88 protein-coding genes (1 of these 88 only partly in view) are annotated in these 96962 nt (G+C 69.8%); 53 read left to right on the top strand and 35 right to left on the bottom strand.

Going from position 1 to position 96962, the window contains the following annotated elements; genetic code table 11:
* Nucleotides 1–129: 129 nt before the first annotated feature.
* Both ACFYWJ_RS22965 and ACFYWJ_RS22960 read right to left on the bottom strand, forming a co-directional pair.
* Nucleotides 130–1704 (bottom strand): GMC family oxidoreductase N-terminal domain-containing protein, encoded by a 1575-nt coding sequence (locus ACFYWJ_RS22965; RefSeq protein ID WP_355271888.1) that lies wholly within the window; start codon nt 1702–1704, stop codon nt 130–132.
* A 169-nt stretch (nt 1705–1873) separates the two neighbouring features.
* A complete protein-coding gene (locus tag ACFYWJ_RS22960) occupies nt 1874–3364 on the bottom strand; it encodes an FAD-dependent oxidoreductase (RefSeq protein WP_355271889.1) in 1491 nt (496 codons plus the stop codon).
* Nucleotides 3365–3526: 162 nt separating this feature from the next.
* On the opposite strand from ACFYWJ_RS22960, the gene ACFYWJ_RS22955 reads away from it, so the two are divergent.
* From ACFYWJ_RS22955 to ACFYWJ_RS22945, 3 genes are all read left to right on the top strand, one after another.
* A complete protein-coding gene (locus tag ACFYWJ_RS22955; RefSeq protein ID WP_355271891.1) occupies nt 3527–4021 on the top strand; it encodes a glutathione peroxidase in 495 nt (164 codons plus the stop codon).
* Nucleotides 4022–4113: 92 nt separating this feature from the next.
* On the top strand, nt 4114–4944 hold the full coding sequence (locus tag ACFYWJ_RS22950; protein WP_355271893.1) for an SAM-dependent methyltransferase: 831 nt from the start codon (nt 4114–4116) through the stop codon (nt 4942–4944).
* A gap of 38 nt (nt 4945–4982) precedes the next feature.
* The gene (locus ACFYWJ_RS22945) at nt 4983–5804 is read left to right on the top strand and encodes a class II glutamine amidotransferase (RefSeq protein ID WP_355271895.1); all 822 of its coding nucleotides are present in this window, start codon (nt 4983–4985) and stop codon (nt 5802–5804) included.
* Nucleotides 5805–5846: 42 nt separating this feature from the next.
* On the opposite strand, the gene ACFYWJ_RS22940 is transcribed toward ACFYWJ_RS22945, so the two are convergent.
* Nucleotides 5847–6224, bottom strand: a complete 378-nt coding sequence (locus ACFYWJ_RS22940; RefSeq protein WP_355271897.1) for an amphi-Trp domain-containing protein — start codon at nt 6222–6224, stop codon at nt 5847–5849.
* Nucleotides 6225–6493: 269 nt separating this feature from the next.
* Here ACFYWJ_RS22940 and ACFYWJ_RS22935 point away from each other — a divergent pair, with 269 nt between their 5' ends.
* The 6 genes from ACFYWJ_RS22935 to ACFYWJ_RS22910 all read left to right on the top strand — a co-directional run bounded on the left by ACFYWJ_RS22935 (nt 6494) and on the right by ACFYWJ_RS22910 (nt 15157).
* Entirely contained in the window at nt 6494–7747 is a 1254-nt protein-coding gene (locus ACFYWJ_RS22935) for a cytochrome P450 (protein WP_387161945.1), read from the top strand.
* Nucleotides 7748–7845: 98 nt separating this feature from the next.
* Nucleotides 7846–9072, top strand: a complete 1227-nt coding sequence (locus ACFYWJ_RS22930) for a cytochrome P450 (protein WP_355271898.1) — start codon at nt 7846–7848, stop codon at nt 9070–9072.
* 456 nt (nt 9073–9528) lie between these two features.
* On the top strand, nt 9529–10341 hold the full coding sequence (locus ACFYWJ_RS22925) for an LppX_LprAFG lipoprotein (RefSeq protein WP_355271900.1): 813 nt from the start codon (nt 9529–9531) through the stop codon (nt 10339–10341).
* 251 nt (nt 10342–10592) lie between these two features.
* Nucleotides 10593–12059 (top strand): fatty acid desaturase, encoded by a 1467-nt coding sequence (locus tag ACFYWJ_RS22920; protein WP_355271901.1) that lies wholly within the window; start codon nt 10593–10595, stop codon nt 12057–12059.
* Nucleotides 12060–12107: 48 nt separating this feature from the next.
* Nucleotides 12108–13277, top strand: coding sequence for a 3-oxoacyl-[acyl-carrier-protein] synthase III C-terminal domain-containing protein (locus ACFYWJ_RS22915; protein ID WP_355271902.1), 1170 nt, complete (start codon nt 12108–12110; stop codon nt 13275–13277).
* An 11-nt stretch (nt 13278–13288) separates the two neighbouring features.
* A complete protein-coding gene (locus ACFYWJ_RS22910; RefSeq protein WP_355271904.1) occupies nt 13289–15157 on the top strand; it encodes an ATP-binding cassette domain-containing protein in 1869 nt (622 codons plus the stop codon).
* 54 nt (nt 15158–15211) lie between these two features.
* Here ACFYWJ_RS22910 and ACFYWJ_RS22905 read toward each other — a convergent pair whose 3' ends face one another.
* Nucleotides 15212–16084, bottom strand: coding sequence for a glucosyl-3-phosphoglycerate synthase (locus tag ACFYWJ_RS22905; protein ID WP_355271906.1), 873 nt, complete (start codon nt 16082–16084; stop codon nt 15212–15214).
* A gap of 215 nt (nt 16085–16299) precedes the next feature.
* On the opposite strand from ACFYWJ_RS22905, the gene ACFYWJ_RS22900 reads away from it, so the two are divergent.
* Nucleotides 16300–17655 carry a TerD family protein gene (locus ACFYWJ_RS22900; RefSeq protein ID WP_355271908.1) on the top strand — a complete coding sequence of 452 codons (1356 nt, stop codon included), beginning with the start codon at nt 16300–16302 and terminating at the stop codon, nt 17653–17655.
* On the opposite strand, the gene ACFYWJ_RS22895 is transcribed toward ACFYWJ_RS22900, so the two are convergent.
* Nucleotides 17625–18569, bottom strand: coding sequence for a LysR family transcriptional regulator (locus tag ACFYWJ_RS22895; protein ID WP_355271909.1), 945 nt, complete (start codon nt 18567–18569; stop codon nt 17625–17627). The genes ACFYWJ_RS22900 and ACFYWJ_RS22895 overlap by 31 nt on opposite strands.
* A gap of 135 nt (nt 18570–18704) precedes the next feature.
* Here ACFYWJ_RS22895 and ACFYWJ_RS22890 point away from each other — a divergent pair, with 135 nt between their 5' ends.
* The 5 genes from ACFYWJ_RS22890 to ACFYWJ_RS22870 all read left to right on the top strand — a co-directional run bounded on the left by ACFYWJ_RS22890 (nt 18705) and on the right by ACFYWJ_RS22870 (nt 26001).
* Nucleotides 18705–20099: an MFS transporter gene (locus ACFYWJ_RS22890; RefSeq protein WP_355271911.1), complete on the top strand. Its 1395-nt coding sequence runs from the start codon at nt 18705–18707 to the stop codon at nt 20097–20099.
* Nucleotides 20096–20842, top strand: a complete 747-nt coding sequence (locus ACFYWJ_RS22885) for a 3-hydroxybutyrate dehydrogenase (protein WP_355271913.1) — start codon at nt 20096–20098, stop codon at nt 20840–20842. Before ACFYWJ_RS22890 ends, ACFYWJ_RS22885 begins: the two co-directional genes overlap by 4 nt.
* Complete coding sequence (locus ACFYWJ_RS22880; RefSeq protein ID WP_355271914.1) at nt 20839–22779, top strand: acetoacetate--CoA ligase; 1941 nt, start codon at nt 20839–20841, stop codon at nt 22777–22779. Before ACFYWJ_RS22885 ends, ACFYWJ_RS22880 begins: the two co-directional genes overlap by 4 nt.
* A gap of 217 nt (nt 22780–22996) precedes the next feature.
* On the top strand, nt 22997–23881 hold the full coding sequence (locus tag ACFYWJ_RS22875) for a hypothetical protein (protein ID WP_355271916.1): 885 nt from the start codon (nt 22997–22999) through the stop codon (nt 23879–23881).
* A gap of 344 nt (nt 23882–24225) precedes the next feature.
* Nucleotides 24226–26001 (top strand): TerD family protein, encoded by a 1776-nt coding sequence (locus ACFYWJ_RS22870; protein WP_355271918.1) that lies wholly within the window; start codon nt 24226–24228, stop codon nt 25999–26001.
* Nucleotides 26002–26018: 17 nt separating this feature from the next.
* Here ACFYWJ_RS22870 and ACFYWJ_RS22865 read toward each other — a convergent pair whose 3' ends face one another.
* Genes ACFYWJ_RS22865 through cysD form a run of 5 tightly spaced genes read right to left on the bottom strand, consistent with a single transcriptional unit; the run spans nt 26019 to nt 31924 of the window.
* On the bottom strand, nt 26019–27152 hold the full coding sequence (locus tag ACFYWJ_RS22865; RefSeq protein ID WP_355271920.1) for a sulfotransferase: 1134 nt from the start codon (nt 27150–27152) through the stop codon (nt 26019–26021).
* A gap of 17 nt (nt 27153–27169) precedes the next feature.
* Nucleotides 27170–27955, bottom strand: a complete 786-nt coding sequence (locus ACFYWJ_RS22860; protein ID WP_355271921.1) for an SDR family oxidoreductase — start codon at nt 27953–27955, stop codon at nt 27170–27172.
* Nucleotides 27952–29169, bottom strand: a complete 1218-nt coding sequence (locus ACFYWJ_RS22855) for a hypothetical protein (RefSeq protein ID WP_355271923.1) — start codon at nt 29167–29169, stop codon at nt 27952–27954. The genes ACFYWJ_RS22860 and ACFYWJ_RS22855 overlap by 4 nt, the downstream gene beginning before the upstream one ends.
* Entirely contained in the window at nt 29166–31019 is a 1854-nt protein-coding gene (gene cysC / locus ACFYWJ_RS22850) for an adenylyl-sulfate kinase (protein WP_355271925.1), read from the bottom strand. Before cysC ends, ACFYWJ_RS22855 begins: the two co-directional genes overlap by 4 nt.
* On the bottom strand, nt 31019–31924 hold the full coding sequence (gene cysD / locus ACFYWJ_RS22845) for a sulfate adenylyltransferase subunit CysD (RefSeq protein WP_355271926.1): 906 nt from the start codon (nt 31922–31924) through the stop codon (nt 31019–31021). The genes cysC and cysD overlap by 1 nt, the downstream gene beginning before the upstream one ends.
* Before the next feature lie 87 nt (nt 31925–32011).
* On the opposite strand from cysD, the gene ACFYWJ_RS22840 reads away from it, so the two are divergent.
* The 6 genes from ACFYWJ_RS22840 to ACFYWJ_RS22815 all read left to right on the top strand — a co-directional run bounded on the left by ACFYWJ_RS22840 (nt 32012) and on the right by ACFYWJ_RS22815 (nt 38446).
* Nucleotides 32012–32944, top strand: coding sequence for a helix-turn-helix domain-containing protein (locus tag ACFYWJ_RS22840; protein WP_355271928.1), 933 nt, complete (start codon nt 32012–32014; stop codon nt 32942–32944).
* Nucleotides 32945–33048: 104 nt separating this feature from the next.
* On the top strand, nt 33049–34002 hold the full coding sequence (locus ACFYWJ_RS22835; protein ID WP_355271930.1) for a hypothetical protein: 954 nt from the start codon (nt 33049–33051) through the stop codon (nt 34000–34002).
* A 41-nt stretch (nt 34003–34043) separates the two neighbouring features.
* Nucleotides 34044–34715 (top strand): GntR family transcriptional regulator, encoded by a 672-nt coding sequence (locus tag ACFYWJ_RS22830; RefSeq protein WP_355271932.1) that lies wholly within the window; start codon nt 34044–34046, stop codon nt 34713–34715.
* A gap of 57 nt (nt 34716–34772) precedes the next feature.
* Nucleotides 34773–36158, top strand: a complete 1386-nt coding sequence (locus ACFYWJ_RS22825; protein WP_355271934.1) for an allophanate hydrolase — start codon at nt 34773–34775, stop codon at nt 36156–36158.
* Nucleotides 36155–36844, top strand: a complete 690-nt coding sequence (locus tag ACFYWJ_RS22820) for an isochorismatase family cysteine hydrolase (protein WP_355271936.1) — start codon at nt 36155–36157, stop codon at nt 36842–36844. The genes ACFYWJ_RS22825 and ACFYWJ_RS22820 overlap by 4 nt, the downstream gene beginning before the upstream one ends.
* Nucleotides 36845–36859: 15 nt before the next feature.
* The gene (locus ACFYWJ_RS22815) at nt 36860–38446 is read left to right on the top strand and encodes a regulator (RefSeq protein ID WP_355271938.1); all 1587 of its coding nucleotides are present in this window, start codon (nt 36860–36862) and stop codon (nt 38444–38446) included.
* A 22-nt stretch (nt 38447–38468) separates the two neighbouring features.
* On the opposite strand, the gene ACFYWJ_RS22810 is transcribed toward ACFYWJ_RS22815, so the two are convergent.
* Nucleotides 38469–38972 (bottom strand): MarR family winged helix-turn-helix transcriptional regulator, encoded by a 504-nt coding sequence (locus tag ACFYWJ_RS22810; protein WP_355271940.1) that lies wholly within the window; start codon nt 38970–38972, stop codon nt 38469–38471.
* Nucleotides 38973–39064: 92 nt separating this feature from the next.
* Between ACFYWJ_RS22810 and ACFYWJ_RS22805 the strand changes: the two genes are divergently transcribed.
* Nucleotides 39065–41161, top strand: a complete 2097-nt coding sequence (locus tag ACFYWJ_RS22805) for an MMPL family transporter (RefSeq protein ID WP_355271942.1) — start codon at nt 39065–39067, stop codon at nt 41159–41161.
* A gap of 15 nt (nt 41162–41176) precedes the next feature.
* Here ACFYWJ_RS22805 and ACFYWJ_RS22800 read toward each other — a convergent pair whose 3' ends face one another.
* On the bottom strand, nt 41177–42025 hold the full coding sequence (locus ACFYWJ_RS22800; protein WP_355271944.1) for an NAD(P)H-binding protein: 849 nt from the start codon (nt 42023–42025) through the stop codon (nt 41177–41179).
* A 94-nt stretch (nt 42026–42119) separates the two neighbouring features.
* Here ACFYWJ_RS22800 and ACFYWJ_RS22795 point away from each other — a divergent pair, with 94 nt between their 5' ends.
* The gene (locus tag ACFYWJ_RS22795) at nt 42120–43010 is read left to right on the top strand and encodes a DUF5995 family protein (RefSeq protein ID WP_355271946.1); all 891 of its coding nucleotides are present in this window, start codon (nt 42120–42122) and stop codon (nt 43008–43010) included.
* A gap of 111 nt (nt 43011–43121) precedes the next feature.
* On the opposite strand, the gene ACFYWJ_RS22790 is transcribed toward ACFYWJ_RS22795, so the two are convergent.
* Nucleotides 43122–44849, bottom strand: a complete 1728-nt coding sequence (locus ACFYWJ_RS22790) for a GMC family oxidoreductase (RefSeq protein WP_355271948.1) — start codon at nt 44847–44849, stop codon at nt 43122–43124.
* A gap of 99 nt (nt 44850–44948) precedes the next feature.
* Between ACFYWJ_RS22790 and ACFYWJ_RS22785 the strand changes: the two genes are divergently transcribed.
* The 4 genes from ACFYWJ_RS22785 to ACFYWJ_RS22770 all read left to right on the top strand — a co-directional run bounded on the left by ACFYWJ_RS22785 (nt 44949) and on the right by ACFYWJ_RS22770 (nt 48266).
* Entirely contained in the window at nt 44949–45680 is a 732-nt protein-coding gene (locus ACFYWJ_RS22785) for a MerR family transcriptional regulator (RefSeq protein WP_355271950.1), read from the top strand.
* 7 nt (nt 45681–45687) lie between these two features.
* Nucleotides 45688–46407 carry a WHG domain-containing protein gene (locus tag ACFYWJ_RS22780; protein WP_355271952.1) on the top strand — a complete coding sequence of 240 codons (720 nt, stop codon included), beginning with the start codon at nt 45688–45690 and terminating at the stop codon, nt 46405–46407.
* Between the two features lie 139 nt (nt 46408–46546).
* Complete coding sequence (locus tag ACFYWJ_RS22775; RefSeq protein ID WP_355271954.1) at nt 46547–47140, top strand: hypothetical protein; 594 nt, start codon at nt 46547–46549, stop codon at nt 47138–47140.
* 127 nt (nt 47141–47267) lie between these two features.
* Complete coding sequence (locus ACFYWJ_RS22770; RefSeq protein ID WP_355271956.1) at nt 47268–48266, top strand: diiron oxygenase; 999 nt, start codon at nt 47268–47270, stop codon at nt 48264–48266.
* Nucleotides 48267–48273: 7 nt separating this feature from the next.
* Here the strand turns inward: ACFYWJ_RS22770 and ACFYWJ_RS22765 are convergent, their stop codons facing one another.
* Both ACFYWJ_RS22765 and ACFYWJ_RS22760 read right to left on the bottom strand, forming a co-directional pair.
* Entirely contained in the window at nt 48274–48993 is a 720-nt protein-coding gene (locus ACFYWJ_RS22765; protein WP_355271958.1) for a TetR/AcrR family transcriptional regulator, read from the bottom strand.
* 38 nt (nt 48994–49031) lie between these two features.
* Entirely contained in the window at nt 49032–50354 is a 1323-nt protein-coding gene (locus ACFYWJ_RS22760) for a family 1 glycosylhydrolase (RefSeq protein WP_355271960.1), read from the bottom strand.
* 337 nt (nt 50355–50691) lie between these two features.
* On the opposite strand from ACFYWJ_RS22760, the gene ACFYWJ_RS22755 reads away from it, so the two are divergent.
* Nucleotides 50692–51177, top strand: coding sequence for a nitroreductase family deazaflavin-dependent oxidoreductase (locus ACFYWJ_RS22755; RefSeq protein ID WP_355271962.1), 486 nt, complete (start codon nt 50692–50694; stop codon nt 51175–51177).
* Between the two features lie 86 nt (nt 51178–51263).
* Here ACFYWJ_RS22755 and ACFYWJ_RS22750 read toward each other — a convergent pair whose 3' ends face one another.
* From ACFYWJ_RS22750 to ACFYWJ_RS22740, 3 genes are all read right to left on the bottom strand, one after another.
* Entirely contained in the window at nt 51264–52820 is a 1557-nt protein-coding gene (locus ACFYWJ_RS22750; RefSeq protein WP_355271964.1) for an amidase, read from the bottom strand.
* A gap of 139 nt (nt 52821–52959) precedes the next feature.
* The gene (locus ACFYWJ_RS22745) at nt 52960–54168 is read right to left on the bottom strand and encodes a site-specific integrase (protein ID WP_355271966.1); all 1209 of its coding nucleotides are present in this window, start codon (nt 54166–54168) and stop codon (nt 52960–52962) included.
* A 73-nt stretch (nt 54169–54241) separates the two neighbouring features.
* The gene (locus ACFYWJ_RS22740; protein WP_355271968.1) at nt 54242–54481 is read right to left on the bottom strand and encodes a hypothetical protein; all 240 of its coding nucleotides are present in this window, start codon (nt 54479–54481) and stop codon (nt 54242–54244) included.
* Nucleotides 54482–54604: 123 nt separating this feature from the next.
* Here ACFYWJ_RS22740 and ACFYWJ_RS22735 point away from each other — a divergent pair, with 123 nt between their 5' ends.
* Entirely contained in the window at nt 54605–55243 is a 639-nt protein-coding gene (locus ACFYWJ_RS22735; protein ID WP_355271970.1) for a pyridoxal 5'-phosphate synthase, read from the top strand.
* A 9-nt stretch (nt 55244–55252) separates the two neighbouring features.
* Here ACFYWJ_RS22735 and ACFYWJ_RS22730 read toward each other — a convergent pair whose 3' ends face one another.
* Complete coding sequence (locus ACFYWJ_RS22730; RefSeq protein WP_355271971.1) at nt 55253–55954, bottom strand: winged helix-turn-helix transcriptional regulator; 702 nt, start codon at nt 55952–55954, stop codon at nt 55253–55255.
* A gap of 90 nt (nt 55955–56044) precedes the next feature.
* Between ACFYWJ_RS22730 and ACFYWJ_RS22725 the strand changes: the two genes are divergently transcribed.
* The gene (locus tag ACFYWJ_RS22725; protein ID WP_355271972.1) at nt 56045–57166 is read left to right on the top strand and encodes an acyl-CoA dehydrogenase family protein; all 1122 of its coding nucleotides are present in this window, start codon (nt 56045–56047) and stop codon (nt 57164–57166) included.
* 24 nt (nt 57167–57190) lie between these two features.
* Here ACFYWJ_RS22725 and ACFYWJ_RS22720 read toward each other — a convergent pair whose 3' ends face one another.
* The 4 genes from ACFYWJ_RS22720 to ACFYWJ_RS22705 all read right to left on the bottom strand — a co-directional run bounded on the left by ACFYWJ_RS22720 (nt 57191) and on the right by ACFYWJ_RS22705 (nt 60526).
* Nucleotides 57191–57658: an NUDIX hydrolase gene (locus ACFYWJ_RS22720; protein WP_355271974.1), complete on the bottom strand. Its 468-nt coding sequence runs from the start codon at nt 57656–57658 to the stop codon at nt 57191–57193.
* 62 nt (nt 57659–57720) lie between these two features.
* A complete protein-coding gene (locus ACFYWJ_RS22715) occupies nt 57721–58071 on the bottom strand; it encodes a hypothetical protein (protein ID WP_355271976.1) in 351 nt (116 codons plus the stop codon).
* A gap of 154 nt (nt 58072–58225) precedes the next feature.
* The gene (locus ACFYWJ_RS22710; protein WP_355271978.1) at nt 58226–59353 is read right to left on the bottom strand and encodes an acyl-CoA dehydrogenase family protein; all 1128 of its coding nucleotides are present in this window, start codon (nt 59351–59353) and stop codon (nt 58226–58228) included.
* A 9-nt stretch (nt 59354–59362) separates the two neighbouring features.
* Nucleotides 59363–60526, bottom strand: coding sequence for an acyl-CoA dehydrogenase family protein (locus ACFYWJ_RS22705; RefSeq protein ID WP_355271980.1), 1164 nt, complete (start codon nt 60524–60526; stop codon nt 59363–59365).
* Nucleotides 60527–60597: 71 nt separating this feature from the next.
* Between ACFYWJ_RS22705 and ACFYWJ_RS22700 the strand changes: the two genes are divergently transcribed.
* The 3 genes from ACFYWJ_RS22700 (at nt 60598) to ACFYWJ_RS22690 (ending at nt 62522) form a co-directional block, all read left to right on the top strand.
* On the top strand, nt 60598–61182 hold the full coding sequence (locus tag ACFYWJ_RS22700; protein WP_355271982.1) for a QsdR family transcriptional regulator: 585 nt from the start codon (nt 60598–60600) through the stop codon (nt 61180–61182).
* A gap of 144 nt (nt 61183–61326) precedes the next feature.
* Nucleotides 61327–62082 carry a sigma 54 modulation/S30EA ribosomal C-terminal domain-containing protein gene (locus ACFYWJ_RS22695; protein ID WP_355271983.1) on the top strand — a complete coding sequence of 252 codons (756 nt, stop codon included), beginning with the start codon at nt 61327–61329 and terminating at the stop codon, nt 62080–62082.
* Nucleotides 62083–62102: 20 nt separating this feature from the next.
* Entirely contained in the window at nt 62103–62522 is a 420-nt protein-coding gene (locus ACFYWJ_RS22690; protein ID WP_355273010.1) for a pyridoxamine 5'-phosphate oxidase family protein, read from the top strand.
* 17 nt (nt 62523–62539) lie between these two features.
* On the opposite strand, the gene ACFYWJ_RS22685 is transcribed toward ACFYWJ_RS22690, so the two are convergent.
* A complete protein-coding gene (locus tag ACFYWJ_RS22685; protein ID WP_355271985.1) occupies nt 62540–63394 on the bottom strand; it encodes a universal stress protein in 855 nt (284 codons plus the stop codon).
* A 186-nt stretch (nt 63395–63580) separates the two neighbouring features.
* Here ACFYWJ_RS22685 and ACFYWJ_RS22680 point away from each other — a divergent pair, with 186 nt between their 5' ends.
* Complete coding sequence (locus tag ACFYWJ_RS22680; RefSeq protein WP_355271987.1) at nt 63581–64432, top strand: hypothetical protein; 852 nt, start codon at nt 63581–63583, stop codon at nt 64430–64432.
* A 19-nt stretch (nt 64433–64451) separates the two neighbouring features.
* Here ACFYWJ_RS22680 and ACFYWJ_RS22675 read toward each other — a convergent pair whose 3' ends face one another.
* The 6 genes from ACFYWJ_RS22675 to ACFYWJ_RS22650 form a co-directional block, all read right to left on the bottom strand.
* Nucleotides 64452–65951, bottom strand: a complete 1500-nt coding sequence (locus tag ACFYWJ_RS22675) for a carboxylesterase/lipase family protein (RefSeq protein WP_387208248.1) — start codon at nt 65949–65951, stop codon at nt 64452–64454.
* A gap of 231 nt (nt 65952–66182) precedes the next feature.
* Nucleotides 66183–66914 carry an alpha/beta hydrolase gene (locus tag ACFYWJ_RS22670; protein ID WP_355271990.1) on the bottom strand — a complete coding sequence of 244 codons (732 nt, stop codon included), beginning with the start codon at nt 66912–66914 and terminating at the stop codon, nt 66183–66185.
* A gap of 189 nt (nt 66915–67103) precedes the next feature.
* Nucleotides 67104–67643, bottom strand: coding sequence for a TerD family protein (locus ACFYWJ_RS22665; protein ID WP_355271992.1), 540 nt, complete (start codon nt 67641–67643; stop codon nt 67104–67106).
* A gap of 71 nt (nt 67644–67714) precedes the next feature.
* Entirely contained in the window at nt 67715–68911 is a 1197-nt protein-coding gene (locus ACFYWJ_RS22660; protein WP_355271993.1) for a PrsW family intramembrane metalloprotease, read from the bottom strand.
* Nucleotides 68908–69570: a hypothetical protein gene (locus ACFYWJ_RS22655; protein ID WP_355271995.1), complete on the bottom strand. Its 663-nt coding sequence runs from the start codon at nt 69568–69570 to the stop codon at nt 68908–68910. Before ACFYWJ_RS22655 ends, ACFYWJ_RS22660 begins: the two co-directional genes overlap by 4 nt.
* A 42-nt stretch (nt 69571–69612) precedes the next feature.
* The gene (locus ACFYWJ_RS22650; protein WP_355271996.1) at nt 69613–70407 is read right to left on the bottom strand and encodes a type II CAAX prenyl endopeptidase Rce1 family protein; all 795 of its coding nucleotides are present in this window, start codon (nt 70405–70407) and stop codon (nt 69613–69615) included.
* 790 nt (nt 70408–71197) lie between these two features.
* Between ACFYWJ_RS22650 and ACFYWJ_RS22645 the strand changes: the two genes are divergently transcribed.
* Entirely contained in the window at nt 71198–72181 is a 984-nt protein-coding gene (locus ACFYWJ_RS22645; RefSeq protein ID WP_355271998.1) for a hypothetical protein, read from the top strand.
* Between the two features lie 10 nt (nt 72182–72191).
* Nucleotides 72192–72380 carry a hypothetical protein gene (locus tag ACFYWJ_RS22640; RefSeq protein ID WP_355272000.1) on the top strand — a complete coding sequence of 63 codons (189 nt, stop codon included), beginning with the start codon at nt 72192–72194 and terminating at the stop codon, nt 72378–72380.
* A gap of 1 nt (nt 72381) precedes the next feature.
* Here the strand turns inward: ACFYWJ_RS22640 and ACFYWJ_RS22635 are convergent, their stop codons facing one another.
* Nucleotides 72382–74091, bottom strand: a complete 1710-nt coding sequence (locus ACFYWJ_RS22635; RefSeq protein WP_355272001.1) for a glycoside hydrolase domain-containing protein — start codon at nt 74089–74091, stop codon at nt 72382–72384.
* 364 nt (nt 74092–74455) lie between these two features.
* Between ACFYWJ_RS22635 and ACFYWJ_RS22630 the strand changes: the two genes are divergently transcribed.
* The 6 genes from ACFYWJ_RS22630 (at nt 74456) to ACFYWJ_RS22605 (ending at nt 82562) form a co-directional block, all read left to right on the top strand.
* The gene (locus ACFYWJ_RS22630) at nt 74456–75907 is read left to right on the top strand and encodes a S8 family peptidase (RefSeq protein WP_355272003.1); all 1452 of its coding nucleotides are present in this window, start codon (nt 74456–74458) and stop codon (nt 75905–75907) included.
* An 8-nt stretch (nt 75908–75915) separates the two neighbouring features.
* Entirely contained in the window at nt 75916–76545 is a 630-nt protein-coding gene (locus ACFYWJ_RS22625) for a 1,4-alpha-glucan branching protein (protein ID WP_355272005.1), read from the top strand.
* Between the two features lie 51 nt (nt 76546–76596).
* Nucleotides 76597–77802, top strand: a complete 1206-nt coding sequence (locus ACFYWJ_RS22620) for a GNAT family N-acetyltransferase (protein ID WP_355272007.1) — start codon at nt 76597–76599, stop codon at nt 77800–77802.
* 121 nt (nt 77803–77923) lie between these two features.
* Nucleotides 77924–80233, top strand: a complete 2310-nt coding sequence (locus ACFYWJ_RS22615; protein ID WP_355273013.1) for an excinuclease ABC subunit UvrA — start codon at nt 77924–77926, stop codon at nt 80231–80233.
* A gap of 60 nt (nt 80234–80293) precedes the next feature.
* Nucleotides 80294–80902, top strand: a complete 609-nt coding sequence (locus ACFYWJ_RS22610; protein ID WP_355272008.1) for a DUF308 domain-containing protein — start codon at nt 80294–80296, stop codon at nt 80900–80902.
* 223 nt (nt 80903–81125) lie between these two features.
* Nucleotides 81126–82562 (top strand): three-helix bundle dimerization domain-containing protein, encoded by a 1437-nt coding sequence (locus tag ACFYWJ_RS22605; RefSeq protein WP_355272010.1) that lies wholly within the window; start codon nt 81126–81128, stop codon nt 82560–82562.
* 55 nt (nt 82563–82617) lie between these two features.
* On the opposite strand, the gene ACFYWJ_RS22600 is transcribed toward ACFYWJ_RS22605, so the two are convergent.
* On the bottom strand, nt 82618–83520 hold the full coding sequence (locus ACFYWJ_RS22600) for an RNA polymerase sigma-70 factor (protein WP_355272012.1): 903 nt from the start codon (nt 83518–83520) through the stop codon (nt 82618–82620).
* 166 nt (nt 83521–83686) lie between these two features.
* On the opposite strand from ACFYWJ_RS22600, the gene ACFYWJ_RS22595 reads away from it, so the two are divergent.
* From ACFYWJ_RS22595 to ACFYWJ_RS22580, 4 genes are all read left to right on the top strand, one after another.
* Complete coding sequence (locus ACFYWJ_RS22595; protein WP_355272013.1) at nt 83687–84418, top strand: NAD(P)H-binding protein; 732 nt, start codon at nt 83687–83689, stop codon at nt 84416–84418.
* 211 nt (nt 84419–84629) lie between these two features.
* The gene (locus ACFYWJ_RS22590) at nt 84630–86258 is read left to right on the top strand and encodes a TlrC/CarA/OleB/SrmB family ABC-F type ribosomal protection protein (RefSeq protein WP_355272015.1); all 1629 of its coding nucleotides are present in this window, start codon (nt 84630–84632) and stop codon (nt 86256–86258) included.
* 86 nt (nt 86259–86344) lie between these two features.
* Entirely contained in the window at nt 86345–87712 is a 1368-nt protein-coding gene (locus tag ACFYWJ_RS22585) for an MFS transporter (protein ID WP_355272017.1), read from the top strand.
* 107 nt (nt 87713–87819) lie between these two features.
* Nucleotides 87820–88647 carry an alpha/beta hydrolase gene (locus ACFYWJ_RS22580; RefSeq protein ID WP_355272018.1) on the top strand — a complete coding sequence of 276 codons (828 nt, stop codon included), beginning with the start codon at nt 87820–87822 and terminating at the stop codon, nt 88645–88647.
* 30 nt (nt 88648–88677) lie between these two features.
* On the opposite strand, the gene ACFYWJ_RS22575 is transcribed toward ACFYWJ_RS22580, so the two are convergent.
* Nucleotides 88678–89643, bottom strand: coding sequence for a WYL domain-containing protein (locus ACFYWJ_RS22575; RefSeq protein WP_355272019.1), 966 nt, complete (start codon nt 89641–89643; stop codon nt 88678–88680).
* A 62-nt stretch (nt 89644–89705) separates the two neighbouring features.
* Here ACFYWJ_RS22575 and ACFYWJ_RS22570 point away from each other — a divergent pair, with 62 nt between their 5' ends.
* Nucleotides 89706–90842, top strand: coding sequence for an epoxide hydrolase family protein (locus tag ACFYWJ_RS22570; protein WP_355272021.1), 1137 nt, complete (start codon nt 89706–89708; stop codon nt 90840–90842).
* A 52-nt stretch (nt 90843–90894) separates the two neighbouring features.
* Nucleotides 90895–91296, top strand: coding sequence for a PaaI family thioesterase (locus ACFYWJ_RS22565; RefSeq protein ID WP_355272023.1), 402 nt, complete (start codon nt 90895–90897; stop codon nt 91294–91296).
* A gap of 7 nt (nt 91297–91303) precedes the next feature.
* Here ACFYWJ_RS22565 and ACFYWJ_RS22560 read toward each other — a convergent pair whose 3' ends face one another.
* A complete protein-coding gene (locus tag ACFYWJ_RS22560) occupies nt 91304–92305 on the bottom strand; it encodes a saccharopine dehydrogenase (protein ID WP_355272025.1) in 1002 nt (333 codons plus the stop codon).
* A 64-nt stretch (nt 92306–92369) separates the two neighbouring features.
* Between ACFYWJ_RS22560 and ACFYWJ_RS22555 the strand changes: the two genes are divergently transcribed.
* On the top strand, nt 92370–92975 hold the full coding sequence (locus ACFYWJ_RS22555; protein WP_355272026.1) for a TetR/AcrR family transcriptional regulator: 606 nt from the start codon (nt 92370–92372) through the stop codon (nt 92973–92975).
* A 10-nt stretch (nt 92976–92985) separates the two neighbouring features.
* Nucleotides 92986–93321: a hypothetical protein gene (locus ACFYWJ_RS22550; RefSeq protein ID WP_355272028.1), complete on the top strand. Its 336-nt coding sequence runs from the start codon at nt 92986–92988 to the stop codon at nt 93319–93321.
* On the opposite strand, the gene ACFYWJ_RS22545 is transcribed toward ACFYWJ_RS22550, so the two are convergent.
* Entirely contained in the window at nt 93291–94415 is a 1125-nt protein-coding gene (locus ACFYWJ_RS22545; RefSeq protein WP_355272030.1) for an epoxide hydrolase family protein, read from the bottom strand. The genes ACFYWJ_RS22550 and ACFYWJ_RS22545 overlap by 31 nt on opposite strands.
* 112 nt (nt 94416–94527) lie before the next feature.
* On the opposite strand from ACFYWJ_RS22545, the gene ACFYWJ_RS22540 reads away from it, so the two are divergent.
* From ACFYWJ_RS22540 to ACFYWJ_RS22530, 3 genes are all read left to right on the top strand, one after another.
* Nucleotides 94528–94989, top strand: coding sequence for a MarR family transcriptional regulator (locus ACFYWJ_RS22540; RefSeq protein ID WP_355272032.1), 462 nt, complete (start codon nt 94528–94530; stop codon nt 94987–94989).
* Nucleotides 94990–95080: 91 nt separating this feature from the next.
* Nucleotides 95081–96598 carry an alpha/beta fold hydrolase gene (locus ACFYWJ_RS22535; RefSeq protein WP_355272033.1) on the top strand — a complete coding sequence of 506 codons (1518 nt, stop codon included), beginning with the start codon at nt 95081–95083 and terminating at the stop codon, nt 96596–96598.
* Nucleotides 96599–96729: 131 nt separating this feature from the next.
* On the top strand, nt 96730–96962 hold the beginning of the coding sequence (locus ACFYWJ_RS22530) for an alpha/beta fold hydrolase (RefSeq protein WP_355272035.1). The gene runs 1315 nt beyond the window's last position; 233 of the gene's 1548 nt are visible here — the first part of the coding sequence; its start codon is at nt 96730–96732; its stop codon lies off the right edge, out of view.

Here is a 96962-nt window from a genome sequence, read left to right as displayed (position 1 = left end):
GGGCCCCCCCCCCCCCCCCCCGGGGGGGGGGGCGGGCGCGGGCGGGGGGGGGGGCGGGGGGGGGGGGGGGGGGGGCCCCCCCGGGGGGGGGGGGGGGGCGCCCCCGCCCCCCCCCCCCCCCACGGCGGGTCAGGACTCGGCCAGGATGAAGTCCGCCGCCTGCTCACCGATGAAGACGGCCGGGGCGTTGGTGTGCCCGCGGATGATCAACGGCATCACCGACGCGTCGGCGACACGCAGTCCCTCCACACCACGCACCTTCAGGTCCGGGGTGACGACGCTGGCCGCGTCGGTGCCCATCCGGCAGGTGCCTACCGGGTGGTACAGGGTGTGCGAGAACTGCTCGATGGTCAGCGCCATGGCCGCCTCGAGCTCGTCCGGCGCCTCCGGCGGGTAGATCAGCGCGCCCAGCGCGCTCTTGAGCGCGGGCTGCTCGACCAGGCTCGCGCACACCCGCAGGCCCGCGGTCAGCGCGGCGCGGTCGGCGCCGTCGGGATCGGACAGATACCGCGGGTCGATCACCGGCTTGGCCGTCGGATCGGCCGACGCGAGACCGATCCGGCCCCGGCTGCGCGGGCGCAGCAGGATCGCGCCGACGACGACACCGTGCTCGGTCGGCTCGACCAGACCCTCGTGGTAGAACGGCGCGGGCGCGTAGATCAGCTCCAGGTCGGGGTGCTCGAGATCGGGCTCGCTGCGCACGAAGCCGTACGCCTCACCGACATTGGAGGTGAGCATGCCGCGATGCCGGACCAGGTAGTTGATCAGCTCGAGCGGCTTCTCCGCCGCGAACAGCGAATCGCCGTCGACGCTGTAGCCCAGCGCCGCGATCAGGTGGTCCTGCAGGTTGGCGCCGACCTCGGGGGAGTGCGCGACGACCTCGATGTCGAACTTCTTCAGTTCCTCCTGGTCGCCGATGCCGGAGAGCTGCAGCAGCTGCGGGCTGTTCACCGCGCCACCACACAGGATGACCTCGCGATTCGCGGTCACGGTGTGGGTCTGCCCGTCGTGCAGGTACTCCACCCCGGTGGCCTTGGTGCCGTCGAACAGCACCCGGGTGGCCAGCGCCTCGGCGCGCACGGTCAGGTTGGCCCGCTTCATCGCCGGGCGCAGGTACGCGTCGGCGGTGCTCCAGCGCCTGCCGTCGCGCTGGGTCACCATCGTCTGGGAGAAGCCCTGCGGCGCGGGCCGGTTCGGCGACTCGAGCTCGTGGCCCGCCTGGCGCGCGGCCTCGAGGAAGGCGTGCGTCGAGGCGCGCGGGCTGCGCTGACGCTGCACGTGCAGCGGGCCGCGCGACCCCTCGTCCGGGTACTGCGCGTCCTGGACGTTCTCGATCTTGCGGAACTGCTCGACCGCCGCCGCGAAGTTCCACTTCTCGCCGGCGAGGAGCCCCCACTCCTCGTAGTCGGCGCGGAACCCGCGCACCCACATCATCGCGTTCATCGACGACGAGCCGCCGAAGGTCTTGCCCCGCGGCCAGTAGATCTGCCGGTCGCCGAGGCCGGGCTGCGGCTCGGTCAGGTAGTCCCAGTCACGCTCGGTGCGGAACAGCTTCGAGAACGCCGCCGGGATATGGGCGAACTTGTCGTCGTCGGCCGGACCGGCCTCCAGCAGCACGACCGTGGTGCCCGGGTCGGCGCTGAGCCGATTCGCGAGCACCGCCCCCGCCGACCCCGAGCCGACGATCACGTAATCCGCGGACATCCCACCTGCTTGCACTGTCCAACTCCGATCCTGCACTGCATCTGTCGTAGCCAACTGGACGCGCCCGCTCGCGGGCCCGAAAAGCCCGCGAGCGCAGCCGGACTCGTCGTCCGGCGGCGGCGCTGCATGCAGCGTACTGACAGTGGCGGCCCGGTGGGTGCCGCCTGTCTCAGTCCGTGCCGGCCGCTGCCGCGGCCTGACCGGCGCGACGGCCGTAGAAGCTGCCGTCACCGAGCGAAGCACCGCTGACATAACCGTACGCGCACAGCCCTGACGTGCAACGACCCGCCGCGAAGAGTCCGGGAATCGGCTCACCGCTGACGTGCAGCACCCGCGAGTCGAGGTCGGTGCGCAGCCCGCCGAGGGTGAATCCGGCGGTGAAACCACGCAGATCGAAACCGGCCAGCGGCGTCGAGATCGGGCGCACCCATTCGGGCTTCTTGCCCAGCAGCGGGTCGTTGCCGTTCTCGGCGTGGCGGTTGTAGGTGGCGATCGTGGTCTGCAGCGTCTGCTCCGGCAGCCCCATGTCCGCTTCGAGCTCGGCCACCGTCTCGGCGACCCACTTGGGCGGGAACCGGAAGAACGGGGTCGCGGACTCGGTCGCGAGCGCTTCCTCGAGCGAGGCCTCGTCGATCACGAGGAAGGCCTGGTTGTCGTTCTGCAGCAGGGTCGCCTGCCCGATCCGGCCGGGGTAGGTGTCCTCGGTGACGTAGCGCTGGCCGCGCCCGTTGACGAGGATGCCGCGCGCCATCATCTGCGGATCGCCGAAGATGGCGACCTCGCTGGCGTCCATGTGCGCCAGTTCGGCGCCCAGCGCCTGGGCCAGCCGGATGCCGATGCCGTCGTGCTCCTCGATCGCCGCGCCGGGCCTGCCGCTGAGCCGCGGGGTGTAGCGGTCGATCATCTCGGTGTCGTAGGCGAAGCTGCCGGTCGCCAGGACGACACCGCGGGCGGCCCGCACCGTGATCGGCTTGCCGTAGTTCGTGGCCAGGATGCCGACGACGCGATCGTCGTCGTCGACGATCAGCCTGCGGATGCGGGTGTCGTACTCGACGTCGATATCGAGCGCGGCCACGGTGTCGGCCAGCGGCTTCATCAGCATGTAGCCGCCGCTGCGCTCGCCGATCTTCTTGTCGGCCAGCTCCGGCACGTGCCCGCGCGGAGCGGGCTTGGCGATGTCGAGGAACGGCGCGGAGTTCTCGCCGCCGGAGTACATCAGGCCCTCGTCGTGCGGCGGCTCCCAGCCGGGCTCGCCCCAGAACGACTCCTTGAACGGCACGCCGCAGTCGACGAGCCAGTTGTAGTGCTCCACGCTGCCCGCGCAGTAGTCGTCGATCTTGGCCTCGTCGACGCCGGGGCCGAGCGCCGCCTTGAGGAAGGCGGCCATGTTCTCCGGGGTGTCGTCGAAGCCGAGCGCCTGCTGCAGCGGCGTGCCGCCACCGAGGTAGACGAAACCGCCCGCCAGCGCCGCCGCGCCGCCCCAGCCGCCGGTCCGTTCCAGGATGAGGACCTTCGCGCCCGCCCTGGCGGCCTCGATCGCCGCGCAGACGCCCGCGATGCCGAAACCGGCCACCACCACGTCGGCCTCGAAATCCCAGTGCTCCACGGCGTTCGCGCGCAGCGGGCGGACTGTGTCGATCCGATAGGGCTGTTCGGTCACGGGCTTCCTCCGCTGCTCGGGGTACGTACCGAAATGGTGCCGCCAACCGCGCGACAAAACAAGAACGTGTTACAAAAGCTCCCGCCCAGCGGGACGGTTGCGCCCCGATCGGGCTCCGGTACGGTGGCGATCGAACCGACGTAGACGAGATCTGGTGGTGTTGTGGTGAGCGCGAACATTCGAGACATTGCGGTGCAGACCCTGACCGGGGCCGACACCACGCTGGGTGAGCTGGCGGGCGACCGGGCGGTCCTGCTGGTCAACGTGGCCTCCAAGTGTGGGCTGACCCCGCAGTACACCGGCCTGGTGGAACTGCAGAAGACCTACGGCGAGCGTGGCTTCACCGTGGTCGGCGTGCCGTGCAACCAGTTCATGGGTCAGGAGCCCGGCACCGCCGAGGAGATCCAGGAATTCTGCTCGGTGACCTACGGCGTCGACTTCCCGCTGCTGGCCAAGACCGAGGTGAACGGCGACGACCGGCACCCGCTCTACACCGCCCTGGTCGAGACCCCCGCCGCCGACGGCAGCGCGGGCGACATCCAGTGGAACTTCGAGAAGTTCCTGATCGGCCGGGACGGCACGGTCGCAGGCCGCTTCCGCCCGACCGTCACCCCGGACGCGGGCGAGGTCGTCGCCGCGATCGAGGCCCAGCTCTGATCCTGGGCTCGCACCCGGGATAGCTTCCCCGCCAACGGAACCGATGCTCTAGGCTGAATTCGTACAGTCGGTCCGATGCCCGGAGGCTCCCGATGTCGCACAGCTCTGCCGCCTACCCCAGCGCCGTTCCGGTCGGGGTGGACACCACCCGCGCCAGCATCGCGCGCGTCTACGACGCCGCGCTCAACGGCAAGGACAACTACGACGTGGACCGCGCGGTGCTGGAACAGGTCCGCACCGTCGCGCCGCAGGTCAACGATTTGGCCTGGGCCAACCGCGATTTCCTGATCCGCGCGTGCCGGTTCCTGGCCAGGGCCGGGATCGATCAGTTCCTCGATCTCGGGTCCGGCCTGCCCACCGCGGAGAACACCCATCAGGTCGTCCAGCGGGTCAACCCGCAGTCGCGGGTGGTCTACGTCGACAACGATCCGTCGGTGCTCGTGCACGGTCAGGCGCTGCTGGCCAGCAACAGTCGTACCCGCATCGCCGAGGCCGACATCTTCCGCCCGCTCGAGGTGCTCGGCAACCAGACGATCCGGGGCGCGCTCGACTTCACCCGCCCGCTGGCGCTGTTCCACATCGGCACCCTGCATCACTACCTGGGGGAGGACGGCCCCGCGTTGATGCAGACCTACATCGATGCCCTGCCTGCGGGCTCGTTCGTCGCGATCGCCCACTTCCACGATCCGCAGACACCCGAATACAGCGAACTGGCCCGCAAGATGGAAGAGAAATTCATCCACAGCCCGATGGGCAGCGGCCGCTTCCGCACCAGAGACGAGATCCAGGCCATGTTCGGCGACCTGGAGATGGTCGAACCGGGCCTCGTCCGCTGCGACGACTGGTGGCCCGACGGGCCCCACCTGACGCCGCTGAACGCCGTCCGCCACTGCATCGTCGGCGGTGTCGGCCGGAAGCGGTAGGCCGTCGTTTCTGGTTGAATGGACTCGTGTGCCGGTGGATGGCGTACTCGGGTGAGCCGATCCTCGCCGAGGATCTGCTGTTCCGCCCTGAACACTCCCTGATCGACCAGAGCCTGCATTCCCGCATGGGCGCGACCACCACCAACGGCGACGGTTTCGGCCTCGGCTGGTACGGCCTCGGCACCGAACCGGCGGTGTACAAGAGCATCGAACCCGCCTGGAACGATCGAAATCTGCGCGAGATCGCCGGTCAGGTGCGCACGCCGATGATGCTGGCGCATGTTCGCGCCTCGACCGGGACGCCGGTGCAGCGCAGCAATTGTCATCCGTTCCGGCACGGGCGCTGGTTGTGGGTGCACAACGGCGCCCTGCGCGGCTTCCACGAGACCCGGCGTGACCTGCTGGCCGCCGTCGAACCGGGGCTGTTCGCCGATATCGAGGGCTCGACCGACAGCGAAACCCTGTTCTTTCTCGCGTTGACGCTCGGGCTCGTGGACGACCCCTTCGGTGCCGTCGCCCGCGCGGTGGGTTTCGTCGAGGACGTCGGGCACGCGTACGGAGTCGAACACCCGGTACAGATGACCGTCGCGACCACCGACGGACAATTCCTGTGGATTTTCCGCTATTCGAGCGAGCGGGAATCGCGGTCGCTGTTCTTCTCGACCGGGATCGCCGCATTGCGGGCACTGCACCCCGAGGTGGAGATATTGCGCGAACTCGGCTCCGAGACCCGATTCGTGGTCTCGGAGCCGCTGGGCGACCTGTCGGGCGCGTGGAACGAAGTGCCGGAATCCTCGGCCGGGGTGGTGGGTGCCGGTGCCGACTCGATCCGTTCCTTCGCGCCGATCGCACCCGGCTGAGCCCACCCGAGATTCAGCGCCGCGGGCGCCAACCGTGGTGGGCTAGCCGGCGGGATGTTTCCTGGCCCGCGTGCGGCGCGTGGCCTTGGCCGGTGTCGCGGCCTTCCGCGCCGTGGTCTTCGCCGGTGTCGTGGTCTTGGCCGGTGCCGCGGCAGCCTTGGGTCGCGGGGGAGTAGCTGCCGCTGATTCGCCCGGGTCGTCCCGCCATTTTATTTCGATTTCGATCTCGGTCTCGGTGCCGTCGACCTCGATCTCGAATTCCCACCTGACCCGGTCGGCGACCTCGACCTCGATCGAATCGCCCTCCGAACCGAATTCCACCTCCGATTCGCCTGCCAGTGCCTTGCCTATCGCGATCAGTCGCTCGGAGGCCTCTTTCCGAGACAGTACGGACTTTCTCTTGATCTCCAACTTCGGCATGCTGACTCCAAGATGTCGGGTCTCGGTGAATTGGATAACTACACCGTAGCCGGAATGTCGGGAATTGCCGATCATCCGTTTTCGCCGCCGTCGGTACGGCACGTCGGATGCCGTACAGCTCGCGGGCGACTACTCACCGGTATGTCACGCCGATCCGGGCGTCGTGCGGGGCGTGGCATCGTCGGGGCGTTGTGTCGACGGCGGTTGTGCGCCAGCGGAGTTCGCCGTGCCGTCCGACCCTGCCGTCCGCTCGGGAAGGAGCACCAGCTGTGGAGGACGTCCATCGAGGCCGGCCCGCGCCGCAGTCGTCGCCGTTGTCCGGTGGGGGAGCCGGCTGCCCGGTCCACGGGCGCGTCTACGAGCCGGATTTCGCCGCGGATCCGCACGGGAACTACCGCGCCATGCGGGAGCGATACGGGGCGATAGCGCCGATCGAGCTGTCCCCGGGCGTCCCGGCCAATCTGGTGCTCGGCTACCGGACCGCGGTGCGCATCCTGCACGACCCCGACAACTTTCCGGCGGATCCGCGGGTGTGGCAGGACAGCATCTCGGAGGACTGCCCGGTGCGGCCGATGATGCAGTGGTATCCGAACGCGCTGCGGAACTCCGGCCCGGTGCATGCCCGCTACCGGCAGGCCTACGTCACCGCGATCGACTACATCGACCACCATTCCCTGCACACCATCGTGGAACAGGTCGCGATCCCGCTGATCAACACGTTCTGCGGCGCAGGTTCCGCGGATGTGCTGACGCAGTACGCTTTTCCGCTGGTCTTCGAAACGCTCAACCAGATCGTCGGCTGCACCCCGGAGCTGGGGCGGCGGGTCGCCACCGGGATGGCCGCGCTGTTCGACACCGTCAACGCCGCCTGGGGCATGGAGTACCTGTCCGCGGCGCTGATGGAGCTGATCACCCTGCGCCGCGCGGCCCCTGGCGACGATCTGACCTCGCGGCTGGCGCACCACGCCGCCGGTCTCGACGACGAGGAGATGCTCTACAACCTGATCAGCTTCTACGGCGCCGGCATCGAGCCGATGCAGAACCTCATCAGCAACGCCCTGCTGCTCATCCTCACCGACTCTCGTTTCGGCGGCGGCGTGATCGCGGGCAGCCTGTCCACCCGCGACGCCCTCGACGAGGTGTTGTTCCTCGACCCGCCGATGGCGAACTTCTGCACCACCTATCCGCGGCAGCCGGTCATGGTCGACGACGTGTGGTTGCCGGCCAACGAGCCGGTGGTGATCAGCTTGTCGGCCTGCAACAACGACCCCGCGATCGCCCAGGGCGACCGCAACGGCAATCGGTCGCACCTCGCCTGGGGCGCGGGCCCACACGCCTGCCCGGCGCGTTCGGTGGCCTATCAGATCGCGCAGGACGCGCTCGACCAACTGCTCGACGCGCTGCCGGACCTGACCCTGGCCGTGCCCGCGGACGAGATCGCCTGGCGGCCGGGGCCGTTCCACCGGGCGATGACCGCGCTACCGATCAGCTTCCCGCCCTCGGCGCCGCTGTTCGTCCCATGAGCGGCCCGGCCGCGGGGTAAGTTTGCCCACCACGTGGCCGAAACCGGCTGCGGCACTATCGATCACGGGCCGAGGTCCCTGGTATGGAGGAGAACATCATGGAACCGATCGTGCTGGATTCGACCGGTGCCGACATCCAAGGGGAGTCGGCACGCATTCAGCAGCGCGGGCCGGTGGCGCTGGTCGAACTCCCCGGCGGCGTGCCCGCCTGGTCGGTCACCGATCAGGCCGTGCTCCGCGGCCTGCTCGCCGACCCCCGGGTGTCGAAAGATCCACGACAGCACTGGATGGCGTTCATCAACGGCGAGATCACCGAGGCCTGGCCGCTGCTGCCGTGGGTCGCCGTGGACAACATGTTCACCGCCTACGGCGCCGATCATCGCAGGCTACGCCGGCTGGTGTCCCCGGCGTTCAGTCATCGCCGCAGCACCGCGCTGCGTCCGCGCATCGCCGAGATCACCGAGGGCCTGCTCGACGCGCTGGCCGCCACCCCGGCCGGTGAACCGGTCGACCTGCGTACCGGCTTCGCCTACCCGGTGCCGATCCGGGTCATCACCGAACTCCTCGGTGTGCCGGAGGAACTGGGTCCCGCGCTGCACAAGTGCGTCGACGGCTTCTTCGACGGCTCGTTCACCGCCGAACAGGCGCAGGCCAACTACCTCGAGATGTACCGGTTGGTCAGCGAACTCGTGGCCTACCGGCGCGCGCAGCCCGGCGACGACGTCACCAGCGTGCTGATCTCCACCCGCGACGAGGACAACGACTCCCCGCTGTCGGAGAAGGAACTCGTCGACACCCTGATGCTGGTCATCAACGCCGGGCACGAGACCACGGTCAATCTGCTCGACCAGGCGATCGTCGCCCTGCTCGGCCATCCCGAGCAGCGGGCCGCCGTCGCCGCGGGCGAGGTGTCGTGGGCGGACGTGGTGGAGGAGACGCTGCGTTTCCAGGCGCCGGTGGCGCACCTGCCGCTGCGGTACGCGGTGGAGGACATCGAGATCGAGGGCGGGCACCGGATCGCCAAGGGCGAGGCCATCCTCGCTTCCTACGCCGCCGCGAGCCGCGACCCGAAGATCCACGGCGCCGACACCGCCACGTTCGACCCCACCCGCGCCACCCGCGAGCAGCACCTCGCCTTCGGCCACGGGGCACACCACTGCATCGGCGCCTCGCTGGCCCGCTTGGAAGCGGCCGTCGCCCTGCCCGCGCTGTTCGACCGGTTCCCGCGGATGCGACTGGCTACGAGCCCGGCCGAACTCACACCGGTGCAGAGCTTCATCTCCAACGGGCACACCAGCGTTCCGGTGTACCTGGACGCCGAATAGGGGAGGCCCTGCCGCCTCGGCGCCGCCCGCCGAGTTCGTGAAGTCGCGCTGCGCTGACCAGCCCCGGTGACGTTCGTCTACCGCCTGGTCTGCGCAGGCGCACACGGGGCTTCGTCGCAAGGCCCGCCTCTCGCGCAACCATATTGGTACGTATATATGCGCATTAACGCATTAGGTTGGGGAACCGTCCCCACTGAGAACTTCTCCCGCCGGACCACAGAGCTTCTTGGGAGGAGGGGCCCGCGTGGTCGTCTGACCTGCGAAAACGGTCGAGTCAACCCCACTGAACGCAATCGAAAACCTCAGTGCGCGCTTGCAAGTCGCAATCTGCGAACCTCGGGTACTATCGCCGTCGGGGGAGCGCGAGATGTCCGATGGTCTGCTTAGTATGTCGCAGGCACCGGCAGCTTCGGCTGCCTCACCAACGCCAGACACGACATCTCCAGGGGATGAAACTTGATCGACACCACACCGAACCCCACCCCCCGGAGCCGCTTCGCGCGGCGCTCCGGCATCACCTCGATCGTCGCGGCCGCCGCTCTCTGCGCCGCGCTCGTGACCGGCTGCACCAAGGACGACGCCACCACCACCGCGGCGCCGCCGACCGGTCAGCTGCCCGACGGCGCGCAGATCGTGAAGGAGTCGGCGAAGACCACGCAGACCCTGCACACCGTGCACCTGAAGATCAACGTGAAGAACCTGCCGAACCTGCCCGTGGAGACGGTCTCGGCCGACGTCACCAACGAGACCCAGGGTTCCGGCGCCGCGATGGGCGAGGCGAAGGTCAAGCTCAAGCCGGAGGCCGACTTCACCGAGTCGAAGTTCCTCGTGGTGGACAAGGTTCTCTACACCCAGGCCGGCGGCCGCTACGTGCCCGCGGGCCCGGCGGAGAAGGTCTACGATCCGGGCGTCATCCTGGACAAGGACAAGGGCATCGCGAACGTGATCGCCAACGTCCAGAACCCGAAGACCGAGGGCCGCGAGGTCATCGACGGCATCAACACCGTCAAGGTCACCGGCACCATCGACGCCGCCGTGATCGACCCGATCGTGCCCCGCGTCGGCGAGAACGCCGGCACCATGCCGATCACCCTGTGGATCCAGGACACCGCGCCGCCCGCCTCGGATTCGACCAAGCCGTCGGACGCCGCGTCCACCGGTGAGGGCCCGAATCTCGTTCGCGCCGTGGTGAAGAAGGACCAGGGCGAGGTCACCGTCGGCCTGTCCAACTGGGCCAAGCCGGTCAACATCGTCAAGCCGGCCGGCTGATCCGAGCCGACCGAACCGGATCACGACACACCGGTCCGGGGATTGCGGAGCCTGGCACGCAGTGCCGTCCGCGGCCCCGGGCCGGTGTGTCGTCTGGGTGTCGCCTGCGATGACCAGAGCTTCGGGCCGTGGACGCGGCACCAATAAGAGAATGTTCAGCGAGATGCAAGGCGCCACAAGGACTATACCTGTCGGGACGCTGGTCGGCAGGCAGCACGCATCGAACGCCGATCGACACGGAGGAAGAACAAATGACGATCGATGATCGACCTGATGAAGAGGAGCGCGAGCTCCCGCCACCGCCCGGCCCTGGGGGTCGGCCTCCCGTCAACAACGTGTGGGTCTATAACGGCAGAGCCTACGACCTGAGTGACTGGATCTCCAAGCATCCAGGCGGTGAATTCTTCATCGGCCGGACGAAGAACCGCGACATCACCTCGATCATCGGTTCCTACCACCGTGATCCGGAAAAAATCGCGCGGATGATCGAGCGTTACAGCCTCGGTCGCGATGCCACTCCGGAAGACATCCACCCGAAGAACAACGCGCCCGACTTCCTGTTCAAGGAAGGCTTCAACAGCTGGGACGACACCCCGAAGTACAAGTTCGACAACAAGAACGACCTCCTGCATCAGATCAAGGCCCGGATCAAGGAGCCCGAGCTGGCGGCCCGCCTGAAGCGGATGGACCGGACCTTCGACGTCGTCGTCGCGGTGCTGATCTTCCTGTACTTCGCCGTGCAGGGCCTGCGCCTGTGGGACACCAGCTGGATGCCGTTGCCGGTCTTCGTGATCGCGATGGTGCTGCTGCGCAGCTCCCTGGCCGGGTTCGGGCACTACGCCATCCACCGGGCGCAGAAGGGGCTCAACAAGTACGCGGTGAACGCGTTCGACATGAACTATGTCGCACTGTCTTTCGTCACCGCCGACGGCCACGCCCTGCTGCATCACCCGCACACGCAGAGTGAAGTCGACATCAAGAAGAACGTCTTCACGATGATGATGCAGGTGCCGCGCCTGTACCGGGTGCCAGTGCACACCGTGCACAAGTTCGGACATCTGTTGACGGGCATGATCATTCGCCTGCTCGATGTCTGCCGGCTCACCCGCAAGGTGGGCATCAAGGACATGTACGGCACCTGGGGCGGTGCGCTGCCGCACTTCATCGGATCGTTCGGTGTGCGCTTCCTGCTGGTGGCCGAGGTCGTGGTCTTCACCCTGGCGGGCGACTTCTGGGCCTGGGCACTGCAATTCGTGATCACGCTGTGGATCAGCACCTTCATGGTGGTCGCCAGCCACGACTTCGAGGTGCCGACCGAGGAACTGCACACCGAGACCGAGGACTGGGCGGTCAACCAGCTCGAGCAGGCCTACGACCTGACCGTCGTCGGCAACAAGTACGTCGACTGCTTCCTCTCCGCCGGTCTGAGCTCGCACCGGGTGCACCACGTGCTTCCGTTCCAGCGCAGCGGTTTCGCCAATATCGCCACCGAGGACGTGGTGCGCGAGGAGGCCGCGAAGTTCGGCGTGGAGTGGCTGCCCGCGAAGAGTTTCTTCGGAGATCGTTTCCCCAAGCTGTGCCGGACCTACCTGCTCGCGCCCTCGCGTGACGCCGAGGAGAACCGGTGGGGATTCGTGCGCGAACACTGCGCACCGACAGCGCTGAAGACCTGTGTGACCTACACGGTGCAGGGCTTCACCGGCATCGGAACCGTCTGAGCCGACTCCGCTGCCACGTTCATTTCTGTTTCGAAAGGATTTGTGCCCGTGTCTGTTTCCTTTGATCTGCTCCGCACGGCCGACGTCGAGCGCGGGCACGACCTGCTACCGCCCGCCCCGCCGACCACCGTCGGCGTGATCGAAGCGGTCGCCACCGGATCGCCCGAACCCGTGGTCGACCAGACCGTGAACGCGGGCCGGGTCGCCGAGCTGTTCTCCGATCCCGCGCAGCGGCAGCGTATTCCGCGGATCTACCAGAAGACCCGGATCGACACCCGGCACCTGGCGATCGACCCGCTCGACCCGGAGTTCCTCGAGTTCAGCCGTCGCCCCGGCACCATCCGGGAGCGGATGAACCTGTTCTTCGAGCTCGCGGCGCCGCTCGCGGTCGACGTGGCCCGTCGCGCCGTCGCCGGTCTGGAGAATCCGGCCGACGACATCGGCCAGCTGATCTTCGTGACCAGCACCGGCTTCATCGCTCCCGGCGTCGACGTCGCGGTGGTCAAGCAGCTGGGGCTGTCGCCGACCGTGGGCCGGATGGTCGTCAACTTCATGGGCTGCGCCGCCGCGATGAACGGCATCCGCGCCGCCACCGACTACGTCCGGGCGCACCCGGACAAGAAGGCGATGGTGCTGTGCATCGAGCTGAGCTCGGTGAACGCGGTGTTCGACGACGACGTCAACGACGTCATCACCCACAGCCTCTTCGGTGACGGGTGCGGCGCGGTGGTGATCGGCGCCAACCAAGTGCACCAGCCGCTGGCTCCGGGCAGCATTGTCATCCGCGACAGCTTCAGCCACCTGTTCGACGACGCGGAGGACGGCATCGTGCTCGGTGTGAAGGACGCGGGCATCACCTGCGAGCTGGCGACCAGCCTGCCCGATTACATCTACCGCGGGGTGGATCCGGTGGTGACCGAGGTGCTCGCGCGCAACGGCCTGGGCAAGGACGATATCGAGCTGTGGGCGATCCACCCCGGTGGTCCCCGCATCATCGAGGAGTCGGCGCGCTCGCTGGGGATCCCGGCCGAGGCGGCGGCGCCGAGCTGGGCGGTGCTCGCCGAGCACGGCAACATGCTGAGTGTCTCGCTGATCTTCGTGCTGGAGCGGATGATCCGCGACGCGCGTTCGGCGGCACCGATTTCCACCGGGGTGGCGTTCTCGTTCGCGCCCGGAGTCACCCTCGAGGGCATCGTGTTCGATGTCATCCGCAGCTGAGAGCGCACGTCATGCATCTACTCCGTTTTCTCGCCGCGCTCTCGCCGGCCAGGATCGCCGCCGTGGTGGCCGCGGGCCTGATCTGCGGTGTGGCCAACACCTACCTGGTGACCCTGATCAACGCGGTCGTCTCGCCGAAGCCGCAGCCTGATCAGCTGCTGCTGCGGTTCGGGCTGACCGCTCTGGTGATCCTGGTCAGTGGGGTGGCGTCGCAGGTACTGCTGATCCGGTTGTCGCAGGACGCGATCTTCCGGTTGCGCAGCGACCTGAGCTCGGGCATCGTCTCCGCGCCGCTCGAGCATCTGGAACGGCTCGGTATGCACCGCCTGATGGCGACGCTCACCGAGGACGTGCGATCGCTGTCGCAGGCGGTGACCGCCATCCCGTCGATCTGCGTCGACGTGGCGACCATCATCGGCTGCTTCGTGTTCCTGTTCATCGTGTCGGGTCCGATCTTCGCGGTGACGGTGGCGGGCACGCTGGTCGGCATCGCGTGTGTCGAGCTGGTGCTCAAGCGGGTGCGCGGGATCTACCGCGAGGCCCGCGAGAACGAGGACGCGCTGCTGCGTTCGTTCCAGGCCGTCACCCTCGGCATCAAGGAACTCAAGCTGCACCGTGGCCGGCGCCGGGACTTCATGGATCGGCATCTGCTCGGTTCCGCGGGCACGCTGCGCGATCAGAACACCGACGCGGGCTCGAAGTTCTCCTACGCGCAGGGTTTCGGCCAGGCGCTGCAGCTGGCGACGATGGCGCTGATCCTGTTCGTCATCGCGGCGGCCCTGGATCTGCCGCGGGACACGATGGTCGGCTACGTGCTGGTCACCACGTTCCTGGCGATGCCGATGCAGAACTTCATGCACCGCATCCCGGACCTGCTGCGCGGTGATGTCGCGTTGGCCAAGATCCGGGCGATGAACCTGTCGATGGAGACCCTGCACAACGAGGATCTCCTGCCGTACACCGAGCGTCCAGTGGCAGGGGAGGCCAAGCTGGAACTGACGAATGTCAGCTATGTGTACCGCGCCGAGGCTCCGTCGCTCGTGCCGCCGCCGCCCGGCGCGCATCCGGCCGGACCGGGTGGTCCGCCCGAGCGGGGTGCACATCCGCCGCGTCCGGGCATGCCACCGCGCAACGGCAACGGCAACGGCAGGCCGGGGCACGGGCCGCATCCCGCGCATCCCGGTGCGCATCCGGGTGGCGCGCAGCCGGATGTCAACGGTAAGAACTGGATCGACCACGGTGGCACCGATGTGCGCCCGCTGGCACCGCCGCCCGGACTCGACGAGTCCGAGGACGCCGGCTTCCGGCTCGGTCCGATCGACCTGGTTTTCGAACCGGGGCAGATCACGTTCATCGTCGGTGGCAACGGCAGCGGGAAGTCGACGCTGGCCAAGCTGATCACCGGTCTGTACGTGCCACGCTCGGGGTCGTTGTCGCTCAACGGGGAGAGGATCGACCACGACAACATCGAGTGGTACCGGCAGAATTCGTCGGCGGTGTTCACCGATTTCCATCTGTTCGAGGACTACCTGGGCTTCGACCGTCCCGGTATCGACGCCGAAGTCCAGCGGTACCTCGAGGAGTTGCAGATCGCGCACAAGGTGAGTGTGCGGGACGGGCGCCTGTCGACCGTGGATCTGTCGCAGGGGCAGCGTAAGCGGCTGGCGCTGCTCACCGCGCTGCTCGAGGATCGGCAGATCTACGTCTTCGACGAATGGGCCGCCGATCAGGAGCCGCGCTTCCGCGAGGTCTTCTATCGGGAGATCCTCACCGATCTGAAGCGGCGCGGCAAGACGGTCATCGTGATCACCCACGACGACCGCTACTTCGACTGCGCCGACCAGTTGGTGAAGCTGGACTTCGGTCTGGTCGCGGTGTAATCCGGTGCGGCGGACGCCGGTTCGGTCTCTGGGGCCGGGCCGGCGTTCGTCGTGTCAGGCGGTCTCGCGCTGGGTCGCGATCAGCTGTGTCATCGGGGGCCGGTCGGCGAGACTGACCTCGGACGGCATCCGCTGCCAACCCGATTCGCCGGGCAGGAACTGCACGAGGCCGATCCCGGAGTCCCGGATGCCGAGGCGGTCGAGCAGCGTCGCCACGACCTGCCTGCTCATCACCGCCAGTTCGTGCGTCGGCCGGTTGCGGTGCCGCCGGACACCCAGATCGACCTGGGCGATCGCCGATAGACCGTGCCGCTGCCAGCAGTCGATGAGGATCCCGATTTCCGCGCCGTAGCCGCCGGCGACGGAGATGCCGCCGAGAAACGTTCGGGTGGCGGCGTATTCGCCGCCCAGCGGCTGCACGATCTCGGCCAGGGCGGGAGCGAGCGCGGTGAGCAGCGGGCGGGCGACGAGCTGGGTCACCCGCCCGCCGCCGTCGGCATCCCCGCTCGGCAGCGGCCGCCGGTAGAAGCCCTTCACCAGCGCGAGCCCCGGATCGTCGAGCAGCGGGGCGACCAGCGTCGGGACGAAATCCGGGTCCGGCTCGACCAGATCGCCGTCGAGGAAGACGAGTAGATCGCCGGTGCTCACCGCCAGCGACCGCCACAGCACCTCGCCCTTGCCCGGCCGCGGCGCCACGCCCGGCAGCGCCTCCTCCCGGGTGTACACCGCGGCGCCCGCCGCGCGGGCCCGCGCGATGGTGCGATCGGTCGAGCCGGCGTCGATGACGAGCAGTTCGTCGACCAGCCCGCCGAGCCAGGGCCGGACGGCGGCGATCACCCCGGCGACGGTGTCCTCGTCGTCGAGCGCGGGCACCACCACCGAGACCCGGCGACCCAGCTTGCGGTCGATCAGCGCACGGACGTCCATGGCGACCAGTGAACGACACCGGTCCCCGCGGGCGCCACCGATCCGGCTGAATCCTGTGAACGACGCCAACGGTCCGGGTGGCCCGCTATCGGCACCGACAGTCCGGGCACCCGCTGCGCGGGCTCGCGTGATGCCCGGCCCCCGCGGCCGTGACCCGGGTACCGTGGGCTGATCGCGGGTAGCGACGAGGGCAACGACCGGTGGAGGGCGGCGTCATGACGGGAAGCGCGACGATGGTCGAGGTGTCCAAGGGGTCCAAGACCGATCTGGTCGACGGGCGCTACACGGTGCGCATCGATCTGGACGGTCCGCCCGGCGCGGTCGACGTGTCGGCCGTGCTGGTGACCGCGGCAGGCCGGGTCCGCTCCGACGCCGATTTCGTGTTCTTCAACAATCCGTCGGCGCCCGGCGTGCGCCTGGAATCCGATGCCGTGGTGTCGGTGGATCTCGCCGCCGTCCCGCCCGAGATCGAGCGGGTGGTGATCGCCGCGAGCACCGAGGCGCAGGGCCTGCGGTTCGGGGAGGTCAGTGGGCTGCGAGTGGCGGTCGCCGGAACCGGGCAGGCGCTGAATTTCGTTCCGCCGGGGCTGGATTCGGAGACGGTGCTGCAAGCGGTGGCGCTGTATCGGCGGGGGAGCGGGTGGCGCCTCGACGCGATCGGGCAGGGGTACAGCGCCGGGTTGGCGGCGTTCGCGACCGAGCACGGGATCGTGGTGGACGACGAGGAACCGGCCGAGGCCGTCGCACCGGCCCAGCTCGTCCAGCCCGCCGCTGCGCTGGCGAAGCCCGCTGCACCGCCAACGCGTCCGGCGCCGCCGAGCCCTCCGGCGATCGACCTCCGCAAGGTCGACGTAGTGCTCACCAAGGACTCGCCCGATCGGCGCGCCAGCATCGATCTGCGCAAGGGCGACCCGGGCTACGTCCTCACCGTCGGCCTCGAATGGGACGGCCGCGGTGCGCAGTACGACGCGAACGGCCGCGTGACGAAGTTCGGCACGGGCGACCTCGACGTGTACTTCTTCTGCCGCAACGAGATCACCGGCGACTACGTCGTGATCAGCGGCGAGAAGGGCCACCAGGGCGACCTGGCCGTGTGGCCGTTCATCCACCACCAGGGCGACAGCCGCGGTCCCGGCGCGAAGAACCTGCCCGCCACCGAGCAGGTCATCGTGCGGCCCACCGAGAACGGCGACCTGCTGCTCAACGTGTACCAATCCGTCGACAACGGCGCCGGCGCGATCGACACCTTCGGCAAGCCACGCGTGCGCGTCCGCTACGGCCGTCCCGGTCGCGACGGGCTGCCCGGCCCCGACGCCGATCAGATCACCGTCGTCATCGGCAACGGCAAGAACTCGTTCTGGGCCACCGTCGCCCACATCGATGTCCGCGACGGCATCCTCACCGTCGACGGCACCACCCGCTACAGCCGCGCGTTCAGCGAACGGATGCCCGTCCTCGACACCAGGGGCACCTGGCTGCGGTCGGCCAAGAACGGCCCGGTCGGGCGCAGCAAGAGCAGCAACGGCCTCGGCCTCACCCACTACGCGGGCCGCTGCCCCGACCCACGCTGAGCGCCGAGCAGCTCCGCGCGCCGTTCCTCGACGGTGGCGCGCAGCGCGTCCACGACGGCGGCCACTTCGGGCCGCCGCAGCGTTTCGGAGCGGATGACGAGCCAGTAGGTGAGCTGCACCCGCACCTGCGCTCCGAGCACCCGGACGAGATCGTCGTGCCGGTCGGCCATGAAGCACGGCAGCAGGCCGATCCCGGCCGCGGCCCTGGTGGCCTCGACGTGCACGAAAACGTTGGTGGACGAGACGGATCGGCGCATGTCGGGCGCGAAATCGGTGGCCAGGTCGAGATCGTCGACCTGCAGGATCGACTCGATGAAGTAGACCAGCGGATAGTGGCGCAGGTCCGCGACGGCGGCCGGGGTGCCGTGCTCGGCGAGGTAGTCGCGCGCGGCGTAGAGACCGAGGCTGTAGTCGCCCAGCCGGATCGCCTCGGCACGATGGACCTGGGGCTGCCCGACCACCACCTCGATGTCGAGTCCGCTGCGCTGGGTGGACGCGCGCCGGGTGGTGGCGACGATGTCGACCGCCACCCTCGGATGCGTGCGCTGCACCCGCGCGGCGGCAGGTGCGGCGAGATAGGCGCTGAATCCGTCGGTGGCCGAGAGCCGCACCACCCCTTCGAGTTCCCGCTCCCCGTCCGCCGTGCCCAGTGAGCGCACCGCGGTCTCGATGGTCTCCGCGGCGGCCAGCGCCGCGCGCCCGAGCTCGGTCAGTTCCCACCCGCCGGTGACCCGGGTCAGCACCCGGCCGCCGACCGCGCGCTCGAGCGCCGCGATCCGCCGCGAGATCGTCGTGTGGTTGATGCCGAGTTCCTCGGCGGCGGTGACATAGCGGCCCGATCGGCCGACCGCCAGCAGAACCAGCAGGTCATCGGCGCTCGGACGCCGACCCGGATCAGACGAGGTCGCGCTCATTTCTGCATCTTCGCAGATTACGGGTGCGAACTTGGCCATTGCGACCGGATTCGATCTGCACGAATACTCTTCGCATTGCTAGTGGGCCACATCACATTCCTGGCGTGAGGTGGTCTCGATCACCAAGGAGCAGTGATGAGCGTCCGCAATGCGACCCCGGTGGCCGGTGAGGACCGCGCCCCGAGCGGTCTGCGCCGAGTGGTAGCCGCCTCGATGGCAGGCACCGTCGTCGAATGGTACGAATTCTTCCTCTACGGCACCGCCGCCACCCTCGTCTTCAGCAAGGTGTTCTTCGCCAAGGGCACCAGTGATCTGGACGCGATCCTGGCCGCCTTCGTCACCTACGCGGTCGGCTTCGCCGCGCGCCCGCTCGGCGGCATCGTCTTCGGCTACTTCGGTGACCGCTACGGCCGCAAGCAGCTGCTGCAGCTGAGCCTGGTCCTGGTCGGCGGCGCGACCTTCCTGATGGGCTGTCTGCCCACCTTCACCCAGATCGGCTACTGGGCACCGGCGCTGCTGGTGACCCTGCGCTTCATCCAGGGCTTCGCGATCGGCGGGGAATGGGGTGGCGCGGTCCTGCTGGTGGCCGAACACAGCCCCAGCCGCAGCCGGGCGTTCTGGTCGAGCTGGCCGCAGGCCGGTGTGCCCGCGGGCAATCTGCTCGCGACGGTCGTGCTGCTCGTACTGACCTCGACGCTGTCCGATGCCGCCTTCCTGAGCTGGGGCTGGCGCGTGGCCTTCTGGCTGTCGGCGGTGGTCGTGCTGGTCGGCTACTACGTGCGCACCAAGGTCACCGACGCCCCGATCTTCGTCGAGGCGCAGCGGCAGATGGAGCACGCCAAGGCCACCTCGTTCAGTGTGTTCGAGGTGCTGCGCCGGTACCCGCGCGGCGTGTTCACCGCCATGGGGCTGCGCTTCGGCGAGAACATCATGTACTACCTGGTGGTCACCTTCTCGATCACCTACCTGAAGGTGCACGTGCACGCCGACACCACGACGATCCTGTGGTGGTTGCTGGCCGCGCACGCCGTGCACATCATGGTGATCCCGCTGGCGGGCCACCTCGGTGACCGGTTCGGCCGTCGGCCCGTGTATCTGGTCGGCGCCCTCGCCGCCGCGACGTGGGGCTTCTTCGCATTCCCGCTGATGGACTCCGGCCACAGCCTGCTGATCCTGTCCGCGATCATCATCGGCCTGGTCTTCCACGGCCTCATGTACGCCGGTCAGCCCGCCATCATGGCGGAGATGTTCCCGACCCGGATGCGCTATTCCGGTGTGTCCCTGGGCTATCAGGTCACCTCGATCGTGGCGGGCTCGCTCGCGCCGATCATCGCGGTCAAGCTGCTCGATTCCTACGGCTCGTCGGTCCCGATCGCGGTGTACCTGGCGGTGGCGGCGGCGATCACGGTGATCGCGGTGCTGTGCGCCAGGGAGACCAAGGGCATCGACCTGGAGTCGCTCGACATCGCGGATGCCGCCGAGACGGTGACCGCGCCCGCGCCGGTGCCGACCAAGGTCGTTCCGGCATGAGCGACCTGATCGGACGCAAGGCCCTGGTCACCGGCGCGGCGGGCGGGATCGGCGCGGCGTGCGCGCACGAGCTGGCCGCGCGCGGCGCCGAGGTGACCGTCGCCGACGTGAACGAGCTGGGTGCCAAGACCGTGGCCGCCGAGATCGGAGGCCACGCCTGGGCGGTCGATCTGCTCGACGTCGACGCGCTCGCGGAACTGTCGCTGTCGGTGGACATCCTGGTCAACAACGCGGGCGTGCAGACCGTCAGCCCGCTCGAGGACTTCCCGCCCGCCCGGTTCCGGCTGATCCAGACGCTCATGGTGGAGGCGCCGTTCCTGCTGATCCGGGCCGCGCTGCCGCACATGTACGCCCAGGGTTTCGGCCGCGTGATCAATGTGTCCTCGGTGCACGGCCTGCGCGCCTCGCCGTTCAAGGTGGCCTATGTGACGGCCAAGCACGCGCTGGAAGGACTGTCGAAGGTGACCGCCCTCGAGGGCGGCCCGCACGGCGTCACCAGCAATTGCGTGAACCCCGGCTATGTGCGAACACCGCTGGTGGACAAGCAGATCGCGGAACAGGCCGTGGCGCACGGTATCCCCGAGCGGGAGGTGGTGGAGAAGGTGCTGCTCACCGAGAGCGCGATCAAGCGGCTGATCGAGCCCGAGGAGGTGGCGGCGCTGGTCGGCTGGCTGGCCTCCGATCACGCGGGCATGGTCACCGGCTCGTCGTATGTGATGGACGGCGGGTGGAGCGCGCGATGACGAGTGTGACGGTGGCGCCGCAGTGGGTGCCGGGCGATCTGGATGTCGAACAGGCGCGGATCACCGACTTCGCGCGCTTCGTGGCCGCCCGGCACCGGGTCGAGGTCGCGGACTATCGGTCCCTGTGGCAGTGGTCGGTCGACGACCTGGCGGGGTTCTGGGGCGCGATCTGGGACTACTTCGAGCTGGGGGAGCGGTCGACGGACGTCCTGGCCGACGCCGGAATGCCCGGGGCGCAGTGGTTTCCGGGCACCCGGGTGAACTACGTCGACCAGGTGGTCCGGCAGGCGCGCACGGATCGGCCCGCGATCGTCTCGGTCGACGAGACCGGTGCGGTGACCGAGCTGTCGTGGGCCGAGATGCTCCGCCGGACAGCCGGATTCGCGGCTACTCTACGCGAGCTCGGCGTGGGGCCCGGTGACCGAGTAGTCGGCTACCTGCCGAACATCGCCGAGGCGGTGATCGCGTTCCTCGCGACCGCGAGCATCGGCGCGATATGGAGTGCGTGCGGACAGGACTACACGGCGACGGCGGCCCTGGACCGGCTGGGGCAGCTCGACCCGGCGGTGCTGGTGACCTGCGACGGATACCGCTTCGGCGGCAAGGAACATCGCAAACTCGCGGAGATCTCGGCACTGCGTGCCGCGCTGCCGGGTCTGCGGGCGACCGTGCTGGTGTCGCGGCTCGGTGGCACGGTCGACGGTGCGCTCGACTGGGAAGCGGTGACCGCGGCGGACGGGGTGCCTGCCACCGAGCAGGTCGCCTTCGACCACCCCCTGTGGGTGCTGTACTCCTCCGGTACCACGGGGCTGCCCAAAGGCATCGTGCACGGGCACGGCGGGGTGCTGCTCGAACATCTCAAAGCGCTGGCGCTGCAGTCCGATCTCGGCCGCGACGACACCTTCTTCTGGTACACCAGCCCGAGCTGGATGATGTGGAACTACCAGGTCGCCGGCCTGCTGGTCGGCGCGACCATCGTCTGCTATTCGGGCAGCCCGACCGCGCCCGCACCGGATGCGCTGTGGGCCATCGCCGCTCGGGTCCAGGCCACCGTGCTCGGGACCAGTCCCGGGTATGTCCTGGCGTGCGCGAAGGCGGAGTCGGTTCCGCGGCGCGACCACGACCTGTCCGCGTTGCGGCTCGTCGGCGTCACCGGTTCGGCACTGCCCGCGTCGTCGTCGCTGTGGTTGCGGGACACCGTGGGCGACCACGTTCCGGTGTCCTCGATCAGCGGGGGCACCGACATCGTGTCGGCCTTCGCCGGTGGTGTCCGCACGGTGCCGGTGTGGCCGGGCGAGCTGTCGGCCCCCTACCTCGGTGTCGCACTGGCGGCGTGGGACGGGGCGGGCCGATCCGTGCGCGACGCCGTCGGTGAGCTCGTCGTCACCGCGCCGATGCCGTCGATGCCGATCCGGTTCTGGAACGATCCCGACGGATCCCGGTACCGCGCCGCGTATTTCGACACCTATCCCGGTGTCTGGCGGCACGGTGACTGGATCACCGTGACGGGGCGCGACAGTGTCGTCGTGCACGGCCGCTCGGATTCCACCCTGAACCGGCACGGTATCCGGATGGGCAGTGCCGACATCTACCAGGCCGTCGAGCGGCTGCCCGAGATCGTCGACTCCCTGGTCATCGGTGCCGAACAACCCGACGGCGGCTACTGGATGCCCCTGTTCGTCGTGCTCCCGCACGGTGCGGTCCTCTCCGACGCGTTGCGGACCCGCATCGCCGGCATCATTCGGACCGACGTCTCGCCCCGGCACGTCCCCGACGACATCATCGCCGCCCCGGGCGTCCCGCGCACCAGGACCGGCAAGAAGCTGGAGGTCCCCGTCAAACGCATCCTGCAGGGGGCTGATCCCGCGCAGGTCCTGGACCCGAGCACCGTCGACCACCCGGCCCTCCTCGACTGGTACGCCCAGATCCGCCGCTGAGCCCGGTGGCGGGCTCGCCGCCGATCCGTGCGACGATCGGCGGGAGCCCGCGCGAACTACCGGCGCGTCGGATCAGGCCTGGTCCGAGGGTGCGCGCCACGGCCCTCCGGGGCACGGTGGCGAGGCGGGACGTAACGTGCGGGTAGCTGGCGCCGACCGCAATGGTGTGGGGCTGGACCAGCGAGGACAGGACGGCAGGCGCGTGACGGTCGGTCGGATGAGACGAACAGTCGTGGTGGCGGGGACCGCGGGAGTCCTCGGCCTGCTCGGATACGGCGGGGTCGCGGGTGCTGAACCGGCCCTCGCCACCCGCGGTGAGCTCGGCATCGCCGGGGTTCCCGGCGCGGAGCGTCCCGCGCGAAGCGACGGTGCCTGGCTGGTTGCCGGTCCGGGCGACCACGGCAACGGCGGTGGCAACAAAGGCGGCAACGGGAATTCCAACCCGGGTAGTGGCAACGGTAATCAGGGCAACGGGAACGGCAACCAGGGCAACAACGGGAACCAGGGCAACAACGGCAACAACGCGAACCAGGGCAACAACGGCAATCAGAACCCCGGCAGCGGCAACGGTAACCAGGGCAACGGTGGCGGTAACCAAGGCAACACCCCGAACCCGGGCAACGAACCCGTGCCGGAAGCTCCCGCGGAAGCACCGGCACCCGCTGAGGCGGCTCCCGAAGCGCCACCTGCACCAGTGCCGGCCGCACCGGACGCCTCCGACCCGGGGCCTGCCGAACCGGGAGGCGCGTCGGCACCGGGAAGCCCACCCGGCGGCGGACCTCCTGCAGGATCTGCCCCTGGCGCCGAGGCACCCGCCGGACCTGCCCCCGGCGCGGAGTCACCCGCAGCCCCGGCGCCCAGCGGACCGGGCAGCCCACCCGCCGCACAGGCACCGGTCGGCGGGCCGATTCCCGCGCACGACGTCAGACCAACCAGCGACACCGGCACCCTCCCCGAGCCGGACCTGCTCTCCGTGATCGGCGGCCTCCTCGCACTGGGTCTCGCCGGCGGCGGATCCGCCGCGGTGAGCTTCCAAGGCGCCGCCCAAGCCCAGGCCCGCATCGACGCCGCCCGCGCCGAATTCTTCGGCCCGCGCACGTAACCAGAGGAGCGCTCACCGGCCGGCCAGCTGACTGACCGAAACGGTGCCGCAGGCCGAGGCGGCCGGGTTCGACATGACAGGGGCGGTCAGCGATCGCACGAGTGCACAGGCGGCCAGCAGCAGCGCGCCGCGTGGGCGCCAACGTGCCGGATTTCTACGGCCCGCGCACGTAGGGGAGCGCTTACTGGCTGGCCGGCGATCAGCTGACCGGCTGCGTGGTGACCGGCTAAGCGGGCGGTGCCGACCGCCTGCACCTGGTGCTCGCAAGCAAGGGGGCGTCGTGTGGCACAGCCGAAGTCGAGTTCGACTGCAACATTTCCGAACTCGGCTACGATGCGATGCTCATGCAGGGGATGACACAGGTCGGTGCGTACCAGCAGGCAGCGGGATTCGGCGAGTTCACCGTGGTCGACGTCGAGACCTCGGGCCTCCAACCGAGCAGGCACCGGGTCCTGTCCGTCGCCGCGCTGACCTTGGACAGCGCCGGACAGGTGACGCACGAGTTCCACACGCTGCTCGATCCCGAGTGCGACCCCGGTCCGGTCCACGTGCACGGGCTCACCGCCGAAGTCCTGCGTGGCTCACCGCGGTTCGCGCATGTGCGCGAGCAACTGTCGTCGCTGCTGACCGGACGGGTCCTGGTGGCGCACAACGCGCTGTTCGACTTCGGATTCCTGGCGAGTGAGTTCGACCGGGCGGGCGGAGTACTCCCGGTCGGCCGTCGGTTGTGCACCCTGGCACTCGCGCGCCGCGTCGCGGTCCCGACACCGGACTACAAGTTGGCGACCCTGGCCGGCTATTACGGTGTACCGCAACAGAAAGCGCACGACGCGCTCGACGACACCCGGGTTCTGGTGAACGTTCTGCGAGCATTGGTGGCCGACGCGGCCCGCCTCGGCATCGCGCCGCCCCTGCTGTCCTGCGAGCCGACCGCAGGTGATCGCGCAGCGACGACCTGGCCGATCGAGCGGAGCGGCCCGAAGCCGCCGTGCGCCTACGCCTACCCGGGACGGTGGGAGCCCGGCGCGCCACTGCGCCAGGGCATGAAGGTCGCGTTCACCGGCGACACCCGGAGCGACCGCGAAGAACTGGTGACGCGCGCCGAGGCGGCCGGGCTCGACGTGACCGGTGCGGTGAGCGGTCGCACGAGCGTGCTCGTCACCAACGCGCCGGATTCCGGGACGGGCAAGGCGCGCAAAGCGATCCAGCACGCAACCCCGATCATGGACGAGCCGTGCTTCATCGCGCTGCTGGCGACGATCGAACCAGGGCGGCCCAGGACCACCCCGGCAGATCAGCCCCCGTCGCGGCGGCGAACCTCGGTGCCGCGGGGGCCGCTGTCCGGGCACCGCGTACTGGTTCTCGGCGGTACCCACGAGCAAGCTGCGCACACCAGGGCCCGGGTCGTGGAGCTCGGGGGATCCGCGGCTGTCAATCTTTCGGCGACCGTGACGGATCTGCTGCTCCTGCCGGGAGGCGAAGCGGATCGCCGGGTGCGGAAGGCCGCCGACCTCGGGCTGGCCCTGCACGGACCGGAATTGCTCACGCGGACGCCGACAACGGAATCCGAGCCTCCGCCCGACGTCCCGACAGCACCCGAGCCGACCGTCCTGGCCCGGGGCCAGGTGATCGATCTGCCGATCGACTCGGACTCCTGGACGTTACGTGCCACCTGGAACCAGCTCGGTACCGCCGCCGTGGACCTGGTGGCCTTTCTCGTCGACGCCGAGGAGAAGGTCGGCAGTTCCGACGATTTCGTGTTCTACAACCAGCCTGTCGCCGAGGGCGCCAGACTCGCGCAGGAAGGCCCGACCGAGCAATCGATCGCCGTTTCGCTGGACGACCTCCCCGAGCACTGCGTCCGCGTCGTCTTCGCGGCCGCCCTCGACGCACCCGGCGTGACCTTCGGCGAGGTCGGCGCCATCGAGATCGATGTCGCCGCGGGACCCGAAGCGAGCGCGGTGATCCGTTCGACCCTGGACGCGGCCACGGTCGAACGGACCCTCCTGCTCGCCGAGCTGTATCTACGGGGCGAGACCTGGCGGTTTCGCGCCGTCGGGCAGGGCTATGAGTCCGACCTCGCCACGATGGCCCGGGGGTACGGGGTCGAGGTCGGGTAGCTCATCGTCGATCTCGCTCAGCTGCCGAAGCGTTCGGCGACCATGTCCTCGGTGAGGCCGTAGTCGGCGAGGGAGTAGTGGTGGGTGGGTTTGCGGTCGCCGGTGCGGCTCTCGTTGTCGAGGGCGGTGATGGCGGTGCGGGCCTCCTCGGTGAAATCGGTGCCGATCCGGGTGTAGATGCGGTCGACGACGCCGAACGGGTCGGCACGCAGATCGTCGAAGTCGACGTCGATGAAGGTGGCGTCGGTGTGCCGGGCACGGGCGGCGGTGAACTCGGCGAGGCCGCGCGCCCACAGATCGAGCTGGGTGCGGCCGATGGTCTCCCCGGTGAAGACGGTCGACCAGCCGCGGGTGGCGTGTTCGTTGAGGCTGCACACCGACGGGATGATGGTGGCCGGGTCGCGGTGGGTCTGGATGACGATCGCGTCCGGGTAGACCGCCAGCAGCGCGTCCAGACAGAACAGGTGACTGGGGTTCTTGAGCACCCAGCGCCTGCTGTCGTTCATGCCGATCAGCTGCAGATTACGGCGATGCCGCGCGTAGGCGGGGGTCCAGTCCTGCCCCGCCAGCCACTGCGCGTAACTCGGCACATAGGCCAGGCATTCGTAGGAATGCGAGGTGCCCGACTGCCGCAGCAGCTGCCAGCATTCCTCCACATCCGAGGCACTCATGTAGTGCAGACCCATGAACTCCGGGTTCTGCACCTGATGCTGACGCAGGCCCGCGTCGATCTGCTGGTAGGCCGGATTCTGCGACCAGGTCTCGCGCGGCGGACGTGGCTGCGGTAAGTCGGTCAGCCACATCTCCAGGCCCTGGTTGGCCGGATCGGCCGCCAGCAGCCGGTGCAGCGCGGTGGTGCCGGTGCGGGGCAGGCCGGTGACGAAGATCGGCCGGGTGACCGGAGTGTCGACATAGCCGGGGTTGGCCGCCCAGGCGGCCTCGCTCAGCGCGCGGGCGACCAGGGTGCCGCGCAGGAAGAACCGCGACATCTTGCTGCCGAGTTCGGTGAGCCCGGCCTCGTCACGGTACGAGTCGAGCAGCACCTGCAACGCCTCGGTGTAGTCGTCGACCCCGAAATCGGTGAGACCGGTGAGTTTGGTGGCTGAGGCGTGCAGGTCGGCCACGGTGCCGACATCGGTGCGCACGGTCATCGAAGGGAGCTCCTTGCTCAGTTGTGGTATTCGCCGCAGTTGACGTCGAGGGTCTGGCCGGTGATCGCCGAGGACCAGTCGGACGCGAGAAACACCACGGCGCGGGCGATCTCCTCGGGTTCGGGCAGTCGCTTCAGGTCGGACTTCGACGCGGTCTGCTCGTACACCTGCTCGACGGTGATGCCGTACTTCTCGGCGACCTGCCCGAAGTACCACTTCAGCTGGTCGGTCCAGATGTAGCCGGGCAGCACGCTGTTGACCCGCACGCCCTTGCCGCCGAGCTCGGTGGCCAGGGTCTGCGACATGGCCAGCAGCGCCGCCTTGGTCAGCTTGTAGCTGCCGTACCGGGGTTCGGAATGCCGCACGACCATCGAATTGATCATCACCACAGCGCCTTTGGCCTCGGCGAGGGCGGGGGCGAACGCCTGCGTCATCCGCAGGCCGCCCAGCACCGTCATGTCGAGACTGGAGCGGATGTGATCGAAATCGGTGCGGTCCAGCGGTTTCATCGACGGCACCGAGAACGCGTTGTTCACCAGCGCGTCGACCCGGCCGAACGTGTCGACGGTGCGCGCGACCAGGTTCGCGACCGCGGCCTCGTCGGTGATGTCGGTCGGCACGCTGAGCGTGGCGCCGCCCGCGGCCTCGATCTCCGCGGCCACCTCCAGCAGCCGCGATTCGGTGCGCGCCGCCAGCACCACCGTGGCACCCGCGGCCGCCGCCTCCAGGCAGATCGAGCGTCCGAGTCCGGGACCGACCCCGGAGACGACGACGACCTTTCCATCCAACAGTGCCCCGCTCATCCGAGCATCCTCTCTGCGAACGCCCGCTGCCGGGCGGCGATCCGGTCGCGCCGACCCGCGGCGTCGATCGTGTTGTGGTCGAAATGGGGAAGGTGCTCGGCGATCTCGGCGACCGGGACGACGGTGACCGTCGGGCCGTCGGCCTCGGTCATCGGCCGATCGGTGCGCTGCCAGCGGAACTGCAGAATGCCCCTGGTGCGGCCGGTGGTCTCGATCCAGTTGGTGATGCCGGGATCCCGCTTGCTCACCACCATCCGGATCATGCCGTCCGGATCCACCTGGGCCTGGGCGTGATTGAGACTGGTCTGGTGGTTGACGTAGTCGAGCGAGATGTACCAGAGGCTGCCCAGCTGGAAACCCTGATACGGCGCATCCGATTTCGGCACGGTGATCACCAGCGCCTGATCGTCGGCCAGGTCGAAATGGCCCACCGAGGAGTACTGGGTGCTCAGGCCGCCCGGGGTGAGCCGGGGCGCGGTGAGGGTGTTCACCGGCAGGTCGAGGTAGAACCACTTCGGGAAGTTGAACCAGGTGTGCACCCGGGTCAGCAGCATCTTGGCCGCGGCGCCGTAGCGCTTGCGCATCCGGGCCAGGTCCGGTTCGACCGGGGCGGTGCCGATCGTGTCGACCCGCTCGATCCGGATCGAGCCCTTGCGCTCGGTCCAGTCGCTGTAGACCTCACGGACCGCCAGCATCGACGCGCCCTCACCGAGCGCGAAGTAGCCCGGCCCGGCGTCCGGCTTGGCGGGGCCGAAGCGGATCGAGAAGCTGCCGTCGTCGGCGATCGGGATCCGGCGGTCGTCGAAGGCGTCCTCGCCGCCGGGCACCTCGGTCGCGGTGTAATCGCCCTTGAGCACTTGGAAACTGAGGTCGACGGTGCTGCCGCGCACGCCGCTCACCACGTACTCGGCGTCCGGCTCGATGTTCGCGTGGTAGTAGAGGGTGTCCGGATTGTCCAGGCCCATCTTGGCGTAGGGTCCGGTCGAGGACACGAAGTACGGATGGCTGGTGCCGTGCGCACCGGACAGGCGCAGGCAGGCGGCGACGCTCGCCGCGAGGTAGTCGTAGCCCTCGGCCAGATCGGCGTCACTGCGCACGAATTCGGCGCCGGCGATGAGCTTCTCGGCCTGGGCGACCGCGGCGGTGAACGGCGCGGTCAACGGTTCCGGTGGCGCGGTGCTCCCGGCTTCGGTGGCGGTGCTGGAGTGGGTCAACGGTCTGCGATTCCTAGCTCTCGGAGGATATGGGCGGCGATCTCGGCGGGGGTGCCGAGATCGGGGGTGATGACGAGATCGGCGTCGGTGGGTCGCTCGTAGGGCGAGCTGATGCCGGTGAAGCCGGGCAGCTCACCCGCGCGGGCCTTCGCGTAGAGGCCCTTGGGGTCGCGGCGCTCGCATTCCGGCAGCGGGGTGTCGACGAACACCTCGTGGAACGGCAGCTCGCGCTCGTCGTGGGTGGTGCGCGCCCTGGCCCGCTGCGCGGCGAACGGGCTGATCACCGACACGATCGCGATCGCGCCGGAGTCGGCGAACAGCGCGGCGACCTCGGCGACCCGGCGCACGTTCTCGTCCCGGTCGGCCGCGGAGAAGCCCAGGCCCGCGTTGAGCCCGTGCCGCAGATTGTCGCCGTCGAGCAGATAGGCGGCCCGCCCGGCGTCGACCAGTTGACGCTCCACCTCGACGGCGATGGTCGACTTCCCCGACCCGGACAGACCGGTCAGCCAGACCGTGGCACCGGCGTGCGCGCGATCGTCCCGGCCGACCGCCGAGCGATGCCAGACCACCGTCGCCGGCGCGGCATGCGCACCGGTGTCGCGTCCGGTGACCATGCCCGCGGCGACCGTCTGATCGGTGACGGGGTCGATCAGGATGAAGCTGCCGGTGCGGCGGTTCTCCCGGTACGGATCGAACAGCAGCGGCTGACGGCTGCGCAGTCGCACCCGGGCGATGTCGTTGAGCGACAACGCGTCCACGTCCTCGAGCCGGTGCAAGGTGTTGACATCGAGCTGGTAGTCGATGGCCGTCACCTCGGCGGGGGAGGTCTGCGCGGCGGTGCGCACCAGATACCGGCCACCCGCGCGCAGCTGCGTGGTCTCGGAGAACCAGCACACCATCGCGTCCAGGTCGGCGCCCTGCTGCGGGCGATTGCCCGGCCTGGCCAGGAGATCGCCACGGCCGATGTCGATCTCGTCGTCGAGGGTCAGCGAGATCGCCATGCCGGTGAACGCCTCGTCGACCTTGCTACCGCCTGGGCCCCAGATCTCGCGCACCCGGGAGGTGTGGCCGGCGGGCAGCACCACCACTTCGTCGCCCGGCTTGAAGATGCCGCCCGCGACCGTGCCCGCGTAGCTGCGGTGATCGAGACCCTGCTGGGCCCGGATGACGTACTGGATCGGTAGCCGCGCGTCGATGAGATTGCGGTCCGAGGCGATGTGCACGTCCTCGAGATGGCGCAGCAGCGGCGGACCCGGGTACCAGTCCATGTGCTCGGAACCGTCGACGACATTGTCCCCGAGCAGCGCCGAGACCGGCACGAAGCTGAGGTCGCCGACCGTCAATTTCGCGGCGAACGCGGCGAATTCGGCCCGGATCTCCTCGAAACGCTCCTGTGACCAGTCGACCAGGTCCATCTTGTTCACGCACACCACCAGGTGCGGGACGCCGAGCAGCGTGGCCAGGAAGGCATGCCTGCGGGTCTGCTCGGACACCCCGGCGCGGGCGTCGACCAGGATCAGCGCCAGATCGGCTGTGGACGCGCCGGTCACCATGTTGCGGGTGTACTGCACGTGGCCGGGGGTGTCGGCGATGACGAACTTGCGCCGCGGCGTCGTCACATAGCGGTAGGCGACGTCGATGGTGATGCCCTGCTCGCGCTCGGCGCGCAATCCGTCGGTCACCAGGGCGAGATCGGCCGCGTCGCCGCCACGTTCGGTGCTGACCCGTTCGATCGCGGCCAGCTGGTCGTCGAACAGCGACTTGGAGTCGTAGAGCAGCCTGCCGATGAGGGTCGACTTGCCGTCGTCGACGCTGCCCGCGGTCGCCAGGCGTAACAGGTTGCGGCTCATCAGAAGTAGCCCTCTCGCTTACGGTCTTCCATGCCGGTCTCGGAGATTCGGTCGTCGGCGCGGGTGGCGCCGCGCTCGGTGAGCCGGGTGGCGGCGGTCTCGGCGATCACCTTCGCCGCGGTGTCGGCCTCGCTCTCGACACAGCCGGTGCAGGTGGCGTCGCCCACGGTCCGGAAGCGGACGGTGGCGTCGAAGGTGCGCTCACCCGGCTGCCGGGTGATGAATCGGCCCGCCGACAGCAGCATTCCGTCGCGTTCGACGACACGGCGCCGGTGCGCGTAGTACAGCGTGGGCAGCTCGACCTCTTCCCGATCGATGTACTCCCAGATATCGAGCTCGGTCCAGTTCGACAGGGGGAAGACCCGGATGTGTTCGCCCTGCTGGTGCCGCCCGTTGTAGAGGTTCCACACCTCGGGCCGCTGTGCGCGCGGATCCCATTCCCCGAACCGGTTGCGGAAGCTGAACACCCGCTCCTTGGCCCGCGCCTTCTCCTCGTCGCGGCGCGCCCCGCCGAACACGGCGTCGAAGCGATGTTCGCCGATCGCCCGCAGCAGGGTGGTGGTCTGCAGCGGATTGCGGGTGCCGCCGGGGCGCTCCACCGCGCGGCCCGCGTCGATGTCGTCCTGCACCGACGCCACCAGCAGGCGCGCCCCGGTGCGCTCGGCGGTCCGGTCGCGGAACTCGATGACCTCGTCGAAATTGTGCCCGGTGTCGACATGCAACAGCGGGAACGGCAGCGGCGCGGGCCAGAACGCGCGACGCGCCAGGTGCAACAGCACCGCCGAGTCCTTGCCACCGGAGAACAGCAGCCCCGGTCGCTCGAAGGTCGCCGCCACCTCCCGGAAGATATGCACCGACTCGGCCTCCAAGGCCGCCAGATGCGACAGCTCGTACCCCGTCTGCACTCGTTCACCCACTTCGTTGTGTGCTCCGCCGGGGGAATCTCCCCGCCGGGTTGCGTTGTCGAATACTCGACGCTATTGTTCGATATTGTGACACCGACGATAAGCCGGGCCGAGCGCGCCGGTCAAGAGGTGACCCCGGAATCCGTGCGCGAGGTGGCGGAGCCAGGCGTGGCCTCGCCCCCGACGCAACGAGTCGTGAAGGTGCTCGAGCTGCTGTCCCGGCATCCGGCGGACCGGTTGTCGCTGGCGCGCATCGTCCGGGAGGCCGGGCTGTCCAGGGCCACCGCGCACGCCGTGCTCACCCAGCTCACCGCCGACGGCTGGACCGTCCGCGACGACGACGGGTGCTACGGCATCGGCCTGCGCCTGCTCACCGTCGCCCGGCGCGCCGAAGCGGCGTTTCCCCTGCGCCGGACCGCGGCGCCGCACCTGCGCGCGCTGTGCGAACACACCGGCGACCCGGTGTTCCTGGCCGAACGCGACGGCGAGAGCATCGTGGTCACCGAGGTGGTCGGCGACCCGTCCGCCGGGTGGATCCGCGCGGGCCGCAGGCTCCCGCTCGCGCCGCCGGTCTGCCGGGAGTTCGTCGCCTGGGCGCCCGAACCCGTCCGGCGGGCGTGGCTCGCGGCCGCCGACCCGGCCCATCGCGACCGCCTGACGCGTGTGCTCGCCGAGATCCGGCAGCGCGGCTACTCCGTCGAACGCCTCGTCGACGACTCGACGCCGATGCTCGAGGTGCTCGCCGGCCTGCGCGATACGCCCATCACCGCCGCGCTGCGCGCCCAGCTCGGCTCGGTCATCACCGAACTGATCACCATCGACTACCTGCCCGACGAACTCGGCCGGGAGAACGCGGTCGTCACCCTCGCCGCGCCCGTGCGCGACGCGAGCGGCGCGGTGGTGGCGGCGGTGGTCAGCTGTCCCGACGCCCGCCTGTCGGCCGCTGCCGTGAGCGCGCTCGGCGCGGCCACTGTCGCTGCCGCGGAACAGATCAGCGCGCACGCGATCCACCCGGCCTGACCCGTCGTCCGGACCACCGCGGCCGACCGTTCGCCATTAGGCTGGCGGGGAGAACCCGGCCGTACCAGCGGGATGGTCGCGGCAGGTGTGAGAGAGGACTCGACGTGGCGGACGACAGCGATCGCTGGTGGGAAGCACCGGGACTGGGGCAGCCGCCGCAGACCGGTCCGGATCCGTACGCGCAGCCCGTGCCACCGCAGCCCTATGGCTACCCGCAACCGCAGCAGGGCGCGTATCCGCCGCCCCAGTACGGCGCACCGCAGCCGGGGTACGGGCAGGCGCCGTACGGTCAGCAGCCGTACGGCTATGCGCCACAGCCCGCTCCGGGCCCGCCGCGTCGCGGTGGCGGTGGTGGCGCGGGCGTGATCATCGCCGTGGTGGTCGTGGCGGTGCTGATCGTGGCCGTCGGCATCGTGGCCGTCGTACTCGGCACCCGCTCCTCCGACGACACCACCACCGCGTCCTCGTCGTCGGTCACCTCGGCGCCGGTGCCCACCGGATCGCTGTCGGGCACGACCACCGCCCCGGTGACACCGGGAGCGAAGGGCGTGCTCATCCCCACCTATCGCGTCGCCTACGACGTGCCGTCGACCTGGGCGGTCGCCCCGTCCTACGACACGATGAGCTTCAGCACGGCGAACGGCTCCATCGACGGCCGTGGCCAGTCGACCGAGGGCGAGAAGTACTGCCCGGGCTCGGCGTATCGCGCCATGGCCGCCGTCACCGCGACCACGGAGTCCGATCCGGCCGCCGCCGCGAAGACGGTCGCGAAAATCGCCGCGGCGGGCGGGTATTCGGATCCCAGCGGTGGCAAGCTCACCACGCCGACCTCGCTGACCACGCAGAGCGGAGTCGCGGGCCAGTTCGTGGAGAGCACGGGGCCATGGAAGCCCCAGCTGTCCGGTTGCACCGCCAACGCCTACTCGGTCTACACCTTCGCCTTCCGCAACGCGGCGGGCACCCTGCTCGTGCTGACCATCCTCGTCGACCGCAATACGAGCGGGGAGATGAGCGCCGACGAGGCGAAGAAGCTGATCACCAGCCTGCGCCTGGTCTAGCGGCCGGGGCCGCCCGGCCGCGGTGTTCGTAGACTCGACCTATGACGGCAGCGGCATCCGATTCGACTGTGCTACCGGCGAGTCTGGTGGAGATGACGGCGCGGCACGTGCGGGCCGAGGTGCTCAGTGGCGCGCTGGCCCCGGGCGTGCGGGTGGGGGAGGAGGCGCTGTGCGCGCGGCTGGGCATCAGCCGGGCGCCGGTCCGCGAGGCCCTGCGGCGCCTGGCCGAGCAGGGCTTGATCGAGCACCTGCCGCGGCGGGGGTACCGGGTGATGGTGTGGTCGGCGGCCGACCTCGTCCAATTGTTCGAGGTGCGACGGGCATTGGAGCGGCACGCGCTGTCCACCGCGCTGCCGCACCCCGATCTGGACCGCGGGCTCGGGGGCGTGCGCTCCGCACTCGACGAGCTGACCGACGCCGACCGGCGCGGCGACTGGGTCGCCCGCGACGACGCGCATCGCCGTTTCCACGCCGAGATCGTGGCGCTGGCGGGCAATCGGCAGCTCGATCTGGTGTACGGCCAGATCCTGGTGAAACTGCAACTGGCGATGGCGCGCAACCTGCGCGAGGAGACCGAGGTCGCCGCCCGCCGCGACGGTGTGCGCAGACACCGCGAGCTCTTGGCCGCGGTCGCCTCGAACGACCCGGCCGTCGCCGAGGCCGCGCTGCGGCAGCACGGCGAGCAAACATACCTGAAACTCGGTATCTGCTAACACATCCGATACAGACGGCGCCTCCGGCCGTCACACATTTTGTCGACAATCGACAACATGATCGGTTCGGCAGGCCCCACGGTCGCGGAAATCCTCGCCCAGCACCAGGACGGCAACGGTTCGCCGGCCAGAACCGCCGCGCGGGTCGCCGACGCGATCACGGCGCGTGGCGACGACGGCACCTGGATCACCCCGGTGCCGCGGGCCGCGTTGCTCGCCGCCGCGGCGGAGATCGAGCGTAGGCCGGGGGCGCGGGCACTGCCGTTGTACGGCGTCCCGTTCGGGGTGAAGGACAGCATCGATGTCGCCGGCTACCCGACCACACTGGCCTGCCCGGACTACGCCTACACCGCGACCAGGACCGCCCCCGCCGTGCAGCGGCTGCTCGACGCGGGCGCGCTGTTCGTCGGCAAAACCAATCTCGACCAGTTCGCGACCGGCCTCAACGGCACCAGGACGCCGTATCCGATGCCGCGCAGCGTCTTCGGCGGCGACCTCATCTCCGGCGGATCGAGCTCCGGGTCGGCGCTGGCGGTCGCGCTCGGGCAGGTGCCGTTCTGTGTCGCCACCGACACCGCGGGCTCGGGCCGGGTGCCCGCCGCCCTCAACGGGATCGTCGGCTGGAAGCCGTCGCGCGGGTTGATCAGCACCGTCGGGCTGGTGCCCGCCTGCAAGTCGCTGGACTGCCTGACCCTGATGGGCACCACGATCGAGGACCTCGACCTGGTCTTCGACATCATCGCCGGGGTCGACCACGACGACCCGTGGACACGGGCCCGTGGGCCGCGCTATCGCGGCACGCCGATCCGGGTCGGCCTGCCCGCCGAGACCGACCTCGACTTCTTCGGCGACGACGCCATGCGCGCCGCCCACCTCGCGGCCCGGGATCGCCTGCCGCGCTCCGGTTTCGACTGCGTGGCGACCACGCTCGCGCCGTTCCTGGACGCCGGGTCCCTGCTCTACCAGGGCCCCTGGGTCGCCGAACGGCTCGTCGAGTTCGAGACCTTCCTCGCCGAACGGCCCGACTCGCTGTTGCCGGTGATCCGCGAGATCCTCACCGGTGGGCAGCGCTTCACCGCGGTCGACGTGTTCCGCGCCCAGCAGCGGTTGCAGGAGCTGCGGGCCAGGGTCGGCCTGCTGTGGGCGGACTTCGATGTGATGGTCGTCCCGACCATCGGCACCACCTTCACCGTCGACCAGGTCCTGGCCGACCCGATCGCGACCAACACCGTCCTCGGGCACTACACCCACTTCGGCAATCTGCTCGACCTCACCGCCGTCGCCGTGCCCGCGGGCACCACCCGCGACGGCAGGCCCGTCTCGCTCATGGTGTTCGGGCCCGCCCTCGCCGACGACACCGTCCTCGCGGCCGCCGCCCGCCTGCTCGACGAACCGCGCGCCGTCACCCCGTCCCGCTCCACCGTTCTCGAGGACCACCGATGACCGAGATCCCCGCCACCCCGACACCGTTCCCCTTCGACCCGGCCACGACCGCGCTGCTCGTGATCGACATGCAGCGCGACTTCCTGCTCCCCGGCGGCTTCGGCGAGAGCCTGGGCAACGATGTCTCGCTGTTACGTGCGGTCATCGATCCGCTGGCCGGGCTGATCGCCGCCGCGCGCGCGTCGGGCGTGCCGGTGATCCACACCAGGGAAGGCCATCTGCCGGATCTCTCGGACTGTCCACCCGCGAAACTGCGGCGCGGCAACCCCGCCCAGCGCATCGGCGATCCGGGCGCGTTCGGCCGCATCCTGATCCGCGGCGAGTACGGGCACGACATCGTCGACGAGCTCGCGCCCCTCGCGGGGGAGGTGGTGATCGACAAGCCGGGCAAGGGCGCGTTCTACGCGACCGAGCTCGGCGCGGTGCTGGACCGGCTCGCGATCACCTCGCTGCTGGTCACCGGGGTCACCACGGAGGTGTGCGTGCACACCACCGTCCGTGAGGCCAACGACCGCGGCTACGAGTGCCTGGTCGTCGCCGACTGTGTCGGCTCCTATTTCCCCGAGTTCCAGCGCGTCGGGCTGGCGATGATCGCCGCCCAGGGCGGGATCTTCGGGTGGGTCGCCGACTCGGCCGCCGTCGTCGGCGCGCTGACAACCACCACCGCTTCCCCCGTCACGGCCTAGCGAACAGGAACACCCATGTCCGTCGACACGACCACCACCAGCAAAGCTCCCGAACCCCCTGCGCCCCTGGCCCTTCCGTGGTGGACGCGCGGTGACACCAACGCCTTCTTCGGCCTGGCGTTCAACATCCTCGTCAACGTCTTGACCCTCACCACCCTCACCATCGCCGTGGTGCGGATCCCGAGTGGCGACGTGCTCGGCACCGTGCTGCCCGCGCTCGGAGTCGCGCTGGTCCTCGGCAATCTCTACTACATGGTCCTCGCGCGGCGGCTGGCCCGGCGGGAGAATCGCGGCGATGTCACCGCGCTGCCGTACGGGCCGAGCGTGCCGCACATGTTCATCGTCGTGTTCGTGGTGATGCTGCCGATCTATCTGAAGACCGGAGATCCCCTGCAGGCGTGGGCCGCCGGGCTGGCCTGGGCCTTCATGATCGGCGTCATCGTGATGATCGGCGCCTTCGTCGGGCCCTACATCCGGCGGGTCACCCCGCGCGCCGCCATGCTCGGCACGCTGGCTGGTATCTCGATCACCTTCATCGCCATGCGGCCCGCCGCGCAGATGTGGGAGGCGGCCTGGATCGGTCTGCCGGTGCTGGCCATCATCCTGATCGGTTTCTTCACCGATGTGAAGCTGCCGGGCAATATCCCGGTCGGGCTGGTGGCGCTGCTGGTGGGTACGGCGATCGGCTGGATCGGCGGCTACCTGTCGGCACCGGACGTGGCGCAGGCGGCGAGCGATATCGCGCTGGGCCTGCCGGATCTGCGCCTGGATCTGCTGTTCGACGGACTGGGCAATCTGGCACCGTTGCTGGCCACCGCCATTCCCCTCGGCATCTACAACTTCACCGAGGCGATGAGCAATGTCGAGAGCGCCGCGGCCGCGGGGGACAACTACAACCTGCGCAGCGTCCTGCTGGCCGACGGGTTCGGCGCGGTCATCGGGGCCGGTTTCGGCTCACCGTTCCCGCCCGCGGTCTACATCGGCCATCCCGGCTGGAAGGACGCCGGTGGGCGTACCGGGTACTCGCTGGCCAGTGGCCTGACCATCGGCGTCATGTGTCTGCTCGGCCTGTTCGGCGTGCTCGCGACGGTGCTGCCGATTCCGGCGATCGTGCCGATCCTGCTCTACATCGGCCTGCTGATCGGCGCCCAAGCGTTCCAGGCCGTCCCCCGGCTGCACGCGGTGGCGGTGGTCGCGGCCCTGCTGCCCAACCTCGCGGAGTGGGCGGTGACCCAGATCGACAACGCGCTGTCGGCGGCGGGCACCTCGGCCGACAAGGTCGGCTCGGCGGCGCTGGGCCAGGCCGGCGTGGTGTACGACGGGCTGAAGACGTTCGGCTCCGGCGCGGTGCTGGCCGGTCTCGTCCTCGGCGCGATCGTCACGTTCATCCTCGACAAACGGTTCCGCGCAGCGGGACTCGCCGCGCTCATCGGCGCGGCACTGAGCTGGATCGGGCTCATCCACGCGCACGCGGTCGAGTGGGCGGCCGCGCCGCAGGTGGCCCTCGGGTACGCCTTCTTCGCGATCGTCTGCCTGGCCTATTCGGTACTGCCCTCGACGTCGACCCCGACCGCGGCCGAGCCGACGGTCGACGAGACCTGATCGACGCGTCTGCGGTGCCGGTCTATCCGGGTTCGGGTAGGTCGGCGTAGAACTCGCGCAGCGCGGCCGTCACCCCGACGAGCACCCGGTGGGCGGCCGCCAGATCGCTGTCGGGCAGGTCCGCGAGCGCCGCCCGGGTCCGGGCGCTGAGCGGTCCGAAGAAGCCGGCCGCCACGGCCATGCCGTCCTCGGTGTAGCCGAGGTGCACGCGCCGCCGGTCCGTGGCATCGGGTACCCGCTCGAGGTGGCCGGATTCGATCATCCGCTCCACCAGATAGGTGACCGCGGGCGCGGAGACGCCCATCAGCTTGCTCAGCTGACCCGCGGTCACCGGCGCGCCCTCGGCCTCGGCGGTCGCCACATGCATCAGGGCGCGGAAATCGTTCGGGCGCAGGTTGTTCGAGCGTGCGAAGACGTGCCCGATCTGCTCCGAGATCGCGGTCAGCGCGCGCAGATCCCGGGCGATCTCGGTCTGGAGTTCCGTCCGGTCGACGGCCGGATCGGTGTCCACGCTGTCCTCGCCCACGCGTTGTCTCCTCTCGCTACCCGGCTGCGAGCTTAGCGCCCGGACAGCCCGCCATTGCCCATTAGTTAAGTTTCTGAAATAGTCTCCCCGTGATGCGAGGGAGCGACGGACAGGGCTGGGACCGGTTCGCCGGGTTGGTGACCGGTCGGCGATCGTGGGCGGTGCTGCTGGCCGTCCTCGTGGCCGCGATAGCGGTGATGGGATGGGCAGGCGGCAACGACAGCGCGGGGCAGGCGCCGGTGTCCCTGCCCGCGTCGGCGGAATCGGCACTTGCGGCCGAGGCGGCCGCGCGGTTCCCCGACGCGGGCACCGCCGCCGCGATCATGGTGGCGACGCGGGTCGACGACGGAGCGCTGACCCCGCCGGATCTCGCGGCGCTGGAGGCCGCCCTCACCCGGGCGGGCGTGGCCGCCTCCGACGGACCGCGCGTCGTGCCCGCACCGGACGGCCGGGCCGTCCTCGCGCAGATCCCGGTGTCTGCCGAGCTCAACGGATTCGCGCTCACCGACCGGATCGAGGAGCTGCGCGGCGCGCTCGCCACCGACCTGCCCGAACCGCTGCGCGTGCAGGTGACCGGCGGACCGGCCTTCGGTGCGGACATCGCCGACTCGTTCTCCGGGGCGAACGCGCTGCTGCTGCTCGTCACCGCGCTCGTGGTGATGGTCCTGCTGATCGTCACCTACCGGTCACCGGTTCTCTGGCTGGTGCCGTTGACGGTCGTCGGACTGGCGGACCGGGTCGCCACCAGCGTCGGCACCGCGCTGGCCCAGCTCACCGGCCTCACCTTCGACGGGTCGACCTCGGGCATCACCAGCGTGCTGGTCTTCGGCGCGGGCACCAACTACGCACTGCTGCTGGTGTCGCGCTACCGCGACGAACTGCACCGGCACACCGACCATCGGGTGGCCCTGCGCGCGGCGGTGCGGCACGCCGCGCCGGCCATCGTCGCCAGCAACATCACCGTCGTACTCGCGCTGCTGACGCTGCTGCTCGCCGTGCTGCCCAACACGCGCAGCCTGGGCGCGTTCGCCGCGGCGGGTCTCGTCGTCGCGCTGGTCTTCGTCCTCGCCGCGCTGCCCCCGGCCCTCGCGCTGTGCGGGCGCCGGGTGTTCTGGCCGTTCGTGCCGCGCGCGGACGGTCGAGACACGGCCGCGCACGGCGTCTGGTCGGCCGTGGCGAACCGCGTCGTGCGCAGGCCCGCGCTGGTGGCCGGTGTCGCGTCGGCGATCCTGGTGGTGCTCGCCACCGGGCTGGCGACCACGGATATCGGGCTCGCGCGCACCGAGCAGTTCCGGGTCGAGGCGGAATCGGTCGACGGGCTCGAGACCCTGGCACGGCACTTCCCGTCCGGCTCCTCGGATCCGGCCGTGGTGATCGCCCGCACCACCGCGGACGCCGACGTGCGACGGGAGATCGAAGGCGTGCACGGTGTTTCGCGTGCCACGGCCACCGGCGTCACCGACGCGGGCAGCTCCCGTTGGTCGGTCGTGCTGGATGCCGCGCCCGGCTCGGCGGAGGCCTTCACCACCATCGCGGCGATCCGGTCGGCGGTCGGCGGGGTACCCGGCGCCGAGGCGCTCGTCGGCGGGTCCGATGCCGAGGCGCTCGATATCCGCGACGCCGCCCGCCGGGACCAGGCGCTGGTCATCCCACTGATCCTCGCCGTCGTCCTGCTGGTCCTGCTCGTGCTGTTGCGGGCCGTCCCGGCGGCCCTACTGCTCGTCGGGGTGACGGTGCTCAGCGCGCTCGCCGCGCTCGGTGCCGGGAGCTGGATCAGCGGCACGGTGTTCGGGTTCCCCGCCCTGGACACCAATGTTCCGCTGTTCGGCTTCCTGTTCCTCGTCGCCCTCGGGGTGGACTACACGATCTTCCTGGTGACCAGGGCCCGCGAGGAGGCCGGGGCGCACGGCACCACGCGCGGCATGGTGCGGGCCGTCGCGTCGACCGGGGCGGTCATCACCAGCGCGGGTGTCGTTCTGGCCGCGGTGTTCTGCGTCCTCGGCGTGCTGCCGCTGATCACGCTGACCCAGCTGGGCATCGTCGTCGGTATCGGCATCCTGCTCGATACCTTCGTGGTGCGGACCCTGGTCGTGCCCGCGCTGTTCGCGTTGCTCGGCGACCGCGTGTGGTGGCCGGCGTCGCCCGCGACAGCCGCGGCGGCACAGGCCGAGCCGATCCACGCGGCGTGACCCGCGTCGCCGCGATCAGGGCGTGTGCGGCAAGGAGGCCAGGTAGTCGCGGAAGTCGGTGGCCTGGCGGCCGGTGAGGGTGGCCACCGCGTCGGAGACCTGGGCGAGATCGCCCTGCGCGATGGCGGTGTAGGTGCTCACCCAGCCGTCGACCTCCCACCGCGGCGCGTGGTAGCTCGCCCGTGAGGCATACGCCTCGTCGACGGTCTGGTCGACGAAATGGTAAGGGCGGCCGAGGATTTCGGTCATGTCGGCGGCGGCGTCCGACAGTGTGAAGGGCCGCGGACCGGTGAGGTCGAAGGTCTCGCCGGTATAGGTGGTCGTGGTGAGCACGGCGGCCGCGCAGTCGGCCACGTCGGCGCGGGTCACCGCGGCCACGGTGCCGTCACCGGCGGGGCCCGCGATCACGCCGTCGGCGTCGGCGAAGTGCGGGATGATGTCCTGATACTGGTTGTCGCGCAGGAACGTGAAGTCCAGGCCCGACTGCCGGATGGCCTGCTCGGTGAACCAGTGATCGCGGCCGAAGGTGAAGGTGCAGTCCGGCGCGGCACCGACGAACGACAGGTACACGATGCGCCGCACACCCGCGCCGCGGGCCGCGTTGACCACCGTCGACTGCTGCGCGGCCCGATCGGCGCTCTCGGTGGCCGAGACGAAGAAGAAGGTCTGCACGCCCGCCAGCGCGGCGGCCACCGTGTCCGGATCGGCGTAGTCGATGACCGCCGCACTCGCCCCCGCGATCGACGGCAGGCGATCGAGACGCCGGCCGAGCAACCGCAAGGGTGCGCTCGAGTCCGCGAGCAGCCGAGCGACCCGCCCGCCGATCTGTCCACTGGCCCCTGAAATCGCAATGGTTTCCGGCATCCGCCCAGGCTATTGCACCCGGGGTGCGGGGAGGGACGCGCCGGTCGCCGTGTCGCGTTCTGCGGTTCGGCCGCGCGGATGGTGGAATCTGCGGGTGCGTGTATCGAGCGGGATCGCCGCTGTCACTGCGGCCGTGATCATGACCCTGCCCGCGCTCGTCGCGGCACCGGCGAGCGGCGCGGTCCGCGACACGGCCTGCGGGTCGACACTGTCGGGCGGGGACATCGCCGAGATCGCGCGTCTCTCGGACACGTCGACGATCTCCGGCGCCGATGCGCTGGCCCGGCTCGAGGACGCCGTCGCTCGGCATCACCGGATCACCGAGATCCTCGTCGAGCACCGAGACCTGCGCGGCCTGTTCGCGATCGGGCTCGACGCGGTCGAAGACGCCGCCGTCATGCCGCTGCAGCGCGATCCCGGCGCCTTCGTGAATCGCGAGTACGCGCACGCGATCAGCACCGAACTGCTGCGCCGCTTCCTCGACAACCTGCACGCCGAATTCACCGGCGGTGTCACCGAGCCGCAGTGGACGCACTATTTCGCCCTCGCGCAGGACTGCGGCGCCTCCCGCGCGCGCACCGCGATGGCGGGCTACAACGCCCACCTGACCGTGGATCTGACGTATTCGGTCGCGGCCGTGGGCAGCCGACCGGAGAACGCGCAGGACTACTTCGAGATCGTCGCCACCATCGCCGCCGCGGGCGACCTCATCGTCGACCGCACCAAGGCGGCCTACGGCGCCGACCTGGGCCCGCTGTGGCGCTTCTACTTCGTCGGTGAGGGCCTCGACCAGCTCTTCGGCGCGGGCGTGGCCACCGAACAGCTGCTCATCGCCGCCGATCTCGGCGCCAACACCGTCATCTTCACCAATGGTCTGGCCCTCCAGGACCCCGCTCTCGCCCCGACGGTCCGCGCGGAGGTCACCGCGCTGTGGCAGGCAGCCGACCTCGCCTTCGAAGCCCTCGCCCGGATCAACGCCCTCTGAGTCTCCTGGCACCTGGGCACCGGGGCCACGCGATTCGCGGAAACCCGAGAACGGGAACGGCCCCGGACCGCGGTGTGAACCGTTGTCCGGGGCCGGATTTCGCGGCGGGGGTCAGCCCGCGGTCTGCTCCTTGCTGCGGATCTCCACGATCGGCAGCACCAGGGCGGCGGGGGCGCCCGCGGGGACGGCGGGCTGCTGCGGGGCGACGGGGGCGATCCGGGTGTAGCCGGCGCTCTGCTCGGGGCGGGTGTCGACCTCGCCCTTGTTCGGCCAGTAGGCGGCGGCGCGCTCGGCCTGGGCGGTGATGGTCAGCGACGGGTTCACGCCCAGGTTGGCCGAGACGGCGGCGCCGTCGACGACGCTCAGGGTGGGGTAGCCGAAGACACGGTGGTAGGCGTCGATCACGCCGTGCTCGCGGTCGGCGCCGATCGCGGCACCACCCAGGAAGTGCGCGGTGAGCGGGACATTGAACACCTCACCCCAGGTGCCGCCCGCGACACCGCCGATCTTCTCCGCGACCCGGCGGGTGACATCGTTGCCCGCCGGAATCCAGGTCGGATTCGGTTCGCCGTGGCCCTGCTTGGAGGTGAGCTTGCGCCCGCCGAACAGGCCACGCTTGGTGTAGGTGGTGATCGAGTTGTCCAGGTGCTGCATCACCAGCGAGATGATGGTGCGCTCGCTCCAGTTCTTCACGCTCAGGAAGCGCAGCAGCAGCAGCGGATGCAGCAGGGCGATACCGAGGAAGCGCAGCCAGCGCGGGACCTTGCCACCACCGTCGACCATGAGGGTCTGCAGCAGGCCCATCGAGTTCGAGCCCTTGCCGTAGCGGACGGGCTCGACGTGGGTGTCGGGCGTCGGATGGATCGAGGAGGTGATCGCGACGCCCTTGGTGAAGTCCTGGCCGGGCGCGAGGGTCTTGGTCGCGGCGCCGACGATGGACTCGGAATTGGTGCGGGTCAGCAGGCCCAGCGTGTCCGAGAGGTTCGGCAGCACACCCTGATCGCGCATCGAGTGCAGCAGCTTCTGGGTGCCGAGCGTGCCCGCGGCCAGCACGACCTGTCCGGCCGTGAAAGTCTTGGGGTCCTTGCGCACCCACGCGCCGGTGCGCTCGGTCGCGACGTCCCAGGTGCCGTCGGGCAGCGGGCGCAAGGCGGTGACCGTCGTCATCGGAATGATCTGTGCCCCGGCCTTTTCCGCCAGGTAGAGGTAGTTCTTGACGAGGGTGTTCTTGGCGCCGAACTTGCAGCCGACCATGCAGTCGCCGCACTCCACACAGCCGGTGCGCTCGGGCCCGGCACCGCCGAAGTACGGGTCGGCCACGGTCTGGCCCGGCTCACCGAAGAAGACGCCGACCGGGGTCTGCACGAAGGTGTCGCCGACGCCCATGTCCTCGGCGACCGCCTTGAAGATCTCGTCGGCGGGGGTCATGTGCGGGTTGCGCACCACACCGAGCATCTTCTGGGCCCGCTCGTAGTACGGGGTGAGCTCGGAACGCCAGTCGGTGATGTCGCGCCACTGGGCGTCCTGGAAGAACGGCTCCGGCGGCACGTAGAGGGTGTTGGCGTAGTTGAGCGAACCGCCGCCGACACCCGCGCCGCCGAGGATCAGGACATCGCGCAGGGGGTGGATGCGCTGGATGCCGAAGCAGCCGAGCTTGGGCGCCCACAGAAATTTGCGCAGGTCCCAGCTGGTCTTGGGCAGTTCGTCGTCGGCGAACCGGCGACCCGCCTCGAGAATGCCGACCTTGTAGCCCTTCTCGACCAGGCGCAGCGCGGTGACACTGCCACCGAAGCCGGAGCCGACGATCAAGACGTCGAAGTCGGTGGTGCGATCGGACATACGAGGGCTCCTCGATCGGTGTCGACAGTGACGTCGGTAACGCTAACGTCGACAGCCAGAGCTGTCAAAGTCCGGCGCGGGCGGCCCTATGCTGGTCGGGTGCCCCGATACACCCGAGCGGAACTCGCCGACGTCAGCGGCGTCGCGGCGCGCACCATCCGCTACTACCACTCGCTTGGCGTGCTGCCGAAACCCGGCCGCGCGGGCAAGGAGGTCGTCTACTCCGACGCGCACCTGGACCGGCTCCGCGACATCGTCGCCATGCAGGCCCGCGGGCTGCGCCTGGACGCCATCCGCGAGGTGTTCGACGCCGAGCCGTCGCCCGGCGCGGGCGACTGGCGCACGCTGTTCGATCCGCGCGCCGTGCAGGCGGGGGAGCGGACGGTGATCGTCGACGACGCCGAGCTGACCGAACTGCTCGGCGATCGCGGCACCGATGTCCTCGCCGAGCTCATCGCGGCGGGCTACCTCGAGCGTCGGGACGACACCTGGTTCGTGCCCGACCGCCCGATGCTGAAGGGCGCGCTCGTGCTCTACGACGTCGGCACCGACATCACCCTCAGCGGCGTCCTGCGCACCCTGATCCGGGAACGGATCGCCGAGCTGGCCGACGACGTGGTGCGCACGATCCGCGCGGCCGCGGGCACCGGGTACGGCGGCGAGGACGTCGGCGTCGACCTGAGCCGGTTCCACGAGCAGTTCCTGGCCATGGCCTGGGAGGTCGGCGGCGCGACCTTCGCCGCCGAGATCGAACGCGCGGCCGGCGTCGTCGAGCCGGTCGCCGACACAGCCGACCGGCGGCGGCTGGACCGTGCCGCGGGTGCGCGATGATCGGGAGATGAGTACCGACCGACCGGGGCCGCGGGCACTGGCGCGCGCCCAGACTCTCGCCGACATCAAACGGATCGGCCGCGAGCACCTCGCCTCGCAGGGCGCGGCCGCGTTGTCGCTGCGCGCCGTCGCCCGCGACCTGGGTGTCGTGTCGTCGGCGGTGTACCGGTACGTGCGCAGCCGCGACGAGTTGCTGACCCTGCTCGTGGTGGACGGCTACAACGCGCTCGGCGACGCCGTCGACGCGGCTCTGGCCGAAGCGCCCGACGACCCGGCGACGCGCTTCCGCGTGGTCGCCCGGACCGTGCGCACCTGGGCGCTGGCCGAGCCGGCCTGGTACGGCTTGCTGTTCGGCACCCCCGTGCCCGGCTACGCCGCCCCCGCCGAGGACACCGAGACGCCCGGAATCCGGGTGATCGCGACCCTGCTCGGCATCATCGACAGTGCCTTCCGGGCGGGGCAGCTCAGCGCTCCCGCCGTCGAGCCGGTGGTGTCACCGGCGGCGTCGGCCGATTTCACCGCAATTCGCGGGCAATTCGGCATGGCCGCCCCGGACTGGCTGATCGTGGCCGGGCTCACCACCTGGACGACCCTGTTCGGCGCGGTGAACTTCGACGTCTTCGACATGTACGGCCGCGATACCTTCGCCGACCGGGCCGAAGTGTTCGAACTCCAGATCGACCAGATGCTCCGCATGCTCGGGTTCGCGAACGTTGCCGTGAACTAGCTGTTCGGTTCGGTGTGGCGGACCGCCTAGTGTGGACCGGTCGGTACCGTAGCGATCGAGCTGATTCCCACGGTATGTGGAAAGAGAGATGTGTATCCGGCGACGCCCACCGGTGTCGCCAACGAACGGGAGTGCCCGAGTGAATTCACGCGAGGAGATGTTGCGCCGCGTCCGTGACGGGCTGCTGGACCTTCCCGACGACGAGCGTCGGGTGCCCATGCGGCGGTCGTCGCGCAACGGCGAGGACATCGATCCCGCCGAGCGGGCCGCCGTCCTCGCCGAGTTCGCCGCGCGGTTGCGCGAACACGGCTCGCTCGTCCGCTCCGTCGACCTCGCCGGCCTGCCCGCGGCGGTCGCCGACGTCCTCTACGGCATGAGCGTGCGCTCGGTCCTGGCCGCGGTCGAACCGGGCCCCGCCTGGCTCGACCACTGGGCGAGCGCTCCCGGCCACGAGGTCGTACACCGCGGCTCGGGTGCCTCGGAGTCCGGCGACGCCGTCGTCCGCGACGCGGTGGCCGGCGACGCCTCGACCGGCTCCCTCGCCCTGGACGTCGACGGCGGCCCCGACGTCTCCGAAGTGGTCCCGCAGGTCTGCGTCGTGCGCGCCGACCGCGTCTTCGGCTCCCTGCCCGACGCCCTCGACCGCCTGGACCCCCGGCGCCCCCTGGTCTGGCTGGGCGGCCCGGGCGACGCCGACCTGGCCCGGCAACTGATCGTCCTCCTCGTCGAATAGCGCTCGACCGGCGGTCACAAGTCGGTGTGGCGGGTTGTGTGGGACCGTAAGTCTCAGTTATTCTCGGATCAACCGGTGTGACGGCGCTTACAGTGCCGCCGACCGGACGCGAACCGAGGAGGCACCGATGACGCTGACCGAATCGAGCCGTGGCGGACTCATCACCGAGGAGTACCGAGATGCGCTGGCGACCCTCTCGCAGGGGTCCGTCGACCGGCATTTCGATCCCTACCTCGACATCGACTGGGATTCGCCGGAGCTCGCCCTTGACCCGAACGACGTGCGCTGGGTTCTCTCACCCGACGTCGACCCGCTGGGCGCCACGCAGTGGTACCGCGACCAGCCGCTGGACCGGCAGATCGCTATCGGGAAGTGGCGGATCTCGAACACCATCAAGGTCGGCGCGGCCTTCGAGAGCATCCTGATCCGCGGGATGATGCAGTACATCATGAAGCTGCCGAACGGCTCGCCCGAGTTCCGGTACTGCCTGCACGAGATGACCGAAGAGTGCAACCACATCCAGATGTTCCAGGAACTGGTGAACCGCATCGGGGTGGACGTGCCCGGCATGCGCCCGATGTTCAAGGTGCTCTCGCCGCTGATCGGGGTCGCGGGCGGCTACGCCCACACGATCCTGTTCATCGGCATCCTCGGTGGCGAGGAACCGATCGACCACTATCAGAAGGCGGTCATCCGCGAGGGCGCGTCCATGCCGCCGATGGTGTTGCGCACCATGGAGATCCACATCGCCGAGGAAGCGCGCCACATCTCCTTCGCCGGCGAGTTCCTGGCCGCGCACGTCGGCCGGATGGGCAAGTTCAATCGCGGCGCGTGTTCGGTCGCGTTCCCGATCGCGATGCGCTGGCTGGCCGGGGAGATCATGGCGCCGCCGCGCTCGTTCGAGCGCGAGTTCGACATTCCTCGCGAGGTGATCGAGCAGGCGTTCTGGAAGTCGGAGCACTCGCAGAAGATCCTGTCGGGCTACTTCGGTGACATGCGCAAGCTGGCCGACGACCTCGGTCTGATGAACCCGATCGCCCGGCGGTTGTGGCGCACGCTCGGTGTCGACGGCCCGGCCTCGCGCTATCGCAGCGAGCCCGAACGCGGACATCGCCGGGTCGCCTGAGTGGTGTTCAGCCCGTGGCGAGCTGGGTGATGATCTCGACCAGTTGCTGGTCGGGGTCCAGGGTCAGGCCGTGGCGGCGGGCGACACCGTCGACCACGTGCCAGGCGTAGGAGGCGACCTCCTCGATCAGCTGGTCCCTGGTCAGCACCGGGTTCGGGTCGTTGGCCCAGCGCGTGACGGTGGCCTCGGTCATGGACACGATGGCGAAGGTCATCGTGTCGGCCGAGCCGTCGTCGCTCACGCCGACCACACCGGCGAGACCGGTGACCAAGGCTCTGGTGGACGCCGCGATGGTCCCGATCAGCGCGCTCATCGCGTCGATCTCGGAATCGTCGTCCGAGGGGCCGGTGCGCAGGAACTCGTGCAGCCGGGGGTGGTCCTCGATCCAGGTCACCACCGCGCCGACCGTGCGCACGAGAATGCTGTGGATGGACCCGTCGGCGATATCGAGCGCGTCCTCGATGTCGGCGACGAAACGGTCGGCGATATCGCTGCGGATCCGCCGGTCCAGCTCGTCCCGCCCCGCGAACTGTCGGTACACCACGGACTTCGCCAGGCCTGCGTTCTCGGCGATCTGGATGATCGGCACCTCGACGCCGGCGGGTGCCTGCTCGATCAACTCGACCGCCGACAGCACGATCCGCTCCCGGCGGCTGTCGTTGTGCGGCTGCCATCGGGCTTGTCTGCCGCTCACGGCGCTGGAGGGGCGTGACGTTGCGCTCGACACCCGCCCGAGTGTAGAGCACCCGGCACGCGCGGAAACCGCTACCGAGGGACCGACACGGGATCGGTGCAGCTCGTCGCCGCGTCGACCAGCGAGCACGGGACCGGCGCCCGGGTCGGGCGGTAGTCGGCCGGGACCCCGCCGTTCGCGGTGATCGCGCGGTAGGCCGCGACGGCGTCGGTCGGAGTCCGGGTCAGTGTCGGGTCGGTCAGCACGTCGACCGTGTACAGGCCGAATCGCGGTGTGTAGGAGCCCCATTCGTAGTTGTCGGTCAGGCTCCAGTAGTTGTAGCCGATGAGCGGAATGCCGTCGGCGACCGCGCGCTGCAACCAGTAGACGGTGTCGCGCAGCGAATCGGCGCGGGTGTAGCCGTCGGCGCGCGGGCGGCCGTTCTCCGTGGGGATGCCGTTCTCGACGATGTAGAGCGGCTTGCCGGGGAAGCGGCGGGCGTAGTGGTCGAGTGCGTAGTAGATGCCCTCGGATTGCAGTGGCAGCGTCCAGAGCCGGTCGAAGTCGGGAACGGTGAGCTGTGTGGGGGAGACGCCGTAGTAGTAGTCGATACCGATGTAGTCGAGGCGGGCGGCGATCCGGTCGAGCAGTGGCCCGCTGACCGCGTCGTCGACGCCGGGGATGAAGGCGATATTGCTGGTGACCTGGGCTCCGGGCTGCACCGAGTGGATGTAGTCGTAGATGCTGTTGTGCGCCTGGGCGATCCGGTCACCCATGGCCGGCACGTCGGCCACGCCGATCCCGCCCTTGCGTACCTCGTTGACGAGGTAGAACGTGGGCTCGTTGAAAGTCACCCACAGCGGGTCCGCGCCGGCGAAACGGTCGACCACCACTCGCGCGCTCGCCAGCCAGTTCGACACGATCTCGGGATCGCGCCAGCCACCACGGTCGGCGGCCCAGCCCGGGTACACCCAGTGGTCGAGGGTGAGCATCGGGCGCATGCCCGCGTCGGTGATCGTGCGGACCACGTCGTCGTAGAAGGCGAGGGCGCTCTCGTCCCAGACCCCGGGCTGTGGTTGCACCCGCGCCCACTCGATGCCGATGCGGTAGACGCGCACACCGAGATCCGCGGCGAGTGCGATGTCGGAGCGGTACCTGGTGTGGAAGTCCACCGAGTTCAGGTAGGGATCCTGGGTGGCACCGGACGCGGCGTAGCGACGCCAATTGCTGTCCGGCGCATCGCCTTCGGCCTGGAACCCGGAAGCGGCCACGCCCCAGAGGAATTCGGACCCGAGGGGTGCGAGGTGGGCCGGTGCCTGCGGGCGGGCGAGAGCGGGGGAGGGGCTGGTCGTCAGGAGTGCCGCGGTGGCCAAGGCGACCGTGGCGAGGAATCGGCGACCGCTGGGGGAGGGCATGACACTCACTCCTGAAGGGAAGGTGGGGGAGTTGTCCAGTGTGCGTCATCCAGACGGCGGATTCCGGGAATCCCGCCGGTGCGGCGTCGCACCAACCCGAACGTCGATTACTACATGTGGTTACGTAGATATGCGCATTTAACCATGTTAACTCGCCTCCATATCCCAGCCCCGCACAAGTTCTCTACATGTCCGAACGTCAGCACCGCTCTACTGCATAGACGAGGGGGCACTGGCGCCCGCATGTCGCGGCGGCGCTCCGGGTGGGCGAGTGAGTTGTCTCTCAGCGGGCCGTTCCGAGTCGAGGTATCCGTTTCGCTCGAGACAGGATTTCAAGATGCCGCGGAACCCCTTACCTGCCCTCGCACGTGAATTCGCCACACAGCCCTGGGTCATGCGCGGTGCGGGCATCGTGCTGCCGGCCGAACGACTGCTGCGCAGGCTCAGCGGTGGCCGGTGGGGAGTTCTGGATCTGGCCGGCCTGCCGTCGATCGAGGTCACCGTGGTCGGCCGCAAGTCCGGCCAGCCGCGGACGACTTCGCTGCTGTGTGTCCCCGACGGCGACGGCTTCTATCTCGTCGGCTCGAACTGGGGCAAGCCCGAACACCCCGCGTGGTCGGCGAACCTGCGCGCGGCCCGGACCGCCTCGGTGCGCTACAACAGCAGTTCCGCCTTCCCGGTGACGGTCGCCGAGATCACCGGCGTAGAGCGCAAGCGCGTCTGGGATCTGGCCGTCGAGTTCTGGCCCGGCTACGAGATGGAGTTCGAACGCTCCGGCGGCCGCGAGTTCCGCATCTTCCGGCTGGACCGCATCGCCGACTGACCCGAGGTCGTAACCGCATCCCCTTCCACGGCCGGTCCCGGTTCGGGCCACGCTCGGCACCGTTGCGCTGCCCGAGGTGCTGGGCGCTACGGTGCCCGGAAGCCGCCGATCTGCTGTTCGAGCAGTTCGGCCAGCCGGAGTGGGGTGCGGTCCTCGAACATGGGGCCGATGAGCTGTACGCCAACTGGCAGGCCCTCGGGTGAGCGGCCCGCCGGTATGGCGGTGGCGGGGAGACCGGGCATGGTGGCGACACCGGCCCAGACGAGTTGGTCGAAATACGGGTACGCGGTGCCGTCGATGTCGAGTCGACGTTCCAGGGGCTGCGGGTGGTGGTCGTGCGGGAACGCGGGCGTCGGCGTGATCGGGCACACCACGGCGTCGTACTCGGTAAAGAGCTGCCGCCAGCGGTGCCGGTGGAGTTCGCGAAGGTTGTTCGCCGCCAGCCAGTCACGGTGGCTGAACACCATCGCGCGGAGCCGGCTCGCGTCCAGGCTCCGGTCGTCGGCGTCCAGTTCGGCGGCGCGTTGACGGAGCTGTTCGTACTCGTCGACGGGGAAGTAGGCGACGGAGCCCGAGAACAGCAGCTGCATGTAGAGCGTCGCGGCTTCGGTGGGATCGGGCAGCAGCGGACTGTGCCGTGCGACGTGGGCGCCGCCGTCGACGAGCGCGTCGGCCACCCGGTTCACCGCCGCTCGCACCGCGGACCCGGTCGGAATGAGCGGATGGTCGTCGAGGACCAGGACGCGGAAGTCGCCGAGCTGTCGGTGACGGGCGGGCGGGAGGGCGAGATCGAACCCGACGCCGAGGGTCAGGGGATCGGGCCCGGCCATGACGTCGAGGAGCAGCGTGAGGTCGCGGGCAGTGCGCGCCATCGGACCGACGACGGCGAGGTCGAGGTCGACAGGCCAGGCGGGAGTGGCCGGTGGAACCATCCCGCGCGGTGCCGCCAGCCCGCGGGATGGCTTGTGCGCGTAGATGCCGCAGAAATGCGCGGGGGTACGCAGCGAACCGGCCTGGTCGGAGCCGATGGACAGCGCGCCGAATCCGGACGCCAGAGCCGCCGCCGATCCACCGGAGGAGCCGCCCGACGTGCGCGCGTGATCCCACGGGTTGTTGGTGGTGCCGTAGATCTCGTTGAAACTCTGGATGTCCTGCAGTCCGAGCGGCACATTGGTCTTGCCGAGGACAATCGCGCCCGCTGCTTCGAGGCGCGACACCTGGACCGCGTCCTCGGCGGGTAGATGATTCGCGTGCTGCGGCATTCCCCAGGTCGTTGGCAGCCCGGCGATGTTGTAGCTCTCTTTGACCGTCACCGGGATACCGAGCAGGGGGCGGTCTTCGCCGCGGGCGCGTGCTCGGTCGGCCCGCTGCGCGGCGGCTCGGGCACGGTCGAAGGTCCGCACGCAGATCGCGTTGATCGAGGTGTCGTCGCGTTCGATACCGGCGATCGCTGCTTCGGTCAGTTCCGCTGAGGTCACCTCACCGGCACGCAGGGCGGTGGCGAGTTCTTCGGCTGATCGGAAATTCCACTCCATGCAGCGGACGGTATCGGCGTGCTTCTGCAGCCATAAAGGATCTCTCGGCGCAACGGGACAGTCGAATTCGGGCCTCGATTTCACCGATCGATGCAGCGATTTCGTCATTTCGCAGGTCACGGTGTCGACTCGGGTTGATCCGACTGGTTCGGGCCATGAAATGCTTTTTCGGACAACGGGATAGATGTCACAGCGACTACGGTGTTCGGCGGCGGGCACTCGCGTGGATCTCGCCGGAGTTACCGCATCAGAGTCCGAGTTTGGTGACGGCGTTGTCCTCGAGCGGATTCGCGGTACGGATGTAGCCGTGCACCGTGCGGGGGTTCGCCCAGCGTCCCTGGCGCATGATCTCGCGGTCGCTGGCGCCGCCGAGGGCGGCCTGGGTGGCGAAGCCCGCGCGCAGTGAGTGGCCGGAGAACAGGTCGGGGTCCAGGCCGGCGCGGGCGGCATAGCGTTTGACGAGTTCGGCGACCGCGCGCCCGGACAGCGGGGCCGCGCCGACGGAGCCGTGCCGGTTGATCGTGGGGAACAGCGGGCGGTCGACGTCGGCGGCGAGCGGGGTGCCGGTGAAGCCGTGGCAGCGATGGATCGTCGTGTCGGGCACGGGGTGGTCGGCAGTCCAGGTGCGGGTGCCGTGGTCACCCGCCGCCGCGTGCACCTCCAGGAGCCGGATCCAGTCGGCGAAAGCGCAGATGGGGCAGGTGCGGGGATGCTTGCCGCGCGGTAGGGCGATGCGCTGCTCGGCGACGCCGGTGGGGTCGGTCTTGGTGGTCGGCAGGTGCACGACGAGCAGTGGTTCGCCGGTGGTGTGATCGGTCCGCACGTGGACGTCGCTGACGCGCAGGCCCGCGAGTTCGCTGCGGCGCAGGGCGCCGGCGAAGCCGACCAGCAGGGCGAGTGCGTCGCGGCGCCGGGCGGGCTCGGTGGGCCACCCGGGGTCGGGGAGTTCGGCGAGCAGCTGGTCGAGGGTGTGCAGCAGGACGGGGCGTTTGCGGGTCGGCGGGGTGCGGCGGGTGCGCCGGATGCCGCGCAGTGTCAGCCGGACGACGTCGGAGCGGGTCGGCGAGGGTAGTCCGTTGGCCGCGTGCACGGCGGCGATGGCGGCCGACTTGCGGTCGAGGGTGGCGGGGCTGAATGCCCAGGTGCCGTTGTCGCGGCGGGCATCGGCGGCCGCGGCGAGGTATACGGCGACGTCGAGCGGGTCGGCGGGCAGGGCCTGCCGGTGCTCGGCGGCGCACCAGCCCGCCCACGCGATCCAGTCGGTGCGGTAGGCGCGCAGGGTGTTCGCCGACTGGGAGGCTTCGAGGTAGCGGCGCAGGGCGTCGGCCTGGCCGTCGTCGAATCGTTCGCGGACCAGGCGTAGCGCGGCGGTGTCGACGAGGACGCTGCGCACGCCGCGGCGCAGTTCGGTCCGTACCTGTTCGGGAAGGACGACCGCTGCGTCGCTGCCGCTCACGTCGCCGCTCCTCGCGTGAATCAGTCTGTCGCCGATGACTCCTGGCGTTCGAGCCTAGGTCATCGGCGGACCGTCATGGCATCTCGGCCAGCTCGGCGAGCTTGGTGTGGATGTAGGCGGCGAGTCGATGGCGGGCCGCGGTGGTGAGGAAGCTGGTGTCGCCGAGTCGCGGAAAATGGTCGTCGACGTGGTCCGATGCGGTTTCGGGGGCGCCGGCGGGTTCGTCGACGGGTGCGAGACGTGCCGGATACTGCTGGGGGAGAGGAACATTCGGCACATCCTGGTCGGTGTGCGCTGCTCCGTGACGAACCATGCCTGAACCTTAACGTTTTGATTACGGCCGCCGCCAACAAGGCGGGCCCGGTAGTGATAACCGCCACGTTTTCAGAGCGGGTGGATGATCGCGGCGTGGGTACATGGCCGTACCGTCGGGGGCATGGTTTCGTTGCGTGGCTGGGCCTCCTTTCCCGACGAGCTCCCGGCGTTCGACCCGGACTCGGCACCGCCGACACCACACGAGCTCTTCCTGGACTGGCTGACCGAGGCCGGGGAGCACGTGCTGGCACCGCACGCAGTGACGCTGTCGACCGTGGACGCCGACGGCACTCCCGACGCGCGCGTGGTGATCCTGAAGGATGTCGGTCCGTCAGGGTGGGCGATCGCCACCAGCTCGGAGAGCCCGAAGGGCCGGCAGTTGGCGAAGACTCCGCACGCGGCGCTGACGTTCTTCTGGCCGGGGCGCGGTCGACAGGTCCGCCTGCGCGGCCCGGTGACTCCCGCGGCGCCGGACGTCTCCGCCGCGGACTTCCTCGCCCGGCCACCGGCCTCGCGGGTCGAGGCGTTGATCGGACGGCAGTCCCAGGTGCTCGACGATGCGGCGGAGCTGACCGCGGCGGCCCGGGAGGCCGAACACTGGGTCGACGAGAACCCCGGCACGGCACCGGACACCTGGACGCGCTACCTGATCGCGCCCGTCGAGGTCGAGTTCTGGCAGGCGAGCCACGACCGACGGCATCTCCGGCTGCGATACCGCGGCGCGGACGACACCTGGGTTCGCGAACGCCTGTGGCCGTGAGGCTCGCGGTCAGGACGCGCGCGCGGCGGGGTTCTCGGCGAGAGCGGCTTCGCTGACATAGCCGGCGACCGGGCTCAGCTGGAGGACACCGGGCATGCGGCGGGTCAGCGCGGCCGGACCGGCGAAGGTCACCCGTCCGGTGCGCTGGGCGTGGGTCAGCGGCATGCGGCCGAGCCAGACCTCGTAGAGGGCAGCCACGTCGGCGACGATGGCGACATCGACCGGATATCCGGGGTCTGCCTCGCACACCGAGGGGGTGCCCGCCTCGACGACGATCCAGAATCGGCGGACGTCGTCGGTGAACCGGACCTGCAGGACGTGCCGCCTGCCCGGGAATCCGGAGGTGTCGACGCGGGTGTGCATCCACCACACGAGCAGGGCGGGGTCGAGTTCCTCGTGCTGTGGTGCGCTGAAGGTCCAGCGGGCACCCCATTCGCCCAGGCCGAACAGGATCGGCTGGAGCTGGGTGCCCGCTTCGGTGAGCAGGTGGTCGGCACCGATCTTGTCGAGCAGCCCGGCGCGCTCGAACTGGCGCAGCCGTTTGGCGAGCAGGCTGCGGGACAGGCCGGGCAGACCGCGCGCGAGGTCGTTGAAGCGGGTGGTGCCCAGGTAGAGGTCGCGCAGGATGAGCAGCGACCAGCGTTCGCCGAGCACGTCGAGCGCGCGGGAGATCGGGCAGTACTGGCCGTAGCCTGCGGTCGTATCAGTCATGGTCACCTCGCCGACGGGGTCCATTTCCTGGACCGGGAGAGTCCACTTTCTGGACTATCTGGTTATCGCGGCGCTTCCTACCTTCGAAACATGACTTCCACATTTTCCGACACCACGTCCCGTACCGACCGCGTCGCCCTGGCCCGCGCGATCGGTGAATCCCTGCGTTCGGAGGTCCCCGAGCGGGACCGCACCGGCGAGATCTCCGTCGCCGCGTTCGACCGGCTCCGCGCCGACGGACTCTCGGCCGCGCTCGTGCCGGTCGAGTTCGGCGGCGGTGGCGCCACCCATCGGGAGATGGGGGAGATCCTGCGGGAGCTCGGTCGCCATGATCCGTCGACCGCTGTCGCCTTCGCCATGCATTCGCATCTGGTGGCCGCGCAGGTCTGGCGGCACAAGCACGGCGTCGACGCGTCCGCGGTGTTCGCCAAGGTGGCGGCGGGCGCGATCCTGGTCAGCACCGGGGCGTCGGACTGGGTCGATTCCAACGGCACGGCCGCGCGCGTCGACGGCGGCTACTCGGTCAGTGCCAGGAAGGCGCCCGCGAGCGGCTGCGAGGTCGGCGACGTCCTGGTGACCAGCGTCCGCTTCGAGGATCAGGTCCTGCACTTCGCCGTGCCGATGACGGCGCCCGGTGTAAGCATCGACAAGACCTGGGATTCGTTCGGCCTGCGCGCGAGCGGATCGCACACCGTCGTGCTCGACGAGGTGTTCGTCCCGGACGCCGCGATCTCGCTGATCCGTCCCGCCGGTCCGTGGCCGCCGGTGCTGAACGTGGTGATCGGCGCGGCGCTGCCGTTGGTGCTGGCGGCCTACCTCGGTGTCGCCGACACCGCCGTCGACCTGACCGCCCACATGCTCGAAGGTCGCAGCGAAGCGCACACGGTGCAGTCGGCGGGCGAGATGCTCAACGCCTACACGACCGCCTCGGACCTGATCGCCGCCATGTTCGCCGACTCCGAGGACCTGACCTTCGCCAACACCGACGCCTACGCGGCCCGCACCCTCAGCCGCAAGACCGTCGCGGCGGACGCGCTCATCACCACGGTCCGCCTGGCCATCGAAACCACCGGCGGCGCAGGCTATTCCCGCGCCTGCGACCTCGAGCGCCTCTACCGTGACATCCACGGCTGTCAGTTCCATCCCCTGCCCCGCGCCAAGCAGACCCGTTTCAGCGGTCGGGTGCTGCTGGGCCACAGCCCGATCGACTGATCGCGCCGTCCCCGCCGGTGGTCCTCAGTGCTGGATCAATCCGCTGACCGGCACGGGATCGACGTGTCCGGTGGCGGGAAGGGTCCGGGCCAGGCGGAGTCCGATGTCGACGAGGGATGACCGGCGCAGGCCCGCGACGTCGGTCATCGGAGTCCAGACCGACTCGGCGGTGTCGCCGTCGGGTTCGGGCCGGAGGTGACCGCCGGTGACGCGGACTCGATAGAAGATCCCGACGTTCTGGTGTTCGGTTCCGGCGCGCGCCACGGCAGCGGGAATGACCCTCGAGTCCACCCCGAGCAAGCGTTCGACGACCCCGTGGCAGCCGGTTTCCTCGGTGAGTTCCCTGGTCACCGCATCGAACGGATCCTCCGCGTGCTCGACCCCGCCGCCCGGCAGGGTCCAGGTGGATTCGCCGGTCCGCGATACATGGCGGGTGAGCAACACCCGACCGTCCTCGATGCACACGGCGTACGCGGCCAGCCGGAAACTCATTCCCGCAAACCTACTCCCGCACAGCACCGCGCTCGGTCGAACAGCCCGGTCGAGTGAACACGCTAGGGGACAGTAGGGTTCGCTGGCGGCGGTGGCGGGTTGTCGCGCTGGTTCACCCACACCAGGTGGCCGCCGCGCCATGCTGTGGCCAGGGCCGCCAGGCAGCCGCCCAGTACCGCCAAGCGGACCCACACGCAGGTCGTCAGCCACTCCCGGTCTACGAGGATCACGACCAGCGCGACGCCTTCACAGACCAGGGACGCCCCGATCGCCGACAGGACGAGTCTGGCCCAGAGGCGATCCATGCCCTGTTCTTGATACTCACGGGCCGCCCATGAGAGGAGGCGTGATTCCAAGGTCGCGACAATGAGCAGGACCGGAATCACCTGCGCTGCGGTGGTGTAGAAGTCCACGGCCGTTACCTCCCGGTCGTCATCACGATCGAATCAGGGGCAAGCTTCGAAATCCAGGACCATCGAGGCCGCTCTAGCGGTACCGAGAAGGGTAGTCCATGGACCGCTCGACATCGCCGCGCTCGCTGTGGTGCGGCGATGTCGAGCGGTGGGTTCAGATCTCGGCCAGTTGGTGGTCGGCGACGTGGGCGGCGAGGTAGCGCAGGTGGTCACCGGAATCGCCGAGTGTGTGGTCGATGGCGGTGAGGCGGGCGGTGTAGTGGCCGACCGGGTATTCGGCGGTCATGCCGATTCCGCCGTGCATCTGGATCGCTTCCTGCCCGATGTGCCTGCCGGAGCGTCCGATGCGCAGCTTGGCGCGGGCCGCGACGACGGGGTCGGCGATGCCGTCGGCCAGTGACATCGATGCGTACAGGCTCATGCTCTTGGCGAGTTCGAGCGACACGTACATGTCGGCGGCGCGCTGGGTGAGTGTCTGGAAGCTGCGCAGCGGGACACCGAACTGCTTGCGGGTCGTCAGGTAGTCGGTGGTGAGCCGCAGCGCTTCGGACATCGCGCCGACCGCTTCGGCGCAGAGCGCGGCCTGCGCGGTGACGAGGATGTCGGCGATGACATCGGTCGCGTCGGCCGGTGGGCCCAGCGGCACCGCGGTCGCGCCGGCGAAGGTGAGGTCGGCCCCGCGCCTGCCGTCGTGGGTACGGAATCCGGCGACGGTCACGCTCGGATCGGTGGGCTCGATCAGGAACAGTCCGGTACCACCGTCGGGCAGCGCCGCGCTGACGATGAACTGGTCGGCGCTGTCGCCGTAGGCCACGGGGTGTTTACGTCCGGTCACCTGCCAGCCGTCGCCCACCGGTGTCGCCTGAGTGGTGGCGCGCGCCGTCACCGGGCGCACACCGGGCTCGCCGTGCGCGAACACGATGCGGCGTTCTCCCGCGGCGACTTCGGGCAGGATCTCCTTGCGCTGGATCGCCGATCCGGCACTGGAGATGAGTGCACCCGGCAGCAACGCGCAGTCCAGCACCGGCTCCGGCGCCAGGACGCGGCCGAGTTCCTCGAGCACGAGCATCGTTTCGATGGGGCCCGCGCCCATGCCACCGTCGTCGGCGGAGATGGTGAGCCCGAGTAGTCCGATCTCGGCGAAGGTCGACCACACCTGCGGGTCCCAGCCCGGGTCGGTGCCGATGACCTCGGTGCGGCGTTCATGGGTGTAGTGGCGGGTCAGCACGCTGCGCACGGTGTCGCGCAGCATGTTCTGTTCGGTGGTGAGTTCGAAATCCATGACGGTGTCTCACAATCCGAGGATCGTCGAAGCGATGATGCCGCGCTGCACCTCGTTGGATCCTCCGTAGATCGATGTTTTGCGGTAGTTGAGGTAGGTGGCGGTGCTGCGGCGGGCCCAGTCGCCGCTGTCGCCTTCGCGGGGGAGGGAGTCGGGTCCGGCGATGTCGACGAGCAGTTCGGTGACCGCCTGCTGGAGTTCGGTGCCGCGCAGCTTCAGAATCGAGGACACCGGGTTGGGGGCGCCGTCGGCCGAGCCGGCCACGACCCGCATCTGCACGAGTTCCAGTGCGAGCAGCTCGTTCTCGAGTTCGGCGATGCGGGCGGCGAAGACCGGGTCGTCGAGCAGGGTGCCCGCGTCGAGGCGGGTCTGTTTGGCGTATTCCTTGGCCAGCCACAGCCGCACTTTGGTCTGGCCGACGGCGGCGATGCCGGTGCGCTCGTTGCCGAGCAGGAACTTCGCGTAGGTCCAGCCCTGGTTCTCGGCGCCGACGAGCTGGTCGGCCGGCACCCGCACGTTCTCCAGGAACACCTCGTTGACCTCGAATCCGCCGTCGATGAGCTCGATCGGGCGGACTGTCACGCCGGGGGAGTCCAGGGGGAAGAGCAGCATCGAGATGCCTGCCTGCTTCTTGGGGGCGTCCGGGTCGGTGCGGGCAAGGCAGAACATCCAGTCGGCGCTCTGGGCGGCGGTGGTCCAGGTCTTCTGGCCGTTGATCACGTAGTGGTCGCCGTCGCGGACGGCGACGGTGCGCAGCGAGGCCAGGTCGGAGCCGGCGTCGGGTTCGGAGAAGCCCTGGCACCACCAGATGTCGAGGTTCGCGGTGGCCGGGAGGAAGCGGGCCTTGAGTTCTTCGGAGCCGAACTGGGCGATGACCGGCCCGATCATGTTGGTGTTGAAGGTGAGTGGTTCGGGCACCGAGGCCAGCTGCATCTCGTCGTGCCAGAGGTGGCGCTGGATGGGGGTCCAGTCGCGGCCGCCCCAGGCGACGGGCCAGTGCGGGACCGCGAGGCCGTGGGCGTTGAGGATGCGCTGGGTGGTGACGAAATCGTCTTTGGAGAGTTCGGCCATGTGCCTGGCCCGATTGCGGATGTCGGCGGGGATTTCGCGCCGGAAGAAAGCACGTAGCTCGTCGCGGAAGGCGAGCTCGTCCTCGGTGAGTGCCAATTGCATGGTCGAGTATGTTACACAGAGATCGATATGTTTCAAATGGTGGTCGCGAGGGAGCCCTTATGCTGTGCGATGTGACGCGAGCCGAGGGGACACGAGCGCCGGGACGCCCCGCCGCCGCCAGCCGTGACGATGTGCTGCGCACCGCGGTCGAGGTGTTCCTGTCCGGCAACCGCATCGACGTGAACGCCATCGCCGCCCACCTCGGCCTCGGCCGGACCAGCATCTACCGGTGGTTCGGCTCCCGCGACGGACTGCTCGGCGCCGCGATCGCCAGCCAGCTCGAGCGGATGGTCGCCTACGCCGACCGCACCAGCGAGGCCACCGGCGCCGAACGCCTCAACGAGATCCTCGATCGCTGCATCCACTGGCTGGTCGAAGACGATTCCCTGCGCACCTACTTCGACAACGAATCCACCGCCGCCCTGCGGCTGATCACCCGCAGCGACGGCCCCGTCCACCAGGCCGCGGTCGCCGTTGTCGAAGGGTTGATCGCCCGCGCCGAAGAGCAGGGCTACGTGCCGCCGATCGACCGTGGCACCCTGGCCTACGCCCTGGTCCGGCTCTGGGAAGCCTTCCTGTACAACGACGCCGTCGCCGGCTTCCGCGGCGATGTCGAGCGCCTGCGCCAGGTACAGGCGGCGCTCCTGCGCGCCTGACTCCACGACCCGGCCGCGCATTTTCGGGTCGATGGTCACGACGCACCGGGACCTTCGCCCCTAAGCACGGGCACGCCGGAGTGGTGCTATTGCTCGAAGCCCTTGTGCGGGGAGTGAGTAGCAGCGGAAGCGAGGTCGGAGTACGTGAGTTCTCCTGAACTACGGTGGGCCGGTCCCGAGATCGGGGTGACGACCGGCGGCGCTGTCGACACGGTGGACGTCTCCCGGACAGCGCGCGCGGTCGCCGCGGTACTGCGGTCCCAGCGCATCGACGGTCCGGCCCGAATCCGCTTGTCCACCACGCCTTCCCGCGACGGGTCGGTGCTCGCGCAGGTCAACGCGGGCCGTGCGGCCGAGGCGGTCCGGGTGCAGGTGGAAGGCCCGGCCGGCTTCGTGGCCACGATCGCCTCCGAACGACTCGACCGGGCCATCTCCCGATCGCGACCGGCGGGACCGGTGCGGCGATGGCCGGATCCGGCGCGACCGCCACTGACCTCGATCACCGGCGACCGGCCGATCGTGCGGCGCAAGTGCTGCGTGCTGCGCAGCGCGGACCCCACCACCGCGACCCGGTCGATGGACGCCCTGGACTACGACGCGCACCTGTTCGTCGACGCGGAATCCGGCGAGGACGCCCTCGTCTACTGGGCCGGTCCGCTGGGCGTGCGGCTGGCGCGGCAGCACCTCACACGACTACCTGACGGCCCCGTGCTCACGGTGAATCCGCATCCGGCACCGCGGCTGACCGAGTCCGACGCCGCGAACCGGGTGTGCCGATTCGGGTTGCCGTACGTGTTCTTCACCGACGCGGACAGCGGTCGCGGCCATCTCCTCTACCGCCGCTACGACGGTGATCTGGCCATCGTGCAGCCCGTCCACGACCCGGAGGACCGGTCGTGAGCGCGCCGGCCGGGGACGAGATGGGCCGGGACGTCATCGACCTGGACCGCGCCGAAGCCATGCGGCTGGTGGCGGAGGCGCCGTTCGGGCGGGTGGTGTTCACCCGCAACGCGCTGCCGGCGATACGCCCGGTCAACCACCTCGTCGACGAGGACGGCGTGATCATCGTCCGGACACGGCTCACCGCGCGGCTGACCGGTGCGGTGGCCGGCAATTCGCCGGTCGTCGTGGCCTACGAGGTCGACGATATCGATCCGGTCCGGCGCATCGGCTGGTCGGTCACGGTCACCGGGTTGGCGCGCACCGTCACCGACCCCGTGCGGGTCGCGCACTACGAACGGTTGTTGCGGCCGTGGGTCGGCCGGGTGATGGATACCGTCGTCGCCATCGAGCCCGAGATCGTCGCGGGCGTGCGGCTGCTCGCGCGGCATCGTCGTTGACCCGCGGGACGGGTGTCTCAGCGGCGGTCGAGGATGATGAGCGGGATCTCGGTGGCGTGCAGGACGGTTCGGCTGACGGACCCGAAGCCGTCGCGTCCGCCCCGCCGGTGACTGCCCAGCACGAGCAGCTGCGCGCGAACCGATTCCCGGAGCAACCGCTGTGCCGGATCGTCGCCGGTGACAATCCTGGTGATCGGTACGCCCGGATATTTCTCGCCGTACCCGACCAAGGTGTCCCCGAGGAGCCGATGCGTGTGCTCGGTCATCTGGGATTCCCGCAGTCCGGGGGCGGGTTCCCCCCACGCGCGCAGCGCGACGAGGCCGACACCCCGCCGGGCCGCCTCCTCGATCGCGATATCGAGCGCGTGTTCGCTGCCCGGCGAACCGTCGAGCCCCACCAACACGGGTAGCCGATCGGACGCGGGACGGCCGGGTTGGGGGATGACCGCTAGCGGACAGAGTGGTCGTCGCGCGAGCGCGGTGCTGACCGAACCGAGGAGCGTGCGCTCGAAGGTGCCGAGACCGCGAGTGCCGACCGCGAGCAGCTGGGCGTGGCGGGCACGGCGGCGCAGAGCCGCGACCGGGCCCGGGCTGACCACCGATGTCTCCACGTCGAGGAGACGCGGTGCGGCTTCGGCGACGGCGATCGATGCGGCCCGGGCAACCGCGGCGTCACCCGCGTCGCGGAAACTCTGCTGGTCGATCGACACGATGCCCGCCCTGCCCAGATCCCACCCCGAACTCATCGCGTACACCACCTGCAACGGCGCACCCCGCAGCACCGCGGTCCTGGCCGCCCACCGCACCGCGCCGAGCGCGCAGTCGGAGCCGTCGACGCCGACGACGACGGGATCGCTGTTCGATGCTGACATCGGATCTGCCTCACTGCTCGACCAGGGCATAGCGCAGCCGATTCTCGCGCGCCCGATCACCGACCGGAGAGGGCCGAAATACCCTCCTCGCGAGGACTTCGGTGTACTGATCGGGCGACGACGAGCGCTCGTGCCCACAGGTAATGCGTGGACCGGATATCGCGGCGAACCGTAACCTGACCCTCCATGGTGATCCGCCGGAATCTGGACCGAACGCTCGAACTGACGGTTCCGGATTCGCCGTCCCGGCCGCCGCTGCGGTGGGAAGTCGCGGGTGACCGTCGGTTCCTGGTGCGGCAGTGTGGCATTCCCGTCCTGCTCGCGGAAGTCGACGAGGACCGCGCCGGCGTCACGGTGCGGGGTCTCGGTGGATACCGGTCACCGGTACCACCGTTGTCGGCCGACCTGTCACGACGCTCACCCGACTGGAAGCACCGGTTCGCCGACGCACTCATCGCGACCGACCGCGGTCCGCTGCACGCCGGTCGATGGCTTCTCGGTGTGCGCCACGCACCACCGCCATACTCCTGGACGCTGGAACTCCTCGAAACTCGGCCCACCGCCTACATCGATTGGTGCGACGGCTGCACCCCGATCATCCCCGTGCGCCCCCTGTCGGCACCGGACGCGCCCCGGGTCCAGGCGTATCGCCGCCGTGCGCGTGAAGGCTGTCTGCCGCCGGTCCTGCTGTGGTGGGTCACGAGTGTGGACGGCTGGTTGGTGTTGGACGGGCACGACCGGATCGTCGCCGCGCTCGCCGAGGGACTGCCACCGGAGGTCCTCGTGCTGCATTCCGGGTCGTCGGCGGCCTCGCATGACTCGGTGTACAACGCCGTCCAGCAGCACCACCGCAAGGTGCTGGCCGGTGCCGCACCCTCGAATACCGTAGTCCGGCAAGCCTTCGACCGGCAGCTGGTGAACCTCGCGACCTACCTGCCGTTCGAACCTCGGCGCACGACCGCGTGGGTGTCGCCGGGCCGGACGGCTGAATGGGAACAGCTGTGGGATTCGCCGCCCACGGCATCGTCGATCCGCTGATCGGAGCGGCGGGTCCGGGTCAGGGCTGATTCGGAAGATCCAAGGTGTCGAATCGGTGAGCAGCCCAGATACGGCGTGAGAGTTCCTCGGGGTAGGGCTGGGTGACCGGTTCGCTGTCGTAGACGCGGGTGGTTCGGGACTGGGGATCGTAGGGTGCCCAGCCGGGTTTGCCCGTGGTCGCGAACCGCACCCAGTCGCCGCGCATGTGCTGGGCCACGTGCGGGAATTCGTTCGCGGCGTTCGGGTGGGCCGAGCGGTGGGCGCGGATTTCTTCGGGGGTGAGGGTGCCGAAGAGGAGTAGGAAGTCCAGGCAGTGCGAGGCGCCCTGGTCGGCGTTGAAGCTCCACGCCAGTTCGTAGAGCCAGACGGGGCCGCCGCCGGTGTGGGCGGCGTCGGCCAAGTGGAGGCTGGGCATTCGGAACAGCCAATCGGTGTGGAGGACTTCGAATCGTCGGCTGGGTGTGGCGTCCGGGTAGGCGGCGCGGTAGCAGCGGTCGCCGTCGGTACCCGGGGCCAGGTGGTCGAACGCCGTGGCCACGGCCGCCGGGGTCGGCTCGCTGCCGGGCCGGGACGAGTAGAGCCGGAATTCGTCGCGGGTGTGGCCGATGAGCAGGTCCACCTCACGCGCGGCACCGTCGGCGACTCCATTCCACGGTGCGCACGGCAGCACGTCACCGTCGACGACGGGCGAGAACGGGGTGGGCGTGAGTGCCATCGGGCCCCAGATATCCACGAACTCCGGCATTTTCGCGATCACCGCGCAGGTCGCGTCGGTCAGGGCGCGTGGTGGTAACTGGACGAGGTCGGAGCGGGTGGCTCGGACGCCGAGACGAGCGGCGATCGTGGTCGAGGTCGCGGCGGCGAGCTGTGGCGTGAAATAGGTGCCGGGCATGCTCTGGCTGATCGCCCGGCGGAACAGTCCGGCCGCCTTCGGCATGACGAGCAAGGCCGCGATGGACGCGGCACCGGCGGACTGGCCGAAGACGGTGACAGCGGCCGGGTCACCGCCGAACGCGGCGATATTGTCCTGGACCCAGGCCAAGGCGGCGATCTGGTCGAGGAGTCCGCGATTGTCCGGGGCACCGGCGAGATGGGCGAACCCGTCCACACCGACGCGATAGTTCATGCTGACCACCACCACACCGGCCGCGGCCAGCAGCGCGCCGTCGTAGTGCGGGTTGGCGGTGTTGTTCTCCAGATAGGTGCCGCCCTGGATCCAGACCATCACCGGCAGTTCCGCGGCACCGAGGTCGGGTGACCAGACATTGAGAGTCAAACAATCCTCGGATCCGTCGTCCGTCCAGCCGGACACCGACGACATCACCGCGCCGGTGTTCCGCACCTGCGGAACCGGCGGACCGAACCGCCCCGCATCGCGAACTCCGTCCCAGGACCGGGCGGGCACCGGGGCGGCGAACCGTCGTGCGCCGACCGGTGGTTCGGCATACGGGATTCCCCGGAAGACCGCGACAGCGCCTTCCCACCGTCCGCGCACGACGCCCGCTGCCGTACGGATCACAGGTCCGACGTCCACGCAGTGCTCGCTTTCCTTAGACCAGCGTCCCTCGATGCACTGAAACTATCAGCCCCGCAACGGAAGTCGAGGAACGCAAACGCGCCGATCGGTCGGTGCGCGAGCGGATAACCGGTCCTGCCGGACGCCGGACGGTCGGCTGCGCCCAGAGACGCCGATCGTTGTCGACGATCGGCGTCCCGGGCGCTCGCTCCTATCCTCGGTGGTCGACCCAGCTCACCTCAGGTGACGGGCGAAGAACCGGTTCCCCGCGTCTCCCTCGAACCGCGGGACTCCGGTGTGCCCGCCCATATTCGCGTGCAGTGTCTTCTCCTTCGAACCGAAGGCGTCGAACAGGTCGAGGGCCTGTTGCCGGTCGTTTCCTTCGTCGTCCCACTGGAGCAGGACCTGCAGCGGAATGGTGATCTGCCGGGCCTCCTCGACGATGGCGCGGGGCACGAAACTACCGGCGAACAGGAGGGCGGCGGCGATCCGGGGTTCGACCACCGCGAGGCGCACGCCGATCGAGATCACCCCGCCCGAGTACCCGACCGGGCCACCGATCCCGGGCAGCGCGAGCAGGGCGTCGAGGGCGGTCCGCCATTCCGGGACCGCCTGTTCGACCAGCGGCAGAACGAGCCGGTCGACGATCTCGTCGTCCACCGGCCTGCCGGACTCGAGGGCTCGCCGCAGGTCGGCGCGGGCCTGGTCCGCGGCGGCGGAGCGGGGACGCGCACCGGCACCGGGGAGCTCGATGGTCGCCGCGGCGAAGCCCGCCGTGACCGTTTCCCGGGCCCGGGCCGCGAGCCGGGGATACAGGGCGGGTAGTCCGCCGGGGTGGCCGACGAGGATCAACGGCGCCGGTGCGGCGGTGGATGCGGGCGTCCACAGGATGCCGGGGATCTCACCGAGGGTGAATTCGCGTTCGAGGACACCGTCATCGAGGCGGCGTTCGGAAGTGAAGTGCATGGTCGTGCCTTTCGGGAGTGCTGTGCGGCGCTCCCGGACGACCTATCGTCCGACCGTGACCCCGGAGGGGAGCACCCATGTCGAAACTGCGTTCACGGGTACCACCTCCTCGTTCTCTCACACGGCTTCCGGAAAGGTAGCAGTGGCCGCCGTCGTCCGCCAACAGGTTTTTCGACGGTGCCGCACGGCTCAGTTCAGGTAGGCGGTGAGGTGGGGGACCGCGTCGGCGACGTGCTGGGCCGTGATCGGCTCGGCGACATAGGTGAAGGTCCAGTCGCGGTCGGCGCGGCGGAGGGTGCCGAGGACCAGGCCCGTGTGGGAGTGCGCGGTCGCCAGGTCGATGCGGGCGAGTTCGGTGCCGGTGACGCTGTCGAGGACACGGCAGAAGCCGTTCTCGATCCGGTCGAAGGGCTGGCCGGTGTAGCAGGTGATGAGGAAGACGATGGTGGTGACGGCGGGGTCGAGCCGGGTCAGGTCGGTGACGATGAGTTCGTCGTCGCCGTCACCGACGCCGTCGACGCTGTCACCGAGGTGCCGGATGGCGCCGTCGCGCGAGGTCAGTTGTTCGTGATAGGCGATGTCGACGAAGTCCTGTCCGCGGAACGACAGCGCGGCCGCGTTGAGATCGATGTCCTTCGCGCGGCGCCGGAACTTGCCCGAGCGCACGGGATCCCAGCCGAGGCCGAGGGTGACATGGGTGAGAGTGGTGCGGGGGACTGCTCCGGGCATGTGCTGCTCCTGGTCGATCGGCTGCGGCCGGCTGCCGTTCGGATCCCCCGGCCCACATCCCCGCAAACATCTCACACCTCGACCGGGAGCTGGGCCTCGGTGGGCGGGCGCCCGGCGCGCACGCGGGTGATCTCCGAACGGGCGAATTCGACACGCGGCGTCTCGGCGCCCCGGTCCGCGGCCAGTGCGTCGGCCAGGTCGAAGATCGCGTCGAGTACCCGGTCGTTGCGGGCGCGGCCCGCCCGGCCCGCACCGGTCTTGCGGAAGGCCCTGCGGCCCTTGGCGTCGGCGCACGCGGCCGCGGCTTCGTTCTCGGTGATCGTGCCGTTCTCGACTTCGGGGGCCAGGATCTGGGCCAGGAACTCCCGCTCGCGGGGCACCGTCGTGCGGAAGACAGCGGCGGCGATCGCCAGGGCGACGATCATGGTGCCCACGATGACGCCGATTCCGCCCAGCGCGCTGTTGCCGGCGAAGTTGGCCATCGAGTCCCAGAATCCGTGCAGCAGCATGGCGGTCGCGATCAGGGCGACGCCGCGGCCCACCCGGCGGGGTTCGGCCGGACGTCCCAGCAGGTACACCAGCCCGGCGCAGAACAGCGCGGTGTAGAGCAGGTGCCCGGTGGCTCCGGTGGCCACCCGCAGGACGACGGTGCTCATCGACGCGTCGACCTGATTCGCGCCGAACTGTGAAGCACCGGAGTTCATGCCGTAGGCGATGTCCTCGATGATCTCGAAGCCCAGACCGAGGAATGCGCCGACGATGAAGCCGTCGAACGCGGTCCGGATCAACCGGGGCGCGAGGGCGATGATCAGCAGCAGCCCGAACCCTTTGGCGGTCTCCTCGGTGAACGGCGCGGCCAGGCTCGCGCCCCAGTCCTGCGCCCAGGCGTGGCCGAAAACCTTGGCGTAGATGCCGATCAGCGCGTCGTTGGCGTAGGACGCCATGGCCCAGGTGGCGGCGAATCCGCCCCAGCAGAACGCGGTGACGAGCAGTTTCGTCGGCTGGCGGGCGTAGCGGTCGATATGGGCGACGAACCACCAGAACAGCGCACCGTAGACGGCGAACACCGCGGCGGTGACCGCGATCGCGCGACCGTAGGCGGGGTAGCTGCTCGCGATCCGCGACACGAACAGCAGTGCGCCGGAACCGGTGATCAGCACATACACCCAGAACGCGAGATTGCGCGGCTGGTAGAAGGTGAAACTGCGACCCCAACCGGAGTTCTCGATGGCGAGGAACCTGGCCTGTGCCGAGTCGAAGGTGGTCATCGTGTGGCTCCGATGCGGTCGATGCTCGCGATCATGTCGGCGACCTCGCCGAGCAGATCCTGACCCGGCTGCGCCGGTCCGACGGCGACGACTTCGATGCCGGTGCCGTCGACGACGAAGGCGGCCAGCACACCGTCGACAGTGGCGGCCGCGTACCGGGTGATGACGCCGTCCACGCCGCTGCGCGTGGTGATGGCGGTCGGCTCGCCGGACGCGGTCAAGCCCGTGTCGAGAAGTTCGTCGGTGCGTTCGATCTGGGCGAGCAGGGCGCGGGGGTCGCCGTCGAACGTGCCGGTGCGGACCACGAATTGGGATCCGCCGCGGGCCAACACCGCCTGTGGGGGATAGCCCTGACCGGTGGGCTCGTCCTCTCGCCGTTCGCCGGCGATCAGCGACCAGCCGCCTGCGGCGGTGAACCCCACCTGTCCTTGCAGCGCGATCACCTCGCCCGTGGTGGTGACGTCCTTCTCCGGGATCGCCGCATCGATCTGTGGCAGCAGGACACCCTGCACGAAGGCCAGGGCGAGCACGATGAGTGCGGGCAGGATGGTCCGCTTGTCCATGCCGAGCCGGCGGCGGTCGACGGGGACCCAGCGGTCGCCCGGGTCGAAATACCGTTCCGAGAAGGCCTGTTCGGATTCTCGCTGATGTGTACCCATGGGGACTCCGTGATCGTTCGGGGCGACACCGCGGCGGTGTGGTCAGGACGCCGGATTCGCGATCGGTTCGATGCTGTGACGCTTGACGAGCAGCACGATCGCCAGCAGCGGGTAGACCAGAATCGGCAGCAGCGTGCCCGGATACATGGTCTGATCGGCGAGGATGACGGTCCCGGTGAGCAGTGTGAAGTCGAACAGGCCGTGCAGCACCGAGTTGACGGTGTTGCCGCGGCTGACCCGGCGGGTCAGGTAGAAGAAGTAGCCGGCCAGGCTGACGATGATCGCTTGCGGCAGCGCGCTGATGCCGTGCGTGACCCCGTTGGCCAGGTGCACCGCGCCGAACACGATGCTCGACCACAGCGCGACCCTGCCCTCGGTGAGCCCGTGATCGCGCAGCACCAGAACGCCGATGCCACGGAACATGCCTTCCTCGCCCCACCCCACGAACTGTGTGGCGATCAGCAATACCAGGACATACAGAAAGCCCTTGTCGGCCAACGCGCTGTAGTTGATCCCGAAGACGATCGCGACGATGAAGACGATCGGCACGATCCGCACCCACGGCCGGGTCGGCCGATCGTCGTGCAGGACCGGCCGCAACCAGCCCAGATAGCTGATGACGCCATAGGTGAAGGCCAGGGCCGCGCCCAGCGGGATGATCATGCCGAAGAACACCGCGCGGGTTGAGAGGAAGTCGTCCTCGCCGGTGAGCGCTGTCATCAGCAGCCCGCCGAGCTGGATGATCGCGAGATAGACGATCACGATCAGGGCGAACATCGGATAGGACAGGCGGCGGCCGACCCTCGTCGCCGATGTCACGGTTTCTGAGGTGTCCATGCGGGAAACATAGCTGTTCGGGATCTCACCCGCAGCGATCACGAAATCTTCAGCAAACCCCAGACTGTGTGCTTGGCGACTGTTCAGCTAATCGGCGGGCGTGGAAATTTGTCCAGATAGTTGTGATGATCCGCGTCGATCGCGCCGCAACTCAGGTACGCAGTCACGCTCTGGGCAATGTTCAGCATTCGGCGGCGATATCCAACCGCAACGAGTCTCGGACCGTGAATGCCTCGGCCACACCACTGCCCGCGCTCGGCGTCGCCTGGCCCGGCTCGATGCGGCGTGATCCAAGCAGCGCCCGACGGTGGGGCAGGTCTGGCCGGGCGGCAGGAGTCTCCCGACCCCGACAATCTTGTCACTGTTCTCAGGAATGGTACGGAAGTACCACCGACCACAGTTCTCGCATTGTTCCGTAGCAGTTGCGTTGCGTTGGCGGTGACCAAACGTAAACGGAAATAAAACGAGGTACTCGAGATCTGCCCGCGAGTCTGACCACCGATAATGTTCACTTATCGGAGGTTAGAAGCTGAACCCTCCGATCCGAGTCCCGAAGGGGCGACACGGTTTTCGTTTCGTCTAATTCGTAAGGAAATGACGAAACCAACGTTACGATTCCCTCGTGTCGAGCGTCTGCAACTATCCGGGCTGTGCCCGTCCCATCACCCGTGGCGGCGGCCCCGGTCGCCCCTCCGAATACTGCGATCACCCGGACCACACGCGATGGCGCGCGTGGCGGGAAAGGCAGCGCCTGCAGCAGGAGTCGGAGAGTGGGGCCGAAACCGTCACTGTGACGACTCAGGGTCCGGTGACCGTGGCGCGGTTGCGGGCCGATGAGCTGCTCGGTCAGTTCCGTGGCCTGGCCGAGCAATTGGGCACGACGCTGAATGCGGCGGTGGCTGAATTGTCGACGCTCGGTGACCCGTCGGTGGCCGAGGCCCAGGTCCAGGCGGTGCAGGCCGATGCCGCGCGGCGGATCGCGGAAGCCGATATGAAGACGGTCGCCGCCGAACAGGCACGGCGGGACGCGGAGGAGGCGCGGGCCCTTGCCGAATCGGCGGCCGAGGATGCGGCCGGCGCGGCCGAGGACGCCGAGCAGTTGATCGCCGCGGCGCACGCGGCGCGCGACGAGGCGCTGGCCGAGGTGGAACGGTTGACGAAGCAGGCTGCCGACGAGGTGTTCGCGGCGCGCAGCGCGGCCGAGGCCGACGTACGCGCCGCGCGCCGCGACGCCGCCGAGGAGATCGAGCAGATCCGGCAGGAGGCCGCCGAGCACACCGCGCGGGCCGAGCAGCGAGCCGACACCGAGATCACGCAGGTCCGGCGCGAGTCGGAGGCGCGGGTCAACGCCGCCCAGGCCGAACGCGATCTGGCGGTCCAGCGGGCCGCCGACGCCGACCGGGCGACCGAGCGGGCCGAAGCGGCAGCCGCCGAACGGGTGGAAGCCGCGAGCGAGGCGCGGGAGGAATGGCGCAGGGCCAGAAGCGAACTCGAAACGACCCGGACCGAGCTCGATCGCACGCGCGCCGAACTCGCCGACCTGCGCCGCACCGCCGCCGCCGATGCCGAGACCTGGCGGACCGAGTCGGCGGCCGCGCTGGACCGGGTCAGGGCCGAGACCTCGCAACGGCTCGCCGCGCTCGACGACGCGCGCACGCAGACCCTGGCCCGCGCCGAACGTGCCGAACGGCAGCTCGACGAACTGCTGGCCGCGACCCGATCGCCGGTCGAGGTGAACGGGCTAACCGGCGCGGGGAGCGGCGCACTGGACTAGCGTCAGCGCCATGACCGAACAGCCGGGACCGCTGGAGTCCACCCGCGAGTTCGCCGCCGTCGACCTCGCCGCGATGCTGAACGAGGACGAGGACACCTACACGGGTCCGTCACCGCGGATCCGGATGATCGCGATCCTGGTGGTGGCGACCCTCGTCCTCGGGGCGGGCGCCACCACCCTCGCGATCCTGCTGTCCTGACCTACGCCGGGCGGGCCAGCGGAGTGTCGGGATCACCGGAGTTGCGCAGGGCCACGATCTGGTCGGGAACCCAGTAGATGCGGCCGAACTCGAACTCCTGGTATTTGCCGTCGTCGTGGGAGACCTCGTCGGAGGCGGGCCAGCCCAGCTGACCGTTCTCGAACCCGGCCGCCGACCAGCGCGCGCCGATCGCGCCGTGCACGCGGTAGCCGGGCCGACCGGCCCGCCGATAGACGGCGCCGCCCTGGAACGCTTGCGCCAGGCCCGGCCCGGTGCCGCGTGGGTCGGGGAGTTCGGTGTGTTCGGCGATCGGGTAGCCCAGCGGTCCCGCCTCCCAGCCCAGTTCGGCGAACTTGGTCATGATCGCGGTGGGGACGGCGTGCGCTTCGGTGGCCGGGTGCCAGTAGATGTAGCCGTGCTCGAACTCGGCGAACCGGCCCACCCCGTCCGGGGTGGGGATCTCGCCGACGGTGCGGCGCGCGCCCAGCCACGGGGACGCCGCGGCGCGGTCGTCGATGGCGTTCGGGGCGGTTCCCGCGAACGCGGCGACGTGCGCGGTGAAGACGTCCCACGGGAAGTTCGGGCCGACGTCGGTGTGACTGCCGATGCCCAGTGCCCTGGTCACATAGTTGTGGTCGGTGATGCCGTCGGCGACGTGATAGTCGGGGGCGATCACCTCGGTCGGATACCCGTGCCGGTGGGCGCTGCGCACGGCGATGTAGGCGGCGATGCGCAGGTCGTCGTCGATGGCCAGCCAGTCCTGGCGGGACCAGGCGACCCGGCTGCCCGCGAAGCACAGGTTCACGGTGAACGGGTTGGCCGACAGCACCGACCAGGAGGCGCGTTCCTCGGGCACGACCCGCACCAGGATCGCATCGCGCAGCGTGTAGTGGTAGGAGACGCCGTTGGCCGGATTGTTCAGGTAGGCGGCGAGCGATTCCGCGGTGCCGTTGCCCTCCTGGGTGTGCAGGATGAAATTGGTGATCCGGGCACCGTCGCGGGAGGAGTGCGAGGGACCGAGCCGGTCGAGTTCGGTGAACTCGGGGATCGTGACGGAGCGGTCCAGGCTCCACTGCCCGAAATCGGGGGCGAGGATGTCGTCGACGTCGACGTGCGTGCCGTCGATGATCGGGCCCGGATTGCTCGGGGTGTCGATCACGCGCTGGTAGAGCACCGCGCGTGGCTCGCGCTCGGTGCCCGACCAGGCGCGGGTCTGCCACACCCAGCTGAAACCGCCGCGGCCGCCGACCACGCCGTCCTCGATCGCCCAGGCACACACCCGGGAATGCCCGTAGATGCCGGTCCATTCGGTGCCGAGGACGGCGTTGACGCCACGGAAGAACTCGACGGCGGTGCTGTTCCACTGCGACAGCGCGATGTCCTCGTCGACGGCGAAGAAGATCGGCGCGCGGCGCGGCGCGCCGAGGCTCAGATGGGTGGCCAGCGCCTGCTCGGCCATCCGCCTGCCGCCGTCGAAACCGGTGGTCCAGTCCGACGGGGTGGGATCGCCCGGTTTGCCGTACTGCCAGATCGACACGATGTCGAGCCCCGCGGCTTCCAGCGCGCGGGCGTAGTCGGCGGTGATCGGTTTGGCGCCGAAGTTCGCGCCGGGCCTGCTCGGCGCGACATAGGCGAGGACCGCCGAGTGCCCGGCCGCGGCGATGGCGGCCGGATCGATGAGACGGGCGGCGAAATCGACAGCTGTGGACATGGTTGACCCCCTGCATGACTGCATATCCGTTGGCATGGTTCACGCTCGCACCCCGCGCGACGGCGGCGGGGTTACGCTGGTACCCGAGAATCGGTACCGGGTGACCGAGGATCTCACCCTGCACTCATTCTAAGCGAAACACTCAGCAGCACACCGTGATTCGCCGACGATGGGCACCCTACCCGGCCGGGCCGACAGGCAGGAACGGCGAGAATCGGGCCGTACGCGGGGGCTGTGCGAAACAGCGGTCGGGGTTGCGATTTCGGCGTCGCCGGTGCGTCGCGACGATCGGGCACGGCGTGTCGCGAATCCGGTTGCGGCGCAATGGTGGCGGCCGGGCCGGGCGCCCTGTTGACTGGTAACCATGGCTCCCACCGCTCGACCCAGCAGGCAGCGACGACCAGGGGTTCCCGGCCCCGCGGTGTCGCCGGCGGAACTGGTCGTCGTCACCACGGCGACCGGTCCCGAGATCACGCCGATCGCGTTGCGGGAGAACCGCTCCGTGCGGGCCCGCGTCGACGAACTGTTGCCCGCCGACACCTACCTGGTGCCGATCTTCGGACCGGACAACCGCCTGGCGGCGCGGCTGGCCGAGATGCCGCAGGCACCGGTCGCGGGGGAATACCTGAGCTACTACACCGTGCGCGGGCAGATGGGTGATCTCGCCGAACTCGCGGATCGGCTCCGCCGGGACGACACGGTCGCGGCCGCCTATGTGAAGCCGGCCGCCGAACCGCCGCTGGCCCCGCTGGCCGAGAACACCCTCGCGCCGGACGCACCGGCGGCCACGCCCGACTTCCGGGACCGACAGGGCTACCTGGACCCGGCGCCGACCGGGATCGACGCGACCTGGGCACACACCCGGCCCGGTGGACTCGGGACCGGGGTGCGGGTGATCGATGTCGAAGGCGCCTGGCGGTTCACGCACGAGGACCTGCGGCAGAATCAGGGCGGGGTCATCGGCGGTACCGCGTCGGCCGATCTCGGCTGGCGCAATCACGGCACCGCCGTCGCCGGGGAGATCAGCGGCGACCGCAACGGCTTCGGCGTCACCGGCATCGCGCCCGAGGCGCACATCAGGGCGATCTCGATCTTCGGGATCGGCTCGGCGACCGCGATCCGCTCGGCCGCCGACGCGCTCGACCCCGGTGACGTCCTGCTCATCGAACTCCACCGTCCCGGACCCCGATTCGACTACGCGGGCCGGCCCGATCAGCGCGGCTACATCGCCGTCGAATGGTGGCCCGACGACTTCGCCGCCATCCGCTACGCCGTCGGGCGCGGCATCGTCGTGGTGGAGGCCGCGGGTAACGGCAACGAGAACCTCGACGACCCCGTCTACGACGCGCGCCCCGGCGATTTTCCCGCGACCTGGCACAACCCGTTCCGCGGTGGCGACACCGACTCCGGTGCCGTCGTGGTCGGCGCGGGGGCACCGCCGCCCGGCCTGCACGGCCGCGACCACGGCCCGGCGCGCTCGCGGCTCCCGTTCTCCAACTACGGTGCCCGCCTCGACGTCCAGGGCTGGGGCCGCGAGGTCACCACCACCGGCTACGGTGACCTCCAGGGCGGCGCCGACGAAGACCTCTGGTACACCGACGAATTCAGCGGCACCTCCAGTGCCTCCCCGATCGTGGTCGGCGCGGTCGCCGCCTATCAGGGCATCCGCGCCACCGGTCCGGGGCGGGCGACCCCGGACCAGGTTCGGGCGCTGCTGCGCGCCACCGGCTCACCGCAGACCGCGGCGCCGGGCCGTCCGATCACCCAGCGCATCGGCTCCCTGCCGGATCTGCGGGCGATGACCGACCACGGGTAGCCTTCGGCATGGCCGTCATCCACCGCACCACCCTGACTCCGAGCAAACTCGCGTTGATCGAGACACTGTTGCCCCGGCGACCGTGGTATCGAGGCCAGGCGCCGCGTCTGCGCAAGGTGGGCGGGTTCCGGCTCGACGATCCCGCGGGGGCGGTCGGCATCGAATTCGTACTCGTCGTCGACGAATCCGCCGCCGATCTGGTGCTCTACAACGTGCCGCTGACCTATCGCGGCGCCCCGCTGCTCGACGGCGACCGTGCGCTGGTAGGGACCACCGAGCACGGAGTGCTCGGCAGGCGGTGGATCTACGACGGCACCGCCGATCCGGTCGCCCTCGCGGCGGTGGTGGAACTGCTGAGCGGGCGCGCGGTGGCGCAGGCGCAGAATCACAGCGACACGCCCGACCCCTCGGTCCTGGTGACGCCGGCCGACATCCTGCCGACCGGCGTCGGCCTCGGTGCCGCGGTCGACAGTGACACGGCGACCGAGATACCGATCGGTTCCGCTGGCGCTGTCCTGCGGTTTCCGCGTTCTCCTTCGGGGCGGCCGTCCGGTGCGCCGGGGTCTGTCGCCGCGCCCTACGAGCTGGGCGGGGACCAGCGGGCCGCGGTCGAGGTGGTCGCGCTGCTGCCGGGCTAGTTCCGGGAAAATGAGATGTGCCGGGCCGGGCCGGCATGGGAGGGTACGGGGATGGCATCGGCGAAGAGCATCACCGTGCGATCGGCTACCAGTGCGGACGCGGACGCGATCATCGGATTGCAGGAGACCGGGTTCGGGATGCGGTACGGGGCCGATGAGCTCCCGTATCGGTGGGAGTTGTTCCCGATCGAACGGTCACTGGTCGCGGTCGACGGTGACCGGGTCGTCGGGCACACCGTCGACCGGACCATGACGGTGACGGTGCCGGGGGAGCGGCAGGTGCGGGCGTGCGGGGTGTCGGGTGTCGCGGTCGCGCCGACGCATCGGCGGCGGGGCATCCTGCGCGAGCTGTACACCGCCCAGCACGCGCGCACCGAGGCCGACGGCCTGCCGTTGACGATCTTCACCGCCAGCGAGGCCACGATCTACGGCCGGTTCGGCTACGACCCGGCGATCCTGTCCACCACGATCTCCATCGACCGCCGCCGTGCCGAGTTCCGCTCGACCACGCCCGATCCCGGTGGCGTCGAAATGTCGACCCTGGCCGAGGCCGCGCCGCACATCCGGGCGATCTACGAGCGCTGGCAGGCGACGGTGCCGGGCGCCCAGGTGCGCCCCGACGCCAAGTGGGACCTGTTCTTCGCCGACGTGGAACGCCATCGCGACGGTGCCACCACCCTGTTCACCCTGGTCCACCCCGACGGGTACGCCCTGTATCGGCGACGCTGGCGGGACGGCCGGGCCACCGCGTCGGTGTGGGAGTACCGTGCGCTCGCCCCGGACGCGCACGCCGCGCTGTGGCGGGTGCTGCTCGGGCTGGACCTGGTCGAGACCATCGATGTCGAGATCGCCGACGACGACCCGCTGCCGTACCTGCTCGCCGATTCCCGCGCGGCGCGCGTGATCGATCGCGGTGACTCGCTGTGGGCGCGGCTGATGGATGTGCCCGCCGCCCTCACCGCCCGCCGCTACCGGCACGACCTGGACACGGTTCTGGCCGTGCACGACCCGTTCCGGTCGGCCGGTGGCACCTTCGCCCTGCGCGTACGCGACGGTGTCGCCGAGTGCGAACCCACCACCCGCCCGGCCGCGCTCGGTCTCGACATCAATGTCCTCGGCGCGCTGTACTTCGGTGCGCATCGGGCGGCGAGCTTGGCCGCCGCGCACCGGATCCGGGTCGACGACGACGCGGCGCTACGGGATCTCGACGCGGCGTTCACCTCCGAGCGCGCACCGGAACTGGGCTGGTTCTTCTGACGAGCATGCGAACGCGCGGCCGGGCCGCGTAATCTGGGTAGCTGTGGATTCGCACGAGGTCGATCCTTCGGTTCGGGTGCGCGGCGCCCGGGTCCACAATCTGCGTGACGTCGACGCGGACATGCCGAGGAACGCCCTGGTCGCGTTCACCGGGGTCTCGGGTTCGGGCAAGTCGTCCCTGGCCTTCGGGACCCTGTACGCGGAGTCGCAGCGCCGCTACCTGGAGTCGGTCGCGCCGTATGCCCGGCGCTTGCTGCACCAGGTGGAAGCGCCCGATGTCGACGACGTGACCGGGCTGCCGCCGACGGTGGCGCTGGCGCAGCGCCGATCCTCGCCGTCATCGCGGTCGACGGTCGGGACGGTCACCGCGATCTCGAACTCGCTGCGGCTGCTCCTGTCGCGCGAGGGCGACTACCCGGAGGGCCCGGCCAGGACCGGGCCCGGTCACTATCCGGCGGGGACGAATCGGCTGTATTCGGATGCGTTCTCGCCCAACACCGTCGAGGGTGCGTGCCCGCGCTGTCACGGTCAGGGTGTCGTCCACGAGGCGACCGAGGCGTCGATGGTGCCCGACCCGTCGCTGAGCATCCGCGACGGCGCGATCGCGTCCTGGCCCGGCGCCTGGCAGGGGAAGAACCTGCGCGATGTGCTCGCCGCGCTCGGCTACGACATCGACCGGCCGTGGCGGCAACTGTCACCGCAGGCCCGCGAATGGTTCCTGTTCACCGACGAGAAGCCGGTGGTCACGGTGGAACCCGAGCGGGAACCGCATCGGATCCACCGGCCCTATCAGGGCACCTACACCAGCGCCGAACGGCTGCTGCTGCGCGCGCACGCCGAGTCCAAGAGCGAGGCCACCCGCAAACGCGCGGCCGAGTACCTGCACACCGCGACGTGCCCGCTGTGCGACGGGCGCAGGCTCAAACCCGAAGCACTGGAGGTGATGTTCGCGGGCCACAACATCACCGAGCTGGCCGGGTTGCCGCTCAGCGAGCTGGTCGCGGTGCTGCGCCCCTACACCGAGGGCACGGGCGCGGCCGCGGTGCTCACCCAGGATCTGCTCTCGCGCATCGAGGTCCTGATCGAACTCGGCCTCGGCTATCTCAGCGTCGACCGGGAGAGCCCGACGCTGTCCGGTGGCGAGTTGCAGCGGCTGCGGCTGGCGGGGCAGCTGCGCTCCGGACTGTTCGGCGTGGTCTACATCCTCGACGAGCCGTCGGCGGGGTTGCATCCGGCCGACACCGCCGCGCTGACGACCGTGCTGAGCCGGCTCACCGCGTCCGGCAACAGCGTGTTCCTCGTCGAGCACGATCTGGATGTGGTGCGGCACGCGGACTGGCTGATCGACATCGGTCCCGGCGCGGGCGTGCACGGTGGCCGCGTCCTGTACTGCGGCGAGGTCGACGGGCTGCGCACGGTCGCCGATTCGGTCACCCGCCCCTATCTGTTCGACGAGGTCACCCGGCCACCACGAGCCGACCGCACGCCCAACGGCACGCTAGAACTGCGCGCGGTCACCAGCCACAATCTGCGCGACCTCGACGCCGATCTTCCGCTCGGGGTGTTCACGGCGATCACCGGCGTCTCCGGATCGGGGAAATCGAGCCTGCTGCACGCGATCTCGACCGCCGCCGCTGCCGATCCGAAAATCGTGCGTGTCGTCGAGGTCGATCAGGCGCCGATCGGGCGGACGCCGCGCTCGAACCTCGCCACCTACACCGGCCTGTTCGACACCGTCCGCAAACTGTTCGCCGACACCGAGGCCGCGCGGGCTCGCGGCTACGGCGTCGGCCGGTTCTCGTTCAATGTCGCCGAGGGGCGGTGTCCCACCTGCCAGGGCGAGGGCTACATCACGGTGGAACTGCTGTTCCTGCCCAGCACCTACACCCCGTGCCCGGATTGTCATGGTGCCCGCTACAACCCGGACACGCTCGAGATCCGCTATCACGACGCCACCATCGCCGAGGTCCTGGCCATGTCGGTGGACGAGGCCGCGGAATTCCTCGCCGACGTCGCGGTGGTCGCCCGGGCGTTGCGCACGCTGACCGAGGTCGGACTCGGCTACCTGAGGTTGGGTCAGCCCGCGACCGAGCTGTCCGGCGGTGAGGCGCAGCGGGTGAAGCTGGCCACCGAGCTCCAGCGAGCCCGGCGCGCGGGGACGGTCTACCTGCTCGACGAGCCGACGACCGGACTGCACCCGGCCGACACCGACATCCTGCTGACCCAGCTGAATTCGCTCGTCGACTCCGGCGCCACGGTCATCGTCGTCGAACACGACATGACCGTCGTGGCCCAGGCCGATCACGTCGTCGACCTGGGGCCGGCCGGCGGGGCCCAGGGCGGCCGGATCGTCGCGCAGGGCACACCGGAGCAGGTCGCGGCCGATCCGGTCAGCCGGACGGCGCCCTTCCTGCGGCAGCGGCTGACGTGAACCGCGCGGCGCGCCGGGCAAATCTGCGGCTATCGGGTGTGGTGCGCCTATCGTGAGGGAATGCCCGTGAACGACGGGGAGGGGAATCCGGTACCGGACCGAACCCGGCAGGCGATGGTGATCGCCGGCGGGTGCTCGTTCGTCCTCGGCATCGCGACGCTGCTGTGGCCCGGCCGCAGCGAATCAACGCTGGCCCTGCTGTTCGGCGTCTCGCTGCTGCTCAGCGCCGGAATCCAGGCCTATCTCGCGGTGGTGGCGCGAATCGCGTTTCCGCTGCGGGTCCTGGTACTGGTGAGTGCCGTGCTGACCGTCATCCTGGCGGCACTGGCCTTCGGCGGCGGGAACATCGAACTGCTGGCGCTGTGGATCGGGATCGGCTGGTCGGTGCGCGGCATCGTGCAGGCACTGGTCGCGGCCTGGGACACCGGGGTGACCGACGGCTGGCTGCACGAGATCTGCGGACTGGGCACCACGGCGATCGGGATCACCATGATCGCGATGAAGTTCGAGACCGTCACGGGACTGGCCACGGTTGCCGGCAGTGCGCTGGTGGTGATCGGCGTGCTGGAACAGCTCGCGGGTGGGATGCTGCGTACGGCACTGCGCGGTGTGCGGCGTTCGCAGCCGGACACCGGCACCGTCCCCGGGTCGGCCACGGCCGGGCGATAGTAGTGAATCCCACACTCGCAGAGTGTGTTTCGATGTTTACGCGAACGCGCGGACAACGCGACATTGCGGGCAGCGGAGCGGGTGCTGAACACTGCGTGCCCGGCCGTTCACCGCTGGGGTAACTGTGCTGCGCGCCGGTAGCGTGGCCCGCGGCGTGCGCACGGGAGGGCCCGGTGGACGCGCGCCGTCGTCCGCAGCCCGAAGTGAGCCCAGGAGAAATGTGGTGTCGCGCGTAACCCCCGGCGAAGCCGCCGATACCGTCCAGCGTGAAGAGCTGGCGATGCGGCGCATGACCGAGAGTCTGGTCGAAGACCTGTCCGAGAACGTCCCCGCCGACCAGGTGACCTCGGCGGTGGGTGCCGCGCACCATCGTTTCGCGGGCAAGCCGATCCGGGAGTTCGTGCCGATTCTGGTCGAACGGATCGTCCGCAGTGAACTTGCCGATCCCGACCCGACCGTGCGGGTGCCCGCCCCGGCGGCCGGTGTCCGGGCCGCCGAACCCGAACCGGCGCCCGCCGCGCAGCCGGAGAATTCGGCCGCCGACCGGGCCGGGCAGCTGGTGAGCAGGCGTGGCGTGCTGCCGCTGTCCATCGGTGCCGTCACCGTCGTCGCCGCCGTCGCGGCCGCGGTGATCCTGCTACCCGGCGGTGGCGACACCCCGGCCGCCGCGCCGACGGGCGCTCCGGTGACGGTCGTGCGCGGCGTCGTCGGGTCGGAGAAGGTGTCGTTCTTCCAGGACGAGCAGGTGGTGAAGGTCCTCGCCGACAACGGCATCCGGGTCGAGGTCGAGCCGGCCGGGTCGCGGCAGATCGCGACCACCGTCGACCTGGACCGCTACGACTTCGCGTTCCCGTCGAGCAGCCCCGCCGCCGAACGGATCCAGCGGCAGCGCAACGTCACCACCAAATACACCCCGTTCGCCTCGCCGATCGCCATCGCCACCTATCGGCCGATCGCGGATCTGCTCACCGCGGCGGGCGTGATCAAGCCGGGCCCGGTCGCCACCTTCGACATGAACCGGTACCTGGAACTGGCGGGCACCGGTGTGCAGTGGGACGACCTGCCCGACAACACCGTCTACCCGGTCGAGAAGAACATCCTCGTCTCGACCACCGATCCGCGCAGCTCCAACTCCGCGGCCATGTACCTGTCGATCGCGAGCTACGTCGCCAACGACCACACCATCGTGCGCGGCGCCACCGCCGAACAGCACGTGCTGCCCGCGCTGTCGAAACTGTTCCTCGCCCAGGGCTACACCGACAACAGCAGCGAAGGTCCGTTCACCCAGTACCTGACCAACGGGATGGGCCCGACCCCGCTGGTGTGCATCTACGAGGCCCAGTTCGTCGAGGCGGCGGGCAAGGGCAAGATCAAGCCGGACATGGTGCTGACCTACCCGACCCCGACCGTGCTGTCGAGCCACACCCTGGTCCCGCTGACCGGCACCGGCGACAAGATCGGCAAGCTGCTCACCGAGAACCCGGAACTGCGCCGCCTCGCCGCCGTCCACGGCTTCCGCACCGGCGACAACGCCCAGTTCACGGCGATCGCCGCCGAGCGCAACGTCCCGGTGCCCGCCGACCTGATCGACGTCGTCGACGCCCCCGCCTACGACACCCTCGAGCACCTGCTCGACGGAGTGGCCAAGTCCTACAACTGATCTCCGCATCGCATCGGGTGCCGCACGGCCGTTCGCCGCGCGGCACCCGATGCAGTCATCGCCGTGCTCCGTGCCGGTCCAGCGGCCTTTCGCGGTGGACATTCGCGAGCTTGGCCGGATTGCGGACGAAGTACAGGCCGGTGATCAGGCCGTCGTCGATCCGCAGTGCCACCACGCCGTCGATCTCGCCGTCGAGCCGGACGATCAGCGCGGGCCTGCCGTTGATCTGCGCCGGTTCCACCGAGGCGGTGCCACCCATCCACGCCGAACCACCGGCCAGCACGCGGGCCACCCGGTCGGCGCCGACCACCGGACGCAGCAGTGCCTGTCTGACACCGCCGCCGTCGCCGAGGAAGACGACATCGGGCGCCAGCAGATCGAGGAGACCCTGCAGGTCACCGGTGTCGACGGCCCGTTGGAACGCCCCGAGCGCGGCCCGGGTCTGATCCGGTGATGCCACTCCGCGTGGCCGGCGCGCGGCCACGTGCACCCGGGCGCGGTGGGCGATCTGGCGAACCGCCGCCGGGCTCTTGTCCACGGCGTCGGCGATCTCGTCATAGGCCAGGTCGAAGACCTCGCGCAGCACGAACACCGCGCGTTCGACGGGGGCGAGCGTCTCGAGGACCAGCAGCATCGCCAGCGACACGCTGTCGGCCAGCGCGATGTCCTCGGCGATATCGGGAGCGGTCAGCAACGGTTCGGGCAGCCACGGCCCGACATAGGACTCGCGGCGCCTGCCCAGGACACGCAGGCGCCGGATCGCCTGACGGGTGGTGATGGTGGCCAGGAACGCGCGCTCGTCGCGGACCTCACCGAGGTCGACCTCGGCCCACTGCAACCAGGTCTCCTGCAGGACATCCTCGGCGTCGGCGGCCGAGCCCAGCATCTCGTAGGCGACGGTGAAGAGCAGATTGCGCTGGGCGACGAAGGCCGCGGTGGCGCGCTCGCTGTCCCGCATGTCGGTCCTTTCCACGGTGTCGACAGGTGTCGTACACGAGTGGTCCGCGACCGCTGTTCTGTGACATCGGCGGCGCGTGGCGCTGCTCACACCACGGTGGTGTCACAGCTGCCGGGGCGCGGGCTACTCGTGGTCATCCAGCACATACGCGGACAGGAGAACCGAGATGGAGCACGAGATCAGGGAACAGGGTGGGGTCGCGCGGCGGATCGCCGTCTTCGGGGCGAACGGTCCCACCGGCAGGTTGCTGACCGGTCGGGCACTGGCCGCCGGACATGAGGTCACGGCGGTGACCAGGCGGCCGGAATTGTTTCCGCTGCGCCATGATCGGCTCCGGGTCGCGGGCGCCGACGTGCTCGATCCGACGGCCGTCGACGCGGTGATCGCCGGACAGGACGCCGTGCTCTCGACGCTCGGAGTTCCCCCGGGCAAGGAACCGATCACCACCTACTCGCAGGGGACGGCGGCGATCGTCGCCGCGATGCGGCGGCACGCGGTCCGCCGTCTCGCCGTGGTGAGTTCGAGCGGCGTCGACCCACAGCCCTACTCCGACGGCGGGTTCCTGTTCAACCGGGTACTGCTGCCGTACGTGACGCGGGTAGCGGGCCGCACCCTCTACGACGACATGCGGCGGATGGAACAGCTGGTCGGTGACAGCGGACTGGACTGGACGATCGTGCGCCCGAGCGGGCTGTATCACCTGCCCGCACCCACCGACTACACGGTCGTCGACGGACACGCCGACGGCCGATTCACCGCCCGCGTCGACCTCGCCGCCTACCTGCTGGCCCTGCTCGACGACGACCGGCACATCCACCGGACCGTCGGCATCATCACCACCACCGACACCCCGACCCTGCTCCGATGGCTCCGCACCGAAGCCCTCACCGGACGCTGAAAACAGGGGTGGCGGACCGTGTCAGGTGTCGTTAGGGTCGGAGACCTCATGGGTATCGGTTTCCTGTTCTTGTGATCGCGCGAAACGCGTCGAGCTGAGCTCCGCGTTCCGCCACCGCACGCACTCTCCCGCAGCGCGTGCGTTCCCTCTCGATCCAGCCCCGCCACGGGGACTTTCGTGCGGCCGGATACGGCCGAGAACAGGAGCTGCCATGACCAGCACCGCCCAACTCACCCTCCACGACGTCACCGTGCGCTACGACGCCACCACCGTCCTCGACGCCGTCTGCCTGTCGATCGCGCCCGGCGACACCGTCGGCGTGATCGGCGAGAACGGATCGGGGAAATCGACCCTGCTCCGGCTGCTCGCCGGAGTCCAGCAGCCCGACAACGGCAGCGTCACCGTGGTCGCGCCGGGCGGAATCGGGTACCTCCCACAGGCACTCGACCTGCCGGAGACTGCCACTGTCGCCGACGCGATCGATCACGCGCTGGCCGAACTGCGTGCCATCGAAACGCGGTTGCGCGACACCGAGCGGGAACTGGCACACGGCGATCCGGCCGTGCTCGACGCGTACGCGGCCCTGTCGGCCCGGTTCGAGGCACGCGACGGCTACCGGGCCGATACCCGGGTCGACATCGCGCTGGCCGCGCTCGGCCTACCCGGGCTCGACCGTGCGCGCACGCTCGCGACCCTGTCCGGTGGGGAGAAGGCACGACTCGCGCTGGCGGCGACCCTGGCCTCGGCCCCGGAACTGCTGCTGCTCGACGAACCGACCAACGATCTCGACGATGCCGCGGTCGCCTGGCTCGAACAGCAGCTACGCACCCACCGGGGCACCGTGGTCGCGGTGACCCACGACCGCGTGTTCCTCGAGCGGATCACCGGCTCCATCGTCGAGGTCGACGCCGGAAAGGTCACGCGGTTCGGCGACGGCTACGGCGGGTATCTGGCGGCCAAGGCGGCCCAACGCCGCAGGGCCGCCCAGGAATACGAGCAGTGGCGGGCCGAGCTGGCGCGCAGCAGGCGGCTGGCCGAATCGAGTGTGATCCGGCTCGAGGCGATCCCGCGGAAACTGCCGCTGGCGGTGTTCGCGGCGGGACCCTTCCGGGCGCGTGGCCGTGGACACGGGACGATGTCGCGCATCCGCAACGCCAAGGAGCGCGTCGCCTGCTTGCACGCCGATCCGGTCGCGGCGCCGCTCGACCCGCTGCGGTTCGACGTGACCGTGGCGACGGAGGCGCCGACGCCGACCGGGCCGGTTGCCGAGCTCACCGACCTCCGGATCGGTGACCGGCTGCGGGTGCCCGCCCTGCGCATCGAACCGGGTGCCCGGCTGCTCGTCACCGGGCCGAACGGTGCGGGCAAGACGACGCTGCTGCGTGTGCTCGCCGGGGATCTGCGCCCCGACACCGGGTCGGCGCGCATCGCGGGCCGAGTCGGTTGGTTGCGTCAGGACGCGCCGCGCTACCCGGCGTCGGCGACCGTGCTCGGCGCGTTCGCCACGGGCAGGCCCGGACATCCCGACGAGCACGTGGACACGCTGCTCGCGCTCGGCCTGTTCCGTCCCGCCGAACTCGGGCTGCGGGTCGGCGAGCTGTCCTACGGACAGCGCAGGCGGATCGAGATCGCCCGCCTCGTCACCGAACCCGCCGATCTGCTGCTGCTCGACGAACCGACCAACCACCTCGCGCCCGCCCTGGTCGAGGAACTCGAGCGGGCCCTCGACGACTACCGGGGCGCGCTGGTGATCGTCACCCACGATCGGCAGCTGCGCCGCCGGTTCACCGGTCAGCGGATGGCGGTGTGTCACGGTGCGGTGGTCGACGCCGCCGCCTAGAACCGGATTTGCCGTTCCAGCAAGGAATCTGGTCACTCCGGCGCGGCGGTGGTGATACTCGGGCGCTGCTCCGAGGAGGTCTTCCCATGCTGGACAATCCCACCCGCGCCCACACCACGGCCGGTGCCGTCCGTCCCTGGACGGTGCTGGCCGTGTGCTCGCTGAGCCTGTTCGTCGTCGGGCTCGACGCCACCATCGTCACCGTCGCGCTGCCGTCGATCGGGGCCGGCGTGGACGTGGGCACCCAGGGACTGGAGTGGATCGTCGACGCCTACACCTTGGCCCTGGCGAGTTTCCTGATCACCGCGGGCGCGCTCGCCGACCGGTTCGGCAGGCGGCGGGTGTTCCGGCTCGGGCTCACCGTCTTCGGGCTCGCCTCGGCGGTGTGCGCGGTCGCGCCGACGGTCGAGGTGCTGATCCTCGCGCGGGTCGCGCAGGGGATCGGCGGGTCGATGCTGAGCCCGGTGGCGTTGGCGATCGTGGTCGCCGCGATCGCCGATCCGCGGCAGCGGGCGAAGGCGATCGGGGTGTGGGCGGCGGTGTTCGGGCTGAGCATGGCGGTCGGGCCGACACTCGGGGGCGCGCTGGTCGACTGGTTCGGGTGGCGGTCGGTGTTCTGGATCGCGGTGCCGGTCGTGGTCGTCGCGCTCGGGCTGACGTGGCTGTTCGTGCCGGAGTCGCGGGGGCGGACACGCCGGATCGATGCGGTGGGCCAGGCGCTGCTGGTCGTCGTGGTGGGCGGGGTGATCGCGGTGCTCATCGAAGGACAACGGATCGGGTGGACCTCGCCGCTCGCGCTCGCGGCCTACCTCGGAATCGTTGTCGCGGTGGTCGGATTCGTGCGGGTCGAGGCCCGGGTGGCGGCGCCGCTGATGGATCTGCGGTTGTTCCGGCGGCCGCCGTTCACCGCCGCGGTGGCCGGCGCGGTCGTCGTCTTCGTCGCGCTGACCACGACCCTGCTGCTGAGCACCTGGCAGCTGCAACACGATCGGGGCCTGAGCGCGGTCGCGGCCGGTGCGTTCACGCTGCCGCTGGCCGTGGCCGCCACCCTGTGCGCGCCGCTGTCGGGCGTGCTGGTCGGCCGGGTCGGCGCCAGGACGCCGCTGCTGTTCGCCGGTGGTTTTCTCACCGCCGGTGGGGTGGTGCTCGTGGCCGCCGGGGACGAGGCGAGCAGCGCGGTGCTGTTGATCGCGTTCGCGCTGATCGGGATCGGATTCGGATTCGCCAACGCGCCGATCACCAACACCGCCGTGAGCGGGCTGCCCGCCGACCGGGCCGGTGTCGCGGGCGGGATCGCCTCCACCGCCCGTCAGGTGGGCGCGGCGGTCGGGATCGCGGCGGCCGGCGGGCTGATCGCAGGCGCCCACTCCGCCCGGATCGGGTGGTCGGTCGTGGCGGTCTGCGGGCTGCTGGTGCTGGCAACGGCCCGGCTCGCACCGACGAAAGCCTCCTGACCTGCGGAAGCGGCGGGTGCGAAAACGATTTCGCGCGCAGCGATGAGTTCACCGACCCGGCCCCGTCTCAATGAGTGCTACCTGTAGCCGAGATCCGGGAGAGTCGCATGACCGCCAGTTCCGCCGTCACCACCGGCACCCTCGAGGTGCCCGATGCCCGCCTGTACTACGAGGTCCGCGGGGCAGGGCCACTGCTCGTGCTCGTCGGCGCGCCGATGAACGCCGCCTCGTTCGCGGCCGCGGCCGAGCAGCTCGCCGCCACCAACACCGTCCTCACCACCGATCCACGTGGCCATTTCGCCAGCCCCCTCGACGATCCGAACCAGGATTCGACGGTGCTCGCCCGCGCCGACGACCTCGCCCGCCTGATCGCCCACATCGACGCCGGTCCCGCCGTCGTCTTCGGCTCCAGCGGCGGCGCCGTCAGCGCGCTGGCGCTCGCCCAGACCAACCCTGATCGGGTCACCACCGTCGTCGCCCACGAACCGCCACTGCGGGAACTGCTGCCCGACGCGGCCGCGCAGCGCGCCGTCACCGAGGAGATCATCGCCACCTACGACCTCGGTGACGTGGTCGGCGCGTGGAAGAAGTTCTTCGTCCAGGCCGCCCTGCCGATCCCGGACGAGGTGGTGGAGCACATGTTCGGTGGCGACCGCGATCCGCGGCAGGTCGCCAGTGAACGCCACTGGTTCGACCACGAACTGCGCGCGACCACCGGCTGGGTGCCCGACCCGCCGCTGCTGCGGGCCGTGCCCACCCGGGTGATCGTCGGGATCGGCGCCGATTCGGCGGGCCAGTTCTGTGACCGGACCTCACGCGCGCTGGCCGCCGAACTGCGGTGCGAGCCGGTGCTGTTCCCCGGCGATCACACCGGATTCGTCGCTGATCCCGGGGCATTCGCGCTCCGGCTCCAGGAAGTCGTCGACGAGCCGTGACGCGACACCCCGTTTCGGCAGTCGATGCAACTACGCATCAGGTGCGACGGGGATGGCGTCGCGGCAGCGCACACTCAGACGCTCCAGGGCCGCGAGGAGTTCGGGCGGGCCGGTGACGGTGAAGTCGGTGTCGAGGGCGGTGATCATCCAGGCCAGGGAGGCGGGGGAGTCGGCGCCCAGACGCAGCAGGCAGGTCGCGTCGTCGACCGCTTCGAGCACACCGGTCCCCGGCCACAGCCGCTCGGCCACGTCGGCCGCGGGGCAGTGCAGGGTGACGACGGTGCGCCACGGCCACGAGGCCACCGACAGCCTGCGCGACAGGTACGTGGCCGCGTCACCGTCGGGCGGCGGGCGCGGCGTGAAGCGCGGCCCGGTCGGGACGCGCGGCACCAGCCGATCGACCCGGAACGACCGCCAATCCGCGCGATCGACATCCCAGCCCACCAGATACCAGTGCCTGCTGACATTGACCAGCGAGTCGGGTTCGGTGTCGCGCCGGGACACCCGGCCCGCGTGATCGGTGTAGTCGAACCGGAGACGTTCGTGCCGACGGCACGCCTCCGCGATCGCCAGCAGCGTCGCCGGACTCACCCGCGGCGCCTCGGCCGCGACCCGCACCATCGACTGCTGCAGGGTGGTCAGCCGGTGGCGCAGCCGGGAAGGCAGCACCTGTTCCAGCTTGGCGAGCGCGCGCAGCGACGCGTCCTCGATGCCGGTGACGGTGCCGCCCGAGGTGGTCCGCAGACCGACCGACACGGCCACCGCCTCCTCGTCGTCGAGCAGCAGGGGCGGCATCGACGCCCCGGCGCCCAGCCGATATCCCGCCGCCCCCTGCAAGGCCTGCACCGGATAGCCGAGACCGCGCAGCCGCTCGATGTCACGGCGGACCGTGCGCGCGGTGACGTCCAGTTCCGCGGCCAATTCGGCACCGGACCACGCGCGATGGGTCTGCAACAGTGACAGCAGACGGAGCAGGCGGGCGGAGGTCTCGGACATGCCTCCAGAATGCTCTCGACTTAGGACCGATGTCGACCTAAGTGGTTCGTAGCGTGGTCCGCATGAACGACATCCACCCCTTCCGGATCGACATTCCGCAGTCCGACCTCGACGATCTGCACGACCGCCTCGCCCGCACCCGCTGGGCCGACGACCTGCCCGACGTCGGCTGGACCTACGGCCTGCCCACCGCCTACCTGCGCGGTCTGGCCGACCACTGGCGCACCGGATTCGACTGGCGCGCCGCCGAAGCCGCGCGCAACGCCCGACCGCAGTTCGTCACCGACATCGACGGACAGCGACTGCACTTCACCCACGTGCGCTCGCCCGAACCCGGCGCGTTGCCGCTGGTCCTCGTGCACGGATGGCCGTTCACCGACTTCGGCGCGACCATCGGCCCCCTGACGAACCCCGCTGCCCACGGCGGCGACCCGCGCGACGCGTTCGACGTGGTGATCCCCACCCTGCCCGGCTTCGGATTCTCCGGTCCCACCCAGCTGCCGGGCCAGGCCGCGACCGAACAGTCCGCCGCCGTGATCGCGCAGCTCATGCGCCGCCTCGGCTACGCACGCTACGGCGCGCAGGGCAGCGACGCAGGCTCGTTCATCGCCCCGCAGCTGGGCCGGATCGACACCGAGCGGGTCGCCGGCGTGCACCTCAACGCCGCCATCACCATTCCCGCCTGGGACGACGACGGCGCCGGCTACTCCACCCAGGACCAAGAGAAGCTCGCCGCGCTGCAGGACTGGAACAGCAACGAGACCTCCTCGTACGCGGCCGTGCACAGCACCCGCCCGCAGACCCTGGCCCACGCCGTCACCGACTCGCCCGCCGGTCTGCTCGGCTGGGTCGTCGACGTGGTCAACACCTACAAGGACCCCGCCGCCGCGCTCCCCGAGGACTCCCTCGATCGCGACGCCCTGCTCGCCGAGATCGCCGTGCTCTGGTTCACCCGCACCGCGGGCTCCTCGATGCGGCTGTACAAGGAATCCCAGCAGTGGGGCGCCGACCTGCCCAGCTCGGGGGTGCCGACCGGCATCGCGGTCTTCCCCGGCGACACCACCATTCGCGGTATCGCCGAGAAACAGAACAACCTCGTGCGCTGGACCGAATTCGACCGCGGCGGACATTTCGCGGCGATGGAGACACCGGATCTGCTCGTCGACGACATCCGGGAGTTCTTCCGGCCACTGCGCTGAGGGCACCCGTGTTCGAGGACCACGCGCCAGCCGGTCCTGGCATGCTCGGATCATGACCGATACCGAGGGCACGACACTGTTCCACGCCTCCATGCCGTTCACCGAGCGACTCGGCGTCGAGGTCCTCGAACACGGGCCGGAGGTGGTGCGCAGCAGGCTGGCCTGGGACGAGTCCCTGTGCACGCTCGGTGGCGCGCTGCACGGCGGCGTCCTGATGTCGCTGGCCGACGCCACCGGCGCGGTCTGCGCGTTCCTCAATCTGCCCGAGGGTAAGCAGGGCACCACGACCGTGGAATCGAAGACGAATTTCGTGCGCGCGGTGCGCTCCGGCTACGCCGTGGCCACCGCGCGTCCCCTGCACGCGGGCCGCAGCTTCATCGTGGTGGAGACCGAGATCCACGACGACGCGGGCAAACTCGTCGGCAAGACCACCCAGACGCAGGCCGTGCTGTAGCTCGCGGCTAGGCGTCGACGAAGACGGCGCCGATCTCGGTCATCCGCCGCGCGGCGTAGCCGGGGTCGATCAGCGCCTCCGGGGTATGGGTCCCCGGGGCCACCGGGTCGCCGCGCAGGCCGATCAGCCGCTCGACACCGAGGGCGATGCCGAGGGCGGTGAGCGGTCGCTGGCCCGCGGAATGGACCAGGTAGCGGCGCCGTCGCAGCGGCGATCCCGTCGCGTCGGCGCCGTCCAGTTCGATGCGGATCTCGATCGAGGCCGCGTCGCCACGGCGCCGGCCCGGCGATTCGCCGACCGCGAGATCCACCCGGACATCCGGTGCTCCGGTCGCCAGCGCCAGGCTCGGCACATCGAGGACGGGAACGCTCTGTCCGGCCAGCCGGGAGCCGTCCACGGCGGGCACATCGACCTGCGCGTCCTCGGCGGCCAGCCAGGTGAAGACCCCGTCGCGGCGCACCAGGCCCGCCGCGGTCACCGCCGACCACCGTTCCAGGTCGGCGATCCCCGCGGGCCCACCGGTATCCATCTCGTCCAGGATCGCGGCGAGCCGGACGCTGTCGATCCGGCCGAACTCGCGCGCGGCCGCCAGGGCGGCGAGTGTGGCGAGTCCGGCGAGCAGGTGACTCGCGACCAGAATCGGTGCGGCGCTTGCCCGTCTGGCGCCGGTGACGACTTCGGGCCCGATGTCGAGCAGGCCGCTCGAGATGCTCAGGTAGGGCAGCCCGTGGTCCTGGGCGTAGCCGAGGCCGTTGAGCCGGTCGTCCCACAGGGCGGCGACCACCGCCGCGAAGGTGGCGTCGGTCGGCAGACCGAGATCACGGCGGCGCAGGTCGATCGTGACCGCCGTGGCGGTGCCGAGGTCGTCGGCGACCCGCTGGGCGCGGTCGAGATCGCGGCCGGCGATCGTCAGCGGCAGGGTCGGATACCAGCGCCGCAGCAGGGCGGCCGTGTCCGATCCCGCCTGTCCGGAACCGCCCAGGATCAGGACGGATGGTGTAGTCGACATGGTGTTTTCCTCTCGCCACACAAGCTACATTTTGTAACCTACTCTTTGTAGCTAAACTGTTCCCATGACGCAAGGCAGGACGGCCCGCATGCCCAAGGCGGCCCGGCGTGAGCAGCTGCTCGACACCGCGCTGGCGATGGTGCGCGACCACGGCACCGACGGGCTCACCCTCGTCACGCTCGCCGAGGCCGCGGGTGTGAGCAGGCCGATCGTCTACGACCACTTCGGCACCCGCCCCGACCTGCTGCTCGCCCTGTATCGGCGACTCGACGAACGGCACCGGCTCGCCGCCGAACAGGCCGTCCTCGCGGCCCCGGCCGACGCGAAGGAGATCGCGCGCGTGATGAGTGCCGCCTACTTCGCCTGTGCCACCGACATGCCCGAATTCGACGCGATCTCGGCGGCGCTGAAAGGCAATCCGGAGGTGCTGGCGATCCAGCACGCCATGCTCGACAGCTACCGCGACTGGATGGCCACCACGCTGCTGCCATATTCGGATCTCACCGACACCGCGCTGCGGCTGCGCTGCGTCGCCGTCCTCGGTGCCGCGGAAACCCTGGGCGCCGAACTCCATCGGGGCACGACCACGGCCGGCGACGCGATCGACGCACTCGCCGACCTCCTCGTCGGCAGCATCGGCGCCGACCGTCACCGCACCGCTGCTCGGTAGGATTCGGCGCGTGCCAGAGACTGCCGACATCGCCCGGCTCTTCGACAAGCGACCGCGCCAGTGGGGTTCGCCCGCGGATCCGATCGCGTGGAATGCGGTGCGGGACAAGGTCTGTGCGGCCGCACCGCCCGCGACCGCGACGGAGTTCGCCGTGCTGCTGCGCGACGAGTTCGCCCGCGTGGCGGGCGTCGAGCTCGACGATCCCGATGCCATTCCCGAGCTGTCCTTCGTCGTCGAAGGCACCTCGGAAGCAGTTCACCTGCCGACTTGGCGCACCATTCTGCTCCCGCTGCTGACCACCCGCGCCCGCCAGCTCTACGGCGAGATACCCACCGAACGCCCCTGATCGACCAGCTGGCCGCTCAGCATGCCCAGGAAGAACGTCCGGATGTCCTCGGCCAGCAGCTCGGGCACTTCCATCGCCGCGAAGTGGCCGCCGCGATCGAATTCCGACCAGTGCCGGATGTCGTAGAGCCGCTCGGCCAGTGGTCGCACCGACTGGGTGATGTCGCGGCGGAACACCGCGACGCCGAGCGGGACCGGGCACGGAGTGACCCCGCGGGTCGTCTCGCGGTGCAGTCGCGCCGAGGACGCCGCGGTGGCGGTGAGCCAGTACAGCGAGATATCGGTGAGCATGCGGTCGTCGTCGATGGGGGAGCGCGGGTCGGTCCACTGCGCGAAGCGTTCGGCGATCCAGGCGAGCTGGCCGACGGGGGAGTCGGTGAGCGCGTAGCCGATGGTCTGTGGCGTGGCGGCCTGCAGTGCCTGGTAGGGCGGACGATTCGCCATCAGGTGCTTGATCTTGTCGAGGCGGGCCTCGTCGGTGGCGGACAGCACCACATCGGCGTCCGGGTCGGGCCGGGTCGGCAGGTAGTTCACATGGACACCGACCACCCGATCGGGCGCCACCGCGCCCAGCGCCTGGGAGACACCCGAACCGAAGTCGCCGCCCTGCGCGCCGTAGCGCTCGTAGCCGAGCCGGTGCATGAGCTCGGCCCAGGCGCGCGCGATCCGGGTGACATCCCAGCCGCGCTCGTGGGTGGGGCCCGAGAAGCCGTAGCCCGGAATCGACGGGATCACCAGATGAAAATCGCGCGACAGCGGCTCGATGACGTCGAGGAACTCGAGGAACGACCCGGGCCAGCCGTGCGTGAGGACCAGGGCGAGCGCATCCGGCTTCGGTGAGCGGACGTGGACGAAGTGGATGTTCTGGCCCTCGATCTCGGTGGTGAAGTGTGGAAGCTCGTTGAGCTTCGCCTCGTGCGCGCGCCAGTCGTAGCTCGTGCGCCAGTACTCGGCCAGCTCCTTCAGCCGGGCGAGCGGGAACCCGTAGTCCGTTCCGGCGTCGATGATCTCGTTGGGCCAGCGGGTGCGGGCGAGGCGGTCGTTCAGGTCGTCGAGGTCGGCCTGCGGGATGTCGATGTGGAACGGCGCGATCATGGTCTCAACTCCAGCGGATTCGTTCGGGCGATAAATGTTTGTCATATAAACGTTTGTGCGGCCAACGATAGCACAATCATTTGTCGCACCAACGATTCGCTACACTTCTCCCATGGAGAACCCCGCGGAGCGGACCCGAACCGGCTGGGAGCGCCTGCCCAGCTGGCTGCTCACCCAGACCGCCCAGCACGCGCATCGCCTGGTGTCCGACGGGTTCGCGGCCGTCGGCGCCCGCGGCTACCACTACCGGCTGCTGGCCACGCTGGCGGAGTTCGGCCCGGCCAGTCAGGCCGAACTGGGCAGGCGCAGCGGCATCCACGTCAGCGACATGGTCGCGACGATCAACGAACTGGCCGACAGCGATCTCGTCGAGCGCGCCCCCGATCCCGACGACCGGCGCCGCAACGTCATCACCCTGACCGCCGCGGGCACACGTCAGCTCCGGCGCCTGGAGAAGCAGCTGGCCGCCTGCCAGGACGAACTGCTCGCCCCGCTGTCGGCCGATGAACGCGCGCAGCTGACCACGCTGCTCACCCGACTCCTGGACCACCACACTCAGGAACCGGAAGCCTGAGCGCGCCAGGCGCGCGGATGGCCTTTCCGGCCTTTTCCACCTGTGCGACGATTAACGCTATTCGGAGCATTCACGCAATCGGGTGATCGATATGCGGTCGGTGAACCAGTTCGCGATGTACGCGGTCGTCCTGCTTCTGCTCGGCACGGCCTGCGCCAAGCCGACTACGGTCGCCTATTCACCGCCGGAATTCGTCGATGGCCCCTGCCCGACCACGCCACATCCGGTACCGATCCTGGACGGGGCCCGCTGCGGGGAATTGATCGTGCCTGCTGACCGGTCCGAAGACGGCGGCACGATGCTGCGCTTGGCGGTAGCCGTCATCCCGTCGCGAATACAGCCGCCGACCTCGGATCCGCTGGTCTTCCTCATGGGCGGACCCGGCCAGGACGGCGTCACGAACCCACCGATTCCGGACGATATCGTGATGAATCGCGACCGCGATCTGATCCTGCTGTCCCAGCGCGGCACCCCCTCGTCCACGCCGGCCTTGACCTGTCCGGAAATCTACGATTTCTACGCCCGCCGAGTCGGCCTGCCGTACGACGCTCCCACCACCGGCGAACAGTACGTGCAGGCGGTCCGGGCATGCCGCGACCGGCTCTCCGCCCACGTGGACCTGGCAGCATTCAACACACACGAGAGCGTCTACGACCTGATGGACCTGCGAAAGGCGCTCGGTATCGATACGTGGAATGTGTATTCCCACTCGTACGGCACCCAGCTCGCGCTCAGCTACCTGGCGAACGACGCTCGCGCTGTCCGATCGATCGCGTTCGACGGCGTACTCCCGAATTCCGCCGTCGACGTCTCGATTCTGGGGACCAGCGCACGGGAAGGGATCGACGCGATGATCGCGGCGTGCGCGGCGCAGCCCGCCTGCCGGGAGCGCTATCCCGACCTGGGCGCGACCTTCACCAGGCTGGTCGGTGAGCTCGCGGCAAATCCCGTCACCACCACCGTCGACATCCCCGGGACCGGCGCGACGCGGGTGGTCCTCGACGGCGGCGCGTTGCTGAACTGGGCGGTGTCGGCGACGCATTTCCCCACCGAATTCGCCGCCGGGCTCGACGAACTCGACCACGGGAATCCGCAGCCGATCGCCGCGCGCTGGGCCGAGATCTGGTCGAATGCCGACAAGGCCGGTGTCCTGGCCTGGGGGCTGCTGCTGAGTGTCGTGTGCCAGGAATGGGTCCCGATCGAAACCCCGGAGGAACAGCTGCGCCAGGCGCGGGAATCGTTCCCGGAATTCCCGGCATCGGTGCAGGCGCACACTCCGCAGCTACCGTTCATCCGGGAAGCGTGCGCGGTATGGGATGTCCCGGCGGGCCGGCGATCCGCGCGTGCGGTGGTCACCAGCGATATTCCCGCGCTTGTTCTGTCGGGCAGTTTCGACGCCCAGACCGGCGCACGCTGGGGAGCCGAAATCGCGAAGAACTTCTCGCAGTCCACGGTGGTCGTGGTGCCCGGAGCCGCGCACGGCCTGTACGCCGACCCCTGCGGAGCCGCGGTGATCGCCTCGTTCTTCGACAATCCCGAACATCCCGATACGCGCTGTGTCGAGGAAACGGAGCCACCGCCGTTCGACATTCTCCCGCCACGGCCCTGACGCCGACAAGGCGGCCATAGGGTGATGCGCGGGCAGATGATCTTCCGGTGACACGCAATGTGTGTGACGATAAATCCGGTGGCGATATCCGCCCCGATTCTTCCGGGCATCCACATGGTCGGGTGATCGATATGCGGTACGGGAACCAACTCGCGGTATACGCGTTCGTGCTACTGCTCGTCGGCGCGGCGTGCGGGACGCCGAACACCCCGCCCGATGCGGGCGCGCCATCGACGGTGGCCGCTCCTCCGGCGGAATTCCTCGACGGGCCATGTGCGACGACACCACATCCGGTGCCGATCCTGGACGGGGCGCGCTGCGGGGAGCTGGTGGTGCCCGTGAACCGCACCGAACCGGACGGCGC

Origin of the sequence: Nocardia sp. NPDC003269 (assembly GCF_042888005.1) — a bacterium.
In the GTDB taxonomy this organism is placed as follows: domain Bacteria; phylum Actinomycetota; class Actinomycetes; order Mycobacteriales; family Mycobacteriaceae; genus Nocardia.
The sequence above is the reverse complement of the archived record's forward strand: the minus strand, read 5'-3'. Positions and strand labels throughout refer to the sequence as shown.

Excerpts from the sequence above, each read along its gene's own strand:
- ACFYWJ_RS22560 (WP_355272025.1), bottom strand. The coding sequence starts at position 92,305 with ATGTCGACTACACCATCCGTCCTGATCCTGGGCGGTTCCGGACAGGCG.
- ACFYWJ_RS22790 (WP_355271948.1), bottom strand. The coding sequence starts at position 44,849 with ATGTCCGATCGCACCACCGACTTCGACGTCTTGATCGTCGGCTCCGGC.
- ACFYWJ_RS22585 (WP_355272017.1), top strand. The coding sequence starts at position 86,345 with ATGCTGGACAATCCCACCCGCGCCCACACCACGGCCGGTGCCGTCCGT.
- ACFYWJ_RS22920 (WP_355271901.1), top strand. The coding sequence starts at position 10,593 with ATGACGATCGATGATCGACCTGATGAAGAGGAGCGCGAGCTCCCGCCA.
- ACFYWJ_RS22825 (WP_355271934.1), top strand. The coding sequence starts at position 34,773 with ATGATCGGTTCGGCAGGCCCCACGGTCGCGGAAATCCTCGCCCAGCAC.
- ACFYWJ_RS22770 (WP_355271956.1), top strand. The coding sequence starts at position 47,268 with ATGACGCTGACCGAATCGAGCCGTGGCGGACTCATCACCGAGGAGTAC.
- ACFYWJ_RS22880 (WP_355271914.1), top strand. The coding sequence starts at position 20,839 with ATGACGAGTGTGACGGTGGCGCCGCAGTGGGTGCCGGGCGATCTGGAT.
- ACFYWJ_RS22690 (WP_355273010.1), top strand. The coding sequence starts at position 62,103 with ATGGGCCGGGACGTCATCGACCTGGACCGCGCCGAAGCCATGCGGCTG.
- ACFYWJ_RS22625 (WP_355272005.1), top strand. The coding sequence starts at position 75,916 with ATGGCCGTCATCCACCGCACCACCCTGACTCCGAGCAAACTCGCGTTG.
- ACFYWJ_RS22870 (WP_355271918.1), top strand. The coding sequence starts at position 24,226 with ATGCAGGGGATGACACAGGTCGGTGCGTACCAGCAGGCAGCGGGATTC.
- cysC (WP_355271925.1), bottom strand. The coding sequence starts at position 31,019 with ATGAGCCGCAACCTGTTACGCCTGGCGACCGCGGGCAGCGTCGACGAC.
- ACFYWJ_RS22570 (WP_355272021.1), top strand. The coding sequence starts at position 89,706 with ATGAACGACATCCACCCCTTCCGGATCGACATTCCGCAGTCCGACCTC.
- ACFYWJ_RS22655 (WP_355271995.1), bottom strand. The coding sequence starts at position 69,570 with ATGGGTACACATCAGCGAGAATCCGAACAGGCCTTCTCGGAACGGTAT.
- ACFYWJ_RS22630 (WP_355272003.1), top strand. The coding sequence starts at position 74,456 with ATGGCTCCCACCGCTCGACCCAGCAGGCAGCGACGACCAGGGGTTCCC.
- ACFYWJ_RS22830 (WP_355271932.1), top strand. The coding sequence starts at position 34,044 with ATGACGGCAGCGGCATCCGATTCGACTGTGCTACCGGCGAGTCTGGTG.
- ACFYWJ_RS22580 (WP_355272018.1), top strand. The coding sequence starts at position 87,820 with ATGACCGCCAGTTCCGCCGTCACCACCGGCACCCTCGAGGTGCCCGAT.
- ACFYWJ_RS22710 (WP_355271978.1), bottom strand. The coding sequence starts at position 59,353 with ATGGATTTCGAACTCACCACCGAACAGAACATGCTGCGCGACACCGTG.
- ACFYWJ_RS22940 (WP_355271897.1), bottom strand. The coding sequence starts at position 6,224 with ATGCCGAAGTTGGAGATCAAGAGAAAGTCCGTACTGTCTCGGAAAGAG.
- ACFYWJ_RS22640 (WP_355272000.1), top strand. The coding sequence starts at position 72,192 with ATGACCGAACAGCCGGGACCGCTGGAGTCCACCCGCGAGTTCGCCGCC.
- ACFYWJ_RS22670 (WP_355271990.1), bottom strand. The coding sequence starts at position 66,914 with ATGCACTTCACTTCCGAACGCCGCCTCGATGACGGTGTCCTCGAACGC.
- ACFYWJ_RS22900 (WP_355271908.1), top strand. The coding sequence starts at position 16,300 with ATGACGGGAAGCGCGACGATGGTCGAGGTGTCCAAGGGGTCCAAGACC.
- ACFYWJ_RS22635 (WP_355272001.1), bottom strand. The coding sequence starts at position 74,091 with ATGTCCACAGCTGTCGATTTCGCCGCCCGTCTCATCGATCCGGCCGCC.
- ACFYWJ_RS22950 (WP_355271893.1), top strand. The coding sequence starts at position 4,114 with ATGTCGCACAGCTCTGCCGCCTACCCCAGCGCCGTTCCGGTCGGGGTG.
- ACFYWJ_RS22590 (WP_355272015.1), top strand. The coding sequence starts at position 84,630 with ATGACCAGCACCGCCCAACTCACCCTCCACGACGTCACCGTGCGCTAC.
- ACFYWJ_RS22610 (WP_355272008.1), top strand. The coding sequence starts at position 80,294 with ATGCCCGTGAACGACGGGGAGGGGAATCCGGTACCGGACCGAACCCGG.
- ACFYWJ_RS22815 (WP_355271938.1), top strand. The coding sequence starts at position 36,860 with ATGTCCGTCGACACGACCACCACCAGCAAAGCTCCCGAACCCCCTGCG.
- ACFYWJ_RS22735 (WP_355271970.1), top strand. The coding sequence starts at position 54,605 with ATGGTTTCGTTGCGTGGCTGGGCCTCCTTTCCCGACGAGCTCCCGGCG.
- ACFYWJ_RS22820 (WP_355271936.1), top strand. The coding sequence starts at position 36,155 with ATGACCGAGATCCCCGCCACCCCGACACCGTTCCCCTTCGACCCGGCC.
- ACFYWJ_RS22595 (WP_355272013.1), top strand. The coding sequence starts at position 83,687 with ATGGAGCACGAGATCAGGGAACAGGGTGGGGTCGCGCGGCGGATCGCC.
- ACFYWJ_RS22600 (WP_355272012.1), bottom strand. The coding sequence starts at position 83,520 with ATGCGGGACAGCGAGCGCGCCACCGCGGCCTTCGTCGCCCAGCGCAAT.
- ACFYWJ_RS22555 (WP_355272026.1), top strand. The coding sequence starts at position 92,370 with ATGACGCAAGGCAGGACGGCCCGCATGCCCAAGGCGGCCCGGCGTGAG.
- ACFYWJ_RS22945 (WP_355271895.1), top strand. The coding sequence starts at position 4,983 with ATGGCGTACTCGGGTGAGCCGATCCTCGCCGAGGATCTGCTGTTCCGC.
- ACFYWJ_RS22680 (WP_355271987.1), top strand. The coding sequence starts at position 63,581 with ATGGTGATCCGCCGGAATCTGGACCGAACGCTCGAACTGACGGTTCCG.
- ACFYWJ_RS22910 (WP_355271904.1), top strand. The coding sequence starts at position 13,289 with ATGCATCTACTCCGTTTTCTCGCCGCGCTCTCGCCGGCCAGGATCGCC.
- ACFYWJ_RS22930 (WP_355271898.1), top strand. The coding sequence starts at position 7,846 with ATGGAACCGATCGTGCTGGATTCGACCGGTGCCGACATCCAAGGGGAG.
- ACFYWJ_RS22890 (WP_355271911.1), top strand. The coding sequence starts at position 18,705 with ATGAGCGTCCGCAATGCGACCCCGGTGGCCGGTGAGGACCGCGCCCCG.
- ACFYWJ_RS22875 (WP_355271916.1), top strand. The coding sequence starts at position 22,997 with ATGAGACGAACAGTCGTGGTGGCGGGGACCGCGGGAGTCCTCGGCCTG.
- ACFYWJ_RS22540 (WP_355272032.1), top strand. The coding sequence starts at position 94,528 with ATGGAGAACCCCGCGGAGCGGACCCGAACCGGCTGGGAGCGCCTGCCC.
- ACFYWJ_RS22905 (WP_355271906.1), bottom strand. The coding sequence starts at position 16,084 with ATGGACGTCCGTGCGCTGATCGACCGCAAGCTGGGTCGCCGGGTCTCG.
- ACFYWJ_RS22750 (WP_355271964.1), bottom strand. The coding sequence starts at position 52,820 with ATGACGAAATCGCTGCATCGATCGGTGAAATCGAGGCCCGAATTCGAC.
- ACFYWJ_RS22575 (WP_355272019.1), bottom strand. The coding sequence starts at position 89,643 with ATGTCCGAGACCTCCGCCCGCCTGCTCCGTCTGCTGTCACTGTTGCAG.
- ACFYWJ_RS22545 (WP_355272030.1), bottom strand. The coding sequence starts at position 94,415 with ATGATCGCGCCGTTCCACATCGACATCCCGCAGGCCGACCTCGACGAC.
- ACFYWJ_RS22720 (WP_355271974.1), bottom strand. The coding sequence starts at position 57,658 with ATGAGTTTCCGGCTGGCCGCGTACGCCGTGTGCATCGAGGACGGTCGG.
- ACFYWJ_RS22805 (WP_355271942.1), top strand. The coding sequence starts at position 39,065 with ATGCGAGGGAGCGACGGACAGGGCTGGGACCGGTTCGCCGGGTTGGTG.
- ACFYWJ_RS22685 (WP_355271985.1), bottom strand. The coding sequence starts at position 63,394 with ATGTCAGCATCGAACAGCGATCCCGTCGTCGTCGGCGTCGACGGCTCC.
- ACFYWJ_RS22755 (WP_355271962.1), top strand. The coding sequence starts at position 50,692 with ATGCCGCGGAACCCCTTACCTGCCCTCGCACGTGAATTCGCCACACAG.
- ACFYWJ_RS22650 (WP_355271996.1), bottom strand. The coding sequence starts at position 70,407 with ATGGACACCTCAGAAACCGTGACATCGGCGACGAGGGTCGGCCGCCGC.
- ACFYWJ_RS22565 (WP_355272023.1), top strand. The coding sequence starts at position 90,895 with ATGACCGATACCGAGGGCACGACACTGTTCCACGCCTCCATGCCGTTC.
- ACFYWJ_RS22620 (WP_355272007.1), top strand. The coding sequence starts at position 76,597 with ATGGCATCGGCGAAGAGCATCACCGTGCGATCGGCTACCAGTGCGGAC.
- ACFYWJ_RS22885 (WP_355271913.1), top strand. The coding sequence starts at position 20,096 with ATGAGCGACCTGATCGGACGCAAGGCCCTGGTCACCGGCGCGGCGGGC.
- ACFYWJ_RS22730 (WP_355271971.1), bottom strand. The coding sequence starts at position 55,954 with ATGACTGATACGACCGCAGGCTACGGCCAGTACTGCCCGATCTCCCGC.
- ACFYWJ_RS22740 (WP_355271968.1), bottom strand. The coding sequence starts at position 54,481 with ATGGTTCGTCACGGAGCAGCGCACACCGACCAGGATGTGCCGAATGTT.
- ACFYWJ_RS22860 (WP_355271921.1), bottom strand. The coding sequence starts at position 27,955 with ATGAGCGGGGCACTGTTGGATGGAAAGGTCGTCGTCGTCTCCGGGGTC.
- ACFYWJ_RS22535 (WP_355272033.1), top strand. The coding sequence starts at position 95,081 with ATGCGGTCGGTGAACCAGTTCGCGATGTACGCGGTCGTCCTGCTTCTG.
- ACFYWJ_RS22965 (WP_355271888.1), bottom strand. The coding sequence starts at position 1,704 with ATGTCCGCGGATTACGTGATCGTCGGCTCGGGGTCGGCGGGGGCGGTG.
- ACFYWJ_RS22865 (WP_355271920.1), bottom strand. The coding sequence starts at position 27,152 with ATGACCGTGCGCACCGATGTCGGCACCGTGGCCGACCTGCACGCCTCA.
- ACFYWJ_RS22725 (WP_355271972.1), top strand. The coding sequence starts at position 56,045 with ATGACTTCCACATTTTCCGACACCACGTCCCGTACCGACCGCGTCGCC.
- ACFYWJ_RS22760 (WP_355271960.1), bottom strand. The coding sequence starts at position 50,354 with ATGCCCTCCCCCAGCGGTCGCCGATTCCTCGCCACGGTCGCCTTGGCC.
- ACFYWJ_RS22705 (WP_355271980.1), bottom strand. The coding sequence starts at position 60,526 with ATGCAATTGGCACTCACCGAGGACGAGCTCGCCTTCCGCGACGAGCTA.
- ACFYWJ_RS22660 (WP_355271993.1), bottom strand. The coding sequence starts at position 68,911 with ATGACCACCTTCGACTCGGCACAGGCCAGGTTCCTCGCCATCGAGAAC.
- ACFYWJ_RS22780 (WP_355271952.1), top strand. The coding sequence starts at position 45,688 with ATGAGTACCGACCGACCGGGGCCGCGGGCACTGGCGCGCGCCCAGACT.
- ACFYWJ_RS22665 (WP_355271992.1), bottom strand. The coding sequence starts at position 67,643 with ATGCCCGGAGCAGTCCCCCGCACCACTCTCACCCATGTCACCCTCGGC.
- ACFYWJ_RS22800 (WP_355271944.1), bottom strand. The coding sequence starts at position 42,025 with ATGCCGGAAACCATTGCGATTTCAGGGGCCAGTGGACAGATCGGCGGG.
- ACFYWJ_RS22615 (WP_355273013.1), top strand. The coding sequence starts at position 77,924 with ATGCCGAGGAACGCCCTGGTCGCGTTCACCGGGGTCTCGGGTTCGGGC.
- ACFYWJ_RS22895 (WP_355271909.1), bottom strand. The coding sequence starts at position 18,569 with ATGAGCGCGACCTCGTCTGATCCGGGTCGGCGTCCGAGCGCCGATGAC.